General features: G+C 38.5%; 85 protein-coding genes and 2 pseudogenes (1 of these 87 running past the window's edge). 65 read left to right on the top strand and 22 right to left on the bottom strand.

Annotation, left to right across the window (positions count from 1 at the left end):
- Together ASG31_RS12220 and ASG31_RS12215 are read left to right on the top strand one after the other, a co-directional pair.
- Nucleotides 1–1,505, top strand: partial view of a DUF11 domain-containing protein gene (locus ASG31_RS12220; RefSeq protein ID WP_206549399.1) — the 3' portion only. 1,366 nt of this gene lie to the left of the window's left edge; only the last 1,505 of its 2,871 coding nucleotides appear in the window; its start codon lies beyond the left edge, outside the window; its stop codon occupies nt 1,503–1,505.
- A 60-nt stretch (nt 1,506–1,565) separates the two neighbouring features.
- Nucleotides 1,566–2,117, top strand: a complete 552-nt coding sequence (locus tag ASG31_RS12215) for a hypothetical protein (protein WP_056032839.1) — start codon at nt 1,566–1,568, stop codon at nt 2,115–2,117.
- A gap of 255 nt (nt 2,118–2,372) precedes the next feature.
- Here the strand turns inward: ASG31_RS12215 and ASG31_RS12210 are convergent, their stop codons facing one another.
- The 4 genes from ASG31_RS12210 to ASG31_RS12195 form a co-directional block, all read right to left on the bottom strand.
- Complete coding sequence (locus tag ASG31_RS12210; protein WP_056032836.1) at nt 2,373–2,726, bottom strand: hypothetical protein; 354 nt, start codon at nt 2,724–2,726, stop codon at nt 2,373–2,375.
- A gap of 712 nt (nt 2,727–3,438) precedes the next feature.
- On the bottom strand, nt 3,439–5,520 hold the full coding sequence (locus ASG31_RS12205) for a M4 family metallopeptidase (RefSeq protein WP_056032833.1): 2,082 nt from the start codon (nt 5,518–5,520) through the stop codon (nt 3,439–3,441).
- A gap of 77 nt (nt 5,521–5,597) precedes the next feature.
- Nucleotides 5,598–6,422: a hypothetical protein gene (locus tag ASG31_RS12200; protein WP_231433739.1), complete on the bottom strand. Its 825-nt coding sequence runs from the start codon at nt 6,420–6,422 to the stop codon at nt 5,598–5,600.
- Nucleotides 6,391–6,915, bottom strand: a complete 525-nt coding sequence (locus tag ASG31_RS12195) for an RNA polymerase sigma factor (protein WP_056032830.1) — start codon at nt 6,913–6,915, stop codon at nt 6,391–6,393. Before ASG31_RS12195 ends, ASG31_RS12200 begins: the two co-directional genes overlap by 32 nt.
- A gap of 95 nt (nt 6,916–7,010) precedes the next feature.
- Between ASG31_RS12195 and ASG31_RS12190 the strand changes: the two genes are divergently transcribed.
- The 3 genes and pseudogenes from ASG31_RS12190 (at nt 7,011) to ASG31_RS19190 (ending at nt 9,185) form a co-directional block, all read left to right on the top strand.
- Nucleotides 7,011–7,271, top strand: coding sequence for a hypothetical protein (locus ASG31_RS12190; RefSeq protein ID WP_056032826.1), 261 nt, complete (start codon nt 7,011–7,013; stop codon nt 7,269–7,271).
- Complete coding sequence (locus ASG31_RS12185) at nt 7,268–8,182, top strand: hypothetical protein (RefSeq protein WP_056032823.1); 915 nt, start codon at nt 7,268–7,270, stop codon at nt 8,180–8,182. The genes ASG31_RS12190 and ASG31_RS12185 overlap by 4 nt, the downstream gene beginning before the upstream one ends.
- A gap of 320 nt (nt 8,183–8,502) precedes the next feature.
- Nucleotides 8,503–9,185: pseudogene (locus tag ASG31_RS19190) on the top strand (alpha/beta fold hydrolase).
- A 927-nt stretch (nt 9,186–10,112) separates the two neighbouring features.
- Here the strand turns inward: ASG31_RS19190 and ASG31_RS12170 are convergent.
- From ASG31_RS12170 to ASG31_RS12145, 6 genes are all read right to left on the bottom strand, one after another.
- Complete coding sequence (locus ASG31_RS12170) at nt 10,113–10,424, bottom strand: putative quinol monooxygenase (RefSeq protein ID WP_056032817.1); 312 nt, start codon at nt 10,422–10,424, stop codon at nt 10,113–10,115.
- An 801-nt stretch (nt 10,425–11,225) separates the two neighbouring features.
- The gene (locus ASG31_RS12165; protein ID WP_056032814.1) at nt 11,226–12,047 is read right to left on the bottom strand and encodes an alpha/beta fold hydrolase; all 822 of its coding nucleotides are present in this window, start codon (nt 12,045–12,047) and stop codon (nt 11,226–11,228) included.
- A 304-nt stretch (nt 12,048–12,351) separates the two neighbouring features.
- Nucleotides 12,352–12,867 carry a DsbA family protein gene (locus ASG31_RS12160; protein WP_056032811.1) on the bottom strand — a complete coding sequence of 172 codons (516 nt, stop codon included), beginning with the start codon at nt 12,865–12,867 and terminating at the stop codon, nt 12,352–12,354.
- Nucleotides 12,868–12,869: 2 nt separating this feature from the next.
- The gene (locus tag ASG31_RS12155; protein WP_056032806.1) at nt 12,870–13,331 is read right to left on the bottom strand and encodes a redoxin domain-containing protein; all 462 of its coding nucleotides are present in this window, start codon (nt 13,329–13,331) and stop codon (nt 12,870–12,872) included.
- 12 nt (nt 13,332–13,343) lie between these two features.
- On the bottom strand, nt 13,344–14,048 hold the full coding sequence (locus ASG31_RS12150; RefSeq protein WP_056032803.1) for a YoaK family protein: 705 nt from the start codon (nt 14,046–14,048) through the stop codon (nt 13,344–13,346).
- 25 nt (nt 14,049–14,073) lie between these two features.
- The gene (locus ASG31_RS12145) at nt 14,074–15,120 is read right to left on the bottom strand and encodes a cupin domain-containing protein (RefSeq protein WP_056032801.1); all 1,047 of its coding nucleotides are present in this window, start codon (nt 15,118–15,120) and stop codon (nt 14,074–14,076) included.
- 22 nt (nt 15,121–15,142) lie between these two features.
- Here ASG31_RS12145 and ASG31_RS18580 point away from each other — a divergent pair, with 22 nt between their 5' ends.
- Nucleotides 15,143–15,310 (top strand): hypothetical protein, encoded by a 168-nt coding sequence (locus ASG31_RS18580; protein ID WP_157844466.1) that lies wholly within the window; start codon nt 15,143–15,145, stop codon nt 15,308–15,310.
- Nucleotides 15,311–15,730: 420 nt separating this feature from the next.
- On the opposite strand, the gene ASG31_RS12140 is transcribed toward ASG31_RS18580, so the two are convergent.
- The 8 genes from ASG31_RS12140 to ASG31_RS12110 all read right to left on the bottom strand — a co-directional run bounded on the left by ASG31_RS12140 (nt 15,731) and on the right by ASG31_RS12110 (nt 23,087).
- Nucleotides 15,731–16,699, bottom strand: coding sequence for an NAD(P)H-quinone oxidoreductase (locus ASG31_RS12140; RefSeq protein WP_056032798.1), 969 nt, complete (start codon nt 16,697–16,699; stop codon nt 15,731–15,733).
- 145 nt (nt 16,700–16,844) lie between these two features.
- A complete protein-coding gene (locus tag ASG31_RS12135; protein ID WP_056032795.1) occupies nt 16,845–17,402 on the bottom strand; it encodes a hypothetical protein in 558 nt (185 codons plus the stop codon).
- Nucleotides 17,403–17,601: 199 nt separating this feature from the next.
- Nucleotides 17,602–18,156, bottom strand: coding sequence for a hypothetical protein (locus ASG31_RS12130; protein ID WP_056032793.1), 555 nt, complete (start codon nt 18,154–18,156; stop codon nt 17,602–17,604).
- Between the two features lie 22 nt (nt 18,157–18,178).
- Complete coding sequence (locus ASG31_RS12125) at nt 18,179–19,237, bottom strand: NADH:flavin oxidoreductase/NADH oxidase (RefSeq protein ID WP_056032789.1); 1,059 nt, start codon at nt 19,235–19,237, stop codon at nt 18,179–18,181.
- Nucleotides 19,238–19,241: 4 nt separating this feature from the next.
- Nucleotides 19,242–21,098, bottom strand: a complete 1,857-nt coding sequence (locus tag ASG31_RS12120) for a hybrid sensor histidine kinase/response regulator (RefSeq protein WP_117585847.1) — start codon at nt 21,096–21,098, stop codon at nt 19,242–19,244.
- 156 nt (nt 21,099–21,254) lie between these two features.
- Nucleotides 21,255–21,464, bottom strand: coding sequence for a hypothetical protein (locus tag ASG31_RS18470; protein WP_131725545.1), 210 nt, complete (start codon nt 21,462–21,464; stop codon nt 21,255–21,257).
- A 292-nt stretch (nt 21,465–21,756) separates the two neighbouring features.
- Nucleotides 21,757–22,452: a LytR/AlgR family response regulator transcription factor gene (locus ASG31_RS12115; protein ID WP_056032786.1), complete on the bottom strand. Its 696-nt coding sequence runs from the start codon at nt 22,450–22,452 to the stop codon at nt 21,757–21,759.
- A 161-nt stretch (nt 22,453–22,613) separates the two neighbouring features.
- Entirely contained in the window at nt 22,614–23,087 is a 474-nt protein-coding gene (locus ASG31_RS12110; protein ID WP_056032783.1) for a Dps family protein, read from the bottom strand.
- A 239-nt stretch (nt 23,088–23,326) separates the two neighbouring features.
- On the opposite strand from ASG31_RS12110, the gene ASG31_RS12105 reads away from it, so the two are divergent.
- From ASG31_RS12105 to ASG31_RS12035, 16 genes are all read left to right on the top strand, one after another.
- Nucleotides 23,327–24,259 (top strand): ring-cleaving dioxygenase, encoded by a 933-nt coding sequence (locus ASG31_RS12105; protein WP_056032780.1) that lies wholly within the window; start codon nt 23,327–23,329, stop codon nt 24,257–24,259.
- A 138-nt stretch (nt 24,260–24,397) separates the two neighbouring features.
- A complete protein-coding gene (locus tag ASG31_RS12100; protein WP_056032777.1) occupies nt 24,398–24,691 on the top strand; it encodes a GNAT family N-acetyltransferase in 294 nt (97 codons plus the stop codon).
- 67 nt (nt 24,692–24,758) lie between these two features.
- Complete coding sequence (locus ASG31_RS18750; RefSeq protein WP_206549396.1) at nt 24,759–24,986, top strand: VOC family protein; 228 nt, start codon at nt 24,759–24,761, stop codon at nt 24,984–24,986.
- A 3-nt stretch (nt 24,987–24,989) separates the two neighbouring features.
- Complete coding sequence (locus ASG31_RS12095) at nt 24,990–25,712, top strand: VOC family protein (protein WP_206549395.1); 723 nt, start codon at nt 24,990–24,992, stop codon at nt 25,710–25,712.
- Between the two features lie 2 nt (nt 25,713–25,714).
- Complete coding sequence (locus ASG31_RS12090) at nt 25,715–26,335, top strand: alpha/beta hydrolase (protein WP_056032774.1); 621 nt, start codon at nt 25,715–25,717, stop codon at nt 26,333–26,335.
- Nucleotides 26,336–26,343: 8 nt separating this feature from the next.
- Nucleotides 26,344–26,691: a hypothetical protein gene (locus tag ASG31_RS12085; protein ID WP_056032771.1), complete on the top strand. Its 348-nt coding sequence runs from the start codon at nt 26,344–26,346 to the stop codon at nt 26,689–26,691.
- Nucleotides 26,692–26,895: 204 nt separating this feature from the next.
- The gene (locus ASG31_RS12080; RefSeq protein ID WP_056032768.1) at nt 26,896–28,506 is read left to right on the top strand and encodes a Na+/H+ antiporter; all 1,611 of its coding nucleotides are present in this window, start codon (nt 26,896–26,898) and stop codon (nt 28,504–28,506) included.
- A gap of 133 nt (nt 28,507–28,639) precedes the next feature.
- A complete protein-coding gene (locus ASG31_RS12075; protein ID WP_056032765.1) occupies nt 28,640–28,951 on the top strand; it encodes a hypothetical protein in 312 nt (103 codons plus the stop codon).
- A 9-nt stretch (nt 28,952–28,960) separates the two neighbouring features.
- Complete coding sequence (locus ASG31_RS12070; protein ID WP_056032762.1) at nt 28,961–29,545, top strand: Crp/Fnr family transcriptional regulator; 585 nt, start codon at nt 28,961–28,963, stop codon at nt 29,543–29,545.
- A 250-nt stretch (nt 29,546–29,795) separates the two neighbouring features.
- Nucleotides 29,796–30,671: a pirin family protein gene (locus ASG31_RS12065; RefSeq protein ID WP_056032759.1), complete on the top strand. Its 876-nt coding sequence runs from the start codon at nt 29,796–29,798 to the stop codon at nt 30,669–30,671.
- A gap of 367 nt (nt 30,672–31,038) precedes the next feature.
- Nucleotides 31,039–31,728, top strand: coding sequence for a hydrolase (locus ASG31_RS12060; RefSeq protein WP_056032756.1), 690 nt, complete (start codon nt 31,039–31,041; stop codon nt 31,726–31,728).
- Nucleotides 31,729–31,796: 68 nt separating this feature from the next.
- Nucleotides 31,797–33,569, top strand: a complete 1,773-nt coding sequence (locus tag ASG31_RS12055; RefSeq protein WP_056032753.1) for an amidohydrolase — start codon at nt 31,797–31,799, stop codon at nt 33,567–33,569.
- A gap of 121 nt (nt 33,570–33,690) precedes the next feature.
- Nucleotides 33,691–34,116: a DoxX family protein gene (locus ASG31_RS12050; protein ID WP_082504548.1), complete on the top strand. Its 426-nt coding sequence runs from the start codon at nt 33,691–33,693 to the stop codon at nt 34,114–34,116.
- A 1-nt stretch (nt 34,117) separates the two neighbouring features.
- Nucleotides 34,118–35,488: an alginate export family protein gene (locus ASG31_RS12045; protein ID WP_056032746.1), complete on the top strand. Its 1,371-nt coding sequence runs from the start codon at nt 34,118–34,120 to the stop codon at nt 35,486–35,488.
- A gap of 154 nt (nt 35,489–35,642) precedes the next feature.
- Nucleotides 35,643–36,392, top strand: coding sequence for a M17 family peptidase N-terminal domain-containing protein (locus ASG31_RS12040; RefSeq protein ID WP_056032743.1), 750 nt, complete (start codon nt 35,643–35,645; stop codon nt 36,390–36,392).
- Nucleotides 36,393–36,494: 102 nt separating this feature from the next.
- Nucleotides 36,495–37,223 carry a lamin tail domain-containing protein gene (locus tag ASG31_RS12035; RefSeq protein WP_056032738.1) on the top strand — a complete coding sequence of 243 codons (729 nt, stop codon included), beginning with the start codon at nt 36,495–36,497 and terminating at the stop codon, nt 37,221–37,223.
- 388 nt (nt 37,224–37,611) lie between these two features.
- On the opposite strand, the gene ASG31_RS12030 is transcribed toward ASG31_RS12035, so the two are convergent.
- On the bottom strand, nt 37,612–37,986 hold the full coding sequence (locus ASG31_RS12030; protein ID WP_056032735.1) for a Crp/Fnr family transcriptional regulator: 375 nt from the start codon (nt 37,984–37,986) through the stop codon (nt 37,612–37,614).
- Nucleotides 37,987–38,728: 742 nt separating this feature from the next.
- Between ASG31_RS12030 and ASG31_RS12025 the strand changes: the two genes are divergently transcribed.
- From ASG31_RS12025 to ASG31_RS11865, 31 genes are all read left to right on the top strand, one after another.
- On the top strand, nt 38,729–39,454 hold the full coding sequence (locus tag ASG31_RS12025; RefSeq protein WP_056032731.1) for an NUDIX hydrolase: 726 nt from the start codon (nt 38,729–38,731) through the stop codon (nt 39,452–39,454).
- 13 nt (nt 39,455–39,467) lie between these two features.
- Nucleotides 39,468–40,952, top strand: a complete 1,485-nt coding sequence (locus ASG31_RS12020; protein WP_056032728.1) for a xylulokinase — start codon at nt 39,468–39,470, stop codon at nt 40,950–40,952.
- Between the two features lie 108 nt (nt 40,953–41,060).
- Nucleotides 41,061–42,389, top strand: a complete 1,329-nt coding sequence (gene xylA / locus ASG31_RS12015; protein ID WP_056032725.1) for a xylose isomerase — start codon at nt 41,061–41,063, stop codon at nt 42,387–42,389.
- A gap of 52 nt (nt 42,390–42,441) precedes the next feature.
- The gene (locus ASG31_RS12010) at nt 42,442–45,309 is read left to right on the top strand and encodes a SusC/RagA family TonB-linked outer membrane protein (RefSeq protein ID WP_056032722.1); all 2,868 of its coding nucleotides are present in this window, start codon (nt 42,442–42,444) and stop codon (nt 45,307–45,309) included.
- A gap of 12 nt (nt 45,310–45,321) precedes the next feature.
- Nucleotides 45,322–47,280 (top strand): RagB/SusD family nutrient uptake outer membrane protein, encoded by a 1,959-nt coding sequence (locus ASG31_RS12005; RefSeq protein WP_082504547.1) that lies wholly within the window; start codon nt 45,322–45,324, stop codon nt 47,278–47,280.
- Between the two features lie 82 nt (nt 47,281–47,362).
- Nucleotides 47,363–48,538, top strand: a complete 1,176-nt coding sequence (gene uxuA / locus ASG31_RS12000; RefSeq protein ID WP_056032719.1) for a mannonate dehydratase — start codon at nt 47,363–47,365, stop codon at nt 48,536–48,538.
- A 31-nt stretch (nt 48,539–48,569) separates the two neighbouring features.
- A complete protein-coding gene (locus ASG31_RS11995; protein ID WP_056032716.1) occupies nt 48,570–49,385 on the top strand; it encodes an SDR family oxidoreductase in 816 nt (271 codons plus the stop codon).
- A gap of 242 nt (nt 49,386–49,627) precedes the next feature.
- A complete protein-coding gene (locus tag ASG31_RS11990) occupies nt 49,628–52,090 on the top strand; it encodes a glycosyl hydrolase family 95 catalytic domain-containing protein (protein ID WP_056032712.1) in 2,463 nt (820 codons plus the stop codon).
- Between the two features lie 19 nt (nt 52,091–52,109).
- The gene (locus ASG31_RS11985; protein ID WP_117585846.1) at nt 52,110–53,828 is read left to right on the top strand and encodes a glycoside hydrolase family 43 protein; all 1,719 of its coding nucleotides are present in this window, start codon (nt 52,110–52,112) and stop codon (nt 53,826–53,828) included.
- 215 nt (nt 53,829–54,043) lie between these two features.
- Entirely contained in the window at nt 54,044–55,657 is a 1,614-nt protein-coding gene (locus ASG31_RS11975; RefSeq protein ID WP_056032705.1) for a glycoside hydrolase 43 family protein, read from the top strand.
- Nucleotides 55,658–55,992: 335 nt separating this feature from the next.
- Nucleotides 55,993–57,921: an alpha/beta hydrolase-fold protein gene (locus ASG31_RS11970; RefSeq protein WP_056032703.1), complete on the top strand. Its 1,929-nt coding sequence runs from the start codon at nt 55,993–55,995 to the stop codon at nt 57,919–57,921.
- Between the two features lie 60 nt (nt 57,922–57,981).
- Nucleotides 57,982–60,447 carry a TIM-barrel domain-containing protein gene (locus ASG31_RS11965; protein ID WP_082504546.1) on the top strand — a complete coding sequence of 822 codons (2,466 nt, stop codon included), beginning with the start codon at nt 57,982–57,984 and terminating at the stop codon, nt 60,445–60,447.
- Nucleotides 60,448–60,485: 38 nt separating this feature from the next.
- Nucleotides 60,486–63,053 carry a glycosyl hydrolase 115 family protein gene (locus ASG31_RS11960; protein ID WP_056032699.1) on the top strand — a complete coding sequence of 856 codons (2,568 nt, stop codon included), beginning with the start codon at nt 60,486–60,488 and terminating at the stop codon, nt 63,051–63,053.
- Nucleotides 63,031–64,182 carry a glycoside hydrolase family 43 protein gene (locus ASG31_RS11955; RefSeq protein WP_056032695.1) on the top strand — a complete coding sequence of 384 codons (1,152 nt, stop codon included), beginning with the start codon at nt 63,031–63,033 and terminating at the stop codon, nt 64,180–64,182. The genes ASG31_RS11960 and ASG31_RS11955 overlap by 23 nt, the downstream gene beginning before the upstream one ends.
- 19 nt (nt 64,183–64,201) lie before the next feature.
- Nucleotides 64,202–65,593, top strand: a complete 1,392-nt coding sequence (locus ASG31_RS11950; RefSeq protein ID WP_056033974.1) for a glycoside hydrolase family 43 protein — start codon at nt 64,202–64,204, stop codon at nt 65,591–65,593.
- A 32-nt stretch (nt 65,594–65,625) separates the two neighbouring features.
- Nucleotides 65,626–67,635: an NPCBM/NEW2 domain-containing protein gene (locus tag ASG31_RS11945; protein ID WP_056032692.1), complete on the top strand. Its 2,010-nt coding sequence runs from the start codon at nt 65,626–65,628 to the stop codon at nt 67,633–67,635.
- A 24-nt stretch (nt 67,636–67,659) separates the two neighbouring features.
- Nucleotides 67,660–70,242 (top strand): TIM-barrel domain-containing protein, encoded by a 2,583-nt coding sequence (locus tag ASG31_RS11940; RefSeq protein ID WP_056032689.1) that lies wholly within the window; start codon nt 67,660–67,662, stop codon nt 70,240–70,242.
- A 16-nt stretch (nt 70,243–70,258) separates the two neighbouring features.
- A complete protein-coding gene (locus ASG31_RS11935) occupies nt 70,259–71,665 on the top strand; it encodes a glycoside hydrolase family 43 protein (protein ID WP_082504576.1) in 1,407 nt (468 codons plus the stop codon).
- A 24-nt stretch (nt 71,666–71,689) separates the two neighbouring features.
- Nucleotides 71,690–73,057, top strand: coding sequence for a glycoside hydrolase family 43 protein (locus ASG31_RS11930; RefSeq protein ID WP_056033968.1), 1,368 nt, complete (start codon nt 71,690–71,692; stop codon nt 73,055–73,057).
- Nucleotides 73,058–73,063: 6 nt separating this feature from the next.
- Nucleotides 73,064–75,007 (top strand): glycoside hydrolase family 97 protein, encoded by a 1,944-nt coding sequence (locus ASG31_RS11925; protein ID WP_056032685.1) that lies wholly within the window; start codon nt 73,064–73,066, stop codon nt 75,005–75,007.
- Nucleotides 75,008–75,251: 244 nt separating this feature from the next.
- Nucleotides 75,252–77,774 (top strand): glycosyl hydrolase 115 family protein, encoded by a 2,523-nt coding sequence (locus ASG31_RS11920; RefSeq protein ID WP_056032682.1) that lies wholly within the window; start codon nt 75,252–75,254, stop codon nt 77,772–77,774.
- Between the two features lie 91 nt (nt 77,775–77,865).
- Nucleotides 77,866–80,616: a T9SS type A sorting domain-containing protein gene (locus ASG31_RS11915; protein ID WP_056032679.1), complete on the top strand. Its 2,751-nt coding sequence runs from the start codon at nt 77,866–77,868 to the stop codon at nt 80,614–80,616.
- 197 nt (nt 80,617–80,813) lie between these two features.
- Nucleotides 80,814–83,441 carry a glycoside hydrolase family 3 C-terminal domain-containing protein gene (locus tag ASG31_RS11910; RefSeq protein ID WP_056032676.1) on the top strand — a complete coding sequence of 876 codons (2,628 nt, stop codon included), beginning with the start codon at nt 80,814–80,816 and terminating at the stop codon, nt 83,439–83,441.
- 104 nt (nt 83,442–83,545) lie between these two features.
- Nucleotides 83,546–85,528, top strand: coding sequence for an alpha-L-arabinofuranosidase C-terminal domain-containing protein (locus tag ASG31_RS11905; RefSeq protein ID WP_056032673.1), 1,983 nt, complete (start codon nt 83,546–83,548; stop codon nt 85,526–85,528).
- 138 nt (nt 85,529–85,666) lie between these two features.
- Nucleotides 85,667–87,364, top strand: a complete 1,698-nt coding sequence (locus tag ASG31_RS11900) for a ribulokinase (RefSeq protein WP_056032670.1) — start codon at nt 85,667–85,669, stop codon at nt 87,362–87,364.
- 388 nt (nt 87,365–87,752) lie between these two features.
- Nucleotides 87,753–88,451, top strand: coding sequence for an L-ribulose-5-phosphate 4-epimerase (locus ASG31_RS11890; protein ID WP_056032664.1), 699 nt, complete (start codon nt 87,753–87,755; stop codon nt 88,449–88,451).
- Nucleotides 88,452–88,527: 76 nt separating this feature from the next.
- On the top strand, nt 88,528–90,024 hold the full coding sequence (gene araA / locus ASG31_RS11885) for an L-arabinose isomerase (RefSeq protein ID WP_056032661.1): 1,497 nt from the start codon (nt 88,528–88,530) through the stop codon (nt 90,022–90,024).
- Between the two features lie 19 nt (nt 90,025–90,043).
- Nucleotides 90,044–91,204, top strand: a complete 1,161-nt coding sequence (locus tag ASG31_RS11880) for an aldose epimerase family protein (RefSeq protein WP_056032657.1) — start codon at nt 90,044–90,046, stop codon at nt 91,202–91,204.
- Nucleotides 91,205–91,207: 3 nt separating this feature from the next.
- The gene (locus tag ASG31_RS11875; protein WP_056032654.1) at nt 91,208–92,935 is read left to right on the top strand and encodes a sodium:solute symporter family transporter; all 1,728 of its coding nucleotides are present in this window, start codon (nt 91,208–91,210) and stop codon (nt 92,933–92,935) included.
- Between the two features lie 74 nt (nt 92,936–93,009).
- Nucleotides 93,010–93,636: a 3'-5' exonuclease gene (locus ASG31_RS11870; protein WP_056032652.1), complete on the top strand. Its 627-nt coding sequence runs from the start codon at nt 93,010–93,012 to the stop codon at nt 93,634–93,636.
- 52 nt (nt 93,637–93,688) lie between these two features.
- Nucleotides 93,689–95,596 carry a DUF294 nucleotidyltransferase-like domain-containing protein gene (locus tag ASG31_RS11865; protein ID WP_056033965.1) on the top strand — a complete coding sequence of 636 codons (1,908 nt, stop codon included), beginning with the start codon at nt 93,689–93,691 and terminating at the stop codon, nt 95,594–95,596.
- Here the strand turns inward: ASG31_RS11865 and ASG31_RS11860 are convergent.
- The gene (locus ASG31_RS11860) at nt 95,593–96,279 is read right to left on the bottom strand and encodes an NUDIX hydrolase (RefSeq protein WP_056032648.1); all 687 of its coding nucleotides are present in this window, start codon (nt 96,277–96,279) and stop codon (nt 95,593–95,595) included. The genes ASG31_RS11865 and ASG31_RS11860 overlap by 4 nt on opposite strands.
- Before the next feature lie 521 nt (nt 96,280–96,800).
- Between ASG31_RS11860 and ASG31_RS11855 the strand changes: the two genes are divergently transcribed.
- The 12 genes from ASG31_RS11855 to ASG31_RS11800 all read left to right on the top strand — a co-directional run bounded on the left by ASG31_RS11855 (nt 96,801) and on the right by ASG31_RS11800 (nt 113,768).
- Nucleotides 96,801–99,167: a glycoside hydrolase family 127 protein gene (locus ASG31_RS11855; protein WP_056032645.1), complete on the top strand. Its 2,367-nt coding sequence runs from the start codon at nt 96,801–96,803 to the stop codon at nt 99,165–99,167.
- Nucleotides 99,168–99,412: 245 nt separating this feature from the next.
- Nucleotides 99,413–101,323, top strand: a complete 1,911-nt coding sequence (locus tag ASG31_RS11850) for a sialate O-acetylesterase (protein WP_082504545.1) — start codon at nt 99,413–99,415, stop codon at nt 101,321–101,323.
- A 33-nt stretch (nt 101,324–101,356) separates the two neighbouring features.
- Entirely contained in the window at nt 101,357–102,811 is a 1,455-nt protein-coding gene (locus tag ASG31_RS11845) for an MFS transporter (protein WP_056032641.1), read from the top strand.
- 278 nt (nt 102,812–103,089) lie between these two features.
- Nucleotides 103,090–104,211, top strand: a complete 1,122-nt coding sequence (locus tag ASG31_RS11840; RefSeq protein ID WP_056032639.1) for an endo-1,4-beta-xylanase — start codon at nt 103,090–103,092, stop codon at nt 104,209–104,211.
- A gap of 41 nt (nt 104,212–104,252) precedes the next feature.
- Entirely contained in the window at nt 104,253–105,227 is a 975-nt protein-coding gene (locus tag ASG31_RS11835; RefSeq protein ID WP_056032636.1) for a glycoside hydrolase family 43 protein, read from the top strand.
- Between the two features lie 79 nt (nt 105,228–105,306).
- On the top strand, nt 105,307–107,340 hold the full coding sequence (locus ASG31_RS11830) for an alpha-glucuronidase (RefSeq protein WP_056032633.1): 2,034 nt from the start codon (nt 105,307–105,309) through the stop codon (nt 107,338–107,340).
- A 118-nt stretch (nt 107,341–107,458) separates the two neighbouring features.
- Nucleotides 107,459–108,112 (top strand): fructose-6-phosphate aldolase, encoded by a 654-nt coding sequence (fsa, locus tag ASG31_RS11825; RefSeq protein ID WP_056032631.1) that lies wholly within the window; start codon nt 107,459–107,461, stop codon nt 108,110–108,112.
- 3 nt (nt 108,113–108,115) lie between these two features.
- Nucleotides 108,116–108,964 carry a transketolase gene (locus tag ASG31_RS11820; protein WP_056032628.1) on the top strand — a complete coding sequence of 283 codons (849 nt, stop codon included), beginning with the start codon at nt 108,116–108,118 and terminating at the stop codon, nt 108,962–108,964.
- A 294-nt stretch (nt 108,965–109,258) separates the two neighbouring features.
- Nucleotides 109,259–110,215 (top strand): transketolase family protein, encoded by a 957-nt coding sequence (locus tag ASG31_RS11815; RefSeq protein ID WP_056032625.1) that lies wholly within the window; start codon nt 109,259–109,261, stop codon nt 110,213–110,215.
- 207 nt (nt 110,216–110,422) lie between these two features.
- Nucleotides 110,423–111,406 (top strand): Gfo/Idh/MocA family protein, encoded by a 984-nt coding sequence (locus ASG31_RS11810; RefSeq protein ID WP_056032622.1) that lies wholly within the window; start codon nt 110,423–110,425, stop codon nt 111,404–111,406.
- 144 nt (nt 111,407–111,550) lie between these two features.
- Nucleotides 111,551–112,738 carry a galactokinase gene (galK, locus tag ASG31_RS11805; protein ID WP_056032620.1) on the top strand — a complete coding sequence of 396 codons (1,188 nt, stop codon included), beginning with the start codon at nt 111,551–111,553 and terminating at the stop codon, nt 112,736–112,738.
- Nucleotides 112,698–113,768, top strand: a complete 1,071-nt coding sequence (locus ASG31_RS11800) for a UDP-glucose--hexose-1-phosphate uridylyltransferase (RefSeq protein WP_056032617.1) — start codon at nt 112,698–112,700, stop codon at nt 113,766–113,768. The genes galK and ASG31_RS11800 overlap by 41 nt, the downstream gene beginning before the upstream one ends.
- 751 nt (nt 113,769–114,519) lie before the next feature.
- On the opposite strand, the gene ASG31_RS18385 is transcribed toward ASG31_RS11800, so the two are convergent.
- A complete protein-coding gene (locus tag ASG31_RS18385; RefSeq protein WP_231433742.1) occupies nt 114,520–114,831 on the bottom strand; it encodes an AAA family ATPase in 312 nt (103 codons plus the stop codon).
- Nucleotides 114,817–115,170, bottom strand: a pseudogene (locus ASG31_RS18380) (ATP-binding cassette domain-containing protein); the annotation flags it as partial. The pseudogene ASG31_RS18380 and the gene ASG31_RS18385, both read right to left, overlap by 15 nt.
- Nucleotides 115,171–115,343 lie beyond the last annotated feature (173 nt).

Here is a 115,343-nt window from a genome sequence, read left to right as displayed (position 1 = left end):
CAAACGGGAGCAATTCTCTTCCTAAAAATAATTCCCATCTTCCACCAATAAACAGTACAGGGATTAACAGCAATTCCAACGGTCATATATGGGGAGTAAATGGTACCGGAACAGGAGGACAATTCGGGGATCAGAAATCAATGGATACCTGGGCATTTGTTAAAGGGCCAATGGAAACACTTCCTTTAGCTATAGTATCTCGTATTGCTGATCTTAAAATTTCTCAGCTTACAGCTGATAAGAATTACTTGGTTCCCGGAGATGTCATCACTTTTTTTGTGAAGGCCAAAAATGACGGACCAAGTTCGGTAACGGGATCAAAGTTTACTTTTGTTAATCCGGTCGGATTTACGCCTCAATCTGTAGTATTTGATGGTAAAGGTTGCGGAAGTGAATCAGTTGCCGTGAGCTATAATTCTTCCACAAGAACTTATTCCTCTAATCTAGATCTTCCTAACGGATGCGAGATCGGATACACTGTTAAATTTCTTGTTACAACTAACCTGGCCGACGGAATTCAAAACTTCCGTGCTGGAATTTTACGGACGAATGATGTGACTGATCCTGATGCAACAAATCCCAATCCTGCAGAGATGCCGACGGATGTACAGATTGAATGCAGCAATAACGGCGCAGGTGGAACATGTAATAATATCAGAAATATTTCATTCAATTATGCAGCTGTGGCACAGTGCCAAGGAGAGGTTGGGAGTGAAAACTTTTCTTTAAATGGAGGGTCTTCCAAAACATTTTTACAGCCGGCAACTACAAGTGGATTTGTACTTGATATCTTCTCGCTGGACAATTCTTTTAATATGAATGTAAATGGTGTTAATATTGCCGCTTCTGAGATTGAGTTTCAATCAGCCGGAACTCCTGCGCCCGGAATTAATGTCCGTTTCGCAGATGGCAGTCAGTATGAAGTTAATACGCAACTTATTACAAACTATTCCGGCAATACTGCTTCACCTCTTATAAGAGTTGTTATAAGTTATACCGGGATGGTCTCTTTGTATGGAAGTAAAACTGCAGGAGGAGCTCTTTTCCCATTGGAGCTTTTTAACGGAAATACATTCAATAACATTCCATGGAATACATCATCGGGTAATACGATAATCATTAATCAGAATGTAGTCGGTACAGCGACCAATGCTGTTGGGCGTGGATACGGGCTAAATTCTGTAGCATGTGTATGCTACAACCTACCAAACACAACATCGGCAGGAATCTCTGCACAACACGGGATCACTCTTTTGAACAGAGCGGGAACAGCAAACGGAAACTGGCCAATGATCAGAAAGGGAGCGCACACTGTTCTGGAATCCAATACCAAAGGTTTTGTGATAACGAGAATGCCTACATCAGGGCTCTCCTCAATTACTACACCTATTGACGGGATGATGGTCTACGATACTACTGCGAAATGTCTGAAGATTTACACGGTCGATACTGTTACACCTGCAAACACGGGATGGACATGTTTCTCAACCCCGACTTGCCCGTAAAAAAACATATAGTATCTAATAAGATTGTCATTTGACTTTATTAATTGTAATCAGAATTAAATGAAAAAAATATATACAACTGCGCTTACTGTTGCGATAGGAATGCTGAACGCTCAGATAATCATTGGTGATGCTGTCGGAACAGCTCCGGCAGGACAAAAAACATCAGTTCTTCTCGAATTTGCTGCGGGACAGAATAAGGGAATTGTTCTTCCTTATCTGCGAACTGTACCTTCTTCACCCGCTGAGGGAACAATTGCTCTGGATGCAAGCAATGTGACTGACGCAAGAATTAAATATTTTAATGGAGCGTGGGTGGATCTGAGCGGACAAAACGGAGATGTTTCCTCAGCTTTAGGTACGCAGCCGACTGTTTCACAGGTTACAGAAACTGTTGGAGCCAAAGCTATTATCGGATCAGATACTACAGCAGTGGATGGAATTCTGGTACTGGAATCATCAACCAAAGCCATGGTTCTTCCTACTGTGGATGATGTCCAGAATATAATAAATCCCGCTCCCGGAATGATGGTTTATGTAAATAAAGCAGGCGCAAAAAGGCTTGCAGTCTTTAACGGCACAAGGTGGAGCTTCTGGAAAGCAACACTGTAATTTATGGCTCTGAGATTATGTAAAAAAGTCTCAGAGAAAATTAATTCCTTAAAAAAGATTTAAGATAGAAACGTTGCTACAAAATTATGGCAGCGTTTTTTTATTGGTTAAGCCACTGTAATTTTTAGTGCTTACCTTCACAGGGTTAATTTCTGCTATAATAATCGTGGTCGCCGCAATACCGAAAGATTTGCATCAGTCAGTGAAATTTTTGTGTCTGGCTTCCATTATTTCCAGTTGAGAAATTTAGAAAATTTATTTTCTGTCAAGCTCTATCCAGACGGGTGCATGGTCGCTGCTCTTTATCCAACCCCTATTTATTGTATGATCAGGAGCGTTTGGAATCCATGAGTTGTAAGAACGTGGTGAGCCTGTATGTGGAGTGCCTGTATTGCTGACCACAGCATAACTCCCATCGGCAACTAAGGTGTTGGCAGTGTTTATTGGCGTATATGAGGTTGTGCCGGGTAATAAATCATTTGAAGGATTGGAACTTACACCATTGGTTACACTAGTACCAAAGTCTTCTGCGACTAATGCTTTCCAGGTTTTGCTGTAGGAGCTGACAGAAAAAGCTAATAGGATGAGCTGATAATATTTTTTTCGCATTGGAGTGTCTTTTTAAAAGTCCTTTAAAGATGTTATGATGCAAAAAAAAGCATTCTGAATTTACCGTGAATTAACAAAAGATAATGCAGCTTTCAAATAAAATTATGCAGTTATAGAATAAAATAAAAATAACACATGATTCCAGTTTAAATATTTGATTTATAAATATTTATAATTTAAATCACTAAACTAAGACATGACTTATTTTATTTTTTGAGAAATAATTAGATATTCATTTGATTATCTGCAAAATGTCATAATTTAGAATACCTGGTATTTCGTTGTAAAGTTTACGGCTTTGTGTAACTTAAAAAAAGGCATTCGTTAAAAATCTTTTGTTTGACCTTGCGTTAAATTAAAAACTATGATAAATTACGCATATGCATAATAAATAATTAGATAATTAAAACTTAAGTAATTGCCAATTAATAAAAAAAGCCCGACAATTTGTCGGACCTACATTTGTGTTTAAAATGAACTGGTTTTTAACACAACAACTAAAAATCTGATTGCATTGTCAACACCTTGGTATTAGTTATATTGAAATGATGGAACAAATTAAAGCATTAAATTTCGATAGCAAATTAACATAAGATAATCTAAGATCTGAAAATGATAATTTTGATTAAATTTAAGTATGCCAATAATTTTTAAAACGAAAAAAGTTCCGGCAGTTAATTCACCGGAACTTCATAATATCTGAAAATTAAACTTATTTAACGATTATTTTTTTGGTAATATTGGTTTCATCTCCATTGATTTTAATCAGATAAACGCCAGATGAAATTCCCGGTAAAGAAACTTTGTTGATACCTCTTTCAAGTTTTTGCTTTGCAAGCACTATTTTTCCTGAAAAATCATATATTTCATATTCCGCACTACCTTTCAGGTCATATTCAATTGTAAACTGTCCATTTGAGATAGGATTTGGATATATTTTAATGCCTTTTGCATTTGTTAAAGTATTATCATTGGTTGATAAAGTACTAAGACAGTTGCCTACACCCACAGCACACCAGGCATTTTCTACTTGCTGCAGTTCATTAGATCCAGCTCCATAGAGTGAAATTGCAGCCTGTTTTGATGCGGCATATGCTGCGGCAAAATTAGAGTTAGGAGTCAGGTAGCCTCCCGTTAAAGTCTTATATGCAATTTTTTCAGCTTTTAATATGGTTATACCTGTTACATTATAATTAGTTCCCAGATCATTAGTTCCTGATCCTCCTACAGATAGAAGATAAAACCACTTATTGGCTACACCCGAATTTACGTGAACTCCGCCTTGATCATTATTCTGATTATAGGGAGGTGTGGGAACGATCCAGTATGTGCCGCCATAAGTATCTGGTTGTTTGCCTGTAAGAGTTGTCGCACTTTTAGGATTAGACATACTTCTTAAGTAGTTAACATCAACCACTATAGTTTGTGGATTAGCACCGCCAGTAGTGTAAGTTCCCGGGTTCATTAGTCCTTCACCAATCGTCCAGTTAGCCTGAGATGGTGATGCAAAAAACTCAATTGAAGCACCAAGCATATCTGCAAAACCTTCGTTTAAAGCCCCTGATTCTGCTTGGTAAGTTAATCCACCTGTTCCATTAGTTCCTACAACCAGATGAGAATACTCATGTCCTCCAACATCTATACCTACAAAAGGATTAAATAATGGCAAAGCTCCATTTCCAAATGCCATAAAACGGCTTCCTCCAAGTGTAATTGCTGTAGCATTCGTTCCATTTGGGCTGGCCGCCGTTCCGAAGTTAAAATTATTGTAGCTCACGATAGGAGTTCCTAATCCGTCGAAGCTGTTTCTGTTTAATCTTGCCAGATAGTAATCGTTGGATGCACCAATTGACCAGTGCACTTCTACAGCAGTCTTTGATGATGCTCCCGTGAAGTTTGCAGTAGGATTTGTGTAATCTGTATTGTAGGTTGTAGATAAACCAGTTACTGCATCTGTATTTGCAAAGAATTTAAAACCATCAGTAGTTGTTGCAATGCTGTTAACAGTAGAAGTGTCTAGATTTGTTGCGTCTACTGTCCAGACTTTCTTCGCATTGTTTTTTAAACGGTATACTCCATCATTAGAATCAACGGTAATGCTTTGATTTCCTTTGTAATAAGTTGCACTTGTAGATGGTGTATCAACATGATGTATTAATGAAAAAGATTTAATAATTTTCTTCGAAGAGTTGTCTACATAATATACTTTAGATGTCATTGGCGAAAAAGAATATCCTTCAACTTTAGAAGCGTTGTGCAACGCCGCACCATTCCCCGTATCTACTTTAACAATAACATTTTCAATATCTGAAAGATGGAGTTTATCAGCTGGTATCTTAGAATCAGTTGCGATAAGAGTTTTCAAATTTTCTGCTGATAATGCATTGTCAATTGAAACAGCAATATTATTTACAAATTCTCCATTTACTGACATCACAATACCGTCTTTTTCATGAGATATAATAATGTCGTCCTGAACCTTCAAATTTTTATAAAAATGCTGGTAAACTGTTTTTTTTATTCCCAATTCATCCCTCCATGATTTTACAACTTGAAATGTATCATCTGCGGTACCGCCCAGCCATTTTCCCAGAGAAGAGGCTAAAGATGAGGATGAAACATTTTTCCCTTCAAAACTTACATGAAAGTTTCCGTACGGAGAATTTGGTGTGACTGTAAAAGCAGGAAAATCTCTGACAGATCTGTTGTCCTGCGCATAAAAGAAATTTACAGCTGCCACGTTCAGTGAAAGAACTATGACTAAATTTTTGAATAGTGTATTTGTCTTTTTCATAAAATAGTTTGATATTTCAAACAGTTAGTACAAAATAATCGAAAATGTTACACCATTTTTAGAAATAAATAAAAAAACTAATTCTCAAGAGCTTTCAGGAGCAAAGTTTTATCAATAAAGTCAAGCTTTACACCTAAAATTACAACACTACAAATCACTAAAGATAAAACTAATATCAGCAAAATATATGATGAGAAAAACCATAGTATAGTATTAGCAACATGCCCTTTCAATCCGTATTTTGACCTGAAAAATAACTGTGATCTCTCAAACCATGATTTTCTATAGTTAGTTCGTGACTCATTTACAATACCGTTGAGTTCATCTACAATGGCAACAACTTCAGAAATATGTCTGCCATACATGTAATGAATCCAAAACCTGATCATCAGGAAAACAACAAAGACTGAAACCAGAAAGCTTACAGCAAAAACAGCGATGTAATAAACGTTGTCCAGATGAAAATTTACATTTATCAAAGCAATCAAAAATGCAAGGGGAATATAAGTGATGTAGTATGAGATATAAATTTCTTTGCTTAACAGAAGCTGGGTTTTGATGTTGAAAAGATCATAGTTGGTATTGATACCTTTAGTTCTCAATATTCTGTAAAGTTTGATGAATCTCGTATAAAAATAAGTCATAAAACCGATTGATAATAACACTTCGAACGCAGAAATTGTTTTTATGTTTACATTTTTATTATCGAAAGGAAAACCGTACAAAAGGCCTGGTAAAGTAACAATCAACAACCAGAATTCAGTTTTCATATTAATCCGGATCATATCCAACGGAGAAAAAATTTCGTCCTGTTTCTCAAGCGGAACTTCTGGAAGTTGTACCTGATCTTTTTTCCAGAATTCCTTTAAGTTATCTATTTCCATGCTTTTCTTTGTTTTCATTTTTTTTGGCTATTAGTTCCTTTAATTTTGCTTTTGCGCGGTTTAGTTTTACACGTGCATTAACTTCAGAAACTCCAAGCTGCTCGGCAATCTGCCTTCCTGTATAATCCTCAAGGAAATAAAATATCAGCGCTTTATCTACTGCGGAAAGTTGATGTATGGCTTCATACATCAGTTTGATATTCCGGTCGTCGTCATCATCATACTGATCTTGCGAAACCAAAATATTTTCTATACTCTGATTGTTAATAAAGCTACGTTTTTTTTTACTTTTTAGAAAGAGAATAGCTGTATTTAATGCTGTACGGTACAGCCAGGTTGCAAAATCGCTCTTACCCTGAAAGTCAGCGTAGGACTTCCAGGTCTGATATATGATTTCCTGATAAAGATCTTTCTGATCATCGAAATTATCCATATACATCTTGGAGATTTTAAATATTACCCCTTTATGTCTATTGATCTTTTCGAGATACTCTTTTTCTTTCTCCGTCATATTCCTTGAACTCTGCAGTTAGTAGCATTAATTTCAAATTGTTACATTTATATAATATTAAATTGTATACATTGAATAGAATTGATATTATATTAATGAAAAAATTATTATATCTGTGCCGTGTATCCTTGCCACCCAATCATACAATTAATGTAGATTTTTATGGACAATATGTTGATGTTGCCGGAAATGGTGCTTCTACAACAGTTAAAGATGGCATCATCGCACCCAGATTATCGAAACAGCAGTTGGCGGCAAAATCTGCCGCAACCTACGCCGCTGCACAAACAGGTTCTTTAATTTATGTTAATGACATTACTGCCCCTGCCGGCACCATTCAAGTGTTGCCCAATTGACAGAAGTCACTGCGGTAGGTTATTACTATTTCGACGGTACTATATGGAAAAAAATGAGTGGATCTCCTGATACTAGCCTCTATCTTAATGACGGCACTTTGGCAGGCAATAGAATCGTTAACCAGATTGGTGCTACACTGGCTTTCAACGCTACGGCAACCAATGCTTTCTCCGTAGACGGGGCTACATTTTCTGTAGACGCAGCTAATAATAGAGTAGGTGTAGGAACGGCAGCTCCAGTTAGGCCATTACATGTAGATGCTGCTACAAATCCAGTGAGAATCCAAAATCTTGCAGCTTTACCAGCGGGCACTGCGACCAATACTTTGGTTATTGATAACAATGGGGATGTTTACAAGAATACTACAGTTTCCGTAGAAGGCCAGATTTTAAGAATTGGACTTAACGCCCAATTATACACTGCGGGATCTGAAGTTGCTTTGCGATTTAACAACAACGACAGTGCAGCAGAAATGGGTAATGCACCGAATTCCGCTCCGAACTTTATCAACAGCATTGTGGGTGCCACCATAACAGACGGAGTTGTTGTACCTTCTGGAAATGGTGTTCCGGCGAGAACTACAGATCAGATTACTTTACCGATGGGAGTTTACAAAATGCAACTTAGAGTGGTAGGGAATTTTCCTTCTGTAGCCGATGTCAATAATAATGCTTCATTTAAATGTATTGTAGGCAATAATGAATATTCATTGATTGCTATTGTTATACCAGGAACCACGCAGGTCATGACTAACTATTTTGAAGAATATATTAATATTACAGCAGCTACTCAAACGCTGGATTTTACTATTATACCAAGTGTCAACACGTTTGGTATTGCAGATAAAGGGTCTCCTGCTGGTGGTGGAAATTCGTACAGAAGTTTACTTACTATCCAAAGAATAAAATAAACTATGTTTAAAAAAATCATCCGGCAACTAAAATTCCAATCTATAAATAATTTTCAGCTTCAAACCGGAAATAGTACTGCTATCAATATTGTATTTATATTTTATGACAGAACATAAACTTAGTACGTATGAGAAGTTCAGCAGCAGAAGTATTTTAAGCGATGAGTGACTTAGGTATTTTTTTTACATATAACTGTTTTCAGCTGTAGATATTCATTAGAGCTAAGATACTTTTTAATTACTCCATAAATATATGGGTAACTTTTAATTATACATTAATGCCATAGTGGCCTGCTTAATTTAAAACAAATAATAACTTTATGAAAAAAGCAAGTATTGTATTCGTACACGGTCTTTGGGCAGATGGCTCATGTTGGAATGATGTTGCACCAGCACTAATGGCAGAAGGTCACGAGGTAATCTCAGTTCAGAACCCTCTTACCTCATTAGCAGATGACGTTACCGCAACACAAAGAGTATTGGAGCGCCTGCCAGAGCCTATCGTTTTGGTGGGTCATTCCTGGGGAGGTGTGTCATTACAGCAGCAGGTACTAACCCAAAAGTGAAAGCATTGGTATATGTTGCGGCGTTGGCTCCTGACACTGATGAGATTATTGGCGAATTAACCAAAGATTATCCTACTGAAGTTTTTAATCATGTTGAGATGGCAGATGGATTTATCTGGATGACAAAGGACGGGATTCAAAAACATTTTGCTTCAGATGTTCCTGAGGCAAAATCTGAACTTATTTATTATAAGCAAGGCCCCGCAGCAGCCGGATTATTCGGAGAAAAAGTGGCATCACCAGCTTGGAAAGAAAAGAAAAGCTGTTACATTGTTGCAAAAAACGATGAAGCTATCAGTCCGGAACTGCAAAGAATAATGTCAAAAAGAATGGGAGCCGAAGTTACTGAACTCGCCACGAGTCACGTTCCGATGATCTCTCAGCCTAATGAAGTACTTTCCGTAATTAGACAGGCTATTATTAGCGCAGGCTCATAATCAATATTTATTAAAAAGACCTCTCTGTAAATTGCAGTTAAATAGGCAAAAGGGAGGTTTTTCTATAAAAGACGCATAATTATATAGTTATGGAATACACAATGATCACGCCAGTAAATTACGAAGCAGTAAATAAAAAATTCTTTTTTCAGCTTCTACAAATATAGAGCTCCTAATCATGGCTCAATTTATAAATCGCTCCATAATTGATTTGAACCGTCCGCGCTAGTAACCCTAAATATTTACGTAATCTGGAATCAATGAGAAAGTGAAAGATAAAAGAGAAAAATGATCTTTTTTTGGTCGGGAGCAACAGATTTTACAAAATTAAATATCACAATACTTAAATTTATTTCTCCTATTTTATTTTTGTTCGCTTGTCTATTTAGGCCTCAGAAGGCTCTGGCGTGTAAAACACTGTAATATCATCTCATTTCATCTTATCTATTCTACGATAATATGTTCGTTCCTTTAACATAAGTTCTAGCATATTTTCTTCCCATTATCACTGTCGTTTAAAGGTTGATGTTTTATGATGCTTTCATTTGCACCAAAATTCGCAGGCGTTTTCGCGTGCTGGTCTTTCGCCCAATCTTTCATATTTTTGATGGTATTATTGAACAGCGAGGACCACCACAGGATTTTCTTTCCGTTTTCAATTCCTATTCTGCAAAATAATTTTGTGGTTAAGGGATTTTATGTTTTTAACAGTCTGAAACCACATGTAAAAGCTTCGAAACAGCTCACTTCCATTCCCAAAAAAAGCAGTTCTTTAAAAAAAACTACTTTGTGCATCTAAATTCTGAAACCGATATCCCCATAAGAGAACCAATATTGGAGAAAAAGCTACCGGAGGTTCCGTTCAACGGGCTTTCATTTTTTGTCTTGCAGACAAAACAAAAGCTTAGTTATTAGCGGCAGGCAGTTTTATATTCCTGCACCGCCTAATATTTCAAGCTCATGTCCTTTTGTTGGTTGTCCGTCTAAAATTGGCATTGCCTTCATTATTAGTTCTCTTACCCCTTCAACTTTTAGTGAGTTGTCGTGGTCTTCCTTATTATCCCAAATTTCTGTTACATAAACAGAGTTTGTGTCATTTTCATCTTTGCAAATTACGTACAGTTTGCAACCTTTCGCAGTTGCTATAAGTTTCGATGCTTCCAATAAAATGTTTGCAAGTTCATCTCTATGTCCATCTCGTGCGGTCAATTTTCCGTGAAGTAAATATTTATTTGTCATATTATTTTGTTGATAATTTTAAATATTCATTTATAATTTTTTCCTATTTCGAGTTGTCCCTATTAATGTCAAATTTAGTTTATAAAAAATTATGTTGTCATTCGTTGTATTGTTAGTGTTTCGTAGGTTTTGGTATTGCTTGCCGCCAACTTGTATATACCCGATATATTATAGCGCATATCGATCCAAATTCGACTGGATATGCGATAAAATACATACTTTTATCTTTTTTCAGTTTATATGACATAACCAAAGATAATTAATATAATCTGATAACAATTGTGGGTTACCATAATTTAAAAAATAAATTTAAAATTTTATTTCTTGTGTTAACTGTAGGCAATTTTTTTTGAATAAGATGATTCTGTTTATCTCTTAATTACCATGATCTTAATCTCTTCATCAGAAGGAATTGTACTGGTGCTGCTAATTATTTGATACCACAGCGATTACAGCGAGTTGGAATTTGCTGGCGGCTGCATCACATTCAGGAAAAAAAAAGTTCGCATTAAAGGATATAGTATACCATTTATGGAAATCCCATACTTATACCTGCTCGATTATCATTTAGGAAAAAAACTATAGTTTTATAAAGTATTCATTACATTTATCAGCGATCATTCATCGCATAAAAAGATTTTCCTGTCACTCGTCGGATATAAGGATAATAATATAATAGAACTGATGAAAAAACTTCACTCTATAAAAGGTGAAAACATATATTAGAGGAATTTATCTACCAAACCAAAAAAAGATGAACCAAGAGATTCATCCTTTTGACATGTTATTTTATTTTTGAAATTAACCTTCAATAAATTCCAAAAGATCTTTGTTAATCACGTCGGCGTGTGTAGTTGGCATTCCGTGGGGGAAACCTGGATAGGTTTTTAAGGTTCCGTTTTTCAACAGTTTAATTGATTTTAAAGCGGCGTTTTGGTAAGGTACGATTTGGTCATCTTCACCGTGAAGAACCAATACCGGGATTTCAGTTGCTTTCAAATCTTCTCTCTGATCAGTCTCGGAAAAAGCTTTGATACCGTCATAATGAGCCACTACACCACCCATCATTCCCTGTCTCCACCAGTTTCTCTGGATGCCTTCTTTCACGTCTGCACCTTCTCTGTTGTAACCGTAGAATGGGAAAGTCAAATCGATATAAAACTGATGTCTGTTGTTCAAAGTCTGATCTCTGATGCCATCAAAAACTGAAATTGGAACGCCATCAGGATTTTCGTCGCTTGCAACCATAATAGGTGGAACTGCACTGATTAAAACGGCTTTTTTTGCTCTACCATTTGCATATTTCGCAACATAACGAATTACCTCGCCACCGCCTGTGGAGTGACCAATGTGAACTACGTCTTTCAGATCAAGAAATTCTACCAATTCAGCCGCATCAGAAGCGTACTGTTCGATGGTGTGATTATAGATATCCTGGCTGGATCTTCCGTGGCCTCTTCTATCGTGTGTTACCACTCTGTAACCTCTTTGCAGGAAAAAAATAACTTGAGAATCCCAATCGTCAGATGATAACGGCCATCCGTGGTGAAACATCAATGTTGGTCCTTCGCCTTGATCTTTGTAAAAAATCTCTGTTCCGTCTTTTAATTTTAGTGTGCTCATAATTTAATTTTTTAAGTGTTTGTAATTTATTTGATAGTTTGTTTTGTTGTCTTAATTCTTTAGCAAATGTAGGTCGCTTAAATTCGATTGCCGTTAATCTTGTTTAATAACGTTCATCCTTTCTGCATTTTTTTGTTTGTCTCTGTCTTAACTGATGTAAAGCTACTGCGATCTCTGAGGTTTTCTAATTATCATTCGACGAATGGGCAAAAATGATCGTTGAGTTAAGGAAAGGATCAGATATATTTATTGTTTCAGATGACAGCAGCAAAATATGATCATTATCAAGGCAATCGGGCCGCTTTTATTTTACGTTTTCTCTTACCAATTCCAGGAGGTTTTCCGCACCGCCATCGAATTTCTTTCCGTTCACGTAGAATGAAGGTGTTCCATTCACGCCGCTCACGATTCCGCTTTCGAAGTCTGCGTCCACTTTGTCTGCCAATTCCGTACTGTCAATATCTTTTTTGAATTTTGGTATATCCAGTTTCAGTTTTTCTGCCAGTTCCAGAAGAAAATTCTCATTCAGATCTTCCTGGTTTTCATAGATAGCGTCGTGCATTTCCCAGAATTTTCCCTGCAGATTGGCTGCTTCTGCGGCAAGTGCTGCAGCTCTGGCATATTGGTGCATTTCTGATAGTGGAAAGTTTCTGAAAACGAATTTAATCTCGCTTCCGAATTCTTTCATTAGTTCTTTTAATACCGGATAGGCAGCGCCGCAATATGGGCATTGGTAATCTCCGTATTCTACGATTACTAGATCTGAGTCTAGATTTCCTTGGGCGTGGTCAGTTTTACTGACGGCTGGTTTTAGTGACATAATTATTTTGATTTAAGTGTTTCTAATGCTTGTAAAATTCCATCTGCACCGGGATTGATCGCTGTAGGTGACAGGTAACTCCATTGGATGATGCCTTCCTTGTCTATGACGAATAGGGCCCTTTTGCATTCGCCTTCTGCGTCGTCGTACACGCCATATTGTTTGGTGACTTCTCCTTTTGGTTCGAAATCTGCCAGCAATGGAAAATGTAAGTTTCGGGATTGAGAAAATGCAAGATGTGACCATTTGCTGTCTACAGAGATTCCAAAAATCTCGGCATCGTATTCTTTAAAGAACTTGAGAGTTTCGTTATAAAGTGCCATCTGGTCGCTGCAAACCGGACTCCAGTCGGCAGGATAAAAGGCAAGGATCACATTCTGTCCTTTGAATTCTGACAGCGTGATTTTCTGATCGGGCGTTGCAAATAAGGAAAAATCCGGGGCAACATCGTTTTTTTGTAACATTATAGTAGTTTTTTAAAGTTTAAAAGTTGAATTTGAAATCAAAACCGCACATATCGACAAAAGCATTGCTGGGATTCCCAAAATCCAGTTTCCAAAATAGGGAAGCAGGAGAGGAGCTAGAGATGCGCCTGCCACAAAACCTGTCCACAAGAGTAGAAGATGGATCGCATTGGATCTGTACTCCTTTTTTTCTGTTGCATTATTGGTCATCGTCAGCATTGCGGTTTTAATTGCCAGACTGTTCAGTGTTCCTGTCACAAAATCGGTATTCACTTTTTGATTTCCGACAGAGGTGACAATCGTGTTCATAATTCCCATAGAAAATCCGACAATTGCAACAGAAGGTATTGGTTTAATATTATAAAAATAAGAACTTACTGTGTACAGAATCAGGATTCCGGAAACGATGTAAATCGGCAATGTCTTCAACTCCATTTTTTTCCACAATGAGAGGCAAGTTCCGGCAAATATTCCCAACAGAAAACAACTGATAACCGTAGCGGAAGTCGTGATGATTCCGGATTTGTCTGTAGAAAGTGCTGCACCCATCGAGGTCGTGTTTCCGCTCATAAAAGATACGTACGTTTTCCATTTGATAAGTCCTACAGAATCTGTAAATCCTGCAATCAAAGCCAGAAATATTGCCATTCTTTCCTGAATCCTGATTTGCTCAGAAGTAGCAGAAATATTTGCTACGATGGCGTTTGACTGATCCATTGTTTTAGATTTAAATTAAATCCTCTTATTTTTTTGGCTGAATGAAAACCTTCTGCGTCGGGAATTTTTCGATCTCACCGGGTGTAAGTTTGAAATTGGTTTCCACCACATCTTTCGGGTTTCCGGCCAGCCATTTACTCAAATCGATTGATTCATAAGTACCGCTGTTGAAGCCAATCAGTATTTTGCAAACCGTGTCACCCGTATTTTTGATGTAATGTCCTGCGCCCATTGGAACATAGCCAACATCACCTGCATTAAACTGCTCTGTCACCACCGTTGCTTCTGCAAGGAAAACCGACATCTCTGCCTGTCCGGAGATATAATATTGCCACTCATCCGCATTCGGGTGCCAGTGCATTTCTCTCAACGCGCCCGGCTGCAATTCTATAAGAGACCCGGCCATTGAGGTGCTGATCGGAAATTCTTTTTTGGATACCAGTTTCTGCAGACCGCCACCGGGAATCACTCGCGGCTGTTGCGCATGCAAAGGATAACGGTGAAAACTGGTGAGCTGGATATCCGATTCATTAGGACGTGCTGTCGATATTACAGAAGATTCATCAGGAACCGGTCCGGCTGCGAAATAAGCTTCTTTCTGTGGTAAAGCAGCTACCTCTTCCAAGGTCAAGCCAAGATTCTGAGCTACAATTTCAGGAGGCATACAGGATACAAAATCTGTAACGCTGAATGTGTGATCCTCGGAGAAATTCCCATTATCAAAAATTAAAATGAAATGACATTCTTCCGTTCCGGTTGCCTGGATAGAGTGGCCGTAACCTTTTGGAAAGTACCACACATCGCCCGGCTCAAAATTGTCAACGTAACTTTGTCCATCCGGATGGATAATCGTAGTACGCAATGTTCCGGAAATCACGTAAGCCCATTCGGCAGCGTTGGCGTGCCAGTGCAGTTCTCTCATACTTCCCGGCTGCAGTCTCATAGAAACGCCTGCGATGCCCACGGAAGCAGGAAATTCTTTGACTGATGCGCCTCTCGTGATCCCGCCGTCATTGGCACGCGGTTCTTTTTTCTCCAGTTCGTATTTGAAACTTAATGATTCGGTAGTCATAGCATTTAATTTTAAATGATTAATGATAGTTTGTCTTTATTTCTACTGTAAAGCTACCGCAGAATCTAAAGAATTTGAATCGCATTTCGGTGAATGGGCAAAAATAATCGTTGAGTTCAAAGAAGAAATAGTCGATGATTTCTTTGACAGTAAGGCGTTGTCAAAATTGCAGTCTCAGGATTTATTTTAATTAAAGTTAATTAAAAAATGAATCTGCAGAATAGATGCCGTTTTAATTTTATATTAAATATGTGAATTACTTTAAACTGGCGGTTTGAAGCAAAAGTAAAAGTTGTTTTGTTCCAAAACGATCGTGGGAACCAAAAGTAAAAGTTGTTTTGTTCCAAAACGATCGTAGGAACCAAAAGTATAAGTTGTTTTGTTCCAAAACGATCGTAGGAACCAAAAGTGAAAGTTGTTTTGCTCTAAACAAGTTGCGGGAAACAAAAACAAAAGTGGTTTTGTTCTAAACAGGCTGCGGGAACTAAAAATAAAAGTGGTTTTAGTTTAAACAATCTGTTTTAAAATTTCAACAGAAAACGATAAATAAAAAATCCGCTTCAATCAGAATTGAAACGGAACATATAATATAATAAATCCTCAGGATCTGCTATCTCACCAAAATAATTTTACCGGTGTGTGAGCCATCTTCCAGCGATCGGTGTGCTTCTGCAGCGTCATCAAAAGAAAATGTTTTGAAAATAACAGGCTTGAATTTCTTAGCTTCGACCAAAGGCCAGACATTCTGCTGAATTTCTTTCGCCAACTGTTTTTTAAATTCATATTCCCGGCTTCTCAAAGTACTTCCTGTGATGGTCAGGCGTTTTGTCATCACTTTAGCAATGTCCAGATCTACACGGCTGCCACCAACAGAATTGATGTGTACCAATCTGCCTTCAGGTTTAAGGATATTGATGTTTTTGCTTAAATAATCGCCGCCAATCATATCCAGAATAACGTCCACACCTTCTTTCTGCAACTCGGTTTCAAAATTCTGAGTTTTATAATTGATGTAAGAATCTGCACCTAGTTCAAGACATTTCTTACCTTTTTCATCTGTGCCTACGGTAACAATCACTTTAGAACCCAAAGCGTGAGCAATCTGAATTCCCGTAATGCCGATCCCGCTGTTTCCACCGTGAATCAAAAGTGTTTCTTCCGGTTTTAAACTTCCTCGCTGAAAAACATTAGACCAAACCGTAAAGACTGTTTCTGGTAAACTTGCCGCCTCTGCAAAACTCATATCTCCCGGAATTGGCAAACACTGACCTTCTCTTACGCCAACGTATTCTGCATAGCCGCCGCCTGCCAACAAAGCACAGACTCTGTCACCAACAGTGAAATCAACCACATCCGGTCCGCATTTGACGATGGTTCCGGCAACTTCCAATCCTAAAATATCTGCAGGAACACCTTCCGGTGCAGGATACTTGCCTTCACGTTGCGAGACATCAGCACGGTTGAGTCCGGCGGCTTTCACTTCAATTAAGACTTGGTCTCCATAGATTTCGGGCGTCGGGTAATCCCTTATTTTTAAAACTTCAGGCCCACCAAATTCTGTTATTACTACTGCTTTCATTTATTTAATTTTATTACTCAGATTGTGTCTGTATCCATAATTTATGCCGATATATCACCGCCTGGATTATACGTAAGCAAACCTTTAAACAAGTTTGCATTCCTGAAATGAACATATCGAAATACAATCATTATATTTTTTTTGATTAAAAAGGCTGATTGTATTTTCCGGTCAGCGCTTTGTTCTCGATGCTTTTTGCAAAGTTCGGCGTTTCTTCGTGGTTGTGGGCATCAGAAGCGGCTTGCCTGGCTGCGGCAGCATCGGCAAGATTCACGTTGTGTTCTTTGAGATATTCAAACATTTGTGGTGTGGCTGTAGCGTGGATTTCGTTGGTGTACAAAGTTGTGTTGTCATCAATCCTTGTCGCTTTCAGTTCCCATAAAACCTGAACTTTTGTACGGCCGTTTTGAGTAATGGAATCTGAAATTGATAACATTCTACAGTAATCTGCACGGTGCTCAACGGCAACATAATGCTGAACCATCAAAGCATCTCCGATGGTTTCAACGTTTAATGAAACCGGCTGGCCGTCATAGGTAGAAGAGATAGCTGCACCGATGTGCTGCGTTGAGCATCTTTGATACTCTTCATCGGGAAGGTTGAGCAACCAGTCTGTGATATTTACTTTCTCGATTGGTGCGTTGATGATTGCCGTAACTGTAGAATGAGATAGTGTATTTTCCGGGGTTTGTATAATTTCCATAATGTATAAAGTTTAATTGATTTATTTAATGAAGTAAAATTATTATAAATGCATTTTAAAATCAATTGAACATCGATGAATAGGCAAAAAGTGTCGTTAAATAAAATATTAATAAGTTAAAGACAATTTTTTAAATGAAAAAACAAAAAAAATCACTGAAGATTTTTTCAGTGATTATAGTTGTTGATCTTATTAAATTTTATGATTCATAAAGCCATTTTTTAATCAGCTTCGTGTAGTTCGGCATCACCACAAAAACTATTAGAAATACAATGATTCCCGAGTTGATCAACGCATCCGAATAATGGTTTTCGGGAATTTTCAACAGTCTCAAAACCGGAAGTGAAACCAGCGGAACCAAAATGGATACCGGATAGATTGCTGACCAGGTTGCCAGAAACTGCTTCCAGCGGACCGGAACTTTGTTCCCCTCACTTTCGTTATTGAAGAGAAAATCCAGACCTGACTTGATCTGATAGCGGTCGTTTTTCCTAAAATAAGGATTGGCTTTTTCGATCAGTTTTTTTCTGTCGTCAGATTCCATCCAGTGTTTCAGATTGCTGATGGTGTCGAAACGGATGATCACCGTGTACACAAAAGTCAGCTTCGGGATCGGGCGCACAATCTGCAGATCTATAAAACCTTCGGAATGTTTGGAAACGGGGACAATCTCGTCCAGCCATTTTTCGTACTCCGCCTGTTTGTTGTCCAGAATATGGTGGGTTATCACCACAGATGCGCCGGGATTTTCCATTTTGATGCGATTTTAAATTGGATTAAAAAGCTCTTTTATACTGCCAAGGAATTTCAGTTTCTATTTCCAGTTCTATCGCAGAATGCAGTGCAAAATAGGGATCACGCAAGTGTTCTCTTGCAATGAAAACCAAATCTGCCTCGTCATTCACAATGATATCATTCGCCTGAACCGCCTCCGTAATCATTCCGACTGCGCCGGTAGCAATCACCGTTTGCTGTTTGATAATGGATGAAAACGGCACCTGATAACTTGGGAAAACGCGGTCTTTGCTTACGTTCGCAAATCCACCGCCGGAAGCCGTGATAAGGTCCACGCCATTTTCTTTCAGGATTTTAGCCAGAATAATACTGTCATCCAAAGTCCACGCATCCGGCGTTTCCAGATAATCAACAGCTGAGATTCTCACCAGCAAAGGCATTTCGTCTGGAATTACCCTTCGCACTTCGCCAACGGTTTCTACCAGAAAACGGATTCTGTTCTGCAGGCTTCCGCCGTATTCGTCATTTCTTTTATTGATGACAGCGGAGTAGAACTGGTGAAAAAGATAACCGTGACCGGCGTGTAGTTCTATGGTGTCAAAGCCTGCTTTCACAGCTCTGCGCGCAGCCTCTACGAAGTTTTCTTTCAGTTCCTGAATCTCATCAATGGTCAATTCCTGTGGAATGACGCCGTTCATTTCTGTCGGATAAGATGATTTTACAGTCCAGCCGCCTTCTTCTTTCGTCAGCGGTTTCATACGCTCGTTGGGATGTTTCAGGCTGCCTTTTCCGCCGGAATGCCACAGTTGGATTCCGATTTTTGCGTCTTGCTCGTGCACAAATTCCACGATGTTCTGCCAGGCATTTTTTTGTTCGTCGTTCCAGATTCCGACATCGCTCAGCGTGGCTAAACCTTCGGGTGAAACGGCGGTACATTCAGTCATAATAAGGCCTGCACCACCTACCGCGCGGCTGCCCAGATGCACAAGGTGCCAGTTTCCGGGAACACCGTTTGTTGCGCTGTACTGCTGCATTGGCGATACTACAATTCTGTTTTTTAAAGTTAGTTCAGGTAGCGTTAAAGGTGAGAATAAGTTTATTGTATTAATTTTTTAGTTGGTGAAGTGATTGTGAAAATATTTTGGCTTCTTCAAGCGCATTATTTATGGTTTCCGTCACAGTTTTTAAAGCTTGCTCAGCAGTGACATTCTGTTCGGTTGCCATCTCCAGCACATTCAGTTTTTCCTGTAATAAGGGCAACAATCCCATGATGGAAATGCTGGATTTCAAATCGTGTGCGCGCAGTTTTACTGTGGTGAAATCCTTTTTATGATAGGCCGAATTTAACTGTTCCAAATGTGAGGGGATATTGTCTATAAACTGTTGCGTCACGGTCTGTTCAAAAGAAGTATCGCCGCCGCTGACAGACTGCATATAGGATAAATGGATGAACTCAAATTTCCTTTCATTCTGCAGTTTTTTTGCATCATTTGTTTCCGAATCTTTCAGTCCGAAATTAGATATTAATTTGAATAATTCCTCCTCTTTGATGGGTTTAGAAATATATTCATTCATCCCGCTGCTCAGGCATTTTTCCCGTTCGCCTGCCAGTGCGTGCGCCGTCATTGCGATGATTGGGATTTCCAGTTTCAGAACTTCGCGGATCTGTTGTGTCGCCGCATAACCATCCATTTTTGGCATCTGAATGTCCATCAGAACCAGATCATACGTTTCGTTGATCAATTGTTCTACTGCTTCCAGACCGTTGGAAACAATATCAAAATCGATGTTCCATTGGGATAACAGATGCTTCATCAGACTTTGATTGATTGCGTTGTCATCTACCACCAAAATCCGCAGTGCTGTATTGGATTTGTCTTTAAAATAATCCGGGTTGACAGGATTCACCGTTTTAAGCTGTTCCTCAGAAATGCCATACGGAATTTCGAAAACGAAAGTGGTCCCTTTTCCCTGCTCACTGATGACTTCGATATTGCCATTTTGCAGAAGAATCAGATTTTTTACAATGGCTAAACCCAATCCTGTTCCGCCAAAATTTCTGGTGATCGAATCTTCACCCTGATTGAAACGCTCAAAAACTTCGTTCAGTTTTTCTTTGTCGATCCCGATGCCGGTGTCTGAGATTTTAAAACCGAGAACAATATTTTTTTCAGTTTGAGATTTTTTAAATATTTCAATATCTATTTTTCCCTGATGGGTAAATTTGATCGCATTTCCGATGAGGTTCACCAAAATTTGCGTGAGTCTTGTCGCATCGCCGGTTAAGGTATCCGGAATGGAAGCGTCAACTTTGCTGGAGATCGTCAGCCCTTTTTCTTTTGCTCTTTCAAGGAACAGAGTTTCTACAGAGTTGATTAAACCGTTGATACTGAATGTTCCCGGCGTAATCCGCATCATTCCGGCCTCGATTTTTGATAAATCTAAAATATCATTGATAATCGCCATCAGGTTTTCCCCCGACCGCTGAATGGAGGAAACAAATTCCTTCGAGGTTTCATCCAAAGGTCGTTTCTGCAAGAGATTGGTAAAGCCCAAAATTCCGCTTAAAGGTGTTCTGATTTCGTGGCTCATATTGGCTAGGAAATTCTCTTTGGTTTGTGCGGCAACCGATGCTTTTTTTTCTGAAACGTCTAATTCTTTAATTAATAAATGCTGTCTTCTGAACTGTCGGATAATGTGGTAGCCAATGATAGAACCACTGAGCACCAGTAATGCAAGGAGTGAAATGTCGTACATTTTTGCTTTTTTCCCCATCTCTGCATTTTTTCTGCTGAGGTCAGCCATTTGCAGTCTGCGGCTTTTGTAGATTTTTGCGGTGATGTCTGTGATTTCGTTTGATATTTTTCTCGCTCCTGGATTGGCAATAGAAGTCTGATCGTCCATATCACCAATGGAGTGGTAACGGTGCAGGAGTTTTTCTTTCACTATTTTTTTGTCCATTGCCAGTTTGCCAAGTCTTTTGATGAGTTTATCTTCTGTGGCATCTGCGTTGTCTTCTGAAAGGGAATCGAGGAAGTTTTCTACTTCGTCAATTTTCTGGTCTACACCGTTCAGATGGGTCGTGTCGTTGGTGGCAATGGAAGCCCGGATTCTGCTTTATACGCCGAGAATATCACGGTCGATTTCGCGTAAGTGATTGCTCGAACTCAGCTCGTGGAGCAGGATATTGTTGTTTTTGATGAGTTCTTTCGTATTCCTTGCTGAGTTAATCTGCACTGCAATCAACAATATGGAGTCTGCAATGAATGTCAAAACAATCAAGTAAGCAAAACGTTTGTTACCCATTAATGAGGATGTGTTTATCATAATTTACTTTGTGTTTTTTTTCATATTTTTGAAACTACCCCGTCAAAAATTCGAAGAATTTTTGACACCAATGCCTCATAATATTTATTTAATTGATTCGGCGAATCTCGTTCCTCGATTTCCAATGGAGGGAAATTTTGCGCTTACTTTGAAACGGCGAATCTGCAGCCCGGCTTGAACGGAGCTCTTTTTTGTTATTGCGATTGAGGATATTTTCAACAGATTGCTTCACTTTGTTCGCAATGACAAAAAAAGCGGGAGTGGAAGACGGAAAAGCTGCCCAAAAAATAAGTTAAAAAATATTCATCCTTGTGTTGAGTGACTTTCTGTAAGTGTCTGCCACGGGAATGAATTTTCCGTTGATCATAATTCCGCCATCCTGAAGGGTATCAATTTTATCCACCGCAATGATGAAAGACCGATGAACTCTGATAAAATTATTCTTCGGCAAACGTTCCTCCGCCGATTTCATTGTTCCGTGAATGGCGAACATTTTTTCTCTGGTGTAAAATTTCACGTAATCGCCCATCGCTTCTGCATAAAAAATATCATCGAGCTTCAAACGCCTTGTGATATTGGAGTCGCGGACGAAAAGGAATTCATCTTTGGTGACTTCTACTTCATCTTTTCTGCTTTCCAAAATCGACTGCACCTTGCTCACCGCCTGTAAAAATCTCGCAGGCATCACGGGTTTCAGGATGTAATCTGCGATGTTGAGTTCAAAAGCTTCGAGCGCATAATCTTTGTTGGATGAGGTGAAAATAATAATGGTTTCTTTCCCTGAAAGCGCTTTTGTAAGCTCAATTCCTGTCATTTCCGGCATTTCGATATCCAGAAATATCAGGTCAACGTGGTTATTCTGAAGATGATGGTAAGCTTCTATTGCGTTGGAATATTGGTTGACAATCGTGAGATTCGGAACCTGTTTTGCCAAATGTGATAAAGTGGTTCTGGCAATATCGTTATCATCAACAATCAGGGCTTTCATAGAAATAGTTATTTATGGTTTACACAAATATAATTATTCCTTTTTTGATTCTTCTTAAAACCGCTTTAAATTCTCTTTAAATATTGCTTCTGGTTCTCATTTATTGATGCCACGAATGCACGAATTTTTAAATTTATATTCGTGCATTCGTGGCAACCTAACTATCTAAAGTAAGAACGAATCATCCACGCCATTTCTTCGTGCGTTTCTATCAGGCCTGTGATGAAGTCGCTGGAGCCATAATCTTTGTATTTATCGGCAAAAGGCGTTACATTTCCTCTTAAGAAATCGATAATGCTTTCGTGGTCTTTCAGTAAATCTTTCATATAGCCCAAACCGTCGTTGGTTCTGTCGCTGTATTCGGTAAGATGTGTTAATTCCAGATACATTTTCATTGTTGCGGGCGCGTAATGTCCGATTTTACGAATACGCTCGGCAACGCTGTCAATCATTTCATCCAGCTGTTTGTACTGCTCCTCAAAGAAAATATGTTTGGCGTGAAAATTATCGCCCGTCACGTTCCAGTGGGCATTTCTTGTTTTGATGTAAAGTACAGTTTCGTCTGCCAAAAGTTTTGCCAGTTGCTCTGCTACAGCCTCTGTGTTTTTTTCTGTAACTCCGATGTTTGTTTTCATAATATTGAGATTTTAAGTTTAAAGCGTTATTGTTCTAATTCTTGTGTAAAGGTCTGCAGGAATCTCAGGAAAATGACGGGTTTTTCGGTGAACGGGCAAAATGATTCGGTGGAATTGCTTTTTTTACGCTTTGACTGTTTTTTTATTAAAAAACATATTTATTAATCTAGTTAAATGTGCAGGATTTTCTGTCATCCTAAATTTGTCATATCAAAATCAAATAATTAAAATTAAACAAAATGGAAAATAGAATTTTAGGATTGCACCACATTACCGCAATCGCCAACAATGCCAAAAGAAACTTAGATTTTTACACTCAGGTTTTAGGTTTGAGACTCGTGAAAAAAACCGTAAACTTTGATGATCCTGGAACTTATCACTTTTATTTCGGGAACGAAACAGGAACACCGGGAACGATTCTTACATTTTTCCCGTGGGAAGGCATTGGCGCAGGAATCAACGGAAACGGTCTGGCAACACACATCGGCTATTCTGTTCCGAAAGGTAGTTTGGGTTTTTGGAAAGCGAGATTGCAACAGTTTAATGTAAACTTTGAAGAAGGTGAGATTTTTGGTGAAAAATTAATTTCATTCAAAGATCCGGACGGACTTCAGCTGCAGTTTATCGAAGCTTCTACGCCAGATGACAGAAAAGTTTGGACCACGGATGATATTACGGATGAAAATGGTTTGAAGGGTTTTCATAACGTGACTTTAACTTTGAAAAAGGCTGATCCTACGATTAAAGTTTTGACTGATATTCTTGGATACGATCTTCAGAAACAGGAAGGCGACAGATATCGTTTTGCGACAGACGCTATCGATACTGCAAATCTGATTGATATTATTGAAAACGATAAATTACCAGCTGGCAGAAATGCCTCCGGAACCAATCACCACATTGCTTTCCGCGTAGCAAATGATGATATTTTGATGGAATATCACGACAAAGTAATGGCTTCAGGGCTGAATATTACACCAAAAATCAACAGAGATTATTTCTTCTCATTGTATTTCCGCGAACCGGGCGGCGTTTTGTTTGAAATAGCAACTGACAACCCTGGTTTCACTGTAGATGAGCCTTTGAACGAACTGGGTCAAAATTTAAAACTGCCAAAACAGTACGAAGCAATGCGCGCCCAGGTAGAACAATCTTTGCCTAAGTTATCATAGATCATCAGCCGGTTTCGGCAAACGCTCTATCTTTATTCAGGATTTAAAATCAAAATAATCAGATCAATGTTCAGGCTTTTTATTGAATTCAATATTCAGCCTGAATCTTGAATCATCAATTTTAAAAAAATTAATACAATGGAAAGAACAGAAGTAGTTTTAGGAAATATAAAAGGGGAAGTTCAGCTTTTTTCAGACGATAAGAAGGTTGGGAAAATGGATATTTCAGTCGCAGATCATAAACTGACTGTTTACCACACGGAAGTAGATGAGGAATACGAGGGAAGAGGTTTTGCTAAATTATTATTGGAAAAACTGGTTTCATACGCCCGAGAAAATGATTTGAAAATTGTACCGCTTTGTCCGTACGTTTTCGCGCAGTTCAAACGCCATCCGGAAGAATATAACGATGTCTGGCTAAAGCAAGATTAATCTAAACCACTAACCAACTAATTAACTAACTAACTAACTAACTAACTAACTAACTAACTAAAAAATTATGGCACTCATCACAGGACTTCACCACGTAACAGCCATTACAGGCGATGCACAGGGAAATATAGATTTCTACACCGAAATTTTGGGACTTCGGTTAATTAAAAAAACGGTCAATTTCGATAATTCCGATGTTTATCATTTCTATTTCGGAGACGAATTTGGAACACCGGGAACCATTATGACGACTTTTCCTTATGGTAAAGGTCTGGCAAACGGAAGAAACGGTTAAGGAATGCTGAATACAACTGCTTTTTCACTTTCCATAGACGCTTTGGACTTTTGGCTGGAAAGGTTGACTAAATTTAATATAGCATACAAAGAACCACAGCAGCATTTTGGCGGCGAAGTCTTTATTTTTCTAGAAGATTTTGACGGACTTGGTCTGGAGCTGGTTTTCACAGATAAAGATGACCGAAAAGGATATAACAACGGTTACATTCCGCAAGATTACACCATAAAGGGATTTCATCACGTGGAGATTTGGCTGGATGCTTATGAAAGAACGGCCGCGCTTTTAACCACGGCGATGGATCATCAGTTGATTTCCGAAAGTTCGGACAGGTTCAGATTCGGAACGGAAGACAGACCCGGGAAGTATGTCGATTTGTTTTGCACGCCCAATGTTTTGAAAGGTCTCGCAGGAAGTGGAACGGTGCATCACGTAGCTTTTGCAACGCCCAATGCAGAAACACAGCTTGAAATGATTGATAGAGTGAATGCGTTTGGTTTGCAGCATACGGAAATGAAGGACCGCAAATATTTCACTTCCATCTATTTCAGAGAACCGGGCGGTGTTTTGTTTGAAATCGCTACTTCAGGTCCTGGTTTTGACATTGATGAAGAACTGGCGTCATTAGGTGAGGATCTGATGTTGCCAGAACAGTTTGAAGAAAACAGAGGGCATTTAATCGATGTTCTTCCAGAAATTAATTATCCAACAGAAAAATTTAGATAAAAATGAGTCACACTTTAGATATAAAAACAGGCGGAAAATCATTGATTGAAACTGAAAAAGTTTTAATAATGATACATGGAAGAGGCGGAAGCGCAGAGGATATTCTGAGCCTAGCGCAACATTTAAATGTAGAAGATTATGCATTGTTGGCGCCACAGGCAACCAATGGAAGTTGGTATCCGTTGTCCTTCATTGCTCCGGTCGAGCAGAACGAACCTTGGCTGTCATCAGCCATTGAAACTGTGGGAAAAACTGTGAAAACAGCTTTGGATGCGGGAATTAAAGCTGAAAATATTTACTTTTTCGGTTTTTCTCAGGGTGCCTGTCTCAGTTTGGAATTTTTGGCGAGAAACGCTCAGAAATATGGTGGAGCAGTGGCCATTATTGGAGGTGTCATTGGCGATAAAATCAACCGTGAAAATTACAAAGGCGATTTTGCTCAGACTCCGGTTTTCCTGGGAACGAGCAATCCGGATTTCCACGTTCCGGTAGAAAGAGTGTACGCAACAGCGAATATTTTAAAGGAAATGAATGCTGATGTGACGGAGAAAGTATACGCTAATTTCGGTCATTCTATCAATCAGGAGGAAATGGCGCTGGCAAATTCTAAAGTTTTTAAATAAAATTAATAATGAAAATCACAAAAATATTCAGCGACGAAAACGGCGAATCTCATTTTGAAGCCATCGAAATTCCGTTAATTGATCAGGGCGAAATTGGATTTCTTTCAGAAGATATTAATGTGAAAAAACTTCAGTTCAGGACCGTTTCTGCAGATTATGATTACGATTTTCATCAAGCGCCACAAAAACAATATATCGTACTTTTGGATGGCGGTGTGGAAATAGAAACTTCGCTTGGTGAAATCCGACAATTCGAAACCGGAGAAATTCTTCTTGTAGAAGATGTTTCAGGGAAAGGTCATAAAACGAAAAACCTGGAAAAGAGGGAAAGGACTTCACTTTTTATTCATTTATAAAAAATAGAAGAAAAAAGAAAAAAGAAAAAAGATAAAAGATAGAAGAATTAAGAATTAAGAATTAAGAATTAAGAATTAAGAATTAAGAATTAAGAATTAAGAATTAAGAATTAAGAATTAAGAATTAAGAAATTTTTAATAAACAATCATTGGAAAGTCTAACCTCTAAATGACATTTGAAATCCACTTCTAAAACAAAGAACTATGCACGAAGATTTACTCCTTATACTTGGTCTCCTTTTGGTCGTAATGCTTTTGGTAATGCTTGCTCAGCGAATCAAAATCGCGTATCCGATATTTTTGGTCTTGGCAGGATTGGGAATCAGTTTAATTCCGGGAGTTCCTGTTTTGAAACTGGATCCGGAAATTATTTTCCTCATCTTTTTACCGCCGTTATTATATGAAGCAGCTTGGTACACCTCGTGGAACGATTTCTGGAAATGGAAACGCACCATCGGATTACTGGCTTTCGGACTGGTTTTCCTCACGTCTATCGTCGTAGCATTTGCTTCACAGGCTTTGATTCCGGGATTTACTTTGGCAATGGGATTTTTGTTGGGCGGTATTGTTTCGCCACCGGATGCGATTGCAGCGACAACAGTTTTAAAAGGCTTAAAAGTTCCCAAACGGACCATCGCAATACTGGAAGGCGAAAGTCTCATCAATGATGCGTCCTCACTAATTGTTTTCAGATTTGCTTTGGCTGCGGTACTGACCGGCGTATTTTCGATGCAGGAAGCGACAGGACAGTTTTTCCTTGTGGCGGGAATGGGCGTTGTGGTTGGAATTGTGGGAGCACATATTTTCTACGCCATCCACCGGTTTTTACCGACAACACCTGCAATAGATGCAGCTTTAACGGTGATGACACCTTATATTTTATTCCTTTCAGCAGAGCATTTTCATTATTCCGGAGTAATGGCGGTGGTGAGTGGCGGACTTTTTATGTCTTTCCGTTCACACGAAATCTTTAAAACGGGTACCACAAGAATCAATATGACGGGCGTTTGGAATACACTCATCTTTGTGATGAATGCTTTGGTTTTTGTCTTAATTGGATTGGAACTTCCCGATATCGTCGATGGATTGGGCGAAACTTCTGTAATGGAGGGAATTAAATATGGCTTAATCATCAGCTTAATTGTGATTGCCGTTCGTATGTTATGGATTTATCCTGTGGCGCACATTCCGAGATGGCTGAGCAAAAAAGTGCGTAAAGACCCAAGTCCGGGTTGGAAAAACCCGTTGATAATCGGTTGGGCAGGAATGCGAGGCGTGGTTTCTCTGGCAACGGCTTTATCGATTCCAGTGATGATGAATGAGCAGTCAGAATTTCCGCACAGGAATTTGATTATATTTATAACGTTTGTGGTGATTTTTGTGACTTTGGTTTTTCAGGGTTTGACGCTGCCTTTGATTATTAAATTGACCAGGATCGGCGAGATTGATAATATTTTACCTTCCCACGAACAGCAGGCAAGTATTCAAATCAGGCTGGATAATTTGGCAGTGAACCGACTGAATGAAAAATACCAGTCCAATCTGGAGACGAACAGTCTTGTTGAAAACTTTAAACATACCATCGAAAACGATATTTTGCAACAGCAGGGTCATCTGGAGTCTTTGGAAATGTGCACCAACAGACGAAATGATTTAAATGAATACCACGAAATTATGCTGGATATTTTCTCACTGCAGAGAAAAGAACTGTTCAAAATAAAACGTGAAAACCGGTTCAGCGAGGATGAAGTGAGAAAAGCGGAATCACAACTTGACCTTAATGAACTGAAAATAACGGGGACCAAACATTTATAATACAGACCCAATCCCTAGCCCCGATAGGAACGGCATCCTTTTTTTTGCGGTTGGAATTGGCGGCAGGAAAAAAAGATATAGTGGATAGCGGGATTAAGCTCCTGAAAATTAACTTCAAAACAACAAATATAAAATGGAAAGCTTACAATTTTTAGTCATTGGGAAAAATCAGGAAATTCTTGATACCTTGAAAAGAATTATCGAAAATAATGAAGGCTGGAAAGCAGAAATCGAGAGCGATGAAAACATCTGCTATGATTATATTAAAGAAAAGCAGGTAGATATTGTGCTTTTGAGCTCCGGTTTGGATGAGGAATTTGAAAGTGAAATGAAAACTTTCTGCCAGAATCTGGACAAAGATGTGAAGGTTATCGACCATTACGGCGGCGGAAGTGGGCTTTTGAAGAACGAAGTTTACGCACTTTTTCCTAATTTGCAGCCGTAAACTTTTTCTATGTTCGAAAATATCATCAAAAATGTCACGCGCTTCATAAGCCTCACGCCGGAAGAGGAAAAGAAATTCACAGATTTGCTTGTCTTTGAAGTGGTTCCGAAGAAAACCATTTTACTGAGGGAAGGCGAAATTTGCCAGTTTGAAGGCTTCATTCACAAAGGCTGTTTGCGGGCGTATTACCTTGATGATAACGGATTTGCAGTGACAATTCTGTTTGCCATCGAAGATTGGTGGATTAGTGATATCGCTTCGTTTCAGGACCAAAAACCTTCCAATTTGTATATTGAAACGATTGAAGATTCAGAAATTTTTATGCTGAGTCCGACCACCAAAGAAAAGCTTTTGCAGGAAATTCCAAAATTCGAAAGGGTTTTCAGAATGTTGGTTCAAAGAAATCTGTTTACGCTTCAAAACCGTCTCGTGAATACAATCTCCAAAAGCGCATCAGACCGATATTTGGAATTCATAAAAGTATATCCGACGATTCCACAACGCGTTGCGCAATATTATATCGCTTCTTATTTGGGCGTTTCTAAAGAATTTGTGAGTACAATCAGAAAACGCTTAGCGACAAAAGAAAAGTAAAAATAACATACGCAATATTCCCCTCCCTTGGAGGGGTGGCGAAAATTTGAAAAATTTTTGACGGGGTGGTTTATGCGTGATGTATAAACTACCCCGTCTTTTTGTTTTACAAAAATCCACCCTTTCAGAGAAGGGGAATTTTCGCTCCATATTTTTTTGCTTTAAATGCATTTATTAAACTAGTTAAATGCGCAGCAATTTCCATCACCATAAATTTGTCCTATCAATAACGAATAAACAACCAACAGATATGGACAGAAAAGATTTTTTAAAGAAAGGATTATTGGGAACAGGAATGTTTGTAGCAACCGCTTCATTGGGAAATACAATGAAAAATGAGATTGACGAAATCGAGCCTCTGGAACCGATTGGATACAATCATTTACCAAACACTGATTCTAAAATCAAAGATAATTCTGTGATTCACAAAGCGGATTCCAGAGGGAAGGCTGACCACGGCTGGTTGGTGAGCAATCATACATTCAGTTTTGCGAATTATCACAATCCGGAAAGAATGCACTTTGGCGTTCTCAGAGTTTTGAATGATGATAAAGTGGAGGCGGGAAGAGGTTTTGGAACGCATCCGCACGACAATATGGAAATCATCAGCATTCCGTTGGAAGGTGATTTGGAGCACAAAGACAGTATGGGAAATTCGGCGTTTATCAAGAGTGGAGACATTCAGGTTATGAGCGCCGGAACCGGAATTATGCACAGCGAATTCAATAAAAATAATGACAGTCTGGTGAAGTTTCTTCAAATCTGGGTTTATCCAAACAAAAGAAACGTGGCACCAAGATATGATCAGATAACTTTAGACAAATCAAAAGGTCAGAATAAATTTCAGCAGATTCTTTCTCCCAATGCAGATGACGAAGGGGTTTGGATTCATCAGGATGCGTGGTTTCACTTAGGAAACTTCGAAAATAATATTGAAACCAACTATCAAATCAAGAAAAAAGGAAATGGTGTCTATGCTTTTATTTTAAAAGGAAGCGCAGAAATCGAAGGACAGAAAGTGGAAACGAGAGACGGTTTTGGTGTTTGGGATATTGCAGATTTAAATATCAAATCAACCACAGAAGGCACAGAAATTTTGTTGATGGAAGTTCCGATGACGATGTAAGAAAAAAATTAAACAGTCACTTTTAGGAGAGTGAAATATTTATAAAAAACAGGCTTATATTTTATTATCTGAGCCTATTTTTTTTGTTTTAAATTAAATCCTGTTTTAAATTTTTATTCAGTTTAAATAATTGATTATTAGTCTTTTGTTTGTTGTTTTGGTCGGCTTTTTATTGATTTGAAATTATCTGTATATAATAAAGAATAAAAAAGATTAAAATATTTTTTCAGAAATGTGATTTATTAAACTAGTTAAATGTGCAGGGTTTTTCATCACCCTAAATTTGTCATATCAAAATCAAGGAAATACTTCAAACAGAATTTAATTATCAATAAAAATAAACAACAACATTTAAAAATTAAACATTATGAAAAAGTTAATCTTAACATTCGCAACAGTAATATTATCAGTAACAGCATTTGCTCAGAAACCTGGAAAATCAATGTTGAACCCAACCAACCACGCCTTGGTTTTAATTGACCACGAAGGGCAAATGGCATTCGCAACAAAAAGCATCAGTATGGAAGAATTGAGAAACAATGTGGCTTTGATTGCAGGCGGTTCAAAAATCTTTAACATTCCGACAGTGGTAACAACAGTAGCAGAAAAATCTTTTGCAGGACCCGTTTTCCCGGAAATCTCAGAAGCTTATCCTGAAGCGACCAGCGGATATGTAGACAGAACGACAATGAACACCTGGGAAGACTTGAACGCGCACAAAGCGATTACAGGAAAAAACAAAAAGAAACTGGTTTTGGCTGGTCTGTGGACGAGCGTTTGTATCGTAGGTCCGGCTTTATCGGCCATTGACGAAGGCTATGAAGTGTATGTGATTACGGATGCTTCTGGTGATATTTCGAAAGAAGCTCACGACCAGGCGATTACAAGAATGGTTCAGGCGGGTGCACATCCGATTACCTCAGTACAGTATGTTCTTGAATTACAAAGAGATTGGTCTAGAAAAGAAACTTATAAACCAGTAAATGATTTAATGAAAAAATATGGTGGTGCTTACGGATTGGGAATTCAGTACGCTCAGGATATGCTTAAACACTAATCAAATTTCAACAACGGCAGGTTGAAACCGACCTGCCTTTTTTTCTTCAAACAATTAAAAAGTACATTATGAAACCACTCCATAAAATTCTATTCTCATTCGTCTTAGGTGCCGGATTGTTCAATGCTCAGAAAGCCGATTTAATCGTAACCAACGGGAAAATCACCACAATGGATGATAAAAATCCGGAAGTTCAGGCAGTTGCCATTAAAGACAACAAGATTTTCCAGACCGGAACAAATGCTCAGATTTTAAAACTTAAAGGAAGCTCTACGAAAATCATTGATGCTAAAGGGAACCGTGTGATTCCGGGGTTATTTGACAGTCATTTACACGTGATTCGTGGCGGGAGATTTTACAATACTGAACTTCGTTGGGATGGTGTGAAAACTTTGAAAAGAGCTTTGGAAATGTTGAAAGAACAGGCTCAGAGAACACCAAAAGGGCAGTGGGTAAGAGTGATTGGTGGCTGGAATGAGTATCAGTTTGAGGAAAAAAGACTTCCAACTTTGGCAGAAATCAACGAAGCGACAGGCAATGTTCCGGCTTTCGTGATGTATTTGTACGGAAAAGCGTGGCTTAATAAATCAGGTTTGAAACAATTAGACATCACTGGTGAAACGCCAAACCCAATGCAGGGTCTGATTGAAAAAGACAACAATGGCAACCCGACTGGTTTACTGGTTGCAGAACCGAATGCCTTTATTCTCTATTCAACTTTAGCAAAATTGCCTGAGCTGACCGAAGCGGAAAAAGAAAATTCCACGCTTCAATATATGAATGAACTGAATCGTCTTGGCGTAACAGCGGTAATGGATGCTGGAGGTGGTTTTCAAAACTTCCCTGATGATTACGGAACGACGGATGCTTTGAACAAAAAAGGAAAAATAACCGTTCGTTTACCTTACTATTTATTTGCTCAGAAAAAAGGTTCCGAGTTAGCAGATTACACCAAATGGACAGGAATGGTGGACATCGATGACCACGGGCACAACGACCACAACGGAATTGATTATCACGTAGAAGGTGGCGGCGAAAATCTGGTTTCAGACGGCGCAGATTTTGAAAATTTCCTTTTTCCAAGACCCGAATTGCCTGCAACAATGGAGAAAAGTATGAAAGAAGTCGTAAGTCTTTTGGTAAAAAAAAGATGGCCTTTCAGAATCCACGCAACGTATAACGAAAGCATAACAAGATTCTTAAACGTCATCGAAGAAGTAAATAAAGAAACGCCTTTGAACGGATTGGTTTGGTTCTTTGACCACGCAGAAACGGTTTCTGAAGACAATATGAAACGCATTAAAGCTTTAAACGGTGGAATTGCAGTACAGCACAGAATGGCTTACCAAGGTGAAAGTTTCATCCACCGTTACGGGAAAAAAGCGGCTTTGGCTTCTCCTCCTGTTAAAAAAATGTTGGAAATGGGAATTCCTGTAGGATTGGGAACAGACGGAACCAGAGTCGCAAGTTATAATCCGTGGGTCGCTTTATACTGGATAACTTCAGGGAAAACTTTGGGCGGAACTCAGGTGATGGCGAAAGAAAATGCTCTTGACAGAAAAACAGCTTTATCCCTTTCCACTTTTGGAGGATATGAATTGATAAAGGATTATGATAAGGGAAAAATCAAAAAAGGATATTTTGCAGACCTTACGATTTTAGATAAAGATTATTTCTCTGTTAATGAAGAAGAAATTAAAGATATCACTTCCAAATTAACCATTGTTGACGGAAAAGTAGTGTATGGAGACGAAACGTACAAAACAGTTTCTCCAGCTTCACTTCCGGTTCTTCCAGAATGGTCTCCTGTAAAATATTACGGCGGATATCAAACGAAATAATTTTGCCAAAAATTCCCCTCCTCTGGAGGGGTGGCATAAATTCGAAGAATTTTTGACGGGGTGGTTTATAACTGACATCAAAATAACTAAATACACTTCTGAAAACTCAAACCTAAAAACAATGAAAAAGCTCGTTCAAATCATCACCAAGACCAACTTCGAAGGCAAATTAATTCACGTTGCATTATTCGTATTCAGAATTGCATTATCATTAGAATTAATCGTGGCTCACGGACTGAAAAAACTCGGAGTAGGCGTGGCAGAAGCAGAACAGGTTCCGAATCCTTTGCATTTACCTGAAGCATTCAACAGCCTTTTTGCAGACGCGGCCAACTTGGTGTTTCCGGTGTTTGTTATCTTTGGATTGTTCACCAGAGTGGCCGTTCTTCCGATTCTGGCGGTGACTTTGACCGGATATTTTATCCTTCACTGGAACGATGCTTTGCTGATAAAAGACACACCGTTTATGTATAGTCTGTGTTACCTGTTTCTGTTTTTTGTAGGTCCGGGAAAATATTCAATCGATAATTATTTAAGAAAAATTTAAAATGAAAAAGCTATTTAAAATATTATTGATTGTTCAAATCATCCTTCCGACGGTAGTTTCGGCACAATTTAAACTGATGAGATTTGATGAAGATTATTCCACATACAAAGATTCTGCAGACACATTTTATACTTCCATCAAATACATTCCGCTTTCCGAAAAAAATAACAATAAATATTTATCATTAGGCGGAGAGGCGAGAGCAGAGTTTGTGGAATTTAATAATGAAGACTGGGGAAGACTGGGAATCGGAAGCAATCCTTTTTTTATCCAGAGATATGCGGTTCACGCAGATTTGCATTTAGGTTCAAGGGTGAGAGTTTTCGGGCAATTGAGAAGTGCTTGGGAAAACGGAAGAAAAAACGGACCGAGACCGATTGACGAAGACCATTTGAATGTTCAAAATCTTTTTATAGACATTGATGCGATTAAAAATGAAAAAGAAAAACTGACCGTTCGTGCCGGAAGACAGGAGCTGGATTACGGAAGCGGAAGATTGATCTCTGTGCGTGAAGGTCCGAACCTGAGACTCTATTTTGACGGACTGAAACTGATGTACAAAAGAGGAAACTTCAAATCGGATGCGTTTATGATGATGGCGAGTGAAATTGGTACCGGAGTTTTTGACAACAAACCTTCAAAATCTGTTAATCTTTGGGGAAGCTACAACACTTTAGCTTTTCCGAAAAGCGGGAATTTAGAATTCTATTATTTAGGAATTCACCGCAAGGAAACCCGTTTTGAAGATGGAACAGGCGATGAAACCAGACATACTTTGGGCGGAAGATTTTACAGATACGGAGGCGGATTTATTTACAATTTTGAAGGCGCTTATCAGTTCGGGAATTTCAATAAAGTAACAATCAGTGCGTGGACAGCCTCTGCAGATATCGGATATATGTTCGAAAACGTAAAAGGAAAACCAACCATCAATCTTCGAAACGATTACATTTCCGGAGACCGAAACAGAGAAGATGGCAAATTAAGAACTTTCAATCCATTATATCCAAAAGGTGGTTATTTTGGATTCAATCCACAAATTGGACCTGTGAATTTGATTGACATTCATCCGTACGCAACGATCGATTTGAACAGCAAAATGACGGTGCAGGCCGATGTGGTTTTCAACTGGAGATATTCTACGCAGGACGGCGTTTACAGACCGAGCGGTTCTTTAAATCTGACTTCAATGAATTCTAAAAAGAAGTACATCGGGACGGCTTTCCTTGGAAGTTTTAATTATAAAATCAATAAATATTTCACCTTTAATACCGGAATTCAATATTTCAAAACCGGAGAATTTGTGGACGACATTATTGAAAATGACAAAGACGGGTTGTTTATCAACTCAAGGATTGTTTTCAAGTTTTAAAAATTTAATTTAAAAATTTAATTTCAATAATTATCCCACATCAATGCCAGAATCTATTTCTGAAACTACCTTTGAATAACATTAAAACAAAAATAAATTAACAAAATTATCATCAGCCAGAGCAAATTGCTCAAGCTAAAAAGCAAAAAATATTATGAAAAATATCGTAAAAAATACAGTTAGCAAATCATTATTAATCGCAGGACTAGCATTTTCAACCCTGACATTTGCACAAACCACTGCAACTACAACCAACGCTTCTGCAAAAACCACAGCCATCGGAACATCCAAAAACTGGGGTTCAGTGGACGGAATTTCTATGATTGGTTTGGTTCTTGGACCATCTTCGGCCGACGCTCAACTGCAGGTGGCCTGTGTTTTCGAATATACTGATAATGATATTCACAGCGCTCAGGCGTTGCCTGCCAACTTAAACGGTTTGGTGCATCTTGATGAAGCTTTGAAGGGTGAATTCACCAAAATCAGACAGTCTGGTCAGTTCAAAGGCCATTCTTTGGAAACCTTGTTGATTACGCCTCCCGCAGGTTCTATGTCAGCAAAAAAATTGTTATTGATTGGTTTGGGCGACCGCAATAATTTCACTCCGGAGCTGATGACTTCCGTAGCAGAAGTGGCTACCAGAGAAGCTTTGAGATTAGGTGTTACCAACTTTGCCTTTGCCAGCGACTTAAAAGATGCCGGAATTGATTCTCCAACGGCTCTGGTTGCAGGAAATGTGGTGAAAGGTATTGTCTTAGCAAACCGTTCAGAAATTTATTTAAAAGAACACAACCTTTCCAAAACAAAGAAGCTTGAAAAAGTTTATCTTTTGGCTGGTCCGTCTTTCTTTGAAGTTGCCGGTGGCGGAATCCAGGCTGCGATTGCGGAAGTGAATGAGAAATAATAAGAAATTTGGTAATAACTACTTTTTGTACAAATATAAATATTATCTGGATGACTAGAATAAAAGTAAAAAACGGCGCCGACTGAAGTCAGTTGGCGCCGTTTGGCTTTTTATGAACGTAACAGCATTATAAAATCTTTTTTTAATAGACAGCCTGCAGCAATCACTAATGACTTCATTGAACTGAAAAACATTGGCAGCACAGCCGCCTCTCCTAATGGCGCAACCCTGCAATATGGATCTCCCACGGGAGGATTTACAAGTTATTATTCAATCCAGTCGATTACTCTTGCTCCCAATCAGACATATCTGATTCAGCAGGGTAGTAATAGACTCGGAGGTTTGATAAATCTACTCAATCCGAATCTAACTAGAAATGTTGTGCTGGGATTCGATGGCTCCACAAATATTTCTGTGGATGTTGGTCTTGCACTGAAATCCGGTAAAGTTGCACTCGCCAGCAACTCCATACAGATTACAGGGCCGACAGCCTCCAACGTACTTGATTTTGTAGGATATGGTGCAACTGATGAATACGAGGGTTCCGGAGCTGCTCCATCGCCCACAATCCTGAACTTAATCAGCAGAACTTCGGGAGACACCAACAATAATACTGTAGATTTTACTGCTACATTGCCAACTCCTCAACCTATATCGGGAACTCTTTCGGTAAAGGACGTAAATGATCTGTCTGCGCGAAATAATTTTATTAAAAACAATCACCTAAAAGACTGCGAAATCGTATTTAATGAAGTTGTTAAAGACGTGAAAATTTACTCGCTATCAGGAAAACTTGTAAGATCTGCAACGGTGACAAAAAGGATAGACTGAAGATAACGGAACTGGATAAAGGAAATTATATTGTTACAGGAATAATCAGCAATGAACCAGTCTCGATTAAATTCTAAAGGACTGATTTTTCTCAAACAGCTGTCATTTGACAGCTTTTTTTTTGATTATAGATTGAGAAAAAAAACAGCCAACACAACGGTTAAACTAAATTTACTATTATTAAGATGTTACAGGAATAAATATAAAGATGAAAACTGACGAGAATTCTTTCCGTTTGTAAGTTTAAGTGCAAGACAAATTGAAACGTTGATCGAACAACATCATGTATTATAATTACGCAGGAAATTGTTTCTAAAATAATTTAAGTTTTTATTTGATTTTATAAAAGTAGGCACCAAATAAACTTAAATAATATTTTCTATTAATGCTAAACGAATGCAAACTGTGGAACTGTGTCAACCAAGTGAAAGTAGTCGTCGCGGTTGATGACCAGCAAGTCTGAAGGTTCAATAGTCTGCATAAATTCATACGATGGTTTTTGATTGATAAGACTTGGTAAAGCGGTTCCAAAAGCATTCTCAAAATGAAAATATCTCGTTCCTTCTTCTCCGTCCATATTAATATTGAAAAGCCTTATGCAGCCTTTATTCACAAAATAGAAGTGTTTGCAAATTTCTCCTTTCTTCAATAGAAATTCGTTTCTTTTGGTTTTTTTAATTTTGAAATATGAAAAGATGTTATAAAACGCCCTATCGTCAATTTCAATTCTTGCTTTCAAATAATTTTCTAATTGTGTATACATTTAATTTTTATATGGTTTATTAAAATAGAGAGGGTAACTTGTCTGTAATCATATGATACCAATGCCAAAGCAGATGATTTGAAATTAAATTTGCCGGTTTAATCACTTGCCTTTCCACGTACTTAAAATTCTAAATTTATTTCATAATAAATTTTTCCGCAAATTTTAGACATATTTAGTGAATGAGCTAATCATCAGTTGAGTTGACGGAAGGTCTACAGTTCTACACATAATATTTAAATTTGCACCGCTATCATCAACCTCATATATCTGAGAAATAATGAAAAGAAGATAGAAGATCTCCCTGATTTAAATATCAAACATCAAACATCGTAAAGTGGTTATTTTTCTATAAAAATTAAAATTGCGCAAAATTTCATGATTAATGACAGGTTTTGGTGAAAATTCAAGAGCGTTTTTTAAGCTTTATTTACTAAAATTTTGATTTTGTTAACTTTTTACTAAGAAATATTACTTCACTGTGTCACTACCGTTATCATAAAACCGAAATTAATGAAGATTAACTTAATAAGTGTGTTATTAACATTTAATATGTTTGATATTAGATAATTGAAGATGTAATATCTTTCTAAATATGATAACCTTATCATAACTTTAATTCAATTCTTATCATGCTAAATCGGTATGTAATTAACTGATATTTAATATATAATGTGATTTTATTTTTTTTTATCGATCATATTTTTATATTTGTCGTGTTACGTAAATGTTAACATTGAATATGGCTCCAGATTTTATACATACATATGTTTCAGTTGACTGTGTTATTTTCGGATTCGACTCAGATAACAAGTTGAATATTTTATTGGTTCAGAGAAAATCTGATGATGATACAGACGTAATGCTTAGGAAATTGCCTGGAAGCCTGATTTTTAGTAATGAGGATGTAAATGATGCCGCAGGAAGAGTTCTCTTTGAGCTGACCGGATTTAAAAAAATGCCCTTAAAACAGTTTAAATGTTTTGCTGATCCATTTCGTGCAAGCAATAAAAACGATATCAACTGGATGGGAAAGGAGTATAAACATAATATAGACAGGATAATCACAGTAGCTTACCTTTCTCTATGCAAAATCGATCATAAAATCGAAAGTTCCAAATATGAAAACGTTGAATGGTATCCGGTTGATAAAATTCCATCGTTGCCATTTGATCATAATAAGATAATACAGGAATCGCTGATTGAAATAAGAAGATGGATCGAAAGTGACTTTTCTATTATTTTTGAGCTCCTCCCAAAAAAATTCACGATAAGACAGTTGTATCAACTGTACTGTGCATTGAGCGAGAAGAAGATTGATATCAAGAATTTTCATAAAAAAGTTTCTTCTTTTAGCTATATAATCCCACTGGATCAGATAGAAATAAATGTATCTCACAGAGCTGCTAGATTTTACAGGTTTGACGGGAAGGTCTACAAGAAAAGTAATTCAAAATTAATCAAATAAACAAGTTCACAGAATGTATTTATTAGGATATGATGTAGGTAGTTCATCTGTTAAAGTTTGTCTAGTGGAAGCATCAAGCGGAAAAGTAGTGGCCTCTGATTTTTCACCTAAAAAGGAGATGAAAATTATTGCATTGCAACCGGGTTGGGCTGAGCAAAATCCTGCTGACTGGTGGACAAATCTTAAATTGGCGCATGAATCAGTAATGCATCAGGCTGGAATAAATGCTGATGACATTAAAGGTATCGGAATTACTTGGCAGATGCACGGCCTTATACTGGTGGATAAAGATCAAAATCTTCTGAGACCTTCTATAATATGGTGCGATAGTCGTGCCGTGGACTATGGTGAAAAAGCATTCATGCAAATTGGTGCTGAAAAATGCCTTTCTCATCTTCTGAATTCACCAGGAAATTTCACTGCCTCAAAATTGGCCTGGGTTAAAGAAAATGAACCTGAGATATTTGAAAAAATAGACAAAATTATGTTGCCGGGAGATTACATTGCAATGAAATTATCAGGAGAGATCGGTATTACAGTGGAGGGCCTTTCAGAAGGGATTTTCTGGGATTTTAAAAATAACTGTATCTCTCGCGATGTAGTTGAACATTTCGGAATTCCTGAAAGTTTTTTTCCTGAAATTATACCAACATTTGGTATTCAATCAACAGTTTCAGCAGCAGCAGCAACCGAGTTGGGCTTGAAAGAAGGTACACCTATTTCCTACAGAGCCGGAGACCAGCCGAACAATGCATTGTCACTAAATGTATTCAATCCCGGAGAAATTGCTTCTACTGCAGGAACATCAGGTGTTGTATACGGAGTTTTAGACCATTTGGATTACGACAAACTTTCAAGGGTAAATACATTCGCACATGTTAATCATACACATGAGCAACTGAGATTGGGAGTGTTGTTATGTATTAACGGAACAGGCATTTTAAATTCCTGGCTAAAACATAATTTCGCAACATCACTTTCTTCTTATGGAGACATGAATGAGCTTGCATCGCTTTCACCTATCGGCTCAAAAGGTTTAAGTATCATTCCATTTGGGAATGGAGCAGAACGGGTTTTGGAAAACAAAGACACCAGATGTTCTATTCACGGTATTAATTTTAACATACATTCCAAAGGTGACGTGTTAAGAGCTGCACAGGAAGCGATTGTTTTTTCTTATGAATACGGGATGAATATTATGAGAGGGATAGGAATGAACATTAACGTGATTCGTGCAGGTAATGCCAATATGTTTCTCAGCTCAATTTTCAGGCAGTCTCTTGCCAGCGTCAGCGATGCTGTAATAGAGCTCTATGATACCGACGGTGCAGTAGGTGCTGCCAGAGCTGCTGGCATAGGAATAGGTTTTTATGCAGATTCTAACGAAGCATTTGCATCACTGGAAAAAATAGCTGTCATAGAACCTGAACATGAGAAACGTGATCAGTATCTGGAAGCATATTCCGGATGGCATGACCATCTTCAGGAGATCATTTAATCAAAAAAAACATTTAAAGATATAAAGACTTACTGCATAAAAATTATCAGTGAGCAGGGATATTTCACATTAAAACCGAAATTTTTTTATTAATAAAATCAACAATATATGAACGTTTTAAACTCAACAACGGAATTTTTTTCAGGAATAGATCAGATCAAATTTGAAGGTAAGGAAAGCAGAAATCCGCTGGCATTCCGTCATTACGATGCAGAGAAAATGATTATGGGTAAACCAATGAAAGACTGGATGAGGTTTGCCATGGCGTGGTGGCATACTCTGTGTGCAGACGGAAGCGATCCATTCGGTGGACCAACTATTCATCATCCATGGTCAAAAGGAACAGATGCCATATCAAGAGCGAAATATAAGATGGATGCAGGATTCGAATTTATGCAAAAAATGGGCTTTGGTTACTATTGTTTCCATGATATAGATTTAGTAGATCCTGCAGATAACTGGAAAGATTATGAAAAAAACCTGCAGACAATCGTGGAATTTGCAAAGGAAAAACAACAGGAGTCGGGGATTAAACTTTTATGGGGTACAGCCAATGTATTTACAAACGAAAGATATATGAATGGTGCTTCTACCAATCCGAACTTTGATGTTGTGGCATGCGCAGGGACACAGGTAAAGAATTCTATTGACGCAACAATTGCTTTGGGTGGAGAAAATTATGTGTTCTGGGGAGGAAGAGAAGGTTATATGAGTTTGTTGAATACCGACATGAAGCGTGAAAAGGAGCATCTTGCCCGTTTCCTTACAATGTCCCGTGATTATGCAAGAGAACAGGGTTTTAACGGTAATTTTTTAATCGAACCAAAACCGATGGAACCTACAAAGCATCAATACGATTATGATGCTGAAACCGTAATAGGCTTTCTTAAAAACTATGGATTAGAAAAAGATTTTAAATTGAATCTTGAAGTGAACCATGCAACATTGGCAGGTCATACTTTTGAACATGAATTGCAAGTAGCGGTTGATGCTGGAATGCTTGGAAGCATTGATGCAAACAGAGGCGATAACCAAAATGGATGGGATACTGATCAGTTTCCTGTAGATTATTTTGATCTTGCACAGGCATGGCTGGTTATTCTTGAAGGAGGTGGTTTAGGTTCCGGAGGGGTTAATTTTGATGCTAAAATCAGAAGAAATTCAATTGATGCAGATGATTTGTTTATTGCACATGTTTCAGGAATGGACGCATTTGCAAAAGGATTATCTGTAGCAGCCGATATTCTTGAAAATTCAGATTACAAAAAACTGAGAACAGAAAGATATTCGTCTTTTGACAGCGGAAATGGTAAGGCATTCGAAAATGGTGCTCTTACTCTGGAAGATCTGAGAAAAATAGCACATGAGACCGGTGAACCTCATCCGAAAAGCGGTAAACAGGAATTGTTTGAAGCTTTAGTAAATATGTATATCTAAAAAGCGAAAATTTAATTTTTGTTACCCTAATATTAAAAACAATATAATAATTATGAACCTATTTTATTTAAGTAAAAGCAATAAGGCTGCACTTTTCTTTGCGATGACCTTATTACCTTCAAGCTTGGTTTATTCTCAGACTGATAAAGATACAATTCCGACTGAAAAGAAAATTGAAGAGGTTGTTGTAATCGGATACGGAACCCAAAAAAAAGAATCGGTAACAGGATCTGTATCTTCTTTAAGCGGAAGTGCCCTTAAAGAAGTTCCATCAGCAAATATAACAGATGCACTACAGGGCCGTCTACCGGGAGTGGATATTGGAAGAACATCTACAAAACCTGGTGCTGTACAACAGATTCGTATCAGAGGTGAGCGTTCACTGACAGGATCTAATGATCCGTTAATTGTTCTGGATGGAATTCCTTTTATTGGATCGCTGGCAGATATCAGCCCTTCAGATATCAAAACTCTGGATGTTCTTAAAGATGCTTCAGCCACAGCAATCTACGGATCACGTGGCGCGAATGGAGTTATTATTGTCACTACGAACAGGGGAGGTAAAAATCAAAAAGCAAGATTTACTTATAATGGCTACACAGGATATCAAAGTATTTTCTCTAAATATCCGGTGATGGACGGCCCCAAATTGGCAAAGTTAAGAGCTGATGCGAATATGGTTGTTAATGGTCCCGACGAATTAAATACCAACAACACAGACTGGCAGGATCAGTTTTACGGTTTGGGTCTTATGATGAATCATGATGTTGGTGTCAGCGGTGGTACAGAAAAGGGAGGATATAATTTTGGCGTTGCCTACTTCCAGCAAAACGGGGTAGTACCTTTACAAAGTTACAAAAGACTTTCAATGAGAGGATCCCTTGATCAGGAGGTGAATAATTGGCTAAAAATTGGATTCTCTACAAATTCTAACTTTTCTATAAATGATTTTAACAGTGTAAGTGGTGCGCCAACCTTAGGATACTCACCATTAACGACGCCTTATCTTGCTGACGGGTCTCCGAGACTGAGAACTGTATTTGCAAATCTTGATCAGACAGCATTACAAACCAGATCAATCTTAGAAAATTTAGGTGATGCGTACGCAGACCGAACAAACGCTTTCAGTTCATATAATAATTTGTATACTGAAATTAAAATACCAAGTATCGAAGGCTTAAAATACAGATTAAATGTTGGTCTTACTTACAGAAATTCTAATAGCGGATATTATTTAGGTACAGGAGCTTTAAATTACAATCCTGCCACTTTATCCAATGCGAGCATCGGGAATTCGTTAACTACACAATGGGTAATTGAGAACCTTGTTACTTATGACAGAACTTTTGGTAAACACAAAATTAATGCTACAGGGTTATATTCTGCTGAACAGACAAGATTCAACAGTTCTTCGATAGGAGCACGTGATGTGCCAATCGATGCATTTCAATATTTTAACCTTGGTCAGGCTCAGGGAGAAATTACAATCAACCCAGCCAATCAGGGATATTATAAAAGAGGTCTGATGTCTTTCATGGGAAGAGCCATGTATCAGTATGACAACCGATATATGATCACAGCTACAATTAGATCAGACGGCTCATCAGTTTTAGCACCAGGATACCAGTGGAATACCTATCCCGCAGTTTCTGTAGGATGGAATGTTGCTAATGAAAGTTTTTTACGTGACTCAAAATTTGTCAATATATTAAAATTGAGAGCGGGATACGGACAAACTTCTAATCAGGCAATTGCTCCTTATTCAACTTTTGGAAGTTTGAGCACTACACCGTATAATTTTGGAAGCAGTAACGCTATCGGAAATTATGTAAGCAATGCTCCAAACGCTTCACTAGGATGGGAGTTTTCAAAAACGTACAATTACGGATTAGATTTCACAATTCTTAACAGAAGAATAAATGGTACCGTCGAATACTATCTTACCAATACTGAAAAGTTATTATTAGGAAAAGGTCTTCCTGCGTCCAGTGGTTTAGGTTCAGTGACTGAAAATGTGGGATCTTCTCAAAACAAGGGTATTGAAGTTTCTCTTAATGGTATTATATTTAACAATCCAGATGGTTTCAGTTGGGAAGTTGGAGGTAATCTAGCAGCAAACAAAAACAAAATAACCTCCCTTGCGTCCGGGCAGGATAGGAATGAAGGTAACCTGTGGTTTGTGGGCTATAATATTAATGCAATCTACGATTATCAATACGTGGGGCTTTGGCAGCAGGGAGATCCTTATTTGAATATCCTTGAACCACAGACAGGTGCTGCGCCGGGAATGATTAAGGTACTTTATACAGGTGGATATAATGCTGACGGAAGCCCAACCCGTGCTATCGGACCCGCTGACAGACAAATTATCAACACGAACCCGGATTTTATTGGTGGTTTCAATTCAAGATGGGCTTACAAAAATTTCGACCTGAGTGTTGTAGGTGCATTTCAGAAAGGTGGTGTGTTAGTAAGTACAATTTACGGCTCTTCCGGTTATCTTAACAGACTTACAGGAAGAGGAAATAACGTGGACGTTGATTACTGGTCACCCGAAAATACTGACGTAAGAAATCCAAAACCGGGTGGATTGATGAGTGGTGACAACCCGAAATATGGTTCTACACTGGCATTATTTGACGGTTCTTTTGCAAAAATCAGAACGATAACTTTAGGCTATAATTTTGATAAAAATGCAATTGATAATTTAGGAGTGAGCAATCTCAGACTGTATGTTACAGTTCAGAATCCGTTTGTATTTGGTTCTCCGTATTACAGATATTCAGGAATGGATCCTGAGCCGAATTCAAGAGGAAACGAAAATCAGGCTGTAAATTCTTACAAAGCAAATCAACTGGTGATAGGTACCAATAACCCTTCGACCAGAAATTACATGATTGGATTAAATCTAACTTTTTAAAAATCAGAAACTATGCTTAATTTAAATAAAAAATTTATTGCTGCTGTATTTTTAGCATCATTAACGTTCACCACCGGCTGTAATGAAATCCTGGATGAGCAGCCAAGAGGTATTTACACACCCGATGATTTCACAACAGAGAGAGGTATCTCTCAGGGAGTTACATCTTTATACAGACAAACAAGACTTCTTTACGGAAACGGATATTTCCTGAATGCTAATATGACAGGTACCGATGAGGCTACCTGGGCTCAAAGTGCGGATGGAAATTTTAAAGATCTTGATATGACAGGCGGAACTGGAAGTATCAATTCCAATACATTTCCTACAAGTATGATTTGGGGATCTGTTTTTCCATCTATCAACACCGCAAACGGGATTATCCAGAATGGTTCAGGAGCAGGTATTGCTGAATCACTGATATCAGAAGCAAGATTCTTCCGCTCTTTCTACTACTTTTTGTTGGTTCAGACTTACGGTGGAGTACCACTGGACTTAGGATCTGGAGAGCTGGCCTTTAATATTACGCCAAAAACGACTTCAACAAGAAACACAGTTACTGAAGTTTATACAAAGGCTATTATTCCTGATTTGATTAAAGCAGTTGACAATCTTCCTGTAAATCCAAGAGTGACAGGAGGAGTTACTAAAAATGTTGCGAGACTTATGCTTTCTAAAGCATACTTAACCTACGCATGGTGGCTGCAGAATCCTAACAGTATTCCTACATATCCCGAAACTCCCAGAACAGACCCGGCTGGTCATAATGCACAGTATTACTTCCAAAAAGCGTACGATGTAGCTTTGGAAGGTATTAATGCACCTGGTCCTTACGGTTTGATGCCTACTTACTACGATATTCACAGAGGTGATAATGACAGAAACAAAGAATGTATGCTTTACGCAGATCATACAGAAACAAGTGCTTATTTTAATGAAGGTGTTATTCAGGCAAGTTATGGTGACGGCTGGTCTCCGAATAATTTTGCAGCATGGATGTTTACTTTTAACTATACCAACCTTAAAAGTAGCTTATCTAGTTCAACTTTCACCAATGCAAGTTCTGTTCAGCGTGCAGCTACTCAGTCTTTAGGCAGACCTTGGGTTCGTATGGCTCCGACTATTGAACTTTTAAAAAATACTTTTGCGGATAAAACCAATGATTCCCGATATGACGGAACTTTTGTTACAAGCTATAGAGGAAACTGGAATAAAGAAGGTACAGGTCTTACGAATGTTTCAACACTGTACAATGCCAACAATTTACCTATACAACCTGGAGACGCTGTTCTTTCATTCCTGAACGATGATTCTCAGCTACCGGTATATCCTTCCGGAGCGGGACAAAACGGTGTAGGTGCCGGAGTTTTACCTGGCAGAGCCGATTGGGTAGTTGCACCTAGCGGAGTAAGCAGAATTGTCTATCCGGGAGTTTGGAAAATTGGAACTTACCGTACAGATAATGGCAACGGTTTAGGATATCCAAATCCAAGTTTAACCCGTCCTTTTACTATTGCAAAATTCTCAGAATTTTATTTCCTGGCGGCTGAGGCTGCAATTAAAGGTGCATCAGGATCACAATCTGCAAGAGATCTGATAAATGTGCTTCGTGCAAGAGCTGGCAAATGGGTTTACAGTGTAGGCGCAAACGCTCCTAAAGTGCAGGACAATAGCGCAGCAATGATTGCCGCTACTCCTGCAACCATAACTATAGATTACCTTTTGGCAGAAAGATCAAGAGAATATTATGGAGAAGGATACAGATGGTATGATTTGGTGAGAACTCAAACCTGGGCTGCTAAATCAGCATCATATTCAATAGGTGGTGTTAATTATGGAAATCATACTCCACAGACTGTGACGAGAACAATTCAGCCGTTTCACTATTTGAGACCAATTCCACAAGGTCAGTTAGATGCAATGGAAGTATCAGCCGACATCAAAGCAAAATACCAGAATCCTGGTTACTAATTGATTATTTACATTCATATTAACAGCTGCAAAGTAGGTGTAACCATTACACCTGCTTTGTTTTAATGAAAAAATAAAGTTTATGGAAAAAACCTGGCGTTGGTTTGGAAAAAAAGATAAAATAAAATTAGATATGCTCCGCCAGATTGGGGTAGAAGGTATTGTTTCGGCACTACACGACATTCCGAATGGTGAAGTTTGGACTCTCGAAGCCATTAATGATTATAAAAATTATATAGAAAGTTTCGGACTTCGCTGGTCTGTAGTTGAAAGCCTTGCCGTGAGCGAGTCTATCAAATACGGAGGTGCAGATAGAGATTTTCTTATTGAGAATTATATTAAAAGCTTGGAGAATTTAGGGAAAGCAGGGGTGAAAACTGTTTGCTACAATTTTATGCCAGTGTTGGATTGGGCCCGGACAGACCTTTATTTTCAGTGGGCAGACGGTTCTTCATCATTATATTTTAACAAAGCCAAATTCGCTTATTTTGAAATTCATATTTTAAAAAGAAAAGGTGCGGAAAAAGATTATAATTCGGATATTCTTCAAAAAGTTGAACAACTAAAAACAACTTTAACCGACGAAGACAACAATGATTTGATTGACTCAATCATCGTGAAAACCCAGGGTTTTGTGAATGGAAATATCAAAGAAGGCGACAAAAATCCGGTTCAGTTATTCAAAAATCTATTGGCATTGTACGATGGAATTGATAAAGATCAGCTTCGCCAGAATATGAAATATTTCCTCGAAAAAATAATGCCTGTTTGTGAAGAGTACGACATCCAAATGTGTGTTCATCCGGATGATCCACCATTTTCACTGTTAGGTTTACCAAGAATTGTAACCAGCGAAGAAGATATTGACTGGTTCCTGAATGAAGTTGATAATCCCCACAACGGATTGACTTTTTGCACAGGATCTCTAAGCGCCGGACTTCAAAATGATGTACCCAAATTAGCCCAGAAATATGCTTCGAGAACAAAATTTGTTCATTTGAGAAGTACAAATGTTTTTGATAACGGAGATTTTATCGAAGCAGGCCACCTTGAGGGTAGGGGAAAGATCATCGACGTTGTCAGAATTTTTGAAAAAGAGAATCCCATCCTGCCCATGAGGATAGATCACGGCCGTCTTTTGACAGATGATATCGGTAAAGGATATAATCCTGGTTATTCTTTTCTGGGAAGAATGCTGGCGTTAGGCCAGATTGATGGGGTGATGGCGACAGTTCAGTCAGAATTGCAAAGAAATTAGGAGTCAAAGAAAAATTATTTTAAAAGTAAAAATGAACAATATATTCAGCATAAAAGGTAAAGTTACTATAATTACAGGAGCATCAGGAGTTCTTGGAGGAAGCCTTGCTAAAAGTTTCATTGAAGCAGGTGCAGTAGTAGTTGCTTTGGGAAGAAATCAGGAAACTTTGGATGCACGTGTGAAAGAGCTCTCTCATCTGGAAGGGGAAGCTTTTGCGGTGGAAGCTAATGTAATGAACATTGAAAGTCTTGAAACTGCCGCAGAAAAAATTGTAGAAAAATATGGAAGAATTGATGTCCTGCTCAATATTGCAGGAGGAAATATCCCTTCAGCAACACTTTCTCCTGAGCAATCATTCCTGGATATGAATATTGATGGTTGGGATGATGTAACCGATCTTAATATCAACGGGACAGTGTATCCCAGTCATGTTTTTGGTAAAGTCATGGCAAAGCAGGGCAGTGGCAGCATCGTCAATATTTCTTCGATGGCTGCATATTCAGCAATTACACGTGTGGCAGGTTATTCAGCGGCTAAAGCAGCTATTACCAATTTTACGCAATGGCTTGCTTCAGATCTGGCCTTGAAATTCGGTGACAAAATACGGGTTAATGCGATTGCTCCGGGATTTTTCATTGGTGATCAAAACCGTGCGATTTTACTTAATGCTGATGGATCACTTACTGAAAGAAGTAAGAAGGTAATTGCTAAAACTCCGATGGGCCGTTTCGGCAATGCAGACGAGTTAAATGGAGCAGTACAATTTCTCTGTTCTGATGCCGCAAGTTTTATCACGGGTGCTTTGCTTCCAATCGACGGAGGATTCAGCGCATTTAGTGGTGTATAAATAATGTTATATTTTCTTCATATAGTAACAAGGCCTTAAGGATTACTTTCAATAAGGTCTTGTTTTTCCGGTCTCTTAACCTAAATCAAAACTAAATTGGTTTATAAGATTAAATTCTATACACAGTTTTAACTTATGTTATAGTCGTAAAAATACTTGAGAAAAGATCTAAAATCCAAATTCTTTAACCTGACGACTTCGTTAATTGAGATCGGATATTAAACGAAGTACAAATAGCTAAAATGAATTTTAATCATTGCATATTAATTATCTGTCTGTTCACTACTGGACTTTCCCCTGCACAGAAAGGAGGGAAATTTAAGCTATGGTATGACAAGCCAGGCAAACAATGGGTGGAAGCATTACCTGTTGGAAACGGAAGATTGGCGGCAATGGTTTTTGGCGATCCTTCAAAAGAAAAACTTCAGTTGAATGAGGGCACATTCTGGTCGGGCGGGCCTTCCCGGAATGATAATCCTGATGGTCCAAAAGTATTGGATTCTATCCGGTATTATTTATTTAATGGAAATTACAAAAGGGCGGAAATACTTTCCAATAAAGGATTAACTGCAAAAAAACTGCACGGTTCGGCATTTCAGAATGTCGGATATTTGAATCTTGATTTTAATAATCTCGGCAATGTTAAAGAGTATTACCGCGAACTTGATATTGAAAAAGCAATAGCAACAACGAGTTTTGAATCGCAAGGCATTCATTATAAAAGGGAAGTTTTCGTTTCAGTTCCAGATCAGGTCATCGTGATAAAATTAAGTGCTGACAAAAAAAATGCACTAAACTTCAAGGCCGGATTTAGCAGCGAACTGAATAAAAATACAGAAGCAATTGATGCCAATACCTTGCAGATGGACGGAATTTCTTCCACTTTGGACGGCGTTCAGGGACAGGTTAAATTCAATGCATTAGCTAAATTTGTTACTAAAGGTGGAAAAACTACTGTTTCAGGAAACGGAATTTCTGTTGCCAATGCAGATGAAGTGATGATTCTGATTTCGATTGCCACCAACTTCACAGACTACAAAAATCTGAACACCGATGAAGTTTCAAAAAGCAAAAATTACATTACTCAAGCAGAAACAAAAAACTTCAAAACTTTACTTAGAAATCATCTCAATGCATATCAGAAATATTTCAAAAAGGTAGATTTCAATCTTGGAACTTCTCCTGCTTCACAATTTCCTACGGATTTGCGTGTGAAAAACTTTGCAACGAATTATGATCCTGAGCTAATTTCACTGTATTATCAATTCGGACGTTACCTTTTAATTTCCTCATCTCAGCCGGGCGGACAGCCTGCAAACCTTCAGGGGATCTGGAATAATTCCAATAAACCGGCCTGGGACAGCAAATATACCATCAACATCAATACTGAAATGAATTATTGGCCGGCGGAAAAAACCAATCTTCCTCAAATGCATGAACCATTGATTCAAATGATAAAAGATCTAAGCATTACCGGGGCAGAAACGGCAAAAGTAATGTACAGAAGCCGTGGTTGGGTTGCCCACCACAATACAGATATATGGAGAATTACCGGAGTGGTTGATTTTGCGAATGCCGGACAATGGCCGATGGGCGGGGCCTGGCTATCCCAACATTTGTGGGAAAAGTACCTGTATAGCGGAGACAAAAATTATCTGAAATCCATCTATCCGGTTTTGAAATCTGCAACATTATTCTATGAAGATTTTTTAATTGAAGAACCAACACACAGATGGCTTGTGGTGAGTCCTTCCATGTCTCCTGAAAATATTCCGCAAGGGCATAAGGGGATTGCCTTGGCATCAGGAAATACGATGGATAACCAATTATTGTTTGACTTGGTCAACAAGACAAAAAAAGCTGCACAACTCTTAAATATAGATTCAGATAAAATTCCGGTTTGGAATAATATCATTTCAAAATTACCACCGATGAAAATCGGAAAATACGGACAATTGCAGGAATGGATGGAAGACTGGGACAACCCGAAAGACAATCACAGACACGTTTCTCATTTGTACGGATTGTTTCCGGGAAATCAAATCAATCCTGTCACAACACCTGAACTTTTTGATGCTGCAAAAACAGTTTTGTTACACCGCGGCGACGTTTCCACAGGTTGGTCGATGGGCTGGAAGATTAATCTTTGGGCTAAACTTTTCGATGGAAATCACGCCTATAAGTTAATTAAGGATCAGTTGACATTGGTAGAAAATGACGGATGGGGAGAAAACGGAGGTACTTATCCGAATCTGTTCGATGCACATCCACCTTTTCAGATAGACGGAAATTTCGGTTGTACTTCGGGAATCACGGAAATGCTTTTGCAGACACAAAACGGAAGTATAGACATTTTACCTGCACTTCCTGATGAATGGAAAAACGGTAATATTTCCAGGCTTAAAACTTATGGAGGTTTTGAGGTCAGTATTGTTTGGAAAAATAATCAGGCAACCGAAGTGACTATAAAATCAAATCTGGGCGGAAACTGCAGGATTAATTCACCTAATGAGTTGATATTGAAAGGCAGAAACAATTTAAAACCGGCATCCGGAATTAATGAAAATTCCTTTTTTGAAATTCCGAAGATCAAAGAACCTATAATTTCGCCAGAAGCAAAATTGAATGAGGTTAAAATGAAAGAAAGATTCATCTATGATTTTTCAACAGAAGTAGGGAAAATTTATACATTAAAAATTAAATAATAATCTAAAAAATATAACAATGAACCAGAAAACAATGAATCCGATATTTTTAAAAAATAAAAAAACGTTGATGGCTGCTGTTGCCTTATTATCCTTTGGCAGCATTGCGGCTCAGACATTCACAGATTTCAGCTATCGTGGAAATGATAAAATATACACAAACAATCCACTGAAAGAGAACGAATTTTATTCACCAATTCTTCAGGGCTGTTATCCCGATCCGAGCATTACCAGAAAAGGAGAAGATTACTACTTGGTCAATTCTTCATTTTCAATGTTTCCCGGAGTTCCGATTTTTACTTCCAAAGATTTGGTCAACTGGAAACAAGTTGGTCACGTTCTCGACAGACCTTCTCAGCTTAAAGTGGAAAAAGGCGGTGTTTCGCAGGGAATCTATGCACCGGATATCAAATACAACAAATTCAACGACACTTTTTACATGATCACCACACAGATTGCTGGAGGAATCGGTAATATGGTCGTGAAAACAAAAGATCCTGCAAAAGGCTGGAGCGAAGTCCAGAAACTGAATTTTGACGGTATCGATCCTGCAATTTTCTTTGATGATGACGGTAAAGCCTATATCGTTCACAATGATGCGCCACCAAAAGGAACTGAGCAGTACAACGGTCATCGTGTGATCAAAATGTGGGATTATGATTTGGAAAAAGATCAGGTTGTTGCCGGTTCGGATAAGATTATTGTGAATGGCGGTGTCGATCTTTCTCAAAAACCAATCTGGATAGAAGGTCCGCACTTATATAAAAAGAACGGAAAATATTTTCTGATGTGTGCAGAAGGCGGAACTGGCGGTAATCACAGCGAAGTTATTTTTATGTCAGATTCTCCCAAAGGTCCGTTTGTTCCTGCAAAAAATAATCCTATTTTAACTCAAAGATATTTCCCGAAAGACAGAAAGGACAAAGTAGATTGGGCTGGTCACGCCGATTTGGTGGAAACGCCTGATGGAAAATATTATGGTGTATTTCTGGCCATTCGTCCCAACGAAAAAGGACGTGTGAATCATGGAAGAGAAACGTTCATTCTTCCTGTAGACTGGAGCGGAAAGTATCCTGTTTTTGAAAACGGTTTAGTTCCGATGAAAACAAAATTAAAATTACCGGAAGGCGTAAAAAATCAGACCGGACAAAACGGATTTTTCCCGAACGGAAATTTCACATACAACGATAAACTGACCGATAAAAATCTTGATTTACGATGGATTGCGATGCGTGGACCTCGTGAAAACTTCATCACAACTGCTAAAAACGGTGTGAAAGTTACTCCTTTTGAAACGAATATCAAAGCTTTGGCTCCTGTTTCGGCATTATTCCACAGATTACAGCACGAAGATTTTGAAACTTCTGTAATACTTGATTTCAAACCGAAATCTGAAAAAGAATTAGCCGGAATCACCTGTTATCAAAGCGAAAGATTCAATTACGTTTTTGGAATTACCAAAAAAGACAAAGACTATTATATCGTTCTGGAAAGAACTGAAAAAGGAAGTTCAAAACTTATTGCAAGCGAAAAAATTTCACTTTCAAAAACGATTGAATTACAGGTTGTTGGTGAAAAAGATGACCTTAACTTCAATTACTCTTTAGATGGTAAAACATTCAAGAATCTTGGCGGTCCGGTTTCCGGAGACATCTTATCTACCGATGTTGCAGGAGGTTTCACAGGAAGCTTGATTGGTTTGTACAGCACGTCGTCTAACGATATTGTTCCTAATTAAAGAAATTATCAATAGGAATGGGCTTTAGCCCATTTAATAAAAAGAATAACCAAATTGGCCTTAGCCAAAACCTAATATACAAATGCAGGTTTTGACAGGAGAGCTTGAAACGTTTGAAACCAATGTTATTATCAGCATTGTCACACTGAGCTTGTCGAAGTATTTCTTTTAAAATTGGATTAAAATTTAAATCAACCAATCAAAATAGTAAAGTTTTGAAAATTAATAAACCATTTTATATAGTTTCTCTTTTTGGATTTATCGGGCTGAATCTCCTTTCAGCTCAGGTAAATCCTGCTCAGAAACAGCAGACTACGGTGTTTACCAATCCTATCATTTGGGCAGATGCTCCGGATTTATCGGTCACCAGAAACGGCGATGATTTTTATTTGATAAGCACCACAATGCACCTGATGCCGGGCGCTCCGGTAATGCATTCCAAAGATTTGGTGCATTGGGAAATGGCGAGCTACGTTTTTAATACATTGAATGACAATTCCAAATATGATTTGCTGAATGGAACGGTTTATGGTCGCGGACAATGGGCTTCATCAATCCGCTATCACAAAGGAAAATATTATGTTTTATTTTCCCCGAATGACGAGCCTTTCAAATCCTATTTCTACGTAACGGACAATCCCGAAAAAGGAAACTGGAAACTGATTACCAGAACCCGACATTTTCACGATGCTTCGCTGCTTTTTGATGATGACGACAGGATTTATGTTTTCACCTCCAACAAAGTTTTTGAATTAAGTCCTGATTTTAAAGAAGTCATCGGAAATCCCGATGGAACTGTAGTTTTTGAAAAAGATTCTTCGGAAACCGGACTTCTGGAAGGCAATCAGATCATTAAAAGAAACGGGAAATATTATATGATGATGATTTCCTGGCCAAGAGGTGGAAAACGTCGTCAGGAAGTTTACAGAGCTGATAAAGTGACCGGACCTTACGAGAAGAAAGTCATTCTGGAAGACAACTTTTTAGGATTTTCTTACGCCGGACAGGGTGCTTTGATTGATGATAAAAACGGCAATTGGTATTCACTGATTTTTCAGGATAGAGGCGGAGTAGGGCGTGTTCCGATTCTTATTCCTGTAAAATGGGAAAATGACTGGCCTGTTTTGGGAGATAACGGAAGAGTTCCTTTGAATGGCGAAGTTCCGCTTCCTCCGTTTAAACCGAAAAATAACATCGTGGAAAGTGACGAGTTCTCAGATAAAAAATTGAAAATCCAGTGGCAATGGAATCATAATCCTGTGAATGAAGCCTGGTCTTTGTCCGACAGAAAAGGATTTTTAAGACTGAAAACATATAGAATTGTAGACAATCTTTACGCCGCTCCGAATACATTGACACAAAGAATGGAAGGTCCGAAATCAAGTGCCGTTGTTGCTTTAGATTTAAAAGGAATGAAAGATGGCGATGTTACGGGTTTCAGTGCATTTAATGGAGATTCAGGGTTATTATCGGTTATAAAAGAAGGCAATCAGAAATTTTTGACTTTTTCTACCAATGAAGTTAGTCTTGATAATAAAACAAAAGCCATTTTGGGGGTTAAAAAGGAAGAGAAAAAACGTATTCCTTTAACTTCAGATAAAATTTATCTCCGCATTGAAGCTGATTTTAACCTTGGAAAAGACCTGGCAGATTTTTCTTACAGCACCGACCAGAAAAACTGGACAGTTATGGAAAAAGGGTATAAAATGATTTTCGATTACAGAAGATTTTTTATGGGTTCAAAATTTGCGATATTTAATTATGCAACGAAAAGTACAGGCGGTTTTGTGGATGTTGATTTTTTCAGAGTCAGTAAAAGTTCAGAGTAAAATAGGAAGAATAATTTTTTTGGTAGCTTATCCGCCTTCCGCTCCCAATCTTTTTTGCAGAAGATTCGGAATAAATTGAACTTAAATACAAGCAAAAAAGGATTTCCGCTCAAGTCGGGCTACGGGCAATTCGATGTAAAAAAGGTAATTCTAATAAATGCTCCTTAGGAGCAAGCTGTTAATAGCAAAAAGTTGCATCATCAAACCAAAGCCTCGTAGAGGCGACCTGTCAGGTAAGATTAAGAAGTTGACCAGAAAAAATGAAAAAAGATAAACCATTGCGGGTATTATTTTTTTGTCTAAATTAATAAGTGTAAAAAATACAAATAAAAATTATGAGAAATTCAATTGTATTTGCTTTAGTTTTTGTTTTGTCAGGAATGTTTATTTCTGCACAAACTTTTGATAAACAGGCACCACAAGGATTTGATATCGAAAAGAAAGAAGTTCCCCACGGAAGAATTGACACGATACAATATGAATCAAAAACGGTGGGAACTCAACGAAAAGCGTTGGTCTACACACCGCCGAGCTTCAAAAAAGGGACTCGTTATCCTGTTTTGTACCTGCTTCACGGCATTGGCGGAGACGAAAAGGAATGGTTCAAAAACGGAACACCCCAGATTATTCTGGACAATCTCTATGCTCAGGGGAAACTGACGCCGATGATTGTGGTTTTGCCCAATGGCAGAGCGATGAAAGACGACAGAGCGACGGGAAATATTATGGCAAAAGACAAAGTGGAAGCTTTCGCAACCTTTGAAAAAGATTTGTTAAACGACCTTATTCCTTTTATCGAAAAAAAGTATCCCGTAAAAAAAGACAGAGAAAACCGTGCGATTGCCGGACTGTCAATGGGAGGCGGACAAACCCTGAATTTCGGATTGGGAAATATCGACAAATTTGCCTGGGTTGGAGGATTTTCCTCTGCTCCGAATACCAAAGAACCTCAACAATTACTCCCGAATCCTGCCAAAGCCAAGGAATTAAAACTGCTTTGGATTTCCTGTGGCGACCAGGACGGATTGATGCCTTTCAGCAAGAGAACAAGCGATTATCTCACTCAAAATAAAATTCCGCACATTTTTTACATAGAACCTGGCGGTCACGATTTCAAAGTCTGGAAAAACGATTTGTATATTTTTTCGCAGTTGCTATTCAAACCTGTTGATAAAAGCAAATTTTTAGAATTTACCGTTTTTGGAAGTCCAGCCGAATCAAACATTAGAAACGCACAGTTTCCTCAGATTTTACCTAACGGAAAAGCAATTTTTAAAGTTAAAGCGCCCGATGCGCAGAGAGTTAAGATCGATTTAGGAAAAAAATACGACCTCAAAAAAGAAACGGACGGCGTTTGGACTGCTACCACGGATTCTTTAAGCGAAGGTTTTCATTACTATTCTTTATTAATTGACAATGTAGCGGTTGCGGATCCATCCAGCAAATCATTTTACGGAATGGGAAGATACGCCAGCGGAATCGAAGTTCCTTTTGCCGGAGACGGTTATTATGCCTTGAAAGATGTTCCTCACGGGGATATTCGTATTCAGAATGTGTATTCAAAAATTACAAATTCGTGGAGAAGAGTGTTCATTTATACTCCGCCGGGATATGATAAAAATTTGAATGAAAGTTATCCGGTTCTCTATATTCTTCACGGTGGTGGCGAGGATGAAAGCGGATGGGCAATGCAGGGAAAAACAAACCTGATTCTGGATAATCTGATTGCGGAAGGGAAAGCTAAACCGATGATTGTGGTAATGCCGGATGCGAATATCGGACCTGCCGGATTTGGAAATTTTGGTATCAGAAACCTTCAGAGGTTTGAAAAAGAACTGAAAGAATCAGTGATTCCATTTACGGAATCGGGTTTCAGAGTTAAAAAAGATGCTTCTAACAGAGCTTTGGCAGGACTTTCAATGGGCGGGATTTATACGTTGTATACAGGAATTCAGAACTCAGAAATGTTTTCTTCTCTGGGCGTTTTCAGTTCCGGATGGATGCTTCCTATGTTGCAGAATGTAGCCGACGATGAGTATAAATTTCTTGCAGAAAATAAGGCAAAGTTCAATTCAAATATTAAAAATTTCTGGATTGCAATGGGTGGGAAAGATGATATAGCTTACAAAAATGGTCAGATGATGAATAAAAAATTGGATGAATTAGGTATAAAATATACTTATTCCGAATATCCCGGCGGTCACACCTGGCCGGTTTGGAGAAACAATCTGTATCAGTTTGCTCAGTTGATTTTTAAAAATTAAAATTTAATCTTCAGTTTTTAAGCTGTTAAAATTTAATTCAAATCCATAATCACAGAAAAAATGAATTTCACAAAAATAAATATAAAAAATTTAATTATTACCATTGTAGTAATATCAGGAATAGAACAGAACGCCAATGCACAGTCGTATAAAAAGACAGATGCAGGATTGAGCTTTTCTACAGCTGATATGAATGTGGAAGTGAAATTGTATGGAGAAAATACCGTAAGAATTATCAAATATCCTTCGGAAAAATCATTTGTAAAAAACAGTCTGTCTGTCATTAAACAAGAACAAAAAACAAAATTCTCGGTTACAGAAAATAAAGATATTTTATCAATAAAAACCAATGAGTTACAAATATCCGTTAATACGAAAAACGGAGAAATAGCTTACAAAACATCATCAGGAAAAGAACTTCTGAAGGAAAAAGGAAGTGATTTTAAACCTTTTAATGATGCCGGAAATCCGACTTATTCTGTAACCCAATCTTTTCAGTTGGAAAAAGATGAACCTATTTACGGTTTGGGAATTCTTCCAAACGGAAAATTATCTCAAAGGAATCAGGACATCAGAATGGTGCAGAACAACACCTGGGATTTCGTGCCTTTTTTCCAGTCCGTGAAAGGATACGGGATTTTTTGGGACAATTATTCCCCGACTCAGTTTACCGATAATACTCAGAAAACATCTTTTGCTTCCGAAGTTGGGGAAGGCGTTGACTACTATTTTATGTATGGCGGAAATGCTGACGGCGTAGTTGCCGAGATGCGTGATCTTACCGGAAATGTCCCAATGTTTCCATTATGGACGTATGGTTTCTGGCAAAGTAAAGAACGTTATAAAAGTCAGAATGAAATTGTAGATGTCGTAAAATTATACCGTGATTTGAAAGTTCCCTTGGACGGCATAATTCAGGATTGGCAATATTGGGGAAATAATTACCAGTGGAATGCGATGGATTTTATCAGTCCCGATTTTCCTGATGCCAAAAAAATGATTAACGACATCCACGGAATGAATGCGCATCTTTCTGTTTCCATCTGGTCGTCATTCGGACCAATGACCAATCCTTATCGTGAAATGGACAAAAAAGGAATGCTTTTTAATTTCAAAACCTGGCCAGAATCTGGCAGAGAAGTCTGGCCTCCGGATTTGAATTATCCTTCAGGAGTACGTGTTTACGATGCCTGTAATCCCGAAGCCAGAGACATTTACTGGAAATATCTGAACAAAGGTGTTTTCAGTCTTGGCGTCGATACTTGGTGGATGGATTCTACGGAACCAGATCATCTTAGCCAGAAACCTGAAGATTTAGACACGAAAACTTATTTAGGTTCTTTCCGAAAAGTAAGAAATGCGTATACATTAATGACTGTTGGTGGGGTTTATGATCATCAGCGAGCAACGACAAGTGATAAAAGAATTTTTATTTTAACAAGGTCTGCATTTGCTGGTCAACAACGGTATGGCGCAAATACTTGGTCAGGCGACGTCAATTCTTCCTGGGAATCTTTGCGCAATCAGGTTCCGGCTGGTTTAAATTTTAGCCTTACTGGAAACCCTAATTTCAATTCTGACATCGGTGGATTCTTTGCCGGAGCTTATAAAAAAGGGTGGAATGAAAGTTTGGGTTCAAAAAATCCGATGTTTCAGGAATTGTATGTTCGTTGGCTACAATACGGAACTTTCACGCCGATGATGCGTTCGCACGGAGCTGATGTACCTAGAGAAATTTACCAGTTCGGAAAAAAAGGAGAGCCGGTGTATGATGCTGTTGAGAAATTCATCAAATTTAGATACAGTTTGCTGCCTTACATCTATTCTATTTCTTGGGACGTTTCTAAAAATCAGTCGAGTTTTATGAGAGCGTTGGCAATGGATTTTGCAGAAGATAAAAAAGTTTGGGACATCAATAATGAATATATGTTCGGGAAATCTTTCCTGGTCGCTCCTGTACTGAATGCGCAATACACCCCTGAAAAAATACTGAAAACCAACGAACAAACCGGTTGGGATAAAAAGGATGAAACTCAAAAAGGACCTTCTGCTACAGATGTAGATTTTACACAAAATAAAACCGTCAAAGTATATCTTCCGTCCGGTTCTGTATGGTATGACTACTGGACCAATGCAAAGAATAACGGCGGACAGGAAATCGATAAAACAGTCAATATCCAAAGTATTCCATTGTATGTAAAAGGCGGAAGCATCATTCCTTTCGGTCCGGATGTTCAGTATGCAATTGAGAAAAAATGGGATAATCTTACCCTGAAAATCTATCCGGGTTCAGATGCAGATTTCGTTTTGTACGAAGATGAATTTGACAATTACAACTACGAAAAAGGAGATTTTACAGAAATACCAATGCATTGGAATGACAAATCCCAAACGTTAACTATTGACACCCGAAAAGGAAAATACAGTGGAATGATTGAGAACCGAAACTTTACTATAATTCATCCAGATGGTCAGCAGAAAACGGTGGCTTATTCAGGGAAAAATGTTAAAATAATTTTTAAATAAGGATGAAGCTTTAAAGCCTTTAATAAAATTAAATCAATATGGTAACCCATCAAAATATCAAAATAATTCTACTGCTTTGTTTCTTTGGAAGCGGAACTTTTTCTGCCCAACAAATATCGGGAATTAATGAAAATATCATTTCAAATGATAGCGGTTTTCCTATTGTTTCAGCGGATGGAAATGCTACAAACTTATTTTACGATCCTTCAGAAAATGTTGCGGTCATTCGTGCTGCGAAAGATTTACAGTCGGATATTCAGAAAGTTACTGGAAAATTTCCTAATCTTTCAACCACAGAAACTTCCGGTGAATTTGAGATCATCATAGGCACTATTGGTAAAAATAAAGTGATTGATGGATTAATTTCATCCAAAAAAATCAATGCTAAAGATTTGAAAGGAAAGTGGGAAAGCTTCGTGATTACGACGGTAGAAAATCCAAAATCAAAATCCAAATCCAAAAAGCAACTCGTCATCGCAGGAAGTGACAGACGAGGAACCATTTACGGAATTTATGAATTATCCAAACAGTTAGGCGTTTCTCCGTGGTATTACTGGAATGATGTTCCTGTAAAAAAGCGTTCTTCGGCGTATGTTGTTCCGGGATATTTTGCTTGTGGCGAGCCTAAAGTAAAATACCGTGGAATTTTCATTAATGATGAAGAACCGGCTTTCGGAACGTGGGCAAGAACCAAATTTGGAGGAATCAACAGCAAAATGTATGCAAATATGTTTGAGCTTTTGCTTCGTCTCAGAGCCAATTATCTTTGGCCTGCAATGTGGGGAAAAGCCTTCAACGAAGATGATCCTCTCAATCCAAAAGTGGCAGATGAGTACGGAATTGTGATGGGAACATCGCACCACGAACCGATGATGCGAGCGCAAAAAGAATGGGGTAATCACCGCAAAGAATACGGAAACGGCGAATGGAATTACCACACTAATAAAGATGCGCTTCTGAAGTTCTGGGAAGACGGATTCAGCAGGAATAAAAACTACGATAATCTCGTAACGATGGGAATGCGTGGCGATGGTGACGAACCGATGAGCGATTTGGGAAGTGCAGAAGCCAATTTTAAATTGCTTGAGAAAATTATGCAGGATCAGCGTAAAATCATCGAAAAAGTAACTAAAAAATCTGCAAAAGAAACACCTCAGCTTTGGGCTTTATACAGCGAAGTTTTAGATTATTACGACCAGGGAATGAAAGTTCCGGATGATATGACGATTTTGTTGTGTGACGACAACTGGGGAAATGTCCGCCGACTTCCTTATCTCAATGCGAAAAAACATCCCGGTGGTTACGGAATGTATTACCACGTCGATTTGCACGGTGCACCAAGAGCTTATCAATGGCTGAATATGACACAGATTCCGCATATGTGGGAACAGCTGCAGTTGACCTACAGTTATGGTGTGGACAAAATCTGGATTCTGAATGTTGGAGATTTAAAACCGAATGAATATCCAATGGATTTCTTTCTGAATATGGCGTGGAATCCGACTTCTTTTACCCAGGATAATCTTGAAAATTACACTGTAAAATTTGCGGAAGAACATTTTGGAAATCGCAATTCAAAGGAAATTGCAGAAATTATCAATCTGCACTGCAAATACAACTCAAGGGTTTCTGCAGAAATGATGAATCACAAAACCTACAATCTTCAAAGTGGCGAATTTTTGCAGGTGAGAGATTCGTATTTAGCTTTGGAAACAAGAGCTTTAAGGCAGTTTATTAATTTAGATGATGCTTACAAAGACACTTACAAACAGATTGTTTTGCATCCCGTTCGTGCGATGGCAAACCTCTACGATATGTATTACGCCGTCGCAATGAATCACAAACTGGCAGAAGAAAAAGACTTAAAAGCCAACTATTGGGCAGATTATGCCGATGAATGTTTCGCCAGAGATGCAGAATACACAACAGATTACAACCTGAATATTTCCGGCGGAAAATGGAATCATATGATGGATCAAACTCACATTGGTTACAAATCCTGGGACGAACCGAAAGAAGGAAACATCAAGCCAACCGTTTACAGAATCACGCCTGAAGAAGCAAAAACAGGCGGTTATATTTTCGAAGAAAAAAATGGCGTGGTTGCTATGGAAACCGAACATTTTTTTGAAACTAAAGCTTCAGCCAAGACCAAATGGACAGTCATTCCCGATTTGGGAAGAACGCTTTCCGGAATCGCCTTGATGCCTTACACAGAAAAAACAGATGGAGCTTCAATCAATTATCAATTTAAATTAAAGAATAATTCTTCGCCTGTAAAAGTTCATTTCTTCTTTGATTCTACGCTTCCATTCAAAAAAGGAGGTCACAGCGTTAAAACTTATTTTGATAAAAACCAACCAAAAACCATCGGCATCAATCAGGATTTGACTTGGGCAAATAATTATACCAAAATGTATCCTGCAGCTGATGCAAGATTGGTAGAAAAAGTAGAAACATTCAAACTTCCGACAAATCAAAATGGAAATTATACCCTGACAATTGAACCTTTGGATCCCGGAATTGTCTTGTACAAAGTAGTTGTGGACAACGGCGGCTACGAAGAAACGTATTTGAAAATGGATGAAAGTCCTAAAAAAAGATAAAATTAAAATTATGAAGGTTTTTAAAAATATTCTGGCGTTTTCATTATTCATTTTTGCTTTGAATAATGTGTTTGCTCAAACTGAAAAAAGCAAAACTTCCTTACAGAAAGAATTTCGCTACACGAATCCAATTACCAGAGATTCCGCTATTTCTATGCGTGACCATTTCATTATTAAAGTTGATGATTTGTGGTATTGCGTGGGAACTTCCAATCCGGTTTGGACAGGTCCGAATCCCGGTGTCCGAATGTTGGTTTCTAAGGATATGATCAATTGGAAACAGCATTCTTTTATCATTGATGCCAAAAAACTTCCGAAAGATTCTCCTTACAATGGAAGATTCTGGGCTCCCGAAATTCATTTTATTCAAGGGAAATATTGGCTTACCGTAAACAGTGGGAAAGTTACCAAAGAAGACCCGAAAGGAATGGCAACTCACAGCATTTGGTTATTTTCAGCTGATAAAGTGACAGGACCTTACAAATTAGTCAACGGACCTTTGACACCACAATATAATAATGATTCGACTTTGTTTGAGGATGAGGACGGCCAGGTTTATCTCTATTGCAGTGGTAACGGACTTTTTCAGGCTAAAATTGATTTAAAAACAGGAAAATTAACTACACCTATTCAAAAATTTCTAGACAAACAACAACCTGGCTGGCCGGAATGGATGGTTGGCGGAATCGAAGGGCCTTTTGTCATCAAAAAAGAAGGAACCTATTTTATGTTTTTTTCCACCTGGACGAGAGGTTATGAAGTAGGTTTGTTAAAATCAAAATCACCTTTAGGACCTTGGGAACTCGCTTCACCTGAACCGATTTTCGGAACACGAAAAAAAGGATACCGAGCAGAAATGGCGAAAGAAAACGGCTATGAAAATCTTTTCTTTACCGATACCGAAGACCCTTATCAGGAAACCGGACACAACGCTTTGTTCATCGGTCCCGACGGAAATCTTTGGAATTCCTGCCATTATTTTATGTACGAAAAAAGACCTTATCCGTACAGTCAGACGTTCCAGCCTTGGGAATCTGGTCCTCAAATGGGAATCGAGCCGGTTCATTACAAAGACGGAATGTTTTACATCGATGGACCAACCTGGACAGAACAAATCATTAAATATTAAATTCAAAAAAAAACTGATTATGATTAAGAAAACAGTTTTAAAATATACTTTAAATATTGGGTTGATGCTGACAGGATTATCGCTGTCTGGCCAAAATCCCATCATCCAGACCAAATTCACGGCCGACCCTGCACCAATGGTTTATAACGACACCGTTTTTCTGTACACAAGTCACGACGAAGATGATGCGTTCGGATTTAAAATGAAAGACTGGCTGTTGTACACTTCAACCGATATGGTCAACTGGACAGACCACGGTGTTGTGGCTTCCTTAAAAGATTTCAACTGGACTGACCCGGAAAACGGAGCGTGGGCACCACAGATCATAGAAAGAGACGGCAAGTTTTATATGTATTGCCCGATGCCCGGACAGAGGGGAATCGGTGTTTTGGTTGCAGACAGTCCGTATGGGCCTTTCAAAGACCCGATCGGAAAACCGTTGGTTAAAAATTCGAGCGACGATATCGACCCGACAGTTTTGATTGATGATGACGGACAGGCTTATTTATATTGGGGAAATCCAAATTTATGGTACGTAAAGTTGAATAAAGATATGATTTCTATAGATGGATCTGTTATAAAAGACCCATCGATCGCCAAAGTCAAAGGCTCTCCCGACCCGTTTCATTATCAGGAAGGACCTTGGGCTTGGAAACGCAACGGAAATTATTATATGGCGTATGCCTCAACTTGTTGTCCGGAAGGTATTGGCTATGCAATGGGCAAATCGGCAACCGGTCCATGGGAATATAAAGGAATGATTATGGACAGTGACAAACGCTCCAACGGGAATCATCCTGGAATCATTGACTACAAAGGAAAATCTTACGTTTTCGGTTTCAATTACAATCTGGGAAAACAAACAATAAGCAAGCATTACGAGCGCCGTTCCATTTGTGTGAGTGAACTGATTTATAATGCCGATGGCACCATTCAAAAACTGCCGTTTTGGAATCCAGAAGGCGTGAAAAGAATCGCAACACTGAATCCTTATGAGAAGGTAGAAGCAGAAACCATTGCTTTTAGTGAAGGTTTAAAAACAGAAAAAATGACCGAGTGGGAAAGAAATAATCCTTACGACACAGGTGAAAAAATAACAGATCGTCTTGTCGTTTCATCGATTAACAATGGCGATTACCTCAAAGTTCAGGGCGTTGATTTTTCCAAAGGAACCAAATTTTTGGAAGTATCGGTGGCTTCAATGAATGGCGGAAGTGTAGAAATCCATACAGATTCTATCGATGGACCACTATTAGGAACCGTTCAGGTAACCGGAAAAGCCGAAGGCGACCTGTTTAAAACCATAAAATCTCCGGTAAAAAATATAAAAGGCGTTCACGATCTATATTTTGTATTCAAAGGAAACAAAGATCTTTTCTACGTTGACTGGTGGAAATTCAGTTCAAATTAAAAGTGATTAAACGTCTCATTTAAATTTCAAAAATGTACAGATTTAAACTCGTTATTTTTACCCTTCTATTGGTCGGATTTGGTCTGAATGCACAGACTGTCGTTTGGCTGGATAAGCTTGACCTCAGTGTTTCCACGCAAGGTCACGGAAAACCGGGTATCAACACATCTGTTGACGGAAAGCCTTTGACGATTGCCGGAGAAGTTTTCAAGCGAGGTTTCGGAACACACGCGGAAAGTTCTTTGTTAATTCAATTAGAAGGAAAAGCAAAGAATTTTACAGCTTTGGTAGGACTTGATGATGAGATCAAAGACCAAACTCCAGCTGTAGCTTTTGAAATTTATGGCGATAATAAAAAGATTTGGTCAAGTGAGGTTATGCGTCTTGGAGATAAGGCAAAACCTGTATCGGTCTCATTAGAAGGTATAAATCAGTTAGAACTCTTGGTAACCGACGGCGGAAACGGTCCTTACTACGACCACGCCGATTGGGTGAATGCGAAATTTGAAACCATAGGAGTGAACACCTTAAAAACCTTCAATCCAATCTCATCGGAAGAATATATTTTAACGCCAAAAGCTCCTGCAACACCAAAAATCAATTCGGCGAAAGTTTTCGGTGTGCGTCCCGGCTCTCCGTTTTTGTTCAGGATTCCTGCGACAGGAGAAAGACCAATGACTTTCTCGGTAAAAGATCTTCCGAAAGGATTAAAATTAGATTTACAAACCGGAATTATCACAGGGAAACTTGATAAAAAAGGAATATTTGAAGTCAACTTAATGGCTCAGAATGCAAAAGGAAAAATTTCAAAAAAATTAAAAATCAACTGCGGAGATAAGATTGCGCTTACGCCGACAATGGGATGGAACAGCTGGAATTGTTTCGGGCTCGAAGTTTCTTCAGAAAAAGTGAAAATTGCAGCAGATGCTTTGCTAAAAAGCGGTCTGGCAGACTACGGATGGAGCTATATCAATATCGATGATTCCTGGCAGTACAACCGGGATTCTAAAGACCATCCCAAAATGCGTGATGAAAAAGGATTTATCATCCCCAATTCCAAATTTCCGGATATGAAAGGTCTTGCCGATTATGTACACCAAAACGGATTGAAGATGGGGATTTATTCATCGCCCGGTCCGTGGACTTGCGGTGGATGTATCGGAAGTTACGGTTACGAAAAACAAGATGCCGAAATCTATTCACAATGGGGTATTGATTATTTAAAATACGACTGGTGCAGTTATGGCGGTGTGATAGACGGTTTGCCGGAAAACGACCCTTTCAAAGTTCCTTCCCTCGCTTTTCAGGGCGGAGGCGACCCGGAAAAAGGAGTAAAGCCTTTCAAAGTAATGGGCGATTTGCTTCGTCAGCAACCGAGAGATATTGTCTACAACCTCTGTCAGTACGGAATGGGAGATGTCTGGAAATGGGGTGATAAAGTAAATGCACAGTCTTGGAGGACTACTAATGATATTACTGATACCTGGGCAAGTGTCAAAAGCATTGCCTTGGCCCAGGACAAGGCCACTCCTTTTGCAAAACCAGGCAATTGGAATGATGCGGATATGCTTGTCGTAGGCGAAGTAGGTTGGGGAAATCCACATAAAAGCCGTTTGAAACCAAACGAGCAATATCTCCACATCAGCCTTTGGAGCATATTTTCAGCACCTTTGCTGATTGGTTGTGATTTGGAAAAGTTGGATGATTTTACTTTGAATCTTTTAACGAATGATGAGGTAATTGCTGTCAATCAGGATGCATTGGGAAAACAGGGAATGTGTCTTCAAACCATCGGAGAATTGCGCATTTATGTAAAAGAACTGGAAGACGGAAGCATGGCTGTTGCTTTTGCCAATTTCGGAAGGGAAAAAGTGACTATGAATTATAAAGATTTTGCAAAACTTGGAATATCAGGAAAACAAATCATCCGTGATTTATGGAGGCAAAAAGATATTGCAAAATTAAATACTATAAACGAAAGCCTGTTATTGGATATTCCGGCGCACGGTGTGGCTTATTATAAGTTTAACGGAATTAAATAATACAACATTTTAAAGTATTTTAATATGAACTGGAAAACTTTAATTTACCTTTTTATTCTGTTTCCTTTACTGGGGAACGGACAAATTTATATCAGTCATACCATCAATCGAGATGGAGTGGTTGTGCAGTTATCAGAAGGTCTTTTGAAAATAAATCCAGTTCATAAAAATGCGGTTAGAATCCAGTGGATAAAAGATTTACCGGCAGAAGAGCGGGAGTTTGTTTTGGTCAATAAGCAGAATGTTACGAAATTTAAATGTTCGGAGAATAAAGGTTTTTTAAAACTCAAATCCGGAAACGTTACCGTTTTATTAGATAAAAAAAATTCAATGCTTACTTTTCTTGATAAAAAAGGAAAAGTGCTGCTGTCTGAAGCAATAAATAGTCGAAAATTAACGGACAACACCTTTTCTTCCGAACCTTGCTACATCGCAGAACAAGGCTTTGAAACAACACCTGATGAATATCTTTTTGGGTTAGGACAGTTTCAGGACGGGCACTATAATTTGAAAAATATCAGCAGAAAACTGATTCAGGTCAATAGCCAGATTGCGTTGCCTTTTCTTTATTCTTCAAAAGGATACGGTATTTTGTGGCATCAGTACGGTTTATCGTGGTTTAATCCGGCGGACAATAATATCGTGCTTTCGAAAGATTCGTCCTCCAAAGGAGAAGAAAAAGAAGTGACCACGACAAGCGGAACGGTGAAAGTTTCCCAGCAACAGTCTTCATATAAAGGGAAATTGTTTTTGGACAAGGATTCCGAATATACATTTATGCTCGATTTGGGCGATATGGATAACCGTCATCTTTTGATGATTGATGGAAAACCGGTGATTGACCAATCTAATCTATGGTTACCTCCCGCTGTAAGTACAAAAATTCAATTAAAAGCTGGAGAACACAATATACAGGTTGTTTGTAAAGCTAGCAATACACCCACTTTGAAATGGAGTGAAGCAAATAATGTGACGACTTTCCGCTCTCCAAACAGCAAAGCTTTGGATTATGTTTTTTTTGCAGGCAATGATACAGATGAAGTAATAGAAGCTTATAGAGAACTTTCAGGTGAAGTTCCTATGCTTCCGAAATGGGCGTTTGGATATTGGCAATGCCGTGAACGATACACTTCGTCCTCGCATCTTGTTGAGACCGTGAAACAATTTAGAAAAAGAAAATTGCCGATGGATGTGATTGTTCAGGACTGGCAGTATTGGGGGAAATACGGATGGGGCGTTCCGAAATTTGATGAACAACATTATCCAAACCCGGAACAATTCATTAAAGAATTACATCAGTTAAATTCAAAATTCTCCGTATCCGTATGGGAAAATTTAGATAAAAAATCAGTTGTTGCGAAAGATTATCAAGGGCTTTATATTCCTGACAGTCCGTGGATTGATATCTATAATCCGAAAACCCAAAACGTTCATTGGAATGCTTTGAATGATAACCTTTTTAAATTTGGGGTTGATTCCTGGTGGATGGATGCCACAGAACCGGAAAATGATGCATTGGGAGGAAAGCAAACTTATTTCGGAGCCGGAGAATTTTACAGATTGACCTATCCTCTTTTCGTAAGTCAGGCAGTTTATGAAGGTCAAAGAAAAACAAATCCCGATAAAAGAGTGGTGATTTTAACACGGTCTGCATTCCCTGGTCAGCAACGTTACGGAACCATCAATTGGTCGGGAGACATCGGCTGGGATTGGGATACCTACAAAAGACAGATTGTTGCCGGACTCAATTATTCTTTGACCGGAATGCCGTATTGGACAACCGATATCGGTGGCTTTTTCCGACCGGGTTCTTCTCAATATACCGACCCAAAATACCACGACATATTGATGCGTTGGTTTCAATGGGGTGTTTTTTGTCCGATTTTCAGAACTCACGGCTATCAATCCGAAACAGAACCCTGGAAATACGGCGATAAAGTGGAGGGTGAAATGCGTGAATTAATCAATCTTCGATATCAATTATTGCCATACATATATTCTCAATCTTGGGAAGTATACCACAACAATTCTACAATAATGCGTCCGATGGTGATGGATTTTAAAGATGATCCGGAGGCTGTAAAACAGGCATACCAATATATGTTTGGGAATTCTATATTGGTTGCTCCTGTCACGATGCCGGAAGCAAAAGATTGGAAGGTATATCTTCCGAAAGAAACTTCGTGGTACGACTTCTGGACGGATAAAAGCTATGACGGCGGACAAAATATAACCGCTGATGCTTCAAAAAACAAAATCCCTTTGTTCATCAAATCCGGTTCTATCATTCCTTTCGGACCGATAATGCAATATTCTTCCGAAAAATCAAATGAAACAATGACGATTAAAGTCTATTCCGGCAAAAACGGTTTTTTTGAACTTTATGAAGATGAAGGAGATAACTACAATTACGAAAAAGAAAATTACAGCTTAATTTCATTTACCTGGAACGAAAAAAATAAAACTTTAAAGATTGGCTCACGTCAGGGAACTTTTGAAGGAATTACAGAAAAAAGAACTTTCAATATCAGTATAATCGGCTTGAATGGTAAAATCATAAACAGAAATATTCTGTATGATGGTCGTGCTGTTGTGTCCGAATTTTAATGAAAATAAATTGAATATGAAAAAAATAAAAATAGTAATTAGTCTGGTTTTAGGCATTATGAGCATCGACATTGTTGCCCAGAATCCTGTGATCCAGACTCATTTTTCACCAGATCCGGCACCAATGGTTTATAAAGATAAAATGTACGTTTACACAGGAGACGATATTCCGGGATACGATTTTTATTATATGACTAAATGGAGAGTACATTCATCCGAAGATATGGTGAACTGGACAGATCACGGCGTTCCGATTTCTTTAGAATATTTCAGTTGGGCTCGTGACCGCGCCTGGGCAGCACAATGTATACAGCGAAACGGTAAATTTTATTGGTACATCTGTGCTCAAACCGTTAATAATGATATGGCAATCGGAGTTGCCGTTTCGGATAATCCGACAGGACCATTCAAAGATGCGCTCGGAAAACCGCTGATTACAACGGGAAGCTGGGACAATATCGATCCGACGGTTTTCATAGATGATGACGGACAAGCTTATCTCTATTGGGGAAACAGCCATCTTTTTTATGTAAAACTTAATAAAGATATGGTTTCGTATGAAGGAAAAATCACTGAAATTCCGCAGTCGGTGGAATCATTTGGCGGACTCAGACGTCCCGGAAAAAGTGATGAGGTTTTGCAAAAACAGGAGAAATTTGAAGATGTTTTTGTGGAAGGACCGTGGTTTTACAAACGTAATAACCAATATTATATGATGTATGCTGGGATGACAGGTCGTACAGAATGTCTTTCTTATTCTACTAGCAAATCTCCGACAGGTCCCTGGAAATATCAGGGAAAAATAATGACCGACCAGCCAACCAATAGTTTTACCAACCACGGCGGAATTATCGATTTCAGAGGAAAGTCTTATCTGTTCTATCACACCGGATTGTTGCCAGGTGCAGGGAGTTATGGCAGGTCGACTGCGATTGAAGAATTCAAATATAATCTGGACGGTAGCATTCCGAAAATTACAATAACCCAAGAAGGCGTAAATCCTGTTGCAACGGTAAATCCCTACAAAAGAAACGAAGCAGAAATGATGGCTTGGTCTGAGAAATGCAAAACCGCCGAAAATAATAAAACCGGAGTTTATGTAACTGAAACTCGAGTGAACGGATTTATTAAAGTTCGTTCGGTAGATTTCGGGACTCAGGGTGCTTCGGGATTTTCTGCTTCAATAGCTTCCGGGCTTGATGGTGGAATTCTGGAAGTGCATTTAGACAATATCAAAGGAACAAAATTAGCTCAAATCGACGTGCCGAGAACAGGAGGATGGGATGTCTGGAAAACATTGACGGCACAAATTTCAGAATCCGTTTCAGGCGTTCACGATGTGTATTTTGTCTTTCAGGGGAAAAATATAACGGCGGGTCGCGAGCTTTTTAATTTCAATTACTGGAGTTTTCAGAAGAAATAATGTTGAATGTTAATTGATTTAAAAATGAAGAATAATAAAATAAAATATGTGTTAAGTTCTCTGTTTATAGGATGTGTAGGAGTTTTATCCGCACAGAATCCCATCATTCAGACCGCCTTTACCGCCGATCCAGCGCCAATGGTTTTCAATGACCGTCTGTATGTATACACCAGTCACGATGAGGATGATTCTACGTGGTTCACGATGAACAACTGGAAACTGTTTTCCACCAATGATATGGTCAACTGGACAGACCACGGCGTCATTCTTTCCTATAACGATTTCGATTGGGCAAAGCGTGATGCGTGGGCAGCACAATGCATCGAACGTAATGGGAAATTCTTTATGTATGTTCCAATGATTTCGAAAACCAATAACAAGGGTGCAATCGGAGTTGCAGTTGCCGACAGTCCGTTCGGTCCGTTTCACGACCCGCTTGGAAAGCCTTTGGTTCAGAGTGAATGGGGAGATATTGACCCGACGGTTTTCATTGATGATGATAGTCAGGCACATCTCTATTGGGGAAATCCTAAGCTAAAATATGTAAAGCTGAATGAAGATATGATTTCGTATTCCGGTGATATTGTTGAGGTTCCGATGACCGAAGAATCTTTCGGAAAACGAGAAGGCAATCCGGAAAGACCAACGAAGTACGAAGAAGGTCCGTGGTTGTACAAACGGAAAAATGTCCATTATCTTTTCTGGCCGGGCGGAGAGTTGCCGGAATTTATTGGCTATTCCACTAGCAAAAGCCCACAAGGTCCGTGGAAATACGGCGGAATCATAATGCCTGCGGAAGGAAAATCTTTTACCAATCATCCCGGCGTGATTGATTTCAGAGGGAAAACCTATTTTTTCTATCACAACGGCGCTTTGCCGGGCGGAAGTGGATTCACACGTTCGGTTAGTGTGCAGGAATTAGAATTTAATAAAGATGGCTCTATTTCTCCATTCAAAATGACCAGTGGGATTACGAAAGCTATTGCAACCGTTAATCCTTATGCATTCAATCAGGCGGAGATGATTTCGTGGTCGGAGAATGTAAAATCTTATCAAAATAAAGTTGCGGGAGTTTTCATTAAAGCAAAGAAAAACGGAGCGTATTCAAGTGTGAAAAATGTAGATTTTGGAAAAGATGGCGCAACAACTTTTTCTGCAAGAGTAGGAACCACACATAACGGTGGAGTTACAATGGATGTTCATTTGGACAGTTTGGACGGACCGATTGCGGGAACTGTAAAAGTCCCGATGACTGGAGGAGATGACCGCTTTGAAACGGTTAAAATCAATTTATCTAATTCGATTAAAGGCGTTCATAATCTGTATTTCGTGTTCAATGGCAAAGCGGAAAAAGATATTATGTTCTTTGATTATTGGACGTTTTCAAAATAAATCAGAATGAAAAAATTTACACTTATATTTCTATCATTAATAAGCTTTTGTTTTTTATCGAAGGTCAAAGCACAGGTTGCCGAAGTTTCCAGTCCGGACGGAAAGCTGAAACTGAATGTATTTTCAGAAGAGGGAAAAGCATTGTATTCCGTGACTTTTCAAGGCAAAATAATGCTCGAAAAATCTCCGTTAGGTTTAATTACTAATGAATCTGATTTTTCTAAGAATTTAAAATTCATCAACAGCAAAAAAGATAACGTTTCTAAAAATTACAGCAATGAGAAAATCAAAAAATCGGAAGTTGAGTATAAAGCCAATACACTGACAGTTAATTTTATCAATGCAGACCAATTCAATATCGGAATTGAATTTCAGGTAAGCAATAATAATATTGCTTTTAGATATGAAATTCAACCAATGAAAGACCGTTTCAGCGTTGTCGTACAATCAGAAATTACAGGATACAGATTTCCTTCACAAACCACAACTTTTTTATCACCGATGATGAAACCGATGACAGGTTTTGCCAGAACAGCACCAAGTTACGAAAGTGGCTACAAAGCCGATGCTGAATTAGGAACAAAAGCAGATTATGGTTATGTTTTCCCGGGACTTTTTCATATTGAAAACGAGGGCTGGGTTTTGCTTTCAGAAACCGGAGTGAGCAGTTTGTACTGCGCTTCGCATCTTGACACCACTTCAGATAAAAATATTTACCGGGTTGCCTATCCCAATATGTCAGAAAACAATGGTTTTGGAAGTTCCGGAGCAGCAATTTCTCTTCCGGGAACCACTCCTTGGCGAACCATCACCATCGGCGATTCTCTGAAACCTATTGTGGAAACTACCATTCCGTTTGATGTGGTCGACCAGCTTTATGAACCTTCGCAAAAATATCAATTCGGAAAATCTACCTGGAGCTGGATTCTGTGGCAGGATAACAGTATGAACTTTGACGATCAAGCCAAATTTATTGATTTGTCATCAGAAATCGGTTATGAATACATTTTAATTGATGCGCTTTGGGATAGAAATATTGGGAAAGAGAGAATGAAAGAACTCATCCAGTATGCAAAATCCAAAAATGTCGGCGTAATGCTTTGGTACAATTCCAACGGTTCAGCCAACGATGCGCCGATGGGACCAAGAAACAAAATGAGTTCTTCCATCGAAAGAAAAAAAGAAATGAAATGGCTGAAAGAAATCGGTGTAAAAGGTCTCAAGGTCGATTTCTTTGGCGGAGACAAACAGGAAACGATGCGTCTGTACGAAGATATTTTGTCGGATGCCAATGATTTTGGTTTAATGATTATTTTTCACGGAGCAACTTTGCCAAGAGGCTGGGAAGTGATGTATCCGAATTATGCAGGAAGCGAAGCTGTTTTAGCCTCGGAAATGCTTTATTTTTCGGAAGACGTTCGTAAGCAGGAAGCTTTTTTTGCCACTTTACATCCTTTCATCAGAAATACGGTCGGAAGTATGGAATTCGGCGGAACTTTTCTGAATAAATTTTTGACCAAATCAAACAAAGACAAAAATAAAAGACATACCACCGACGGATTTCAGTTGGCGACGGCTGTTCTGTTTCAAAATCCAATTCAGATGTTTGGGGTAACGCCAAATAACCTGACCGATGCTCCGAAATTTCAGCTTGATTTTATGGAAAAAGTCCCCACACTTTGGGACGAAACGGTTTTCATCGACGGCTATCCCGGGAAATTTTCTGTGATTGCGAGAAGACATCAGGACAAATGGTATTTTGTAGGTGTGAACGCAGAGAAAACTTCTAAAAAATTTCAACTCAATCTTCCGATGTTGGCTGGTAAGAATCTGGAACTCATCAACGATGATAAATCCGGAAATACCTTTACAAAACCAGTTTCCATCAATAAAAAAGGAATATACGAAATTGAGATTCAGCCGAATGGCGGTTTTGTTTTGAAGAATTAATGCAGGAATAATTTGGGCAGCTTAATCCGTCTTCCACTCCCGCTTTTTTGCTCGTCGTTCCTCCTCACAAAAAGAGCTCCGTTCAAGCCGGGCTGCGAGAGATTTGCTGCAATCAAAGAATTCGCAGGATTTAATAGCAATAGCCGTAGGTGCAACCTATGGAAACCGAAATATAAATAAAATGCGAACCCTTAAAGGGTTCAATTCATCAGCAAGATTTCATTATTAATAAAAATAAAAGATTATGAATCGAATAAAAATATTTTTTCTCGTCGCATTTTTCGGATGTTGTCTGCAGATCAATGCAACAGAGCCGTTTATCAGCACAGAAAAAAAATCCGAAAACATTGTATTAAAAGAAAAATCAGTTAGTCTATCCATTTTCACAAACTCAGGAATCGACAATGGAATTTTAAGAGCTGTAAAAAACCTTCAATCCGATTTCCAGAAAGTAACTGGCGAACAACCTAATATTCTGAATCAGATTTCAGGAATGAATTCTCCTTTGATTATCATCGGAACTGTCGGAACAAAATCTATCATTGATGATTTAATCAAACAAAACAAGATTGACGGAAAAGCATTAACCGGAAAACGTGAAAAATACATCATCCAAAGCGTCAGCAATCCGTTTCCCGGAGTTTCGGAAGCCATTGTGATTGCGGGAAGCGACAAAAGGGGAACGATTTATGGGATTTATGAAGTTTCTCAGCAGATTGGTGTTTCGCCCTGGTATTATTGGGCAGATGTTCCAGTAGAAAAGAAAGAAAATTTATACTTCAAAAAAGGAATTTATACCGATGGAGAACCGGCTGTAGAATACCGCGGCATTTTCCTGAATGATGAAGAACCTTCGCTTGGCGGTTGGGCAAGAGCAACTTTTGGCGGAATTAATTCTAAATTTTACGAAAAAGTTTTTGAATTGCTTCTCCGTTCAAAAGCCAATTATCTCTGGCCTGCGATGTGGGGAAAAGCGTTTTACGACGACGATGCGTTGAGCGGACCATTAGCCAACGAAATGGGAATTATAATGGGAACTTCGCACCACGAACCAATGGCTCAGGCACAGGCAGACTGGCACCGATATATCAAAAAAAACAATCTTCCGAACGTTTGGGATTATTCTAAAAATGCAAAAGTCTTGCAGGATTTCTGGAAAGCCGGAATTGTAAGAAGCAAAAACTGGGAAAAGCTTGTAACGGTAGGAATGCGTGGCGACGGTGATGAAGCGATGGGAGAGGGAACCAATATTTCTTTGCTTGAGAACATCGTAAAAGACCAGCGCAAAATCATCCAAAATGTTACAGGTAAAAATCCAAACAAAACTCCTCAGGTTTGGGCTTTGTACAAAGAAGTTCAGGATTATTACGATAAAGGAATGCGTGTTCCGGATGATGTGATTTTGCTGTTTTGTGATGACAACTGGGGTAATGTAAGAAAACTTCCTGACCTTTCAAAACCTTTGCATAAAGGCGGTTACGGAATGTACTATCACTTCGATTATGTGGGTGGACCGAGGAATTCAAAATGGATCAATATTAATCCGATACAACGTGTTTGGGAACAGATGAATCTTTCCTATGAACACGGTGTGGATAAAGTCTGGGTCGTGAATGTTGGCGATTTGAAACCAATGGAATTTCCAATCAGTTTTTTCTTAGAAATGGCGTGGAATCCGAAACAATTTAATTCTAAAAACCTTTTGGAATACACGGAAAAATGGGCTGCACAGCAGTTTGGAGAAAAACATTCTAAAGAAATTGCCAGGATGATTAATCTTTATGCCAAATATAACCGCAGAGTTACACCGGAAACTTTGGATAGCAAAACATTCAGTCTTGAAAATTACAATGAATTTGAAACCGTTTTGAATGACTACAGAGCTTTGGCAGTAGATGCGTTACGTTTGAAAGAACAGATTCCGGCAGAATATCAGGATGCTTATTATCAACTAGTTCTTTATCCGATTGATGCGTGCAGCAATTTGTACGAAATGTATTATGCAGTTGCTAAAAATAAAGAATTGGCAGCCAAAAATGATATTCAGGCTAATTTCTATGCTGATAAAGTGAAAGAATGTTTTGAAAGAAATGCGTATCTCGACAATAAATACAACAATGAAATTGCCGGTGGAAAATGGACGCATATGATGGATCAGATGAAAATAGGATACAAAAGCTGGGCAGACGGAAAAGAAAACATAATGCCTGAAGTAATTTATGTTTCTGAAGAAAGTGTTCTTAATGAGAAAATTTTTCAGGAGAAAAACGGCTATGTTTCTATAGAAGCGGAAAATTTTGCCAGAATGAATAATTCTGACAGGATTCATTGGGAAGTGATTCCTGATTTCGGTAAAACTAAATCTGCAATGACAACATTTCCACAAAATGCCTATCCAAAATCTGAAGAAAATATATATCTGGAATATGATATTAATTTCGAGTTTAAGGGCGAGTTTGAGGTTCAGTTATTATTAGCACCAACTTTAAATTTCAACCACAACAAAGGACTTCGTTATGAAATTTCTTTTGACGGCGGCACACCACAAACTGTTAATTTCAATGGACATTACAAAGGGGAATTGGGAAGATGGCAGTCTGAACATATCATTAAATCAATCACGAAACATCAGATTTTGCAACAGGGAAAACATACGTTACGTTTCAGAGTTCTAGAACCCGGAATTGTTTTAGAAAAAATTTTAATCAACACAGGCGGACTTAAGCCAAGTTATTTGGGCGCTCCTGAAAGTGAAATTTCACGCTAAAAATAAATAATAAATCAATATTACTATATAAGAAAAACAATAACATCATTTTGAATTCAATTAAAATCAATGTCAAATTAAAATTAGTATTATGAGAAAAATCGTCAGTTTGGTACTTGCTGCTATGACAAGTATCGTATTCACAGGGCAATTAAGTGCCCAGAGTACACAGACCGCAAAAGTGAAAATTGATAAGAACATTACTTATCAGAACATTACAGGGTTCGGAGGTTTTGTCTGCAGTCCGCAGTTTGCCTACAATCACATGACCCCTACAGAAATTCAGAAACTCTGGGGAACCGGTGCTACTGATGCGGGTTACAACATGTTGAGGCTGTATATTCCGGAAGATCCTGCCAACTGGCCTCAAGCATTAGCTACTGCACAGCAGGCAAAATCAATGGGACTTATTGTTTTTGCAAGTCCATGGACAATGCCGGCGGCATGGAAGACCAATAACAATTCGAATGCAGTTTTTACTGATGCCAATGGTGTACAGCAAATAGGGTATCTGAAACCTGAACACTATCAGGATTATGCTTTACACCTGAACAGTTTCGTTACATATCTTGCGACAAACGGAGTAGCGCTTGATTACATTTCAATTCAAAACGAACCAGATGAGATGGCGCAGTACGCAGGCTGTATCTGGACGCCAACTCAGATCGCAAATTTTGTGAGAGATTACGGTCAGTTAATTAACTGCAATGTTATTGCTCCTGAGAGTGTCGGATTCACCGATAATTTTGCAAATGCATTTCTGAATACAGCAACCATGGCCAATTTTGAAGTGTATGGAGGTCATCAGTATGGTTCTATGCAGTCAGTTTACAAGCAGTTTCAGAACAATAACAAACAAATCTGGCAAACCGAATATCTAATCAACTGGAATTCCAATACCAGTGTTCCTGCGAGAGATTTTAACTGGTCAATCGACGGTTTCACCTTTGCAAGAAGTGTGAACAATGCAATGCTTGGCAACATTAACGCGTGGGTTCATTATGCATCAAAAAGGTATTACGGAATGATGGGTGACGGAACTAACGGAACTGTAGCGGGTGAAATGACAAAGAGAGGATACATTTTATCGCAGTTTGCAAAAACTACAACCGGTAAAAGAAGAATTGATGCCAAATGGGAAGTATCGGCCGGTACATTGGAAGGTTCATCCTATATTTCACAGGATGGAAATCAGATCACTTTGGTGGTTATCAATTCATCTGCCAATTCGTACAGTCTGAAAGCTGACCTTCCGTTCTTTACCAATTCCGGAACCAGTACAACGACATCACAGACAGCGGATATGGTTTCTGCTCCATTTACGTTCACCACAGATACTTTCAGACCGCAGATTACAGTGGCCCCTTCAAGTGTAATGACTTTTGTATTTAATAAAAGTGGAGACAGACCTGTCTCAACAATGACGGGAACTGAGGTTCATTACAACAAAATCGAAACGATGACTACTACAAATCCAGCTTTTGGAATTGGATATCAGTTATCAGGTAAAACGGTTACTTTCTATAATTCGACACCACTTATAAGTGCAAATACAACAGATTCAAATGGATATGTAGCATTGAATGACCGTTATAATAAATTGATTATTAACGTTCTGAGTTACACTACAAATCTAAGTCAGTCTTCGTCAAATACAACGCTTTACTATGTAGATAAAAGTAATGTGGTTCGATCATATAACTACGGCAGTATTGCATTTCCGGCACCAGGATCAGGAAGTTTCAATCTTGTTTTTGATCTTTCCCGTTCCACATTGCCTTTTGGATGTAAAGGAATTATAGGTTTAAGAAGCGGAAATTTCAGTTCAATTTTAAATTTAAACCTTGGCGATGTTTACTTTAATGTTGGAAATGAAAGAGCCGCGAAGTTCGATGCAGCCTACACTTCCACAGACAGCAATCTTATTGATGCGCTTGAAAATGAATATTACACATCGCTGGATTTTAGAACGGTTACCGGTATCAGTCCCTCATCAAGCTGGACAAGCGGTTCTCAAAACCTGAACAGCTTATTTTATATCAACAATTCTGTCGCCAACAGCAATCCAAATGTTGTATCAGGCACAGTTTGCAACACACTTACACTGTCTGATCAGGGTAAAGATTTCCAGGTTCCGTTTAATTTTTCAGCAATGTCAGCTACTTACAACAGAATTTTCAATGGTTATGAAGTAGTACTTTTGCCCTTCGAAGCTTCGGTACCATCGGGCGTTAATGCGTTTTTAATGGTTCCGGGTGCTGCCAGTATTTCTTGCAGTGCAATTACCAACGGAATAATTCCTGCAAACACACCGGTTCTCATCAATGCAACAGGAAATATTACCTTCACAGGGACTGGAAATGTCTCTACTCCGAAAGCAATTACGGTGAATCAGATGAACGGAGTTTATCATACTATTAAGGTTCCGGCAAACAGCTATGTTTTAAGAACAGAAAATGGTGTTACAGGATTTTATAAAGTTGTTTCAGGAAGTGAGCCAATGATCAATCCATTCCGTGCCTATCTTACCGAAGATAATATATATACAGCAGCTATGCTGCCTTTAGATTTCTCTGTACTGGCGGTTCAGGATAATACGCTGCAGAAAGAAGAGAGCAAAGTATATCCGAACCCTGCAAAATCAGAAATTTTTGTTGAACTAAAGGCAAATGACGCAACAGCAAGTATTTTCGATTTAAGAGGCGGATTAATAAAATCCGATTTGAAAATGACAGCAGGAAAAAACCGTATAGACATCAGTGAACTTTCTGCAGGTGTTTATTTCATTGAAGTTTCAGCTAAAGGAACTAAAATAGTTTCACAGAAGTTTATCAAACAGTAATATTTAAATCAGTTAATTTCCAAGGCCATCAATTAATTTTGATGGCTTTATTTTTTGTCAGATTTTAAACAAATTATAAAATAATAAGTGTTGATTTTACATTTATATAAAAAGAATCTTATCTTTGTTTTTATATCAAAATAAGCAGATAAAATTTGCTGTTTTACAAAATTAATATCAAAAGTTTCACTAATCTCATGCAAAAGCTAATCATCAGTATATCATTATTCGTCTGTGTCGTCTCATCTGCGCAGACTTTTAAATATCCGTTTCAAAACCCCAATCTTCCTGTCGAGCAAAGAATCGAGAATCTTCTCGGCTTACTAACCGTCGATGAAAAAATCGGAATGATGATGGACAATTCCAAAGCAGTTCCAAGACTAGAAATTCCCGCTTATGGATGGTGGAACGAAGCGCTTCACGGTGTTGCAAGAGCCGGAACAGCGACTGTTTTTCCGCAAGCTATTGGTTTGGCAGCAACCTGGGACGTTCCGGAACATCTCAAAACTTTTGAAATGATTTCTGATGAAGCCAGAGCTAAATATAATAAATCTTTTGATGAAGCTGACAAAACCGGACGTTACGAAGGTCTCACATTCTGGACTCCGAATATCAATATTTTTCGTGACCCTAGATGGGGAAGAGGTCAGGAAACCTACGGAGAAGATCCTTATCTTACGTCTGTTTTGGGCGTTGCTGCAGTAAAAGGTTTGCAGGGAAATGACCCAAAATATTTCAAAACCCACGCGTGCGCAAAACATTTTGCCGTTCACAGCGGTCCGGAATGGAACCGACATTCTTACAATGCGGAAGTTTCCAAAAGAGATTTGTACGAAACCTATCTTCCTGCTTTCAAATCTTTGGTTTTAGAAGGAGATGTAAGGGAAGTGATGTGTGCTTATAACGCTTTCGACGGACAGCCGTGCTGCGCCAACAATACTTTGCTTACCGAAATTCTTCGCGGAAAATGGAAGTACGACGGAATGGTAGTTTCCGATTGTTGGGCTTTGGCAGATTTCTATCAGGAAAAATATCACGGAACACATCCCGATGAAAAAAGTACTGCTGCAGATGCCTTAAAACATTCAACTGATTTGGAGTGTGGAGATACGTATAACAATCTTAATAAATCTCTTGCCAGCGGACTGATTACCGAAAAAGACCTTGATATATCAATGCGAAGAATCCTCAAAGGCTGGTTTGAATTAGGTATGCTTGACCCAAAATCGTCCGTGCATTGGAACCAAATTCCATATTCGGTGGTAGATTCGGAAGAGCACAAGAAGCAGGCTTTGAAAATGGCTCAGAAGTCAATCGTTCTGATGAAAAATGAGAAGAATGTTTTGCCTTTAAAAAAAAGCATTAAAAAAATTGCGGTTGTGGGTCCCAATGCTGATGACGGAATTATGCAATTGGGAAATTACAACGGAACGCCTTCTTCAACGGTTACAATTTTAGATGGAATTAAGGCAAAATTTCCAAACGCTGAAATCATTTATGAAAAAGGAAGTGAAGTCGCAGATCCTACGGCAAGAACTTCGCTCTATCAAAATTTTGTCAGTCAGAAAAACGGACAAAAAGGAATGAAGGTCGAATTTTTTAATAACAATGAATTCAAAGGTCAACCTGTCAATACATCAGTCAATAATACTACAATCACGTATAACAGCTTTGGCGGAACACAACTCGCCGCAGGTGTTGCCAGAGAAAATACTTCAGCAAGAATTTCCGGGATTTTTAAAAGCAGTTATTCCGGCGAAGTGATATTTTCTGCCGCGACCTCAGATATTTACACGCTTTTTGTTGACGGCAAAGAAATCGCCACCAGAAAAGGTCCTGATGCAAGACATCCTTCTGAATTTCCTGTGAAAATGGAGAAAGGGAAAGAATATCAGATAGAACTTCGCCATTCCCAAAAAGGGAAATATGTAAGTATTGCTTTTGAAGTGTACAAAAAAGACCCGGTAAATTTCGCTTCAGTAAGAGAAAAAGTAAAAGATGCAGACATCATTATCTTCGCAGGCGGACTTTCCCCAAATCTTGAAGGCGAAGAAATGTTGGTGAGTGCAGAGGGTTTCAAAGGTGGCGACAAAACTTCGATAGAACTTCCGAAAGTTCAGAGAGAATTACTGGCTGAATTAAGAAAAACCGGAAAACCTGTTGTTTTCGTTTTGTGTACAGGAAGTTCGCTCGGGCTGGAGCAGGACGAAAAAAATTATGACGCGTTGCTGAATGCCTGGTACGGCGGGCAATCCAGCGGCACTGCGGTTGCAGATGTTTTGGCGGGAGATTATAATCCTTCTGGAAAGTTGCCGATTACGTTTTACAAAAATCTTGAGCAACTGGATAATGCGCTTTCCAAAACCAGCAAGCATCAGGGTTTTGAAAACTATGATATGCAGGGAAGAACTTATCGATATATGACCGAAAAACCTTTGTACGCCTTTGGTCACGGTTTGAGTTATTCTAAATTCAATTACGGTGATGCTAAATTGAATAAAAATACCATTAATCCTAACGAAAACTTGACGATCAAAATTCCGATTACCAACATTTCAGGAAAAGACGGCGAAGAAGTGGTTCAGGTTTATGTGAAAAGGAATAACGATACTCTGGCTCCTGTAAAGACTTTGAGAGCTTTCGTAAGAGTGATCATCAAAGCAGGTGCAACAAAAAATGTTCAGCTTATAGTTTCTCAGGATTCATTTAAATTTTACGATGCAACAGTTGATGATTTAGCTTCAAAACCTGGAGACTACACGATTTTCTACGGTGGAACTTCCGATGAGTCAGGTTTGAAAAGTCTCATCTTAAAGGTTAAATAGTAGCTGAAATTAATAAAAACCCTTTTTAGAATAAATTACGAATTAAAATCTGCTAAATAAAAAAAATCTGCGAGAGTAAAATGTTGTCTAACTTAAATCCATCAATGAAAACAAAATCCAAAATATTCTCAACCGCATTCTTTTTAAGCGTAGCCTTTTTTTCCGCTCAAAACGGAAATGTCACAAAGCACTTTCTCGATTTAGACGGAACTTCCACCAACATCAAAATTCAGCCGACGATGTACGGGATTTTCTTTGAAGACATCAACTTTGGCGCAGACGGAGGAATTTATGCAGAACTGATCAAAAACCGGAGTTTTGAATTTGATGAACCTTTAATGGGCTGGAAACAGCAAAATACAAAAACGCTCTCTCCTAATTTAGATTCCGGTTTACTTACCATTTATTCGGATGATTCCAAAACCAACAAAAACTACGCAAGAATTACGGTTTACAATGATAAAAATTATGTTCTGGAGAACGAAGGTTTCAGAGGGATCGGACTTCATCAAGGTGAAAAATATGATTTCAGTTTTTATTTAGACAACATTTCAGGAAATATCTCTGCAGTTAACACAAGTTTAGTTGACGAGAATGGAAAAGTGATATCTGCCGTTTCAACAATTAGTAAAGGTGGCGGTTGGCAAAAATACAATTTGGTTTTCGTTCCGGACTCGACGGTTGAAAAAGCAAAATTACAGCTCACTTTTACAGGAAAAGGAGTTGTCAATATGGATATGATTTCGCTCTTCCCGCAGGATACCTGGAAAGGAAGAAAGGGCGGAATGCGAAAGGATTTGGTTCAGAAATTATACGATTTGAAACCAGGATTTTTACGTTTTCCCGGAGGTTGTATTGTCGAAGGAAGAACGCTTGCAGAAAGATATCAATGGAAAAAAACTTTAGGAAATGTCGCCGACAGAGAATATCTCATCAACAAATGGAGTTCCGGATTTGCCCATCGTCTGACTCCCGATTATTATCAATCATTCGGATTAGGTTTTTATGAATATTTCCAGCTTTCCGAAGATTTGGGAGCAGAACCTTTACCGATTTTGAGTTGCGGAATAGCTTGCCAGTTTAACACAGCCGAATTGGTTCATTTGGATGAATTAAATCCTTACGTTCAGGATGCTTTGGATTTAATTGAATTTGCCAACGGTGATATAAATACAAAATGGGGTAAAATCCGTGCTGAAATGGGACATCCGAAACCATTCAATATGAAATATATTGGTGTTGGGAACGAGCAGTGGGGAGAAGATTACATCGAGCGTTACAAGATTTTTGAAAAAGCCATTCACGACAAATATCCGGACATCCAAATCATTTCAGGAAGCGGACCGTCACCTGACGGAGAATTTTTCGATTACGGCTGGAAAGAGCTTAAAAAACTCAACGCACAAATTGTCGACGAACATTATTATAATTCGCCCGAATGGTTTACAAAAAATGCCGGACGTTACGATGCTTACGACCGTTCAGGACCAAAAGTTTTTGCCGGAGAATATGCTGCGCAATCAGTTGGAGTTGTGAAACCGGATAATAAAAATAACTGGCAAACCGCATTGTCGGAAGCCGCATTTATGACTGGACTAGAAAGAAACGCAGATGTGGTTACGATGACTTCTTACGCACCACTTTTTGCACACGCAGACGGTTGGCAATGGACACCAGATTTAATTTGGTTTAATAATTTACAGTCTTACGCAACACCCAATTATTACGTTCAAAAACTGTTTTCAAATAATAAAGGAACCGATTTAATTAAAATTTCGGAAAATGGAATTGCTGTAAAAGGACAAAATGAACTCTTTGCATCCGCAGTTTTAGATAGAAAAAAGGGTGAAACAATCATCAAAATTGTTAATACAGATTCTCAGGAAAAATCAATTGAAATCAATCCAAAAAATATCAAATTAGGAAGCAAATTAACCAAAACAACCTTGACAGCGTCACAACTTTCTGCCGAAAATAATTTTCAAACAGAAAACATAAAACCTCTTGAAGAGAATTCTGTGATTAAAAAAGTGAAATTTTCTGTTCAGATTCCAGCCAATTCTTTTGTCGTTTTAAAGATAAAATAATCGCAAAGTACCATCAATAAAAGAAAAAATAAAATTAAGTGTAATATTTACATTTATTTAAAATAAAAATATATATTTGTTTTAATCTCTCAACTTGAGAAATGTAAACATTTATTAAAATTTAATTCATCGTTAAAAATGAAAAAATACGTTATCGGGTTAGATTATGGAACAGATTCCGTTCGTGCAGTTGTGATTGATACAGAAAACGGAGCAGAACTCGCAACATCCGTAAGCTACTACCAAAGATGGAAAGAAGGGAAATTCTGTCAGCCGGAACAAAATCAATTCCGTCAGCATCCGCTTGACCATATCGAAGGCTTGGAAAAAACCATTTCCGATGTTGTCAAAGAAAGTGGAGTAGCACCCGAAAGTATTGTCAGCATTTGTATCGATACTACGGGTTCATCGCCGCTTCCGGTTAACAAAGAAGGAATTGCATTAGCTTTAACACCTGGTTTCGAACAAAATCCTAATGCGATGATGGTATTATGGAAAGACCATACTTCCATTGATGAAGCGGAGGAAATCAACCATTTAGCGAGAAATTGGGGCGGCGAAGATTATACCAAATTTGAAGGCGGAATCTATTCCTCCGAATGGTTTTGGGCAAAAATTCTTCACATCAACAGAGTTGATGACAATGTAAAAAATGCGGCTTATAGCTGGATGGAGCATTGCGATTACATTACGTTTTTGCTTTCCGATAATCAGGATTTGGCAACCTTTAAAAGAGGCCGTTGCGCGGCGGGTCACAAAGCAATGTGGCACGAATCGTGGGACGGACTTCCCTCAAAGGATTTCCTTGGTCAGTTAGACCCGTCTTTAGCCGAACTTCGAGACAGATTATACGATAAAACCTACACTTCCGATGAGGTTGCAGGAAATTTAAATGAAGAATGGGCAGCAAAACTGGGATTGACAACCAATACGGTGATTGCTGTAGGAACTTTTGACGCACATTCTGGAGCTGTCGGAGCAAAAGTGGAAGAAAATACACTTATTAGAATTATGGGAACTTCCACCTGCGATATTATGGTTGCACCTAACGAAATTATCGGAGACAAAACCGTGAAAGGAATCTGCGGACAGGTAGATGGTTCCGTTATTCCGGGATTGATGGGTCTTGAGGCTGGTCAGTCAGCATTCGGAGATTTGCTGGCCTGGTACAAAGACATTCTGATGTGGCCAACGCAAAATATTCTAATGAATTCTAATGTCATTGATGAAAATCAAAAACAACAATTAAAGGAAGAAATAGAGAACAATCTTATCCGAAATCTAACTTTGGAAGCAGAAAAAATTCCACTTTCAGAAGCCATTCCTATTGCATTGGATTGGGTGAACGGAAGAAGAACACCAGATGCCAATCAGGAACTGAAAGCCGCTATCAGCAATCTTTCACTCGGAACAAAAGCACCACATATTTTCAAAGCTTTGGTGAATGCCATTTGTTTTGGTTCCAAAAAAATCGTTGACCGTTTTGAAGAAGAAGGTGTGAAAATCGAAAAAGTCATCGGAATCGGCGGTGTTGCCAGAAAATCGCCTTTCATTATGCAGACATTGGCAAACGTTCTCAATATGCCGATTGTAGTGGCAGCATCCGATCAGGCTCCGGCTTTAGGAGCAGCGATTTACGCAGCCGTTGCAGCAGGAATTTATCCCAATGTTCAGGAAGCAAGCCAGAAAATGGGTTCCGATTTCGAAGCTGAATATTTCCCACAGGCAGAACACGCAGAAAAATATGCAGAGTTAATGAACCAATATCAGATTCTCGCAGACTTCACCGAAAACAATATCAAATCGAAAAAGAAGTTGATCGTTGACAGTTTGTAGTTGATAGAAATTTTAACTAGGATTTGATAGCTCCGTAGGAGCGCACTGTTAATAGCCAAACATAATTTTACATACACATCAAGCCTTGTAGAGGCGACCTGTTAAAAGATTTTATAATTAAAACCATCAACCAAAAACTAACAACTAAAATTTTTATGGCAGCTTTATCCGTCTTCCGCTCCCAATCTTTTTTGCCAGCGCTTTTGCCAATGCAAAAAAAAGGATTTCCGCTCAAGCCGGGTTGCAGATTCAGCATAAAACAAGAGAAGGTTATAACCAAGAAGTTTGTCATTCTGTAGGAAACCTAATGAAGTGGTTCTACGAAGTCAATCTAAACCGTTGAGATTCCTACAGAATGACAAAAGAAACTTAAAAAAATAAAAATAAAATGAGCATCTATAAAGAACTCCAGAGAGAATGTTACGAAGCCAATATGCAGTTGGATGCTTTGAAGCTGGTCGTTTACACATTCGGAAACGTAAGTGCAGTTGACCGTGACAAAGGAATCTTTGCCATCAAACCGAGTGGTGTTCCTTACGAGCTTTTAAAACCCGAAGACGTTGTGATTTTAGATTTCGATGCCAATGTGGTCGAAGGAAATTTAAGACCATCTTCCGACACCAAAACCCACGCTTATCTTTACAAAAACTGGGAAAACATTGGCGGAATCTCACATACGCACGCCATTTATTCGGTCGCTTGGGCTCAGGCGCAGATGAACATTCCTATTTTCGGAACGACACACGCCGACCATCTAACTTCAGATATTCCCTGTGCACCGCCGATGCGCGATGATTTAATCGAAGGAAATTACGAGTACAACACCGGAATTCAAATTCTTGATTGCTTCAAAGAAAAAGAATTGTCTTACGAAGAAGTTGAAATGGTTCTCATCGGAAATCACGGACCGTTTACCTGGGGAAAAAATGCAGACAAAGCGGTTTACAACAGCAAAGTTCTGGAAACGATTGCAGAAATGGCATATCGCACAAGACAAATCAACCCAAATGCGCCTCGTTTGAAAGATTCCCTCATCAAAAAACATTACGAACGAAAACACGGCAAAAACGCCTACTACGGACAGTAAACGGCTGTTAGCTTTTGGCGATTAGCAATTGGCTTAAAAAATCAATCATAAGTTATAATTTATCATTTATAAAAATATGTTAACACCTCTCAATACAAAAGAAGTCTGGTTCATCACCGGAAGCCAGCATTTATACGGATCTGAAACATTAGCCCAGGTTGCGGAACATTCAAGGAAAATCGTGGAAGCACTTAATGCTTCGTCATCCATTCCTGTAAAAATTGTTTTAAAACCAACCGTAAAAACTACAGTAGAAATTTTTGAAACCCTTACAGCCGCCAATTTTGCCAAAGACTGTATCGGAATTGTAACGTGGATGCACACTTTTTCACCTGCAAAAATGTGGATTCGTGGATTGACCGCTTTGCAGAAACCAATGTTGCATCTTCATACGCAGTTCAATCAGGATATTCCTTGGGCTACGATGGATATGGATTTTATGAACCTGAATCAGGCGGCTCATGGCGACCGTGAATTCGGATTTATGGTAAGTCGTCTCCGTAAAAACAGAAAAGTGGTTGTTGGACATTGGGCAGACGAAAGAGTTCAGAAACAAATCGGAGAATGGTCGAGAGTTGCAGCAGGTTGGGACGATTGGCAAGGTGCAAAATTCGCGCGTTTTGGCGACAATATGAGATATGTTGCCGTTACAGATGGCGACAAAGTAGAAGCGGAAACCAAATTCGGATTTTCGGTAAACACTTGGGGAATCGGGGATTTGGTAAGCGTTGTCAATTCCATCGGCGCTGGCGAAATCAAAACTTTGATGGAAGAATACGAAGCCTCTTACAAAATGGCAGAATCTCTTCTTTCTGGCGGAAGCAACAGAAAATCGCTTGAAGCGGCTGCCAGAATAGAATTAGGTTTAGAAAAATTCCTGAAAGATGGAAACTTTAAAGGTTTCTCAGATACTTTTGAAGACCTTCACGGTTTGGAACAGCTTCCGGGAATTGCCGTTCAAAGATTAATGGAAAAAGGGTACGGATTCGCAGGAGAAGGCGACTGGAAAACGGCTGCACTCGTTCGTGCAATGAAAACGATGGGACAAGGTCTTGAAGGCGGAAACGCATTTATGGAAGATTACACTTATCATTTGAATCCTTCAAATCCTTCGGTTTTGGGTTCGCATATGCTGGAAGTTGACCCTGTTTTGGCGGTTGACAAACCGTCTTGTGAAATTCATCCGTTGGGAATTGGCGGGAAAGCTGATCCTGTTCGTTTGGTTTTCAATTCAAGAGGAAATATTGATTCTCTGAATGCTGCTCTGATGGATTTCGGAAATCATTTCAGGCTGTTAATCAACAAAACAAAAGCGTTGGAAATCACTGAAGAATTGCCAAAACTTCCGGTTGCGAGAGTCCTTTGGAAACCACTTCCGGATTTGTTCACTGCTGCAGAAGCGTGGATTTTGGCCGGTGGAGCGCATCATACGTGTTACAGTGAAAATATCAGTGCAGAACAGTTGGTAGATTTTGCAGAAATTGCGGGAATTGAATCTCTTGTTATTGATGAAGACACTAAAATCCGTGATTTCAAGAATACCCTTCGCTGGAATGAAATCTACTACCGTTAATTTGCAAAATTCCCAAACAATGAAAAAAAAAAATATCAACCTGATTATTCTTTTTGCAGTTTTATGTATTTTCGGCTGCAATAAAAAAGAAACTAATCGAAAAACTCAATCAGAAAAAATGGAGAACATACAGGTCTCAGATTACGGAGTTACTGCGAAAGGTGATTCCATTAAGAAATATACCTTAACCAACAAAAACGGGATGAAGCTGGAAGTCATCAATTTTGGCGGAATTATCACTTCGCTCACCGCTCCCGACAAAAACGGAAAATATGAAGATGTCGTTTTAGGCTTCACAAAACCTGAAGATTATTTCAACGGAAATCCTTACTATTTCGGCGCTTTGATCGGTCGTTACGGAAACAGAATTGCTAATGCGAAATTCACTTTGGAAGGCAAAACGTATGACATTGATAAAAACGACGGACCCAACAGTCTTCACGGTGGAAAAGAAGGTTTCCATACCAAATTTTGGAATATTGAACCTGTGAAAGATGCAAAATTTCCAACGTTGAAACTGTCATACACAAGTGCAGATGGTGAAGAAGGATATCCAGGAAAACTGTCGACCACTGTTTTATATACTTTGACTGATGACAATTCTTTGGAAATTTCTTATGAAGCAACCACGGATAAAGCGACGGTTATCAATCTTACCCAACATTCGTATTTCAATCTTTCAGGGAATTTCTCAAAAACGATTACTGATCACGAATTGCAAATCAATGCAGATAAATTCTTACCTGTTAATGAGACCTTAATTCCTACCGGCGAAGAAAAAGCAGTAAAAGGAAGTCCGTTTGATTTCACGGTTTCAAAACCAATCGGAAAAGACATCAATTCAAACGATGATCAATTGAAAAAAGGAAAAGGCTACGACCACAACTGGATTCTGAATGGAAGCGGACTGAGAAGCATCGCCAAAGTCTATCATCCCGAATCTGGTAGAATGATGGAAGTTTTAACAGACGAACCGGGCGTTCAATTCTATTCTGGGAATTTTTTAGACGGAAAATTTGATACTAAAAGTGGTGGAAAAAATGAATTCCGAACAGGGTTTTGCTTAGAAACCCAGCATTTCCCGGATTCTCCAAATCAAGCTTCTTTTCCATCAACCGAACTGAAGCCCGGACAAAAATATCAGACTAAAACAATTTATAAATTCTCAGTTAAAAAATAAATTATGGGAAACTTAGCAACGATTGATATCATCATATTTCTGGTCTATTTTGTGGTGGTAGCCGGTTACGGAATCTGGATTTACAACAGAAAAAAATCCGCCGCTACTGGTAGTAAAGATTATTTCCTTGCAGAAGGCTCACTTACTTGGTGGGCAATCGGAGCAAGTTTAATTGCTTCCAATATTTCAGCGGAACAGTTTATCGGAATGTCCGGAGAAGGATTTTTCGTGGGCGTTGCCGTTGCAGCTTACGAATGGATTGCTGCTCTTGCTTTGATTATTATTGCGATTTGGTTTATTCCGATTTATCTTAAAAATAAGATTTACACGATGCCCCAATTCCTGGAAACCCGCTACAACAAATCGGTTTCTCTGATTATGGCGGTTTTCTGGCTATTCTTGTATGTGATCGTAAACCTTACTTCTATCCTTTATCTCGGAGCTCTGGCAATCGACACATTATTGGGTGGAGACAACCTTCATATTATTATGATAGGATTGCTTCTGATGGCCTTACTGATTGGTTTGGGCGGAATGAAAGTAATCGGATATACTGACGTAATCCAGGTTGCAGTTTTGATTATCGGCGGTTTTGCAACGGTCTTTATGGCACTTCAAATCGTTGATCAGAGAATCAATGGTGCTGCTGTTGGAAACGCAATCACAGGTTTTCAGACCTTGATGACCGAAGCGCCTCAACATTTCAAATTAATTCTGGACAAACCTGTAAAAACCACTACGACTTTGGCTATGCCTGAGAATCTTGATGTTCAGAAATATGTGGTTTTACCTGGATTGGCGATGTATTTCGCAGGACAATGGATTGTTAATTTAAATTATTGGGGATGTAACCAGTACATCACACAACGGGCTTTGGGTGCAGATTTAAAAACCGCAAGGACCGGAATTCTGTTCGCTGGTTTCCTAAAATTATTTATGCCGATTATCGTAATGCTTCCGGGAATTGCAGCTTATGTCTTGCATTCAAAAGGTCAGCTTCCGGGTTTTAATGGTGTGAAAGATGGCGCTTATTCCGCAATCTTGGGCTTCTTGCCAACCGGACTCAAAGGTCTTGCCATTGCAGCTCTTACGGCGGCAATCGTAGCATCATTGGCTGGAAAAGTTAACAGTATTTCGACTATTTTCACTTTAGATATTTATAAAAAATATTTGAAAGCAGATGCCAGTGAAATTCAAATGGTGAGAACCGGACGTTGGGCCATTATCGTTGCAATGTTCCTCGCTCTGGCTTTTACGTGGACCGATGTTTTAGGAATTGGCGGTGAAGGTGGTTTCACATTTATTCAGAAATATACAGGATTCATCAGTCCGGGTGTTTTTGCGATGTTCCTTTTAGGGATGTTTTGGAAGCGAACTACCGGAACTGCAGCGTTGGTTGGTGTGATGCTCGGATTTATTCTGGCTATTTTCTTCAATAGTTTTGCGGTTGATATATTTGGAAAGGAAACCTGGTTGTACAGCGCTTTTACTTATGAAAAATTGGAGAATGGCGTGGTTCATACCATCACAGAAATTCCGTTTTTGATCAATATGGGATGGTCATTCTTTATCACGGTGGCTGTTATGGTTCTGATAAGTTTAGCCGGACCGAAAGTGAATCCAAAAGCCTTTGCCATCGATGCTACAATGTTTAAAGTAGATTCAAGAACTTTAGTAATGATTGTTGTAACCTTACTTTTACTGACCGCACTTTACGTGAGATTTTGGTAAATTAAAATAAATATTAAAGACAGAATGCTAAAAACCGGCATCCTGTTTTTTAATTCCAATATTCATCATAAATCTTGAAAAAATACCTTCTTTTTATTGACACTGAAACTACAGGCAAGCCAAAAAACTGGAACCTGCCGTATTCTGCAACAGATCAATGGCCATCTGCCGTTCAGCTTGCATGGGTTTTGTCTGATGAAAATGGTGTTGAAATAAACAGAGAAAATTTTTATATTGATGTCGAAGATGTAAAAATTAGTGTGCAGTCTATGAGGGTTCATGGGATTAAAAAAGAGTTTCTGAAAGAAAACGGGAAAGACCGGAGCTGGGTTTTAAATAAACTCAAAGATGAAATCCTTCGGTATCAACCTCTTATAATTGGTCATTTTACAGAATTTGATATACATACTTTAAGTTGCGATTACTACAGAGCTGGTTTGGAAAATCCTTTTTCTCATAGTGGGTTTTATTGCACCATGCTCAAAAGCGAAGACTATGTTTTAAATCCTGAAATAAAGCATTTGCGTTTGTCGCAGCTTTATCAATATCTTTTCGATTCAAAAATGGAAAATTCACATAATGCAATTATTGATGCAGAAGCCACATCCAAATGTTTTTTTGAAATATACAGGCGGGGTGAAATATCGGAAGACAATTTTCAGAATATGCATCAGAAAATTATTTGTAAATTGAAGTTTTAAGTCAAATTAATTGAATGCTGTCATTCAGTTTGCTGTGACAAAAATGACTATTATGGATGAGAAAATTATTTCACTTTTAAAGACTACCGAACCCTTCAGTTTTTTACCTGAATCAGTTCTTACAGAAATCTCAGAAACATTAACAAGAAAAGAGTTTTCAAAGGAAACTTTGGTTTACCGTCAGGAAGCTACTGAAATGACCGGTGTGGATCTTATTTTTTCAGGACAATACGAAACTTTCTTTTTCGATAGGGCAGAAAATAAAAGATGTGTCACTACTCATCACTCACCTTATTGTTTTGGAGGAATTTCAGTGGTTCTCAACAGAGTTCGTGCCTTAAAATCTGCCATCGCGAAAAAGGGGACTGTTATTTACACTTTACCGAAAAAAGAGTTTTCTGAATTATGTACAGCGTACGAAGATTTTTTTCACTACTTCACCTCAGACTTTGGCCTGAAAATGCTCGATGATGAGTTTTCGCACTTTGTAAAAACACCTGCTACCTTCGAAGAAAGTTATTTTGCAGCGGATCAGTTGTACTCAAGAAAAATAGAAGGTATTAACTATAAAAGTATTGTGTCTTGCGACGGAGATACGCCAATTTTTAAGGCTGCCAAAATAATGGCATTGAATAAAGTGAGCTGTATCTTCATAAAGAATACCGAAGATGATGAAATTATCGGATATGCCACTGATATTACACTGCGGGATCATGTGATTGCCAGTTGTGTGGATCCGAGGTCTGCCATCCTAAATGTGATGGATAATCCTATCATAAGTATTTCTTGCGGTTCCTATTTATATGAGGCCATTTTATTAATGTTTCAAACGAAGTCGAGATATCTACTGGTAGAAAAGGACGGCGAATATATCGGCTTTTTAAGCAGAAACCGACTGCTCAGCGAGCAGGCGCAAAGTCCGCTTGTATTTATTCAGTCTGTGAAACTTGCTGAAAATGTGGATGAACTTCAAAAAAAATGGCGGCAGGTTCCTGCAATTATTAGTCAGCTTCTGGGACGTGGCGTTCATGGTGAAATTGCAAGCAAGGTCATAACGACAATTGCCGACACGATTACAGGTAAGGTGATAGATAAAGTCATTCAGCAAATTGGGAGGCCACCGGCAAAATTTGCTTTTATCGTCACAGGCAGCGAAGGGAGAAAAGAGCAGACGCTGAGCACAGATCAGGACAGTGGAATTATCTATGAAGACAAAGCAAATGAACATCGGGAATCGATAAGGGATTATTTTTTAAATTTTGCCAAAAAAGTCTCAGATGACCTCAATAAAATCGGTTTTGAATACTGTAAAGGCGATTTTATGGCAAGCAACCCGAAATGGACTCACTCGCTTTCTCACTGGAAAAATAATTATCAGGAATGGATCGGGAAAAGTATGCCTGAAAATGCGATGAAGTTTTCCACCTTTTTTGATTTCCGTCTGATATATGGTGATGAATATATTGTAAATGATCTGAAGGAGTTCATCAAACAAAAACTTCTTTTGCCTAATCATATTTTCTTTGCACATATTGCAAAAAACGCATTGCAGTATGAGCCGCCTCTTACTTTTTTAAAAAGAATTAAAACGCAGATTGTAGGAAATTCTGAGGTATTTGATGTGAAAACTGCAATGTCTACAATTGTCGACCTGCTGAGAGTGTACTCACTTAAAAATCAGCTTGATCTTGAAAATACTGGCGAGAGAATGAAAAAGTTGAGAGATATAGGGGTTTTTACACAGCTTCAGTATAATGAATTACATCAGTCCTATTATTATCTGATGGCTTTGAGATTAAAAAATCAGGCTGATCAGATAAGAATTGAAAATAGTAAGCCCAACAATTATATTGAAATCAATAAACTTACAAAGATTGAAAAAGTGACATTAGTTGAAATTTTTAAAACTATCACCAATTTTCAGGCAGGAATAAAAATGAAATTTACCGGCGTCTTTTAAATCTTAAACATAAAACCTTCTGCTATTTTCTTATTGTATTTAGCCACATCAAACGTATAAAGAAAAGATCCTTTTTTGGAAGAGCTCCTGTCTTTTTCATTGGTTTTAACCAGAACATCCAGTGCATTAATTTTGCTGGTAAAGTTACGCTTGTCATATTTTTCATCAAATATAGCCTCGTACAGATTCTGAAGATCCTTCATGGTAAATTTTTCAGGAAGAAGTTCAAAACCGATTGGTCTTGTCGTTGCTCTCCGTCTTAATCTAAGCACTGCATCACGTACCATGGCATCGTGATCAAAAATTAGTTTAGGACTGTCTTTAAGGTCAAACCACTTTGCACTGTACTGTTCATTGATGTGAATATTCTTTGCAGTATTGATAAGCGCATAATAGGAAATAGACATTATTCTTGCTGTTGGTTCGCGGTCAATCTCCGTGTAGGTATTGAGTTGTTCAAGGTAAATATCTTTAAGACCCGTCAGTGTATTTAAAACGCGGGAAGCTGCTTCATCCGAACTTTCCCTGTCATCCACAAACCCACCCATCAGTGACCATTCACCTTTTTTGGGCTCAAGATCCCTTTTTACCAGAAGAATTTTCAGGTTTTCACCGTCAAATCCAAATATAATACAGTCTACTGCCACATAGTGTTTGGGATAACTGAGATACTCTTTCACCATTTAATTTTATTTTCTTACAAAGTTAATTTATTTGGAGATTTTATCCATAAAAAAATATTAAATGTAATGAATACACTTTAATAAAAATGATATGAATTTTTACTGTTTCTTAATATGAATGTGTTTTTAGGGAAGAAATTTGTAACGTTTCTTTAATTTTTATATTAAATAAACAGTGATCTGTGATTTGCAAAATGTTAAATTTAAGTTAAAATTAATATATTTAATCACTTATCTGTTTTTTAATGCATCCGCTTTTAAATAAGATAAGTGTCGTGTTGTTAATAACAGTATTTATTAAAAAGTGCTTCATTTTATTTTTATAAGGGAGATAGCGGAGTATCTAATTTTACAAAACATGATAAGGTAAACCTATTTTTTATGATAAGGTGTCCGGTATTGATTTTTCTATCTTCAGAATTATCACGCAAGTTTAATAATCGTTGATATTGCATCGTTAAAATCTTTTGTAATATGAATTGTTTCATCTATTTTTATAAATGTAGAAATAACATTTATTAATGGTAAAAAAATCACTTGTAATATTTGTAGGCCTTAGCTCATTTGCTTTTTCGCAAATGAAGCAAAATGTCCGCTACTTTCCATTGAGTAAGGTTCATTTATCCGAAAGTGTTTTCAGCAAGGCAATACAGACCGATGAAAAATATATCCTGTCGATGGATGCAGATCGGCTTCTTGCTCCTTATTTGAAAGAGGCCGGACTGAAACCGAAAAAAGAAAACTATCCCAATTGGGAAAATACTGGGCTTGACGGTCACATCGGCGGTCATTACATTTCGGCTTTGGCGTTGATGTATGCTTCCACAGGCGATCCAAAAGTTAAACAACGTTTGGATTATATGATTGATGAGCTAGAACGTTGCCAAAATCTTTCTGAAAACGGTTATCTTTCAGGCGTTCCGAACGGCAAAAAAGCCTGGAAAGAAATTGCCGATGGAAACATTCGTGCTGCAACTTTCGGTTTGAACGACCGTTGGGTTCCTTTGTATAATATTCACAAAATTTATTCTGGTTTACGCGATGCCTATTGGTATGCAGACAGTGAGAAAGCAAAAAAAATGCTGATAAACCTCACTGATTGGATGGCTGATGAAGTTTCCGGACTTTCCGATGAACAGATTCAGGATATGCTTCGCAGCGAACACGGCGGTCTGAATGAAGTGTTTGCCGACGTTTATGACATCACAAAAAATCCAAAATATCTCAAACTTGCCCATCGTTTTTCTCATCTTGCCATTTTAAACCCATTGCTGAATGGTGAAGACAAACTTACAGGAATTCACGCCAATACACAGATTCCGAAAGTGATTGGTTTTAAAAGAATTGCAGATTTAGAAAATAACAAAGAATGGAGCAATGCTGCTGATTTTTTCTGGACCAATGTCACTCAAAAAAGATCAGCGATTATCGGAGGAAACAGTGTAAGTGAGCATTTTAATCCCATCAATGATTTCAGCGGAATGATTAAAAGTATTGAAGGTCCGGAAACCTGCAATACGTATAATATGCTGAAGCTTTCCAAAGAATTGTATGCAACGAATCCAAAATCATCTTACGTAGATTATTACGAAAGAGCTTTGTACAATCATATTCTTTCCACCCAAAATCCCAACAAAGGCGGTTTTGTTTATTTCACGCCAATGCGTCCTGGTCATTACAGGGTGTATTCCCAGCCGGAAACCAGCTTTTGGTGCTGCGTAGGTTCGGGAATGGAAAATCACGCCAAATATGGTGAAATGATTTATGCTTATTCTGATGAAGATTTATACGTGAATCTATTTATTCCTTCCATTTTAAAATGGTCTGAAAAGAAATTGGTTTTGAGACAGGAAAATAATTTCCCTGAAAATCCATCGACAAAATTAGTTTTTGATGTTGCTCCGAAATCCCATTTAAATTTAAAACTGAGAGCACCACAATGGGCTAAAGCTTCTGAAATTACAATTTCAGTGAACGGTAAAAATGCAAATGTTCCGGTTGATGCCGAAGGTTATTTTACCATTAATAATAAATGGAAAAAAGGCGATGTTATCGAAATGACAATGCCGATGCACCTTTCCGCCGAGCAGCTTCCTGACAAATCAGATTATTTTGCCTTTAAATATGGTCCGATTGTTTTAGCTGCAACTTACGGAACAGAAAATCAGGACGGAATGTTTGCTGACGACAGTCGTGGCGGACATATTGCGCACGGACCGCAAATTCCTCTCAATGAAATTCCTACCATTTTGGGAAGTTCAGATGCGGTACTAAATCATTTGGAAAACGTGAATGGCGAAAATTTAACATTTAAACTGAAAGGATTATATCCGCAGAATAAATTTGCTGAAGGACTGAAACTGGTTCCGTTTTACAAAATTCACGAGCAACGTTACATCATTTATTTTCCGCAGGCGACTCAGGATAAAATCGAAATGATTCAGAAACAGAAGGCCAAAGAAGAAGGGGAAATCCTAAAGCTTGACAATATTACGACTGACAAAATTCAATTGGGAGAGCAACAACCGGAATCTGACCATCAGTTTGACAGCAAAGATTCCAGCACCGGATATATGGAAGACCGCCATTTCCGTGAGGCGAAAGGTTGGTTCAGTTATCAGATGAAAAATAAGGACAAGAATGCAAAATATGTGTATATCACTCATTTTGATGCCAATAACAACCGTACTTTGAATGCAGAAATCAACGGAATTAAAACGTATTCCAAAAATTTCGAAGGCAAAATGGGCAACTCGCCACAAACTTTATTAATTCCGATTCCTGAATCCGAAACCCATAAAGAGATTCTGAACATCAGGTTTAATTCAGGTGAAAAATCATTAACTCCGAAAATCATCGAGGTAAGACTGTTGAATGATAAACCTTAAAAAATGAAAAGCAATAATATAAATTTTTTGGGCAGCTTAATCCGCCCTCCGTTCCCGCTTTTTTGCTCGTCGTACCTCCTCACAAAAAGAGCTCCACTCAGGTCGGGCTGCGAGTGATTCGAGTATAAAAGTCCGCTCCGTAGGAGCGATATCTGTGTAGAAAGAAAAATGGCAAGTTAGTGGAGAACTCCGTAGGAGTTCAATCTTAAAATAATCAAACTTGCAATCGTTAAAATTTACAAAATATGAAATATAAAAATATCAGGACTATCACCTTGCTGCTCTGCATATTTTGCACTGTACTTTTTGAGGCAAAAATTCAGCTTCCCACGTTAGTTTCAGACGGAATGGTTTTGCAGAGAAATCAAAAACTCAACATTTGGGGAAAAGCCGATGCAAACGAAAAAGTGGAAGTGAAATTCCTCAACAAAAATTATAAAACGTCTGCCGACCAAAACGGAAACTGGAAAATCGTGCTTCCTGAACAAAAAGCAGGCGGACCTTACACAATGATCATTAATGAAATCACGCTTAAAAATATTTTGATTGGCGATGTATATCTTGCTTCCGGACAGTCGAATATGGAATTGCCGATGCGCAGATTGACACCGCTTTATGCTGATGAAATTAAAAATGCAGATAATCAGAACATTAGGTTTTTCACGGTTCCTCAGAAATATAATTTCAAATCGCCACAAACCGAGCTTGATGGCGGAAAATGGGAAGCGACAAATCCACAAACGATTCTTAATTTTTCGGGAGTTGCCTATTTTTTCGCAAAAGAATTAAGTCAGAAAAATAAAGTGGCCGTTGGAATTATCCACGCAAGTTTGGGTGGTTCACCGATTCAGGCGTGGATGGATGAAAATTCTCTGAAAAAATACCCTGAATATCTGGACGAAGCTAAAAAATGGCAGAATGATGATTTGATAAAATCTACAGAATCTGGCGAACAGGCGTTAAGCAAAGCTTGGTACGCTGAACTCGACCAAAGTGATATCGGATTAAACCAGCATTGGGAAAAATTTGATCTAAATGACTCGGACTGGAAAACAATGCAAATTCCAGGTTCCTGGGAAGATAAAGAAGGCTCATTTGATGGTTCAGTTTGGTTCAGAAAAGAAATTAATTTAACCAAAAATCAGTCAGGAAAAGCCGCTTTTCTAAATTTAGGAAGAATAAAAGATGCTGATGTAACTTATGTCAACGGGACAAAAGTAGGAAATGTAACCTACGAATATCCACCGCGTTGGTACGATATTCCGGCAGGAGTTTTAAAAGAAGGCAAAAACGTCATTGCTGTTAGAATCTCAAACGGAAGCGGAAAAGGTCAGTTCATCGCTGACAAGCCTTATTACCTCGAAATTGACGGGAATAAAATCGATTTAAAAACCGAATGGAAATATAAAATCGGTGCTAAAATGGAAAAAATGTCTCCCGGAACTACTTTCATCCGTTGGAAACCGACAGGATTGTACAATGCAATGATTAATCCGCTTATCAATTATAGCATCAAAGGCGCCATTTGGTATCAGGGCGAAAGCAACACCGGAAAACCAAAAGAATACGGCGATTTGCTGACCACAATGATTCTGGATTGGCGAAATAAATGGAATCAGAAAGATATGCCTTTTTTCACAGTACAATTAGCCAATTTTATGGAACCAAAAACACAGCCTATTGAAAGCAATTGGGCAGAATTAAGAGACCAACAACGAAAAGTTTCTCTTAATGTTCCAAGTACTGGACTTGCCGTAATCATTGATATAGGAGAGTGGAATGACATTCATCCTTTAAACAAGAAAACAGTTGGAGACCGATTGGCTTTACAGGCGCTTAAAGTTGCCGATAAGAAAAATATCATCACAGACGGACCGGTTTATCAGTCAATGAAGATCGAAGGAAACAAAATCATTCTTTCCTTTAAAAATGGAACCGATGATTTTACACCCGTTTCTGAATTGAAAGGTTTCGCCATCAAAGGAAAAGACGGAAAATATGAATGGGCAAAAGCAAAAATCGAGAGCAACAAAATCATTGTCTGGAACGACACCATTTCAAATCCAATTTCAGTAAGATATGACTGGGCCGACAATCCCGACGGAAATCTGAAAAACAAAACCGGTCTTCCCGCATCGCCTTTTACAACAGAATAATCAATTATCATTTATCAAATATCAATTATTAAAATGAACAACTCATCTCAAAAAATATCTGTCGTTGAGAAAATCGGCTACAGTTTAGGAGATTTAGCCGCCAATCTGGTTTTCCAGACGCTAGTAACCTATTTAGCTTATTTTTATACCGATATTTACGGATTAAAACCAGAAGATGCCTCTATTATTACGCTTACGGTCGGTTTGTTGGCTGGTTTTGTCTTCAATCCGATGGTTGGAGCTTTGGCAGACAGAACCCGCACAAAATGGGGGAAATTCCGTCCATGGATTTTATTAACGGCAATTCCGTTGGGTACTGCGGCACTTTTTGCGTTCAGCACACCCGATTTTTCTTATAAAGGAAAAATGATTTATGCAGCGGTTACTTACTCAGTTTTATTATTGCTTTATGCTGCCAATAATTTACCTTATGCAGCTCTAAGCGGTGTTATAACAGGCGATATGAGCGAAAGAAACAGTATTTCATCTTACCGTTTTGTTGCCGTTATGTTTGCACAGTTTTTCGTTCAGGTATTTATGTTGCCGATTATTTTATCTGCAGGTCACGGCGACAAAGCAGCAGGAATCGAAGTTGTAATGACTTGGTTGGCAATTATCGGAACGGTAATGTTGCTCATCACTTTTCTCACGACCAAAGAAAGAGTGATTCCAAAACCGGAACAGGAATCTACTTTAGGAGCTGATTTAAAAGATTTAAAGAAAAATAAGCCGTGGATTATTATGTTAACGGTTACCGCATTGATTTTCATTACATTGGCAATGAAAGGTGGTTCGTATGTCTACTATTTTAATAATTATGTAGACGAAACCTCACTTCAGCAATTTATCTCGCCTATTACCAATTTCTTCAATTCCATCGGGATGAATTTCTTCGGAGAAGATCCTCGTTCAGCAGGTTTCGGATTATTCAATGCAGGTGGAATCATTATGATGATTGTTGGAATCACTTTCTCGAAAAAGTTTGCAGATAAATATGGCAAAAGAGATGCATTTATCGCTTCACTTTTTATTTCAACACTATTCGTTTTAGCATTTATCTTTTATCCGCCAAAATCGGTTGGGTTAATGTTCTTTTCTCAGATTTTACACGGTTTCTTCTACGGAATCGGAACGCCATTGCTTTGGGCGATGATTGCTGACGTTGCCGATTATTCAGAATGGAAAAACAACAGACGTGCAACAGCGATTATTTTCTCGGCAATGATGGTCGGTTTGAAGGTTGGTTTAAGCATCGGAAGTTCGCTGGTTGCTTACATCATCGGTCAGTACGGTTACATTTCTTCCGAAGGAGCAGTGAGTGTTTTACAGCCGGAAACCGTTTCTGCGGGAGCCAAAATGTTAGTCAGTATATTTCCATCAATACCATTCTTTTTAGCTTGTGGACTGCTAATGTTCTACGAAATCAATAAGAAAAAGGAAATCGAAATCGAGCACGACCTTAAGGAAAGAAGAAAGGCGAAAGATTAATATTATAACAAAAATTTGGGCAGCTTTATCCGTCTTCCACTCCCAATCTTTTTTGCCAAAGCTTTTCCAGCCGCAAAAAAAGGATTTCCGTTCAAGCCGGGCTGCGAGTGATTCGGTGTTAAAAGCCGTATCGAGGTTTTAAACTGTTACAAGTCTTAAAAAATGAACTTTATATGAACTTTTTATTTCTTCGCTGAGTTTACGCCTTTGCAAACATTTAAAATATAGTAGTCAACAAAATCTTTGTGCACTTTGCGTTTAAATTAAAAAAAATAATTATGAATAAGATAGCAGCATTATTAGGAATTTTAACCTTAACTGTTTCGTGCAAGACAGCCAACACGGCAACTTCCAACGATTCTCTGAAGAATGCATTCAAAAATAAATTCTACATAGGAACAGCGATGAGTCTTCCGCAGATTGATGAGAAAGAAGCAAAGTCTGTAGAAATTATTAAAAATCAGTTCAGCTCCATTGTTGCAGAAAACTGTATGAAATCGATGTTTTTGCAACCAGAAGAAGGCAAGTTCTTTTTTGATGATGCCGATAAGTTTGTGGCTTTTGGAGAGAAAAGCAAAATGTTCATCATCGGTCATACTTTGATTTGGCATTCGCAGTTACCCAAATGGTTTTTCGTGGACAAAGATGGAAAAGATGTTTCTGCCGAAGTTTTAAAACAAAGAATGAAAAATCACATTACCACCGTTGTCACCAGATACAAAGGTCGTGTGAAAGGTTGGGATGTCGTCAATGAAGCCATTATGGAAGATGGAACTTACAGAAAATCTAAGTTTTACGAAATTTTAGGCGAAGAATTTATTCCGTTGGCTTTTCAGTATGCACAAGATGCAGACCCAAATGCAGAATTGTATTACAATGATTACAATGAATGGCATCCCGGAAAAGTAAAAACCGTGAGCAAAATGGTTCAAACTTTAAAATCCAGAAAAATTCATATCGATGGAGTAGGAATGCAGACGCACGTTGGCCTAGATACACCAACACTTGCTGAATACGAAAAAGCAATTCTCGACTACGCCGCAAATGGTGTAAAAGTAAATGTTACCGAAATGGAAATCAGCGCACTTCCTTCTCCGTGGGGAACTTCTGCCAACGTTTCCGATAAAGTGGAGTACGAAGCAAAAATGAATCCGTACACCGCCGGACTTCCCGAAAATGTGAAAACAGAATGGGAAAACCGCTATCTGGATTTCTTCAGACTATTCCTGAAACATCAGGATAAAATCAGAAGAGTAACCTTGTGGGGAACAACCGATGCACAATCCTGGAAAAATGATTTTCCGGTAAAAGGCAGAACCGATTATCCTTTGCTTTTCGACCGGAATAATCAGGCAAAACCCGTGGTAGAAAAAATCATTCAGTTAACAAAAGAAAAATAAGTCTAATATCTAGTTTCTAAAATCTAACTTCTAATTAAACAATGAAACAATCAAAATACCTCTTCCCAAGCGATTATATGGCAGATCCATCTGTTCACGTTTTTGAAGGCAAAATTTACATTTATCCATCACACGACCGTGAAAGCGGCATCGAAGAAAATGACAACGGAGACCATTTTGATATGAACGATTATCACGTTTTCTCGTTGGATGATGTAGAAAACGGCGAAATCACAGACCACGGTGTTGTCCTTTCGGTAAAAGATATTCCTTGGTCGGGAAGGCAATTGTGGGATTGTGATGTGGCATTCAAAAATGGAAAATATTATATGTATTTTCCGTTAAAAGATAAAAATGACATCTTCAGAATCGGTGTTGCGGTAAGTGACAAACCTTACGGACCATTTATTCCGGAGAAACATCCGATGTTGGGAAGTTATAGCATCGATCCTTGTATTTTTGAAGAAAGCGGAAGACATTATATGTATTTTGGTGGAATCTGGGGCGGACAATTGCAGCGTTACAGAAACAACAAAGCCTTAGAATCTGCAGTAATTCCAAATGATAACGAACAGGCAATTCCTTCAAAAGTTGTTTTATTGAGCGATGATATGCTTGAGTTTGGAGAAGAGCCGAAAGATGTTTTAATTCTTGACGAAAATGGAAATCCATTGCTTCACGGTGACAAACACCGCTTTTTCGAAGCGTCCTGGATGCACAAATACAACAATAAATATTATTTTTCTTATTCTACAGGCGACACACATTTGATTTGTTACGCAACCGGTGACAATCCTTATGGACCATTTACTTTTCAGGGCGAAATTCTAACACCTGTTGTGGGCTGGACAACCCATCACAGCATCGCTGAATTTAAAGGAAAATGGTATCTGTTCTTCCACGATTCTGTCCCAAGCGAAGGGAAAACCTGGCTCAGAAGTATGAAAGTAGTTGAAATTGAATATGATGAAAATGGAAAGATCAAAACCATTGAGGGTTTAGAAGAAAATCAATAGGAACAGGATTCAGCCTGTTTTTATAAGACGATATACAACTTGGCTTTAGCCAAAACTTAAGTAATTTAAAAATTTAAGAATGAAAATTTTCCGACATTACATTTTCTTATTTCTCATTATTCCACTAATGACTTTCGCGGAAGACGGCAGCCAGCTTTGGCTTCGTTTCCCTGCAAAAAACGGAATTTCGGCAGATAAAATTATTTCGAAAGGCAACAGCGCGACGTTGAATATTGCCAAAAAAGAATTAATGAATCATTGGCAAGGTCAGGAAATCGAGCTTCGAACCGACAATTCATTAAAAAATCTGAAGGGTGGTTACACGATAAAATCCGTTCAGAATAAATTGGTCATTTCCGCCGAAAAAGAAACAGGATTGCTGTATGGGGTTTATCATATTTTACGTTTGCAGCAAACCAATTCGACAACTACAAATTTGAATATCACCGAAAAACCTTCCTACGATATCAGGATTCTCAACCATTGGGACAATCTGGATGGAACTATTGAGCGTGGCTACGCAGGGCATTCGCTTTGGAAGTGGGAAGATTTACCGAATAAAATTTCGCCAAGATATGAGGAATATGCAAGAGCAAATGCATCAATCGGTATTAATGCGACCGTTCTCAACAACGTCAATGCTTCGCCAAATATGCTCCGTAAAGATTATCTTCAAAAAGTAAAAGTTCTGGCAGACATTTTCAGACCTTACGGAATCAAAGTGTATTTATCTGTTAATTTCTCATCGCCAAAAGTTTTGGGAGGATTGGAAAACTCAGATCCACTTAACAAAGATGTTCAGAAATGGTGGAAAGACAAAGCTTCTGAAATTTATAAAATAATTCCTGACTTCGGCGGATTTTTGGTAAAAGCCAATTCCGAAGGTCAGCCCGGGCCGCAGGATTACGGAAGAACGCACGCCGACGGTGCCAATATGATGGCAGATGTTTTGAAACCTTACGGCGGAATGGTTATGTGGAGAGCATTTGTGTACAGTCCGAGCAAAGAAGACCGTGCAAAGCAGGCTTATTTAGAATTTGTTCCTCTTGATGGAAAATTCAGAGAGAATGTGATTGTCCAGATCAAAAACGGACCGGTTGATTTCCAGCCTCGTGAAGCATTCAATCCATTGTTCGGAGCATTGAAAAAAACGCCGGAAATGGTTGAATTCCAGATTACCCAGGAATATTTGGGGCAAAATAATCACCTCGTTTTTCTCGCACCTTTGTTTAAAGAAACTTTAGACAGCGACACGTATTCGGACGGAAAAGGATCAACAATTGCCAAAATTACGGATGGAACTTTAAGACCTGCGAAATTAACCGCAATTTCTGCTGTTGCGAATATTGGTGAAGACAAAAACTGGACAGGCCATCACTTCGCACAGGCCAATTGGTACGCTTTCGGACGTCTGGCGTGGAATCACGATTTATCCTCCGAACAGATTGCCGATGAGTGGATTAAAATGACTTTTACTGATAATGAAAAATTCCTAAATCCCGTAAAAGAAATGATGCTCATTTCCCGGGAAACTGCTGTCGATTATATGATGCCACTTGGTTTACACCATATTTTTGCAGGCGGACATCATTATGGTCCCGAACCTTGGGGCGATTACAAAGGCGGAAGACCCGATTGGTCGCCGGTGTATTATCATCAGGCCAATGCTGAAGGACTTGGTTTCGACAGAACGAAAACAGGTAGCAATGCCGTTTCTCAATATTTTCCACCATTAAATGAAATCTATGGAAACATAAAAACCACTCCTGAAAATTTAATTCTCTGGTTCCACCACGTTCCCTGGAATTATAAAATGAAAGATGGAAAAACAATGTGGGAAGAATTGTGTTACAAATACGATTCTGGCGTGCGCAGAGTGAGAGATTATCAGAATATTTGGAACAAAATGCAAGCTTATGTTGATAACGAAAGGTTCACAGATGTGCAGGCAAAACTGAAAATTCAAGCGGAAGATGCCGTCTGGTGGAAAGATGCATGTCTGCTTTATTTCCAGACTTTTTCAAAACAGCCGATCCCAGCTGACATTGAAAAACCAGTTCACAACCTGGAAGATTTGAAGAAAATAAAACTCAATATGGGTCACAACAATTAATAAATCAATTTTAAAAACCACGCAATAACTTTCTGAATCTTTTTTAAGACAGGAATTTGTTGACTAAATAAATTAAGTGTAAATTTAACACTTAAATAAAAATTAAAATATAAAACCTATGAAATTTTTTATTGACACTGCTAATCTGGAGCAGATTAGAGAAGCTAATGACTTAGGGATTCTCGATGGAGTTACAACTAATCCATCTTTGATGGCAAAAGAAGGCATCAGCGGAACAGAAGCTATTTTGCAACATTACAAAGATATTTGTGATATTGTCGATGGCGATATTTCTGCAGAAGTACTATCAACTACGTACGAAGAAATGATTGCAGAAGGCGAAATTCTTGCCGCGATTCATCCAAATATCGTTGTGAAAATCCCGATGATCAAAGATGGTATCAAAGCCTTAAAATATTTTTCTGACAAAGGCATCAAAACCAATTGCACGCTGATTTTTTCTGCCGGACAGGCACTTTTAGCCGCAAAAGCCGGAGCAACCTATGTTTCACCATTCCTGGGTAGACTCGATGATATTTCGACAGACAGTCTCAATTTGATTGAGGAAATCAGATTGATATTTGACAATTATATGTATGAAACTGAAATTCTTGCCGCTTCAGTTCGAAACAGTATGCACATCATCAACTGCGCAAAAATTGGTGCCGATGTTGTGACTTGCCCAATCCAGCCGATTCTATCTCTGTTAAAACATCCGTTGACAGATTCAGGTTTAGAGCAGTTCATCAAAGATTCACAAAAATTGCAGTAATTTATGAAACACGATATTTCAAAACTCAACCATATCGCTTCTCAGGTTCGCCGGGATATTGTAAGAATGGTGCACGCCTGCCAGTCAGGTCATCCGGGCGGTTCGCTTGGTTGCGCGGATTTTCTCGTCGCACTCTATTTCGACGTGATGAAGAGAAAAGAAGGCTTCGATATGAAGGCCAAAGGTGAAGATGCATTTTATCTTTCCAACGGTCATATTTCGCCCGTTTTTTACAGTGTTTTAGCACACGCAGGCTATTTTGACAAGTCCGAACTGGCAACTTTCAGAAAACTGAATTCCAGATTGCAGGGTCATCCAACAACGCACGAAGGTTTGCCGGGAATTCGCATTGCTTCCGGTTCTTTAGGTCAGGGAATGTCAGTGGCCATCGGTCACGCGGTCGGAAAAAAGTTAGATCATGACGAAAATCTGGTGTTCACACTTCACGGGGACGGCGAGTTGCAGGAAGGCCAAAACTGGGAAGCCATTATGTACGCCTCTCACAACAAGGTTGATAATTTGATAGCAACCATCGATTACAACGGTCAGCAGATCGACGGTCCGACTTCAAAAGTCCTTTCTTTAGGCAACCTTAGAACCAAATTTGAGGCCTTCGACTGGAAAGTTCTGGAAGTGGAAAATGGCAACGATATGCAGGAAATTCTGAACGTTCTCGACGAGGCAAAATCATTGACCGGAAAAGGTCAGCCAATCTGCATTCTCCTGAAAACCGGAATGGGTCACGGCGTAGATTATATGATGGGAAGCCACGCGTGGCACGGAAAAGCGCCTAACGATGAGCTATTGGCAAAAGCATTAGACCAACTCGAAGAAACTTTGGGCGATTATTAGACTTTAAATTATTTGGGCAGCTTTATCCGCCTTCCGCTCCCAATCTTTTTTGCAGACGGTTTCAGTTTAATAGAACTTGATGACCACGCAAAAAAGGATTTCCGCTCAAGTCGGGCTGCGAGCGATTCGCTGTTCAAAAAGAATATGTAAAAATCTAATGGTTAAATTTCTTTGCTGAGCGAAATCGAAGATTCGACGGAGTCAAACGCCTTTGCGAACGAAAAATATTCCCAATAAGTTAAAAAAAATCTTTGCGCTCTTTGCGTTTAAAACAAACATCAACAGATTAATCAAATGAAAAAATATACCTACACAGAAAAAAAAGATACCAGAAGCGGTTTCGGAGCCGGATTGGCTGAACTGGCAGACAAAAACCCAGATGTCGTGGCTCTTTGCGCCGACCTTATCGGTTCTTTAAAAATGGAAAAATTCATCGAAAAAGCACCGGAACGTTTTTTCCAGATCGGAATTGCCGAAGCCAATATGATTGGCATCGCCGCAGGATTAGCTATTGAAGGAAAAATTCCGTTTACGGGAACTTTCGCCAACTTTTCAACAGGAAGAGTTTACGATCAGATTCGTCAGTCGGTGGCGTATTCCGATAAAAATGTAAAAATCTGCGCATCCCACGCAGGACTGACTTTAGGTGAGGATGGCGCAACACACCAGATTCTGGAAGACATCGGATTAATGAAAATGCTTCCCGGAATGACAGTCATCAACACTTGCGATTACAACCAGACCAAAGCTGCAACGATTGCCATTGCAGATTACGAAGGACCAGTTTATCTACGTTTCGGAAGACCTGTGATTCCTGTTTTTACCGATGAAAATCAAACATTCGAAATCGGAAAAGCGTGGATGGTCAACGAAGGAAAAGACGTAACCATCATTGCCACCGGACATTTGGTTTGGAAAGTGATAAAAGCTGGGGAAATCCTGGAAGAGCAGGGAATTGATGCCGAAATTATTAATATTCACACCATCAAACCTTTGGACGCTGAAGCAATTTTAAAATCAGTAATGAAAACAGGTTGCGTTGTAACTGCCGAAGAACACAACAGATTAGGCGGTTTGGGAGATAGCGTTGCTCAACTTTTAATTACAGAATATCTTGCACCACAAGAATATGTTGCCGTAAACGACAGCTTTGGAGAAAGCGGAACACCCGACCAACTGATGGAAAAATATGGATTGACCACCAATGACATTGTTGAAGCCGCAAAAAAGGTAATGAAAAGGAAAAATTAATTTAAAGCTTATTTGAAAATTATTCAGCTATTCATTTTTAATAAATTTTTGTTTTCCCCAACCCTAAAAGGGAGCAAAAATTAATTAAAAATTTCATCAAAATTACTCCCTTTAGGGTTGGGAAAATAATTTTGATGGAATTTTAAATAAGCTTTTAGATTTAAAAATAAACTTTCAGATTTGTACGAACATTTCATCAATCAAAATATGAAAAAAATAAGATGGGGAATTCTGGGGACAGGAACTATCGCTCACAAGTTTGCAGCAGACCTCAAATATGTGGAAGGAGCAGAATTGGCGGCCGCCGGTTCTCGCTCACCGGAAAAAGCAGAAAATTTTTGCAGAGATTTTGATATTCCATTCAGTTTTGGAAGTTATCAGGCACTTGCAGAAAGCAATTTGGTCGATATCATTTACATTGCAACACCGCATAGCCTTCATCACGAAAACACTCTGCTGTGTCTTGACAATGACAAAGCCGTTCTGTGTGAAAAACCATTCGCCCTGAATGCAAAACAGGCAGCTGAAATGATTGATCTATCCCATCTGAAAAAACTGTTTTTGATGGATGCTTTATGGACGAAATTCCTTCCACATTATCAAAAAATGGTCGAAATCGTCAAAAGTGGAATTCTGGGTGACATCAAAGTAGTGTTGGCAAATTTCGGATTTAAGGCAAATCCAAATCCAAATTCTCGTTTGCTGAATCCTGAATTAGGTGGAGGATCTTTGATGGATATTGGTATTTATAATATTTTTACGGCATTGGATGTTTTGGGTAAACCGGATGAAATAAATGTCAGTATCAATTCTGCAGATCAAGGAGTTGACGAGCACTGTGCAGTTCTTTTTAAATACAGTAATGGAGCAATGGCTAGTTTATTTTCGTCAATTTCAGTGAATTTAGGAACTGAAGTTGAAATTTGCGGAACGCTGGGGCGATTAAAATTAAACACACCTTTTTATGAACCTTCGTCCACCCTAGAATTTATTGTTGATGGAGAAAAAACGGTCATTAATATAGAAAAAACAAGTGGATTCGGTTACCATTTTGAAGCAAGGCACGCAACAGAATGTTTACAGAATAATCTTACCGAAAGCCCGATCGTCACTCACGCCGGGAGTTTGTTACTGATGCAAACTTTAGACAGAATCCGCAATTTGTCAGGAATTGTTTTTCCTGGTGAATGAAATTAAATCATTTTTTAAAATTATTAGATTACTGTTAATCATTTAATTGATGAAATGGTAATCAAAATATTCTGATTAAGTTAAAGTAATGTTCACAATTTTAATTTTAAAATACCTCTAAAAAAGCATAAATTGCGGTTATCTATGAAGGAGAAATTAATCAATCATACCACAGAAGCATTCCAGTCTTTCTTCCAGTCAGAACCGGAACATTTTTTTCTGGCTCCCGGAAGAATTAATATTATCGGCGAACACGTTGATTACAGCGATGGCTTTGTTCTTCCAGCTGCCATCGACAAGCATATTTGTTTTGCCGTAAAAAAGGTGGATGACTCAGAAAACTGTACTTTTTTTGCGAAAGATTTTAATGAATCTTTCAGTTTTAATATCCATCAAAAGCAAACTCCTGTTGAGCAGACCTGGGTGAATTATTTGCTAGGTGTTTTCAATGCTATTCAGGAAAGTGGAAGAAAGATTGGCGGTTTGCAGATTGCCTTCAGCAGTACGATTCCGATGGGTTCCGGCTTGTCGTCTTCGGCAGCTTTGGAATGTGGGTTTGCCTATATTCTCAATCACATTTTTGATTTGAATTTATCTAAAAAAGAATTAGCACTCATTGGTCAGAAATCCGAGCACACCTTTGTTGGTGTAAAGTGCGGAATTATGGATCAGTTTGCATCTGTTTTCGGCAATGAACACCAAGTAATTATGCTCGACTGCAATTCTCTGGAACATCAGTATTTTGAAGCTAATATCGAAGGTTACAATCTGGTACTTTTCGACAGTTGTGTAAAGCACACGCATCTGACTTCTGGCTACAACGACAGGAGAAATGATGTCGATAACGGAAAGAAAGTTTTGTGGGAAAAATTCCCTGAAATAGAAAAATTCAGAGATTTCAGCATTTCAATGCTTGATGAAGTGAGAATGGAAATAGGAGAGACGTCTTACAAAAGATGTCTGTATCTTTTGAAAGAAATCAAAAGGGTAGAAAAGGCTTCTAAAGCTTTATCAGAAGGTGATGTAGAATATTTAGGGCAACTTCTAATCGAAACGCATTCCGGACTTTCTACTGAATTTGAAGTGAGTTGCGACGAACTGGATTTTATGGTGGAAAAAACTTTAGAAGAAAAAGGCGTTTTGGGTGCAAGAATAATGGGTGGCGGTTTCGGAGGATGCAGCATTAATCTTATTAAAGATGAAAATGTGGATGATGTGATTAAAAGCATCAGTGAAAAATATAGAGCAGATTTTGACATCGAAATGAAAGTGTACCGTGTAAAAATATCAGATGGAATTAGAGAATACAAAAGGAATGAATTCCTCGTTTAATAAAAAAAAACATCCTCACAGAAGATACAATCCGCTTTTGGATGAGTGGATTCTGGTTTCCCCTCAAAGAGCCAACCGACCTTGGCAGGGACAAATTGAAAAAGTTGCTGAAGAACAACTTCCTGCTCACGATCCGAATTGTTACTTGTGTTCAGGAAATCTGCGTGTGAATGGTGAAAGAAATCCCGATTACACAGGCGTCTATGTTTTTGAAAATGATTTTGGTTCTTTGATGAAAGATGATGTTGAATTTTCTAACGAACAGTCCGATTTTTTTTCATTAAAACCCGAACGGGGAATTAACAGAGTTATTTGTTTTTCGGAAAATCACAGCCTTACTTTGCCGGAAATGGAAGTAAGTGATATCAAAAAAGTGGTGGATGTTTGGCAGCAGCAATATGAGGAATTGGGAGCTGAAGATTACATCAATCACGTTCAGATTTTTGAAAATAAAGGAAGCGTGATGGGTTGCAGCAATCCGCATCCGCACGGACAAATCTGGGCACAATCTTCGATTCCGTCGACAGTTTTGAAAACGCAGGAAAATCTGAAGAAATATTTCGATAAAAAGGGAAGTTCGCTTCTGGAAGATTATGTCAAAAAAGAATTAGAAGCTGGAGAAAGAATCATTCTTGAAAATGAAGATTTCGTTGCACTGGTTCCGTTTTGGGCAGTCTGGCCCTACGAAACGATGATTATCAGTAAAAGAAAAGCGGAAAATATCCTGCAGTTTTCTGACTCTGAAAAACTTTCTTTAGCTTCAATAGTAAAAGATTTAACCACAAAATACGACAATCTTTTTGAGATTTCATTTCCCTATTCAGCTGGAATCCACCAATCGCCGACAGATGGAAAACCTCATGCGGAATGGCATTTTCATATGCATTTTTATCCACCGTTGCTGCGTAGTGCCGAGATAAAAAAGTTTATGGTGGGCTACGAGATGCTTGCAGAACCGCAACGTGATATTACTCCAGAGCAAAGTGCAGTAATTCTTAAAAAACTTTCCCTCAAGTACTACAAAAGTTGAAATAAATGTGAATTTGCTGCAACACCTACATCAACTCAATTGGTAGTTAGGTAAAATAGACATGGACCTGTTTTGAATTTTCAGTAATAATCAACTAGTTTTTATAATTGTATGAATTTAGAATTTTAACAGATTGTTCACAATCGAAAAACTTATAAGTATTTACTTTAGCCATATTCATGATGAGACATAGAAGTTAAAGACTAGAATTTTGGTCTGGATCTTAAAGATTAAAGAGAAAAATGATTTAAAGCTAAACTGTTTGTGGCAGGGTTTCTAAAAACGTCCTGCCATTATTTTTATGATCAATTTGAGCCACTCGGGTAGCAATGATAATAATAAACAATATTACTAGAAATCCTCCATAAATACTCAAGAGGGACAGCAAAAATTGCTGAATTGCTGATCCTTCAACTCCATTGTATACTCTAAATTATTTTAGTTACAAATGATAGAATTGCGACAATGTCTGCAAATACAAAAGTTAAAATTAATAATCCAAGATTTTAGTTTTTAGCCATTCCGCGTAAAATGCTGTTTTTATATATTGTAATTCTTTTTCATCGTTTAGTTTTGTTTTGTAATTTCCATGAATCATTCTTCAAGTCCACCTGCAGCCGTAAATTGGTACATCTGAGCGCCGGATTTTACTAAAAAAGTGGTATTTGTGGCAATTTCTTGCTGAGAATTGGTTACTATCAAGATTTCATTTTCAGATCGTAATTCGACAGAGTACTGATCATTAAGTAAATTAATATTTTGCTGCATCGTTTAGCTGAAATTTCGTTTTCTGGAACTTATAAAGATTGTTTAAATCTTCCTTACTCCCTTCAAACTTAATTTCTGAATAGGAAATGATGCCAAGATGGGTGACCATTTTTTCAATTTTTAAGAGAAGGTGACTAGAAATAAAAATCGTCACTCCTTTCTCACGATTAAGTTTAACAAGAAGCTCACGAACTTCAAGCATGCCATTTGGGTCAAGACCGTTTGCTGGCTCGTCAAAAACTAAAAGTTCAGTGTCGCTTATCAATGCGAATGCTATTGTAAGACGTTGTTTCATACCAAGGGAGTGTTTTTTCATTTTAATATTCCGAGCATGTGAGAGTCCTACTGTTGCTAAAACTTCGTCGATCTTTAATAAATCTTAATTTCTGATAACACAAACTTTTTTTAGATTATGAAATCCTGATAAATGATCATAAAATGCCGGATAATCTACCAGACATCCAATTTTTTGTAATGCTTGCGGACAAATCTCTGAAACATTTGTTTCAAAAACTTTCACCGAATTTGTGTGGTCATTAAAAAGTCCCATAATTAGACGCATGGTTGTAGAATTCCCTGCACCGTTCGCCCCGAGAAAACCATATAGTGACCTTTTAGGAACTTTAAGATTCACATTTTTAAGAATAAGCTTGTGGTCGATGAACCCAAAGAATCCGTCTCACAACTGAGGCGGTTTTTTTTTGGTAATTATTGCAGGATTTCGTATATTTATATCTGATAATCAGACAGTTGTTTATGAATTTTAAGCATTATAATCAAAATCAGTTAGTGCTGTTTCCTTATAGT

Source organism: Chryseobacterium sp. Leaf404 (genome assembly GCF_001424145.1).
In the GTDB taxonomy this organism is placed as follows: Bacteria; Bacteroidota; Bacteroidia; order Flavobacteriales; family Weeksellaceae; genus Chryseobacterium.
This window is presented reverse-complemented; position numbering and strand designations above follow the sequence as displayed.

What these genes read in the sequence shown, in the direction of transcription:
- ASG31_RS11945 (WP_056032692.1), top strand. Translation starts at nt 65,626, where the DNA reads ATGTACAGATTTAAACTCGTTATTTTTACCCTTCTATTGGTCGGATTT.
- ASG31_RS12170 (WP_056032817.1), bottom strand. Translation starts at nt 10,424, where the DNA reads ATGACAAATAAATATTTACTTCACGGAAAATTGACCGCACGAGATGGA.
- ASG31_RS12210 (WP_056032836.1), bottom strand. Translation starts at nt 2,726, where the DNA reads ATGCGAAAAAAATATTATCAGCTCATCCTATTAGCTTTTTCTGTCAGC.
- ASG31_RS11890 (WP_056032664.1), top strand. Translation starts at nt 87,753, where the DNA reads ATGAGCATCTATAAAGAACTCCAGAGAGAATGTTACGAAGCCAATATG.
- ASG31_RS11860 (WP_056032648.1), bottom strand. Translation starts at nt 96,279, where the DNA reads ATGGTGAAAGAGTATCTCAGTTATCCCAAACACTATGTGGCAGTAGAC.
- ASG31_RS18580 (WP_157844466.1), top strand. Translation starts at nt 15,143, where the DNA reads ATGATAGTTTGTCTTTATTTCTACTGTAAAGCTACCGCAGAATCTAAA.
- ASG31_RS12040 (WP_056032743.1), top strand. Translation starts at nt 35,643, where the DNA reads ATGAAAAATATCGTAAAAAATACAGTTAGCAAATCATTATTAATCGCA.
- ASG31_RS11990 (WP_056032712.1), top strand. Translation starts at nt 49,628, where the DNA reads ATGAATTTTAATCATTGCATATTAATTATCTGTCTGTTCACTACTGGA.
- ASG31_RS12205 (WP_056032833.1), bottom strand. Translation starts at nt 5,520, where the DNA reads ATGAAAAAGACAAATACACTATTCAAAAATTTAGTCATAGTTCTTTCA.
- ASG31_RS12055 (WP_056032753.1), top strand. Translation starts at nt 31,797, where the DNA reads ATGAAACCACTCCATAAAATTCTATTCTCATTCGTCTTAGGTGCCGGA.
- ASG31_RS12145 (WP_056032801.1), bottom strand. Translation starts at nt 15,120, where the DNA reads ATGACTACCGAATCATTAAGTTTCAAATACGAACTGGAGAAAAAAGAA.
- ASG31_RS11960 (WP_056032699.1), top strand. Translation starts at nt 60,486, where the DNA reads ATGGTAACCCATCAAAATATCAAAATAATTCTACTGCTTTGTTTCTTT.
- ASG31_RS11935 (WP_082504576.1), top strand. Translation starts at nt 70,259, where the DNA reads ATGAAAAAAATAAAAATAGTAATTAGTCTGGTTTTAGGCATTATGAGC.
- ASG31_RS11925 (WP_056032685.1), top strand. Translation starts at nt 73,064, where the DNA reads ATGAAAAAATTTACACTTATATTTCTATCATTAATAAGCTTTTGTTTT.
- fsa (WP_056032631.1), top strand. Translation starts at nt 107,459, where the DNA reads ATGAAATTTTTTATTGACACTGCTAATCTGGAGCAGATTAGAGAAGCT.
- ASG31_RS11920 (WP_056032682.1), top strand. Translation starts at nt 75,252, where the DNA reads ATGAATCGAATAAAAATATTTTTTCTCGTCGCATTTTTCGGATGTTGT.
- ASG31_RS11880 (WP_056032657.1), top strand. Translation starts at nt 90,044, where the DNA reads ATGAAAAAAAAAAATATCAACCTGATTATTCTTTTTGCAGTTTTATGT.
- ASG31_RS11915 (WP_056032679.1), top strand. Translation starts at nt 77,866, where the DNA reads ATGAGAAAAATCGTCAGTTTGGTACTTGCTGCTATGACAAGTATCGTA.
- ASG31_RS12005 (WP_082504547.1), top strand. Translation starts at nt 45,322, where the DNA reads ATGCTTAATTTAAATAAAAAATTTATTGCTGCTGTATTTTTAGCATCA.
- ASG31_RS18470 (WP_131725545.1), bottom strand. Translation starts at nt 21,464, where the DNA reads ATGATAAACACATCCTCATTAATGGGTAACAAACGTTTTGCTTACTTG.
- ASG31_RS11965 (WP_082504546.1), top strand. Translation starts at nt 57,982, where the DNA reads ATGAATTTCACAAAAATAAATATAAAAAATTTAATTATTACCATTGTA.
- ASG31_RS12130 (WP_056032793.1), bottom strand. Translation starts at nt 18,156, where the DNA reads ATGGAAAATCCCGGCGCATCTGTGGTGATAACCCACCATATTCTGGAC.
- ASG31_RS11810 (WP_056032622.1), top strand. Translation starts at nt 110,423, where the DNA reads ATGAAAAAAATAAGATGGGGAATTCTGGGGACAGGAACTATCGCTCAC.
- ASG31_RS12085 (WP_056032771.1), top strand. Translation starts at nt 26,344, where the DNA reads ATGAAAATCACAAAAATATTCAGCGACGAAAACGGCGAATCTCATTTT.
- ASG31_RS12045 (WP_056032746.1), top strand. Translation starts at nt 34,118, where the DNA reads ATGAAAAAGCTATTTAAAATATTATTGATTGTTCAAATCATCCTTCCG.
- ASG31_RS12160 (WP_056032811.1), bottom strand. Translation starts at nt 12,867, where the DNA reads ATGTCACTAAAACCAGCCGTCAGTAAAACTGACCACGCCCAAGGAAAT.
- ASG31_RS12060 (WP_056032756.1), top strand. Translation starts at nt 31,039, where the DNA reads ATGAAAAAGTTAATCTTAACATTCGCAACAGTAATATTATCAGTAACA.
- ASG31_RS11930 (WP_056033968.1), top strand. Translation starts at nt 71,690, where the DNA reads ATGAAGAATAATAAAATAAAATATGTGTTAAGTTCTCTGTTTATAGGA.
- ASG31_RS12155 (WP_056032806.1), bottom strand. Translation starts at nt 13,331, where the DNA reads ATGTTACAAAAAAACGATGTTGCCCCGGATTTTTCCTTATTTGCAACG.
- ASG31_RS11865 (WP_056033965.1), top strand. Translation starts at nt 93,689, where the DNA reads ATGGATGAGAAAATTATTTCACTTTTAAAGACTACCGAACCCTTCAGT.
- ASG31_RS11840 (WP_056032639.1), top strand. Translation starts at nt 103,090, where the DNA reads ATGAATAAGATAGCAGCATTATTAGGAATTTTAACCTTAACTGTTTCG.
- ASG31_RS12020 (WP_056032728.1), top strand. Translation starts at nt 39,468, where the DNA reads ATGTATTTATTAGGATATGATGTAGGTAGTTCATCTGTTAAAGTTTGT.
- ASG31_RS12010 (WP_056032722.1), top strand. Translation starts at nt 42,442, where the DNA reads ATGAACCTATTTTATTTAAGTAAAAGCAATAAGGCTGCACTTTTCTTT.
- ASG31_RS11995 (WP_056032716.1), top strand. Translation starts at nt 48,570, where the DNA reads ATGAACAATATATTCAGCATAAAAGGTAAAGTTACTATAATTACAGGA.
- ASG31_RS12095 (WP_206549395.1), top strand. Translation starts at nt 24,990, where the DNA reads ATGCTGAATACAACTGCTTTTTCACTTTCCATAGACGCTTTGGACTTT.
- ASG31_RS12110 (WP_056032783.1), bottom strand. Translation starts at nt 23,087, where the DNA reads ATGAAAACAAACATCGGAGTTACAGAAAAAAACACAGAGGCTGTAGCA.
- ASG31_RS11835 (WP_056032636.1), top strand. Translation starts at nt 104,253, where the DNA reads ATGAAACAATCAAAATACCTCTTCCCAAGCGATTATATGGCAGATCCA.
- ASG31_RS12150 (WP_056032803.1), bottom strand. Translation starts at nt 14,048, where the DNA reads ATGGATCAGTCAAACGCCATCGTAGCAAATATTTCTGCTACTTCTGAG.
- ASG31_RS12120 (WP_117585847.1), bottom strand. Translation starts at nt 21,098, where the DNA reads ATGGACAAAAAAATAGTGAAAGAAAAACTCCTGCACCGTTACCACTCC.
- ASG31_RS12135 (WP_056032795.1), bottom strand. Translation starts at nt 17,402, where the DNA reads ATGGAAATTATACAAACCCCGGAAAATACACTATCTCATTCTACAGTT.
- ASG31_RS12165 (WP_056032814.1), bottom strand. Translation starts at nt 12,047, where the DNA reads ATGAGCACACTAAAATTAAAAGACGGAACAGAGATTTTTTACAAAGAT.
- ASG31_RS12105 (WP_056032780.1), top strand. Translation starts at nt 23,327, where the DNA reads ATGGAAAATAGAATTTTAGGATTGCACCACATTACCGCAATCGCCAAC.
- ASG31_RS12100 (WP_056032777.1), top strand. Translation starts at nt 24,398, where the DNA reads ATGGAAAGAACAGAAGTAGTTTTAGGAAATATAAAAGGGGAAGTTCAG.
- ASG31_RS11900 (WP_056032670.1), top strand. Translation starts at nt 85,667, where the DNA reads ATGAAAAAATACGTTATCGGGTTAGATTATGGAACAGATTCCGTTCGT.
- ASG31_RS12030 (WP_056032735.1), bottom strand. Translation starts at nt 37,986, where the DNA reads ATGTATACACAATTAGAAAATTATTTGAAAGCAAGAATTGAAATTGAC.
- uxuA (WP_056032719.1), top strand. Translation starts at nt 47,363, where the DNA reads ATGGAAAAAACCTGGCGTTGGTTTGGAAAAAAAGATAAAATAAAATTA.
- ASG31_RS12090 (WP_056032774.1), top strand. Translation starts at nt 25,715, where the DNA reads ATGAGTCACACTTTAGATATAAAAACAGGCGGAAAATCATTGATTGAA.
- ASG31_RS12070 (WP_056032762.1), top strand. Translation starts at nt 28,961, where the DNA reads ATGTTCGAAAATATCATCAAAAATGTCACGCGCTTCATAAGCCTCACG.
- ASG31_RS11850 (WP_082504545.1), top strand. Translation starts at nt 99,413, where the DNA reads ATGAAATATAAAAATATCAGGACTATCACCTTGCTGCTCTGCATATTT.
- ASG31_RS11830 (WP_056032633.1), top strand. Translation starts at nt 105,307, where the DNA reads ATGAAAATTTTCCGACATTACATTTTCTTATTTCTCATTATTCCACTA.
- ASG31_RS12140 (WP_056032798.1), bottom strand. Translation starts at nt 16,699, where the DNA reads ATGAAAGCAGTAGTAATAACAGAATTTGGTGGGCCTGAAGTTTTAAAA.
- ASG31_RS12190 (WP_056032826.1), top strand. Translation starts at nt 7,011, where the DNA reads ATGAAAAAATTATTATATCTGTGCCGTGTATCCTTGCCACCCAATCAT.
- ASG31_RS12115 (WP_056032786.1), bottom strand. Translation starts at nt 22,452, where the DNA reads ATGAAAGCCCTGATTGTTGATGATAACGATATTGCCAGAACCACTTTA.
- ASG31_RS11940 (WP_056032689.1), top strand. Translation starts at nt 67,660, where the DNA reads ATGAACTGGAAAACTTTAATTTACCTTTTTATTCTGTTTCCTTTACTG.
- ASG31_RS12025 (WP_056032731.1), top strand. Translation starts at nt 38,729, where the DNA reads ATGGCTCCAGATTTTATACATACATATGTTTCAGTTGACTGTGTTATT.
- galK (WP_056032620.1), top strand. Translation starts at nt 111,551, where the DNA reads ATGAAGGAGAAATTAATCAATCATACCACAGAAGCATTCCAGTCTTTC.
- ASG31_RS12075 (WP_056032765.1), top strand. Translation starts at nt 28,640, where the DNA reads ATGGAAAGCTTACAATTTTTAGTCATTGGGAAAAATCAGGAAATTCTT.
- ASG31_RS18385 (WP_231433742.1), bottom strand. Translation starts at nt 114,831, where the DNA reads ATGAAACAACGTCTTACAATAGCATTCGCATTGATAAGCGACACTGAA.
- ASG31_RS12065 (WP_056032759.1), top strand. Translation starts at nt 29,796, where the DNA reads ATGGACAGAAAAGATTTTTTAAAGAAAGGATTATTGGGAACAGGAATG.
- ASG31_RS12195 (WP_056032830.1), bottom strand. Translation starts at nt 6,915, where the DNA reads ATGACGGAGAAAGAAAAAGAGTATCTCGAAAAGATCAATAGACATAAA.
- ASG31_RS11950 (WP_056033974.1), top strand. Translation starts at nt 64,202, where the DNA reads ATGATTAAGAAAACAGTTTTAAAATATACTTTAAATATTGGGTTGATG.
- ASG31_RS12080 (WP_056032768.1), top strand. Translation starts at nt 26,896, where the DNA reads ATGCACGAAGATTTACTCCTTATACTTGGTCTCCTTTTGGTCGTAATG.
- ASG31_RS11910 (WP_056032676.1), top strand. Translation starts at nt 80,814, where the DNA reads ATGCAAAAGCTAATCATCAGTATATCATTATTCGTCTGTGTCGTCTCA.
- ASG31_RS11970 (WP_056032703.1), top strand. Translation starts at nt 55,993, where the DNA reads ATGAGAAATTCAATTGTATTTGCTTTAGTTTTTGTTTTGTCAGGAATG.
- ASG31_RS12215 (WP_056032839.1), top strand. Translation starts at nt 1,566, where the DNA reads ATGAAAAAAATATATACAACTGCGCTTACTGTTGCGATAGGAATGCTG.
- ASG31_RS18750 (WP_206549396.1), top strand. Translation starts at nt 24,759, where the DNA reads ATGGCACTCATCACAGGACTTCACCACGTAACAGCCATTACAGGCGAT.
- xylA (WP_056032725.1), top strand. Translation starts at nt 41,061, where the DNA reads ATGAACGTTTTAAACTCAACAACGGAATTTTTTTCAGGAATAGATCAG.
- ASG31_RS11800 (WP_056032617.1), top strand. Translation starts at nt 112,698, where the DNA reads ATGGAATTAGAGAATACAAAAGGAATGAATTCCTCGTTTAATAAAAAA.
- araA (WP_056032661.1), top strand. Translation starts at nt 88,528, where the DNA reads ATGTTAACACCTCTCAATACAAAAGAAGTCTGGTTCATCACCGGAAGC.
- ASG31_RS12050 (WP_082504548.1), top strand. Translation starts at nt 33,691, where the DNA reads ATGAAAAAGCTCGTTCAAATCATCACCAAGACCAACTTCGAAGGCAAA.
- ASG31_RS11875 (WP_056032654.1), top strand. Translation starts at nt 91,208, where the DNA reads ATGGGAAACTTAGCAACGATTGATATCATCATATTTCTGGTCTATTTT.
- ASG31_RS11815 (WP_056032625.1), top strand. Translation starts at nt 109,259, where the DNA reads ATGAAAAAATATACCTACACAGAAAAAAAAGATACCAGAAGCGGTTTC.
- ASG31_RS11985 (WP_117585846.1), top strand. Translation starts at nt 52,110, where the DNA reads ATGAACCAGAAAACAATGAATCCGATATTTTTAAAAAATAAAAAAACG.
- ASG31_RS11820 (WP_056032628.1), top strand. Translation starts at nt 108,116, where the DNA reads ATGAAACACGATATTTCAAAACTCAACCATATCGCTTCTCAGGTTCGC.
- ASG31_RS11955 (WP_056032695.1), top strand. Translation starts at nt 63,031, where the DNA reads ATGAAAGTCCTAAAAAAAGATAAAATTAAAATTATGAAGGTTTTTAAA.
- ASG31_RS11905 (WP_056032673.1), top strand. Translation starts at nt 83,546, where the DNA reads ATGAAAACAAAATCCAAAATATTCTCAACCGCATTCTTTTTAAGCGTA.
- ASG31_RS11855 (WP_056032645.1), top strand. Translation starts at nt 96,801, where the DNA reads ATGGTAAAAAAATCACTTGTAATATTTGTAGGCCTTAGCTCATTTGCT.
- ASG31_RS11845 (WP_056032641.1), top strand. Translation starts at nt 101,357, where the DNA reads ATGAACAACTCATCTCAAAAAATATCTGTCGTTGAGAAAATCGGCTAC.
- ASG31_RS12200 (WP_231433739.1), bottom strand. Translation starts at nt 6,422, where the DNA reads ATGAAAACAAAGAAAAGCATGGAAATAGATAACTTAAAGGAATTCTGG.